Genomic DNA, 115343 nt, shown 5'->3' on the forward strand with positions numbered 1-115343 from the left:
ATTGCGCGTCGCATTGTTGTAGAGACTGATCTGCAACCGGGTCCCGTCGACGCGGTACGAACACCCGGGGATCGGTCCGGAACCGGCGAGCGGTCCGCAGTTCACACTGGGCGACGCCGCGGGCGACTCCGAGTCGACAGCCAGAAGCGTTGTCGCCGTGGCGAAAGTCAGTGATCCGCCGATGGCGAGACCGACGACGAACTTGCGCATGGCGATGTCTCCTCGGTTGCGGTCGTGCCGGGAACGCGTCGTGTATCGGAGGGCGTCATCGTCGGCGACGACACGTCCAGGCTACGCGCCGACCGGCCCGTACGCGGTCTCATCGGCAGCAACCGCCGGGCGATGGCGACCCCACCGAGACAGAGGAGTCCCCCGACGATGCCGACGCCGGTGGGCAACTCGTCGAGCAGCGCCCACGACAGGACGATGACGATCGCGGGGACCACGAGGGTGGTGGCCGCCATCGCACTCGCGTCGGTGCGGGCCAGCGCATAGGCCCACGTGGAGAACGCGATCGCGGTCGGCCCGACCCCGAGGTAGATCACCGCCCAGATCGCCCCCGACTCGGCGCCGGACAGCTCGGTGACAGCGACGGGGGCGAAGGGCGCGGTGGCCACGAGGCCGGCGACCGCACCCAACCAGGTCGCGGTCAGCGCGTCGACGGTACGCAGGGCCGACTTCTGGATCAGCACCCCGGTCGCGTACAGAACCGCCGCGCCGACCCCGAGCACGATACCGAGCCAGTCGGCGTGCGCGTCCGCGGTGGCGGACCCGCCGGCGGCGATCAGCACCACACCGGCGAAGGCGATCGTCATACCGATCACGAGATGACGCGGAAACCCCTCTCCGAGAAACAGTCCCGCGGCGACGGCCACGAGGATCGGTGCCAGGTTCACCAGCAGCGCCGCGGTCCCGGCGTCCAGGTGGCGTTCGGCCCAGTTCAACAGGACGGTGTAACCCGCGAACCAGGCGACCCCGTACGCCGTCACCAGTGCGAGCGCACGGCCGCGCGGTAGCAGCGGACGGGCCGGCGCCCCGGTTGTCCGTGGGCGCAGACGTACCACCACCACGATGAGAGTCAGCGGGATCACCGCCGCCAGCAACCGCAGGAACGCCATGGAACCCGGCGAGAACGTGTCACCGAGCGCGCGGATGCCGATGAACGCCGACGCCCACAGCACGACGGTGACGACGGCGGCCAGAGCCGGCAGGGATGCGGTGGCGGACCCAGCCGATGCCGGTGTCGGGCGCGAGGACATGTGTTCCAGATTCACTCATCCGGCACTTCAGGACAAGTGAATACTTGTTCCGAACATTTCAGCGCCGCTGCACAGTCGCCGCGGTATCGTCGCCCCATGGTCGACATCCACCGCCTCCGGGTTCTGCGCTCGGTCATCGGCGAGCAGTCCATCGGCGGAGCCGCGGCCTCGCTCGGATACACGCCGTCAGCGGTCAGCCAGCACATCGCCACCCTGCAGCGCGAGACCGGGTTGTCGCTGGTGGAGCGAGACGGTCGCGGCATCGTGCCCACCGAGGCCGGCACCATCCTGGCCCGCGAGTCCGACACCGTCTTCGAGCAGATCGCCCGTATCGACGGTCTGATCTCGGAGCTGCGCGACGGCCGGCTCGGTCAGCTGCGCATCAACTACTTCGCCTCGGCGGGCGCCACCTGGATCCCGCCGATCGTCGCCACCATCTCGCGCGAATTCCCCGGATTGCGACTGGATCTCCGCCTCATCGAGCTGATGGGCCCGTCGTCGGCGGCACCCGACATCGAGATCTATGTCGAGGACAGTCAACGCCCGTCCGCGGACGTGGCCGGGTTCGTCGGACGCCGGCTGACCACCGACCCGTATTCCGCTGTCGTACCCGTGGATTCAGCCTGGGCGGCTCTGGAGTCGGTGACCCTGCGCGAACTCTCCCAGGTGCCGTGGGTCGACAACGACGTGGCGCGGGGCCCCTGCCGGCAGGCAGTGCTCGACGCATGTACGTCGGTCGGTTTCGTACCCGACTTCAGTGTCGAGACCCAGGACTACCCGACCGCGATACGGTTCGTCGCGGCCGGGGTCGGACTCACCGTCGTCCCCCGGCTCGCGCTCGTCGACCTGCCGCCCGGCGTCACGGCAGTTCCCATCGTCGACCCGACGCCCGCACGCGAGGTGCGGGTCCGGGTACGACAGAGCGGACTCGACCTACCGCCCGTTCAACGGGTGCTCGAGATGCTCGACGCCGCGGTCGCGCAGGGTTTTTCGTGATCAGCCGAGCTTACGTAGGCGCGGTGCGAGGTCGCGTTCGAAGTTCTCCAGGAACCGCTGCTGGTCGTGGCCGGGGGCGTGGAAGACGAGGTGGTTGAGCCCGGCGTCGGTGTAGAACTTGACCTTCTCGACGGCCTCGTCGGGGTCGGAGGAGACGATCCACCGCTTGGCGACCTGTTCGATCGGGAGCTCGTCGGCCAGCCGCTCCATCTCGGTCGAGCTGTTGACGCTGTGCTTCTGCTCCGGGGTCAGCGACAGCGGGGCCCAGAAGCGGGTGTTCTCCAGCGCCAGTTCGGGATCGGGATCGTAGGAGATCTTGATCTCGATCATCTTGTCGATGGTGTCGACATCGCGCTCGGCCTTTGCCGCACCCTCGGCGACCGCGGGTAGCAGCTTCTCGGTGTAGAGCTCGGGCCCCTTGCCCGAGGTACAGATGAAGCCGTCCCCGGCACGCCCGGCGTAGCGTGCGACCACCGGCCCGCCGGCGGCGACGTAGACCGGGATCGGTTGCTCGGGAATGTCATACATGTAGGCGCCCTGCGTGTGGTAGTACTCGCCGTCGAAGTTGACCTCTTCGCCGGTCCACAGTTCGCGCATGAGCTTGATGGACTCGCGCAGGCGCGCGAAGCGTTCCTTGAACTCCGGCCACTCTCCCTGGAAGCCGGTCGCGTACTCGTTGAGCGCTTCGCCGGTGCCGACACCGAGCATGATGCGTCCGGGGTAGAGGCAGCCCATCGTGGCGAAGGCCTGCGCGATGACCGCGGGGTTGTAGCGGAAGGTCGGGGTCATGACCGAGGTGCCGATCTGCACGCGCTTGGTGCGCTCGCCGACCGCCGCCATCCAGGCCAGCGAGAACGGGGCGTGGCCGCCGTTGTGCCGCCAGGGCTGGAAGTGATCGCTCACCGCAACCGAATCCATGCCGTGCTCTTCGGCCGCGACCGCGATCTCCACCAGCTCGCGCGGATCGAACTGCTCCGCCGATGCCTTGAAACCGAGCTTGAGTTCTGCCATGTCCATCGCTCCTTTGCCACCGGCCCTCACCCGCCGGCGCGGGCCGGTCTGCGGAGTCGGCCCAATCGTCGTGTGACCTCGCATACCAACGTAGAGCATGCGGACAGACGCCGACGTCGGGAGCCGGACGGGACCTCAACCGGCCGGTGGCGGGCCAGCACATCCGCACTCGGGATTCCTCCCGCAGCGAACACGCTGGACCTCAAGTTGGGTTTAAGTTCTACCGTGGACGGCATGAGTATGCAGTCCGTGGCCTGGGACATGATGTACAAGTCCTCCACCCAGCCCAGCAGCAAGCGATTGCGGGGCGACCGCCGGGTGACACTTCGCCGTATCGGTGGGTTCGCCCGACCGCACCGACGCCGGATCGGATGGTTCCTCCTGCTGTCGGTCTTCACCGCTGTGCTGACCGTCGTGACCCCGCTGCTGGCGGGTCGCGTCGTCAACCTCATCACCGAGAGCGGCTCGGAGATGATGATCGTCGGACTCGCGGTCGCCATCGCGCTGATCGCCGTCGCCGAGGCCGCCGCGGGAATCGGGGTCCGGTGGCTGTCGGCGAACATCGGGGAGGGTCTCATTCTCGACCTACGGCGAGCTGTCTTCGACCACGTGCAGCGGATGCCGATCGCGTTCTTCACCCGCACCCGCACCGGGGCCCTGGTGAGCCGGCTGAACAACGACGTCATCGGCGCCCAGCGCGCATTCAGCGACACCTTGTCCGGCGTCGTCTCGAACATCGTCACCCTCACCCTGACGCTGGGCGTCATGATCGCGATCAGCTGGCAGATCACGTTGCTGGCGCTGATCCTGCTGCCGGTCTTCGTGATACCGGCGCGACGGATGGGCCGGCGCATGGCCGCACTCTCCCGCGAGGCCGCCGAACACAACGCCCGGATGTCGACACAGATGACCGAGCGCTTCTCCGCCCCCGGCGCCACGCTGGTGAAACTGTTCGGGCGTCCCGATCTCGAGTCGCGCGAGTTCGCCGACCGCGCCGACCGGGTGCGCGACATCGGCGTACGACGGTCGATGTTGCAGGCATACTTCATGACGACGCTGATGCTGGTGTCGGCGCTGGCCCTCGCCCTGGTCTACGGGCTCGGCGGATGGCTTGCGGTACAGGATCATCTGTCCGCGGGCGCGGTCGTCTCACTGGCTCTGTTGCTCACCCGGATGTACGCGCCGCTCACGGCCCTGGCGAACGCACGCGTCGAGATCATGAGCGCCCTGGTCAGTTTCGAGCGCGTCTTCGAGGTCCTGGACCTACAACCCCTCATCGCCGACGCACCCGACGCGGTCCCGGTGCCCGGCACCGAGAGCGGGCGGCCCGTGCCGGTGTCCGTCCGATTCGACGACGTGTCCTTCGCCTATCCGGCGGCGGACAAGGTGTCGCTGGCATCACTGGAAGAGGTTGCCCAACTGGATAATCGGGCCGGCACGACGGTCCTGCACCATGTCGACCTAGACGTCCCGGCCGGCAGCATGGTGGCTCTCGTGGGCAGTTCCGGTGCCGGCAAGTCGACCATCGCGAGTCTCGCGACCCGCCTCTACGACGTCGACGAGGGCTCGATCCAGCTGGCCGGAGTCGACATTCGGAAACTGCAGACCGCATCGGTCCACCGAACCGTCGGTCTCGTCACCCAGGACGGCCACCTCTTCCACGACACCATCCGGGCGAATCTCGTGCTCGCCCAGCCGAACACATCCGACGACGAGATCTGGGACGCACTGCGACGGGCTCGGCTCGACGAGCTGGTCGGCTCACTGCCCGACGGACTGGACACCGTCGTCGGCGAACGCGGTTACCGGCTGTCCGGCGGTGAGCGCCAACGCATGACGATCGCCCGCCTGCTGCTCGCACAACCGTCGGTGGTCATCCTCGACGAGGCGACCGCGCATCTCGATTCGACGTCGGAGGCGGCGGTCCAGGCGGCGCTCGGCGAGGCCCTCGAGGGACGGACCTCGATCGTCATCGCGCACCGGCTGTCGACGATCCGGGCCGCCGACGAGATCGTCGTGCTCGAAGCCGGGCGTGTCGTCGAACGCGGTGATCATCCGACGCTCCTGGCGCGCAACGGACGCTACGCCGAGCTCTACCGGACGCAGTTCGCCGAGGACGACCCCGAGGACTCGGATTCGCTGACGGCGTGACCCTTCGTGACGCGGCCTCCGCAAGCTCCGGCCGCTCCTCAGGGAGCGGGGGCAGACGCGGGCGCGTGATTCAGTCGTCGAGGTCGTCGAAGTTGTCGATCAGGCCGCGGCGCCGGGGGCGATCGTCGGTGTCCTTGACCCGCTCACCGAGGCGGCGGCGGAGCTGCATGGCGATCAGCACGACGTTCACGATCACCACGGCGATCCCGACGGCCACCCAGAACCACCGGCCGTCCTGCCACCAGCCGACCGTCAGCCAGCCGATGCAGAAGATGAGGATGGTCGCGCCGACGATTGTCAGCGTCATCGAGAACGTCTGCGCGCTCCGCGAGAAGTCGGGGCCGGTGGTCACGATGATCTCCTGCAGTGGTGGACAGCTGATGGTCGCGGCCGCCGACATGGGCAGAGTGCCGTTGTGGAGCGCAGGTCAGGACTGGATCACCATGGCAACCGCGACGAGGACGGCCACCACCACTATCGCAGCGACCACGAGCATGACCTGCGCCGGCCCCGGCATCTCGCCGCCGGTGGTCAGCGCTCGCGTGGTCCGTCGCCACCGCCAGGCGCCGAGGACCGCCAGCGAGGCACCGAGTCCGACCATCACGACGCCGAGCGCGACGTCGACCATCGGCGTCGTCTCGTCGGGAGCGAGGTAGACCACCGCGATACCGGCCGCCATGAAGCCGAGTGCGGTCCGCACCCAGGCGAGCAGCGTTCGTTCGGCGGCGAGGGTGAACCGGGCGTCCACTGCGCCGGGCGGTCTGGTCTCCAGCTCGTCGGCGTACGACTGCCCCGGGTTCACCGCATCCGGAGTCGCCGGGTTCGGGGTACTCACCCCGTCAGCCGGCCCGTTTGCCCGTTCGCTCGTCAGTGCTCTTGCCCTCTCGGATCGCTTCGGCGGCGAAGGCCGCGGTCACCTCGACCGCGTCCAGGGTCTCCGGGTGGCGGGCGCTCAACACCGGGAAGGCGTGCACCTGCCATGCGTAGAGGTGCGCCACGGCCGTGACGCCCGCAGCGTCGAGCGACTCGACGAGGTCGATGACGTCGGGCTCGAGCATCTCACCTTCGGCCGCGACCAGCACGGTCGGCGGGAACGAGGTGAGATCGGCGTCGGCGATGCGGCGCACGCCGGTCAGCTGGACGGGCCCCTGATCGAACTGGGGCGCCAACCGGGCCATCTTCGACTTGGGCAGATAGGCGTCGGATCGACTCGAACGGTCCGGGTGGACCCCCAGGTCCATGTCGAGGAGTGGCGAGAACCCGATCAGCGCCGTGGGTGTGGGCAGGCCGCGCGCCGTGGCCGCCTCGACCACCTTCGCGGCCAAGAAACCGCCGGCCGAGTCACCGGCGACGATCACCCGCCGGAAGCCACGCTCGTTGATCAGCTCGGCGTAGGCGTCGACCGCGTCCACGACGGACGTCCCGACACCGGCCTTCGGCAGCTGCCGGTACTCGAGTGAGAACACCGGCACCTCACACGCCCGCGCCATCCGCGCGGCGATCGATCGGTGGGTGCCGAGCCCGCAGACCACGAAGGCGCCGCCGTGCAGGTAGAGCATCGCGGTGTCGCCGTCCCGGCGGGACGGTCCGACCGGCATGATCAGCTCGGCGGGCCGCCCGGCGAGGACCAGCTGCTCACGGACCACGCCGCGGGGTTTGGGTCCAACGGCAAAGATGCGGTCGATGAGGAACAGCCCCGCCAGCCCCTGCTTGTTGATCGGCCACAGCGCCAGGGTCGGTTTCAGGAGCGCACGCGCACCGAACCAGATGGGGAACGACCGCAGGCTCGGCCGACGGTGATGAACGATGGGCATCAGATTCCTCCTGTGCCCGAACGTACACCCCGGGAGCGTCCGTTTCAGTCCGTTCGTCGGGGTCGCCGTTCACGGTGTCGAGGTCGTTCGGTCACCTTCGTCGGCTATATTCTCGGACTCGTGACCAGATCGCGGATGCGCCCGGCAGGTGCCGCTTAGGTGCCCATTCCACCTCAATTCCTCCTGTCTGCACAGGCAGACCCGCCGCGCACCCTCTGCGACGTGCTCACCGCCACCGCGCGTGCACACCCGGATGCCGCGGCCATCGACGACGGCGAGATGACCCTCACCTACGGCCAGTTGCTGGCCGTGGTCCGCCGCACGGTCGCACGTCTCGGCGAGGTCGGCGTCGGGCGGGGAAGCCGGGTCGGCATCCGGATGCCGTCGGGGTCGCGGGACCTGTACGTCGCGATCCTGGCGACCCTCTATGCCGGCGCCGCGTACGTGCCGGTCGACGCCGACGACCCGGACGAACGCGCCGAGCTCGTCTTCGGCGAGGCCGAGGTCGACGCCATCGTCGACGCCGACGGACCCCGTTCGACGAAACCGGCGTCGACGCCCGCGCAATCTCCTGCCCGCCCCACACCCGACGACGACGCGTGGATCATCTTCACCTCCGGTTCCACCGGCAAGCCGAAGGGCGTCGCGGTCACCCACCGCAACGCGGCGGCGTTCGTCGACGCCGAGGCGGCCATGTTCCTGCCGGACGCCCCGATCGGCCCGCACGACCGTGTCCTGGCCGGACTGTCGGTCGCGTTCGACGCCTCGTGCGAGGAGATGTGGCTGGCGTGGCGCAACGGCGCGTGCCTGGTGCCCGCACCGCGCTCGCTGGTCCGCAGCGGCATGGACCTCGGTCCGTGGTTGGTGGCGCGCGACATCACGATCGTGTCGACGGTTCCCACGCTGGCATCCCTGTGGCCGCCGGAGGCGCTGGAAGCCGTGCGGCTGTTGATCTTCGGCGGCGAGGCCTGCCCGCCCGAGCTCGCCGACCGGCTCGCCGTCACAGGTCGCGAGGTGTGGAACACCTACGGCCCCACCGAGGCGACGGTCGTGGCGTGCGCCGCCCCGCTGGGCGGCGACGGCCCGGTCCGTATCGGATTGCCGCTGCGCGGTTGGGATCTCGCGGTCGTCGATGCCCAGGGCCAACCGGTGGCCGAAGGCGAGGTCGGCGAACTGGTTATCGGCGGCGTCGGCCTGGCGCGCTACCTCGATCCCGCGAAGGACGCGGAGAAGTACGCACCGATGCCCACGCTCGGCTGGGAACGCGCCTATCGCAGTGGCGATCTCGTGCGCCTGGACACCGCCGGCCTGTTGTTCATGGGCCGCGCCGACGACCAGGTGAAGGTCGGCGGACGGCGCATCGAACTCGGCGAGATCGACAACGCTCTGCAGAACCTGCCCGGCGTGAGCGGAGCCGCAGCCGCGGTCCGCAAGTCCGCGGCTGGCAACAGTCTGCTCGTCGGCTATCTCGTGTCGGCCGATCCCGGCTTCGACGTCGCCGAGGCGCACGCCGAGCTGCGGCGACAGCTGCCCGCCGCGATGGTCCCCACCCTCGCCCTCGTCGACGAATTGCCTACGCGCACTTCGGGAAAGGTCGATCGTGATGCGCTGCCCTGGCCCCTGCCGGGCAGCGACAGACCAGTGGATGACGACGTTGAACTCAGCGAGACCGAACTGTGGCTGGCGCAGCTGTGGACCGACGTCCTCGGCATGACCGTCTCCAGCCCGGACGTCGACTTCTTTGCCGAGGGCGGTGGATCACTGGCCGCGGCCCAGCTCGTCACCGCGGTGCGGGAACGCTACCCCGACATCTCGGTGGCCGATCTCTACGACCGTCCGCGCCTCGGGTCCATGGCCGAGATGCTCGACGCCCGCCGCCCGACGACGAGCATCGATGAACGCCTCGTCGAACCGACCCCACGCTCGGCCGGGCTGGCGCAGCTCCTGCTGACCATCCCGCTGACTTCGCTCACCGGATTGCAGTGGGCCACATGGCTCGGTGTGGCGAACAACGTGGCGCTGCTCGTCGCCGACCGGATGGATCGCACGGTCGAGTGGCTGGTCGAGATCAACTGGTGGGTCCTGCTCGCGGCGTTCCTGATCTTCATCACCCCGCCCGGTCGCATGTGCATCGCGGCGCTCGGTGCGCGGGTGCTCCTCGCCGGGGTCGCTCCGGGCGTTCATCCGCGGGGCGGGAGCGTCCACGTCCGGCTTTGGGTGGCCGAGCGACTCCTCGACGCCAGCGGTGCCGCCAACCTGTCCGGTGCGCCGTGGATGATCTACCTCGCGCGGGCTCTCGGTGCGTCGATCGGGCGCGGCGTCGACCTGCACACCATCCCGCCGGTGACCGGACTGCTCACGGTCGGGGACGGCGCGTCCGTCGAACCCGAGGTCGACATCTCCGGATGGTGGATCGACGGCGACGACGTCCACATCGGCGAGATCGCCATCAAACGCGGCGCGTCGATCGGTGCCCGGTCGACGCTCACCCCTGGTGCGGTCGTCGGACGTGACGCGGTCGTCGCCCCGGGTTCGGCGGTGTTCGGCCGGGTCAAGGCCCGGCAGCACTGGGCCGGGTCGCCCGCGGTGAAGATCGGCAAGGCCGAGCATCCCTGGCCCGACCACCGGCCCCCGCGGGCGACGTGGTGGGTACCGATCTACGGACTGTCGTCGTTGGGGCTCGCCGCCATCCCCCTGCTCTCGCTCGCCTCCGGCCTGGCCGTCATCGGCGCCTGGGCGCTGACCGCGGACCGGTTGCGCGACGTCGGGATCCGGGCGCTGATCCTGTTACCCGTGGCCACCGTCACGAGCCTGTTCGTGTTCGCGGCGATCACCGCGGTCCTGGTCCGGCTCGCCTCGATCGGGCTCCACACCGGGTATCACCCGGTCCGGTCCCGCGTCGGCTGGCAGGTCTGGATCACCGAACGCCTTCTCGACGCGGCCCGCACCTATCTGTTCCCGCTGTATGCCAGCCTGCTGACCCCGACGTGGTTCCGCATCCTCGGCGCGAAGGTCGGTGAGGGAACCGAGATCTCGACCGCGCTCGTGCTCCCCAAGTTCACCACGATCGGCGACGGCGCCTTCCTCGCCGACGACACGATGGTCGCGTCGTACGAACTCGGTGGCGGCTGGCTGCACATCGACGAGGCGAAGATCGGCAAGCGCTCCTTCCTCGGCAACTCCGGCATGACCGGCCCCGGGCGCAAGGTCCCCAAGAACGGTCTGGTGGCCGTGCTGTCGGCGACGCCCGACCGGGCCAAGTCGGGCTCGAGTTGGCTGGGCAGCCCACCGGTCCGCCTGCGCCGCACCGCCGCCGAGATCGACACCTCACGCACCTTCGACCCGCCGGCGACGCTCAAGGTCGCCCGCTCGCTGATCGAGACATTGCGCCTGGTGCCGGTCATGGTGTCGTTCGGGCTCGGCGTCGGACTGCTGCTCGCGCTGCAGTATGTGGCTGTCCATGAGCACTACGGGGTCGCGGCAGCGGTGAGCGGTCTGCTCCTGCTCGTCGTCGGCGCGATCGCCTGCGTCACCGCAGCGGCGGCGAAATGGCTGGTCGTCGGCCGCATCACGGTGAGCGAACATCCGCTGTGGAGTTCGTTCGTGTGGCGGAACGAGCTGTCCGACGCCTTCGTCGAGACAGTCGCGGCTCCGTGGTTCGCCAACGCCGCGACCGGCACGCCGATCCTCAACCTGTGGCTGCGGATGCTCGGCGCCAAGATCGGCCGCGGCGTCTGGTGCGAGACCTACTGGCTGCCCGAGGCCGACCTCGTCACCCTCGGCGACGGCGCGACCGTGCAGCGCGGCTGCGTCGTGCAGACCCACCTGTTCCACGATCGGGTCATGGCCATCGACCGTGTCACGCTCGGGGCGGGGGCGACCCTCGGCCCGCACTGCGTCGCCCTACCGGCGTCCGGACTCGGCGACTCGGCGACCGTCGGGCCGGCATCGCTGGTCATGCGCGGCGACGTGGTCCCGGCCCACACCCGCTGGCAGGGGAACCCCATCGCTCCCTGGCCGCGCTGATCTCCAGCTGGTCGAGCAGCGTCGACCGAGCGCAGCGAGGGGTTTCGACAAGCTCAACCGGCAGAAGGGGTCGAGGCCACCTGTCAGACCGCGGGCTCCCCGGTGGCCGGCTGCTCGACCTTCTTGGGCAGCGTGAGCAGCGTGGCGATCGACAGCGCGACGAGCATGATGCCGCCGACCCAGGCCAGCACCTCGAGCGAGAACGCGGGCAACACCATCATCACGATGCCCGCGATGATCGCGATGATGCCGGAGAGGATCAGGAACCAGGTGGGTGCGTGCCCGGACTTGGTGATCGCGGCGTACAGGTCGGCGACTCCCTGGAAGATCCAGCCGATGCCGATGAACACGGCCAGCAGCCACACGGCGTCGCCGGGACTGAACAGCGCGATCACGCCGGCCAGCAGCACGATCGCGCCGACGATGCCGAGCATCACCCGGACCCCGGTGCTCAGGAACGACGCCGCGAAGGCCTGATAGATGCGGAAGATGCCGGCGATGATCAGCGAGATCGCGAACAGGATGGCGAGGACGACGATGGTCGGCCCCGGCCACAGGATCGCGATGACCCCGATCACGATGCCGACGATCGACGTGATGATGAGTGCCGTGCGGACGGCACCGACCAGTTCGTCGGGGAAGTGCTTGGTGTACACCGTGGCGAAAGTCATGGTGGGAGGTTATCCGGCACAGCAGGATCCGGCGCGCTATTCGCTCAGGAGCGGCACAAACCCGACCGCATCGCCGACGCGGATGAACAGCGGGGTAACAAGTAACGATGACCAACATCGCGTTCTTCGAGCCGATCTCCGACACCGGCCGGCCCGGCGCCGGTCTCCGATACCGGCCGACACCCTTCGCCGCCAGCCTGTGGGCGCCCGGCACCCTGAACGGTCCGGCGGTGTGCGGCCTCGCCGCGCGGGCGGTCGAGACCGAGTTCGGTGACGATGAGTTCGTACCCGCCCGGTGCACCATCGACCTCTTCAAGGCCGCGCGCGACATCGTCACCTCGACCCGGGTCCGAATCGTCCGATCGGGCGGACGAATCCGGGTCGTCGACGTCGACGTGCTCCAACACCCCGAAGGTGCGGATGAGGTGGTCGTCGCGCGCGGCACGACGGTGTTCCTGCGCACCTCGACCAACCCGCCCGGGCAGCGGTGGCATCGCCCCGCGGACGCGGTCACCTTCCACCCACCCGAGATCGCCTCCGACGACGACCTGTCCCCCCGGTTCGCCTCCGATGCCGCGGACGACGCCGTCGGCGAATGGGAGCGCGACATGGGCAATCACCAGAACGGGCACCGCAAACGGATGTGGTCGCGGGCCGCACCCATCGTGGCGGGCGAGAAGCTCACCCCGTTCCAGCGGGCGGTCGTCAGCGCCGAGTCCGCGAGCCTGGTGTCGAACTGGGGCAGCACCGGCATCGGTTTCATCAACTGCGATCTGACCGTCGCCCTGAGCCGTCTGCCGTCGGGTGAGCGGGTCGGGGTCGAGGCCGACGTCCACATCGAGGACGACGGCGTCTCGGTCAGCAACGCGGGACTCTACGACGCCGACGGCATGTTCGGGACCGCGCTCGTGACCGCGGTGAACAATGCCGCCGCGCAGATCGACTTCACCACCGTGGACACCTCGGAGCGCTATCGCGAAGCCTGAGTTCGACACGACTGTTCGCGGTGGTCGGGCACCGTAGCGGACCTCACACATATCTCTCAGGTCTTGATAAGGTCACGGCCATGACACGGCGCCTCGCACGGCTTTTCCTGGGTCTTGTCGTCACCTTGCTCGCTCTGGCCCTGACGACGACCCTGGCCGCCTCCCCCGCCCACGCCGCCCGCTACGCCAACGGTCCGGCGACCATCGTCAACCGATTGACGGGGCCGTTCGCGATGAACGACACCATCGGACGGTTCAACATTGTCGGTACCGATCTCGGTGTCATGTGGGACAACGGCCGAGGTGAGATCCTCACGGCGTTCGGTGACACCCAGTCGTTCAACGGGTGGTCCCTCCTGTACGGCGAGCTCTACTACTGGCGGTCCAACGTCCTGCTGCGCAGCACGGACCGCCACCTGGCCGACGGCATGACGTTCACCTCGCACGCCGGCCGGCCGGGTCATGCCAAGCGCCTGCTCAAGCCGAACGTCCGCCGCGAGATCACGATCATCCCGACCGCCGGCGTGGCCGCCAACGGCAAGCAGTACATGACCGTGATGTCGGTCAAACGGTGGGATTCGCCCGGCATCTGGACCACCAACTGGGCGGGCCTCGTCTCCTCCACCGACAACGGCGAGAACTGGCGCTCGGTCGGTGCGTTCCGCCCCAATGGCGGCGGCAACAAGAAGTTCCAGATGGGCGCCTTCCTGAAGGTCGGCAAGACCGTCTACTACTACGGCACACCCGACGGCCGCTGGGGCGGTGTCTACCTCGCGCGCGTCGACGAGAAGGACATCGAGAATCTCGGCAAGTGGCAGTACTTCTCGTACGGCCGTTGGGTTCCGAACAACCCCGACGCCGCCACCCCGGTGATGGGCGCCCCGACGGGCGAGATGTCGGTCCAGTGGAACGACTATCTGGGCAAGTACATCTCGTTGGCGAGCCAGGACGTCGGCGTGACGCTGCGCACCGCCGACAACCCCTGGGGCCCATGGACTTCTGGTGAGATCGTCGCACCTTCGGTGGACCCGTACACGGGTTACGCGCCGTACATCCACCCGTGGTCGAAGGGCAGCACCCTCTACTTCACCTACTCGGTCTCCATCGGCTATCAGGTGTACCTCATGCGTCTGCCGCTGCGGCGCGGCTGATCTCGACCACTGCCTCGGGGCGATTGCCCCGAGGCTGCCGATGATCAACTGGCGGCGATGGTGAGCACGACCAGCGGGATGGGGCGGTCGACCTTGGACTGGAAGTCCGCCAGCAGTGGGTTGTTGGCCAGCACCCAGGCTGCGAACTCGTCGTAGTCCTCGCCTTCGAGCACCTTGCCGGTCCCCTGATGCGTATTGTTTCGGAACTCGATCATGACCTGTGGATTCGCCCTGATGTTGTACCACCATGCCGGGTACTTGTCCTCGATGAACGAGCTCACGTACATGGTGTCGTCGCGGTAACAGGGCCCCAGTGGAACCGTGTGCGGCTTTCCGCTCTTGGCCCCGGTGGTGGTGAGCAGGATGAGGTCCGCGCCCGCGTAAGCGCCGCCCACCTTGCCCGCGTTCTCCCGAAACTCCTTGATCACATCATCGTTCCAGTTGGCGATGCCATCCTCTTGATCCCACGCCTGGTTCCACGGCGCATTCGGATCGTCGTAGTCGGTGATATTGGTCTGATCGGGTTGTCCTGCTGTCGATTCGGTTTCACTCATGATCCGAGTGTGTCGTCGAGTTAGGACAGTTACGGTCCTAACTCAAAATCGCTACGAAAACTCGTCCTGCACCTGTCGTAGGTGACCCTCCGACACGTCGGGGCGGTTGACGTCCGTTTCCGGACCCAACCGCCCCGGCGCGTCTGTTGGTGCTCAGCTCTGGCCGAGCATGCCCTTCATCTGGTCGATCTCGGCCTGCTGGGTCCGCTTGACCTCTAGGGCAAGGGTTTTCGTCGCGGGGTCGACGCCGTCGGCGAGTACCGCATCGGCCATCGCGATGGCGCCCTCGTGGTGCCGGATCATGCCCTCGAGCCAGAGCCGGTCGAACTCGGGACCGCGTGCGTCCCGCAAGGCGGTCATCTGGTCTGGGCTGAGCATGCCCGGCATCGCGGAGTGACCACCGTGGCCCATGTTCTCGTGGCCGTCGTCGAGGCCGTCGGTACTGACTCCCCAACTCTCCAGACGGTTCTCCATCTGCTCGATCTCGGCGTCCTGGGCCTTCTCGATCGTCGACGCGAGGGCGATCAGCTCCGCATTGTCCGTCCGGCCCTCGACGAGTTCGGCCATCTCCACGGCCTGGTCATGGTGTCCGATCATCGTCGAGGTGAATTCGACGTCGGCCTCGTTGTGAGTGGCCGACGCCGGAGCTTGCGTCGCCACCGATGCCGAGGTGTTGGCGGAGGTGGCGTCGCTCGCCGTTTCGTCGGGTGAGCAACCGGCGACCGCGATGAGTGCCGCCGCGGCCAGGCCGACCCCTGACGCCGTCCGAATACGGCGCCGAGATGTGTTGTGTACGTACATGAGTGCATTCCTTGCTGCTGTCGGAGTTCCCGGCGGGCGCGACGCCGGCCGAGAGGGAGGAGAGATGACGACACGACGGACCGAGCGGTCCGCGGAGGTCAACTCAGCAGCGGATCACCTGTAGTTGCAGATGGGAGTACATGGCCCACGGCGGCGGACGACCCAGGATCGTCGTACGGCGGCGAGCGGTGTCGACGATCCGCGGAAGCGCCGCAAGCGACCAGAGCAGGAGAACGAGAACCACGGCCGGGAGATCGACGCCCGCCGCACGGATGAAGACGCAGTCGTGCGAGTGCTCACCGCAGTCGTCGGTTCCGGTCATCTCCGGGGCGGACGTCAGCGTCGACGATGCGGAGAGCGTCGAATGCTCGGCATGGTGCGACATCCCGCTCTCGCCACCGGAAGGCCCGCCATGACCCGACACCACCGTGTGCATGAGCATCACGGCGAGAGCGAGTACGAGAACGAGTGCGCGGCGCCAGACGACGGCGCCACGACCGGTTCTGCGGCGGCTGCTCACGGTGCCAGGTTACGAGATCAGGATGCCGTCGTCGACGCCCTGGCGTCGTCGGGACGCCGATCGTCTCCCGAATCCGCCGCTGCTTCCTCGGCGGCTCGGCGTCGTTGTCGCGGGAGCAAGATCTTGCGGTCGATGATCTGGTAGGTCGCGATCACCGCGGCGGCCAGCAGCCACCCGAGCACGATGTCGAAGATGTAATGCTCGGCGGTGTACACCAGGGCGAACGCCATAGCGAGGGCGTAGCCCATGAACAGTGTCTTGCCGAGCGCCTTCACCCGCGGCCACATGAAGAGCGCGAGGAGCATCGTCAGACCCGCGTGCAGCGACGGGATCGCGGCGACCAGGTTGGACTTGCCCTGCCCGACCTCGACGAGGTTCGACGCCGCGTGGATGTTGAGGTAACCCCAACCGCGAGCCGAGATCCGTTCGACGTAGGGGTTGGCGTCCGGGTACTCGTTGTCCAGCGGCCCGAGCAGACCGCCGGGTTCCTTGGCCTCAGGCGAGTACATGCAGATCGGGTCGCGCGGGAAGTCCTGGACCTCGGCCGCGGTGCATCGCGCGGCGGCCCACGGCGGGGCGCCCGGGACGAGGGTGTACCCGACCAGGGCGAGGAAGGTCGTCGCCACGAAACACGCCGCGTAGCGTCGCCAGGCGGCGCGGTCCTTCAGCCACAACACGGCCGCGACCGCGTACGGGATGATGAAGTACGACATGTAGACGATGCTGACGATGACCTCCCACCAGGGCGGACTCGCCTGCTTGAGGTGCTCCTGCAGCCAGGCCGTGGGATTGACCCCGCCGGTCAGCCAAGCGTCGAAATCGATCGCCAGATGCCAGTGGGTGGGCATGTCGACGATGCGCGCGACGTCCCGGGTCCAGTCGTAGAGGATCAGGATCAGCGCGAACGGCGCCCAGTCGATGAGGATCGTGATGAACTTGCGCCGGCCGATACAGGCGGCCGCGAGTCCCAGACACATCAGGATGATCAGGCGCGTGCGGTCGAAGGCCAGACCGTAGAGGGCGACGTGCACCGCCATCAGCACGATCCAGGCGCCGATCGCGATGCGCCGGACCATCGTCAGATCGCGACGGCTCTCGGGATCGGCTTCCATCTCGGCGGCGGCGGCAAGGTCGTCGAGGATCGGTTCCACACCCGCGCGTCCGGTGTCGTCGCGGTCGGTGTCCTCACGACCGGTGGCCACCACGGAGTCCTTGGTGTCGGAGGTGGTCGTCTCGGTGCTCTCGCGCTCGTTGCGCTTGGAGGATCTGCCCGGCTGCGGGACGCCCACCGTCTCGTCGACACTCACCCGACACAACCCCGCCCGTCACACCCCGCAGGGCAACCACCCACTTAAACTGCCGTCAGTGTAATGGTCATCTGTTGTTCGCGAGCCAAGCCGACGGCCAGGCATGTCGGATTTGAGCATTTCCGATGCCGCAACCCGGGGCGAACGGTCTCCGCCAGCGGTTTTCGCCGGACGCCTCGCCGATCAGGGTGTTGTGGATCACACTGGAGGGCGTCGATCCCCTGAAGGAGGTCTCGGTGCCCAATCGCTACCTGCGCTACGGCGACCAGCGCTACATCATCAACAAGGAGGCGGAGGCCCGTCTCAACCGCACCCTCGACGCGGTGTACGCCGACGGAACCCGCGGTCACGAGTGGCTGAACCTCTATCACGACAGCGCGGCACCGTGCCGACTCCTCATCGCACCCGGGGTCCCGATCACCATCGAGACCGAGCCCTGTCTGGGCGACTGATCTCCCGTCGCCGCGGAGAGCCGGTTGGACGAAGGCGGCCTCCGACCCGGCGTGTCCCACTGATCGACGACGACGGGGGCGTCGGCGTGTCGGGGCGGGCCACTATCGTTGTCACATGCGCATCGGAGCCCATCTTCGCGAGGACGCCGACCCCTTGGCCACTGCCGCCGAGCTCGGGATCGATGTCTTCCAGATGTTCGTCACGGATCCTCAGAGCTGGAAGAAGCCGCAGCCGAACCCGCGCGCGGCGGAGTTCCGTGAGTCCGACATCGACGTCGTCGTGCACTCGAGCTACCAGATCAACGTCGCCAGCCTGAACAACCGGCTGCGGATGCCGTCGCGCAAGGCCGTCGAGCAGCAGGCCGCGGCCGCCGCCGAACTCGGCGCCTTCGGGCTCGTCGTCCACGGCGGGCATCTGCGCGACGGGGAGGACAGCGCCGAGGGATTCGCCAACTGGCGCAAGCTGTTCGACCGCCAGGCCGACAAGGGCGGCTTCGGCGTCCCGATCCTCATCGAGAACACCGCGGGCGGCGATCACGCGATGGCACGCACGCTCGAGTCCATCGACCGTCTGTGGGAGGCCGTCGGCGACTTCGACCAGGCCGGCTTCTGCCTCGACACATGCCACGCCTGGGCCGGCGGCGAGGATCTCGTCGGACTCGTCGAGCGCGTTCGTCAGATCACCGGCCGGATCGATCTCGTGCACCTGAACAACTCTCGCGACGAGTTCGACTCGGGCCGCGACCGTCACGCCAACCTCGCGTCGGGCCACATCGACCCCGAGGTGCTCGTCGCCGTCGCCGAGGCGGCGGGCGCACCGGTCATCCTGGAGACGCCCGGCGACGGCATACCCGATGACCTCGAGTACCTGCGCTCGGCGCTATAAGACGTCGATCACGACAGATTCCAGGCGGGCGCCGGCGGAGTCACCGGGTATGCGGCGACGTTCATGACGACCGTCCCGTCGCAGGGCCCGCCGTCGATCGTGGTCCGCCACACGCCCTTCAGCGTGCCGTCGCCCTGCGGGGTGTAGGTCGCGATCGACGTCGCCGGGCGCCACACCTTCGGCACCCCCGCGCCCTGCCAGCAGTCCCATTCCCAGTCATAACGATGCACCCAGGATCCTGCCTCCCAGGTGTAACGCGGCGGCTGCGGCAGCGTCGGATTCGCGGGTTTCGGCCCGTCGATCACCGTCGCCACGCACGTACCGCCGTCGCACGATGTCCTGAAGGTGTAGTCGTCGGAGAAGTCCGGCTCCGCCTGCCGGGCCGCCAGGCTCGTTCCCGTCTTCGAGGCGGCGAACCGCTTCAACGAATACACGCCGTCCCACGAGGGCGTCGCCGCGGCGTCTGCCGGGGCGACAGCCACCAGGAGTCCGGCGGCCAGGGCGACGATCGAGATCACCACGCTCACGAAACCTGTCGCACCGACACGTGCGGGTCCGATCACCAGTCTGCGCATTCGTTCATTGGAACGCACTCGCGGTTCCTGCGCCGGCGTTGCGGATTTCTCGGCGCTCCGGGTGCGCCAACCGGCGCAGATCACACATCTTCTGATTGATCCGGCGGGGATATGGGGCTACTCTAGGGTTACCGGCGAGTAACATAGCTCGGACCGAACAGCCCCCTCATCCGGCCGGTACGCGCACAACCGTGAGCGATCGGACCGGGTCGAGGACGCCATCGCAGACGGCCACACCAGACAAGGAACAACCATGGGCCATTACAAGAGCAACATGCGCGACCTGCAGTTCAATCTCTTCGAACTGTTCGAGCTCGACAAGGTACTGGAGTCCGGCGACTTCGGGGACCTCGACCACGAGACCGCCGTCGACATGCTGCGCGAGGTCCGTGCGCTGGCCGAGGGCCCGATCGCCGAGTCCTTCGTGGACGCCGACCGCAATCCCCCGGTCTTCGACCCCGACGAGCACACCGTCACGATCCCCGAGTCGTTCAAGAAGTCGTACAACGCCCTGGTCGAGGGCGGCTGGGACAAGATCGGTGTCGCCGAGGAGCTCGGCGGCCTGCCGGCCCCGCGCTCGCTGTACTGGGCCATCGGCGAGATGATCCTCGGCGCCAACCCGCCCGTGTTCATGTACGCCGCCGGCGCGGGCTTCGCGAACATCTTCTACAACAACGGCACCGACGAGCAGAAGAAGTGGGCCGCCATCTGCTCCGAGCGCGGCTGGGGCGCCACCATGGTGCTGACCGAGCCCGACGCCGGTTCCGACGTGGGTGCCGGACGCACCAAGGCCGTGCAGCAGGAAGACGGTTCCTGGCACATCGACGGTGTGAAGCGATTCATCACCTCGGCCGATCAGGACATGACCGAGAACATCTTCCACCTGGTGCTCGCCCGCCCCGAGGGCGCCGGCCCGGGCACCAAGGGTCTGTCGCTGTTCTTCGTGCCCAAGTACCACTTCGACTTCGAGACCGGCGAACTCGGCGAGCGCAACGGCGTCTTCGTCACCAACGTCGAGCACAAGATGGGCATCAAGGCGTCGGCCACTTGTGAGGTCACCTTCGGACAGCACGGCACCCCCGCCAAGGGCTGGCTCGTCGGCGACGTCCACAAGGGCATCGCGCAGATGTTCGAGGTCATCGAGCACGCGCGAATGATGGTGGGCACCAAGGCCATCTCGACCCTGTCGACCGGTTACCTGAACGCGCTCGAGTACGCCAAGGAGCGCATCCAGGGTGCGGACATGACCCAGATGACCGACAAGGCCGCACCGCGCGTGTCGATCACCCACCACCCCGATGTGCGTCGTTCGCTGATGACCCAGAAGGCCTACGCCGAAGGTCTGCGCGCGATCTACCTCTACACCGCGTCGCACCAGGACACCGCCGCCGCGAAGATCGTGTCCGGCGCCGATCCCGACATGGCCCACCGCGTGAACGATCTACTGCTCCCGATCGTCAAGGGCGTCGGCTCCGAGCGCGCCTACGGCACCCTCGGTCACGAGTCGCTGCAGACGCTCGGCGGGTCGGGATTCCTCCAGGACTACCCGATCGAGCAGTACATCCGTGACTCGAAGATCGACTCGCTGTACGAGGGCACCACGGCGATCCAGGCCCAGGACTTCTTCTTCCGCAAGATCATCCGCGACAAGGGCCAGGCTCTCGCGCACGTCGCCGGACAGATCCAGAGCTTCATCGACTCCGAGGCGGGCAACGGCCGGCTGAAGACCGAGCGGGCACTGCTGAAGACGGCGCTCGACGACGTGCAGGCGATGGCTGCCTCGCTGACCAACGATCTGATGGCGGCACAGGAGAACTCGACCGAGCTGTACAAGGTCGGACTCGGTTCGGTCCGCTTCCTGATGGCCGTCGGCGACCTGCTCATCGGCTGGCTGCTCCTCCGCCAGGCCGAGGTCGCCCTCGCCGCTCTCGACAACGGGGCCTCCGACGCCGACAAGTCCTTCTACGAAGGAAAGGTCGCCGTGGCGAGCTTCTTCGCGAAGAACATGCTCCCGCTACTCACCTCCGTCCGCGTCACCGTCGAGAACATCGACAATGACATCATGGAGCTCGACGAAGCGGCCTTCTGAGCCCGACCCTTCTGAGCCCGACCAAACCGAGAACTCCCACCGGCGAATCCGCCGGTGGGAGTTCTTCTTTGCGTCGAGTCGGCGCACATCGCGGCTCAGACCCCGCGGTGCGGCATCGTCACTCGATCACGCTGAAGCAGTAACCGACCGCGCGCGGTTTCTCCGCGAAGTAGGTCCCGTCCGAGTCGGGACATTCGGGCTCCCCCGCGGCCTTGGTGTCCACGCGGATGTTCGTTCCGCCGGAAACCGGCGAGCCACAGTCGATCTCACGAATGTCGGCGAGCGCGGTACCACCGGTCGCCGACGGGATGTAGTAACAACGGCCCTCCTGGTACACCGGCGCCAGACAGAGCGCGCCCTCCTCGCCCGCGACCCAGTAGCGCGAGTAGTTGGGACCGCAGAGCCCTTGCGTGATGGACTTCTCCGCGACGACGTAGTGGAAGTCGGTGTCGCCGCAGGACACCTCGTCGGCCTTGAGGGTCTCCGGCTCCGCCGTCACGACGATGCACTCGCCGGCGTCGACGTCACTGGTGTCGGTGACCCCACCTCCCTGCGCCGACGACACCAGCACCCGCGCCACGCCACCGGCGATCACGATCAAGAGCAGCATCCCGACGATTCCCAGCGCGACCCACAGACCGGTGCGCTTCTTCTTCGGTGGCGGCGGGAACGGCGCCCCGGGCGGGTACATCCCGCCCGGCATCGGACCCGGGTACGGCTGCGGCGCACCGTAAGGCCCCTGAGTCGGTGGCGGAGCACCGTAGGGCTGATTCGGTGGCGGATACCCGCCGTTCGGCGGGTACTGCCCGGGTTGCGGTTGTGGCCCGAATCGCGGGTCCCCCGGCTGGTATGGCGAGTTGGTCACGCGCGAAGACTACCCGTGCGCCGGTGCCGTTACCGGACCGGCGGCCGAACCCGCAAACCCACCACTTTTCGGCATATCCACCCCGTCTGAAGGGGGTGGATATGCCGAAAAGTGGTGGGTTTGCGCAGCGATCAGACCGCCTTCTTCCGCTTCCGCTGCCCGGCCCGGGCGGAGACCGCGGCGCCGAGGAGGATCATCCGCATGGTGCGCTCGGCGGCGTCGGCGAGGAGCTTCTCTCCGTTGGCGACCGCCTCCGACAGCGGCATCGGTACCGTGATGATCGACGCTATCGCCCCGATCCCCACGTCGTGGACGGCGGGCGCACCGTGCCCGAGCGAACCCGCCAGCGCGACAACGGGCACACCCCGCAACTGGGCGCGGCGGGCCACCTCCGCGGGCACCTTGCCGCGCGGGGTCTGGAAGTCGATCGAACCCTCTGCGGTGATCACCAGATCCGCCTTGCCGATCCGATGATCGAGGTCGATGCCGGACAGCCCGGAATCGAGTAGAGCGTCGAACCGCGACCGCAGTTTCCCGCCGGCTGCCGCCAGCCCCGCTCCGAGTCCACCCGACGCGCCGGACCCGACCCCCTGCCGATAGTCGATGTCGGCCAGCCCATCCCGCTGCAGTATGTCCGCCCAGACGTCGAGCGCCGCCGACAGCGAGTCGACCTGTGCGGGCGTCGCCCCCTTCTGCGGACCGAAGACGCGGGCGACGCCGCTCGGTCCGCAGAGGACGTTGTGCGAGTTGCCCGCGACCACCACCTCGGTCTCACGCAACCGCGGATGCAGGCCGGTGAGGTCCAGCGACGCCGCGCGCGCCAGTTCGTTTCCGCCACGCCCGATCTCGTGACCGTCCTGGTCCAGGACGCGCGCACCGAGGGCCTGGAGCGCCCCGGCCCCGCCGTCGCATGTACCCGAGTCGCCGCAGCCGACGAGAATCGCCGACACCCCCGCGTCGAGTGCCGCGGCAATCAGTTGTCCCACTCCGTAAGTGGTGGTGGCACCGGGATCTCGCTGCCCCGCCGGAACGAGCGCCAATCCAGCGGCGGCAGCCATCTCGACGACGCCGATGCGGTTCCGACCGACGCCGACCTCGGCCCAATGCGACTGCACCGGCTCACCGGTGGGGCCACAAACGGTCAGCTCGTGGAGGCGCCCGTTGCCCGCGGCCGCCAGGATGCGCGCCGTTCCCTCCCCGCCGTCCGCGATCGGTGCGATGTCGACGCGCACCCCGGGGAGCGTGCGCCGTACCCCCGCGGCGATGGCGGTCGCCACCGACACGGCGTCGAGGCTCTCCTTGAAACCACTCGGGGCGACCAGGATTCGTTGCGGAACTCGGACGGACATCGGCACTCCTGTTGATCGATCGGACAAGGTCTTGATGAAGAGACGGGAACTCGCACCGGAGGCACATTCGGGACGGTCGCGGCGATGCGACGGTCAGGACGAGAGCAGGGGCAGACCCAGGTAAGGCCAGACCCAGAACGCGAAGATGAGGAGCAGCACCAGCGACACCGGCGCGAGCAGCGCCGACATCGTGAGCAGATGTCGGGGTTCGTAACCGGGGACGTCGTCGCTCGCCGCGAACATGGCGACCGGTTTGGCCGAGCTGGTGAGGGTGATGCAGAACCCGGCGGCCGCGGTGGACAGGAAGGCCGCGGCGACGGGGTCGACCCCGACGGCCGGGGCGGTCACCACGATGATCGGGATCAGTACCGCCGAACGGGCCGAACGGGATTGGATCACCAGATGCGCGAGCAGCGAGACGATCGCCGCGACGACGACGAACACCATCGCCGCCGCCGGCCCGGTCTCGGCGATGGACCCGAAAGCCTGATCCGCCAGCCACCCCGCGGCACCGCTGGAGTTGAGCGCCATCCCCAGCGCGAGGGTGGCGGCCATGAACAACAGAAGCGTCCACGGGATGGTCTTCAGCGCCGCGCCCAGCGTCGTCGCGCCGACCGCCGGCGCCGATGCGGCCAGCGCGCCGAGCACCGCGACGACGGCCGGGTCGACACCGTGCAGCGGTTCTGAACACCACAGCGCCACAACCAGTCCGAGAATGACGGACACCCGTCGCTGTGCAGACGTGAGCGGTCCGGAGGTCGCCGTCCCGGTCGTCGCGAGAGCGGTCGGCGGCACGCACAGCGGACGTGCCCGCTCGGCGTGATCGGTCATCAACCACAGTGCCGTCTCGGCCGCGAGATGCGACCACACGAGGGCCAGGGGGACGCCGAGGACCGCCCAGTGCAGGAATCCGATACCGCCACCGGTTGCGGCCGAGACGATCTCGACGGTGATGAGGTGCGCGCCGGCACCCAGAAGCGATCCCACCGCCGAGAAGAGGATCACGATCGGGAAGACCAGCGCGAGGCACAGCACCAGACGGGGTCGGTCACGCAGGACCGCAGCGAGCGCGAGAAAGATCGGAAGGGCAAGGGCCGCACGGCCGGAGGTCGCCGGGATCGCGAACGTGGTCAGCAACAGGGCCGCGGTGGTCAGATGGACCAGCTGACGAGGCGTCCGGGCCCGGCGGACGACACGCGCCGACACACGAGCCGACAGACCTGACGCCGTGACCGCGGCCGCGATCACGAAAGCACCGATCAGCAACCAGATCACGCCGGAGCCGAGGGTGCCCGCGAAGGTGTTGGCGTCGATGATCCCGAAGACCACCAGAGCGATACCGCCACCCAGCGCGACATAGGTGTCATCCAGCGGCGAGAAGATCCACGCCCACACCGCGACGAGGAAGACGAGGAGGGTGACGACGGCGTCGAACGGCAACTTCCCGGTCCACCCGGCATGTCCGACGAACGCCCCGGCGCCGAGAACGACGACGAGACCGGCTGCCGCCCAGGGGGACAGCGCGCTGCCGACGGCGTCGAGGAGGGTGCGTCGTGGCGGCGGTGGCGGCGTCACCGTGCGCACGGGTGGGCGCGTCGCGTACATCGTCACCGGGCCCGGGTGATCCGGAGGTCGGTCGATCGCGTGCGGAAGGTTCATGGCGACCACTCTGCGGTGCCGGCGTGACACCTTCATGAGGCGCGAATGAAAGTTCTTTCACGGAAAGAACCGGTGAACAGACGGCAAACCCACCACCGGCTCGGGCAGGTGGTGGGTCTGCGCGGTTACCCCGGTGGGGTGCCGGATCTACTTCGGTGGCATCCGGATGCCACCGTCGACGCGGATGACCTCCGCGTTCATGTAGCTGTTGGTGACCAGCTCGACGACCATCGAAGCGAGCTCGTCGGGCGCACCCAGGCGGTGCGGGAACAGGACCGACTCGCCGAGCTTGGCCTTGAACGCCTCGGCCGCTTCGCCCTCACCGTAGATCGGGGTGTCGATCAGACCGGGGGCGATGGTGTTGACGCGGATGCCGACCGCAGCCAGGTCGCGCGCGACCGGGAGGGTCATGCCGACGACGCCGCCCTTGGACGACGAGTACGACGCCTGGCCGATCTGGCCGTCGAACGCTGCGACGCTGGCCATGTTGACGATCGCGCCGCGCTCGCCGTGGCCGTCGAGCGGCTCGTTGCGGCTCATGGCGGTGGCCGCAAGACGGATGCAGTCGAAGGTGCCGATCAGGTTGATCGCGATGACCTTCTTGTAGGCGTCGAGGTTGTGGGCCGACCCGAACTCACCGTCGCGACCGATGGTGCGCTGCGCCCAGCCGATGCCGGCCGAGTTGACCAGGGCACGCAGCGGGCCCAGTTCGGTGGCCGCGTTGACGGCGGCTTCGATCTGTTCGGTCGAGGTCACGTCGACGGCGACGAACTGTCCGCCGATCTCCTTGGCGAGTTCTTCGCCCTTGTCCGCGTTCAGGTCGGCGACGATGACCTTTGCACCCTTGGCCGCCAGCTGGCGAGCCGCAGCCGCGCCGATGCCGGACGCGCCACCCGTGACGATTGCACTAGCTCCATTGATATCCACGCCCCGGAGCCTATCGAGCGTTCTATCGCTCGGTAAAGCCCTTCGGGGAAACACCCCGCATCGAAATCCTCCACATCAGATCACCCCGCGCCGAATCACCCCGGGGTCAGATGCACTTCACGATGGGTTCGGGTGCGTACCGGACAGTGCGGGTGGACCGATCGATCTCCCGTCCGGTACGCGCGTCCTTGATGATCCGGGTGTCCGATGCCGTGAAACCCTTGCTCCCGCTGCTCGGGATGCAGTCGTCTCCGCGCGGAACGCGGACTCGCGGCGGATCGGTGGGGGCAACCCGCTCACCCGTGACCGACTCGACCTCGAACGCCTTCGTGCCCCAGAGCCGCACGGTCACCGACGACGGCGACCAGGCGGTCTCGATCAGCACGCCGTGCCGCGTGTTGTTCCGGAACTTCAGGTCGATGGCGCCTTCGAACACGGTCGCCTCGCGCGCCTCCGGGTACCGCGAGATGTAGTACGCGTGCTCGGTGTGATCGACGTCCTCGAGCCCGGCGAAATAGGTCGCGTTGTACAGGGTCGTCGCGAACTGGGAGATCCCGCCGCCGACCGCGTTCGACGCCCGACCGTGGTCGATGATCGTCGACTCCACGTACCCCTGCTCTGCGCCGCGCGGCCCGGTGTGCCCGTTGAGCGAGAACACCTTTCCGGGCAGGACGAGGGCCCCGTCGACCTCGGCGGCGACGAGCCGGATGTTCTCCCCGGAAGCGCTCGAGAAGCCACCCGTGGTGTACTCGCTGATCAGTTCGGTGACCCCGAGCTTGCGTGCGGCATCGGTGGTCAGCTTCGGCTCGACGTCGTCGTAGACGACCTCGACCCTGCGATCGCCACCGTCGGCCGCAGCACTCGTGGCGACGGCGGCGAGGGTCTTCGGCCAGTTGATCGCGGCGCCGTCGACGCCCGGCACCACCTGCGGACGGCCGGACGCCAGACTGAACGTCGCGCTGACGGGGGCCCGTTGCGAGGCGTCGAGGTCGGGGGCGAGGATCTCGCGCCCCACCTTCTCGTCGGCTCGGGGAGTGAGCCCGCCGCGGCCGTCGGGCCCGAAGGTCACCATTGACGCGAGGTCTCCCGCGGGCACCTCGACCGTCCGTTTGCGGCGGTCCACGAGACTCACGGGAGCCGCGACCACCCGTTCGGCCGGTCCGGCGACGGTCGCGGCCACGACCTCGGCGCTCACCGTCGGCGAGAACGGTTCCATGGGCAGGTCGACGGGGGCGCCGTCCAGCCAACGGTCGACGAGGGTCGCGGCGGCCGCGTCCCGGGCGATGCGTTCACCCTTGGCGGGCTGATCCCCGACGGGCTCGGTGCCGTCGTAGTGCACACCACCCTCGACCGCCGCCTTCTCGAGTGACGCGCGCTGGGCGTCGAGCGCCGCGTTCATCGCCGTCCGATCCAGCGTGACGACCGGCTCGACGTCGAAGTCGCGGCCGAACAGCGCGGCCAGACGGACCAGCGGATTGCGCGGTTGCTCGAGGAGACGAGCCCGCGTCGCATCGGCGTCGTATGTGAGTCCCAGCTCGGCGGGCGCGACCTCGGCCGAGCCCTCCGGCGTCCGCAAGACGACCGGTTGTCGCGAACGCGCCGTCAGCTCGTCGAGTACGGAGGTGAGTTCGGCGGAGTTACGACCGCCCGCATCGATACCGCCGACGACGGCGTTGCGTGGGGAATCGGAGCGGGTGGCCACGAACTCCGCGGCGAGGACGAGCGTGATCGCGGCGACGACGGCGAGCACGGCGCGTAGCGCGGATCGTGCTCGACGAGAGCCTGGGGTCACAACTCCATCCATCGGGGCTGGCAGCTCGGCGGGCTGACGACTTACCAATCAGGGGGTGGCCGCAGAACTACGGTCGGGAAAGCAGGCGCTCCGGCCGAGCTGTCGGGTCGGGGGTCTGACAGCGCAGCCGGAGCTATAGACATATTTACGCTACTTTTCGGCCGGAGGCATCCCCGGACGGCCGATTCTGTCGAATATGTGACGAAGTACCCCGATTCGTCCCACGAAAGTGAGACGGATCGGCCGATCAGTCGCCGATCCGTCTCACTTATCGGGATTCCAGCTCTCGATGACGTCCGCTACGGGTCGTCAGCCCTCGATGATCGCGGTGACGCCCTGGCCGCCCGCGGCACAGATCGAGATCAGCGCGCGACCGCCGCCGTTCTCCTTGATCTGCTTGGCCGCCTGCGCGACGATCCGGCCGCCGGTCGCCGCGAAGGGGTGACCCGCCGCGAGCGACGAACCGTGGACGTTGAGCTTGCTGCGGTCGATCGAACCCAGTGCCGAGTCGAGGCCGAGGCGCTCCTTGCAGTACTCCTCGGACTCCCAGGCCTGCAGGGTCGCGAGGACCACCGACGCGAAGGCCTCGTGGATCTCGTAGAAGTCGAAGTCCTGCAGCGTGAGCCCGTTGCGGGCGAGCAGACGCGGCACCGCGTAGGTCGGGGCCATGAGCAGCCCGTCGGGGCCGTTGACGTAATCGACCGCGGCGGTCTCGCTGTCCACGAAGTAGGCGAGCACCGGCAGTCCGCGGTCGGCTGCCCACTCGTCGCTGGCGAGCAGCACGGTCGACGCACCGTCGGTGAGCGGCGTCGAGTTGCCCGCGGTCATCGTCGCGTCGCCGAGGGAGACGCCGAAGACCGGCTTGAGCTTGGCGAGCTTCTCCGCGGTGGAGTCGCCGCGCAGGTTCTGGTCGCGGGTCAGGCCCAGGAACGGGGTGATCAGGTCGTCGAAGAAGCCGGCTTCGTAGGCGGCCGCCATGTTCTGGTGGCTGCGGGCGGCCAGCTCGTCCTGGTCGGCTCGCTTGATGCCGAACTCCTTGGCAGTGACGGCGGCGTGCTCGCCCATCGACATGCCCGTGCGGGGCTCGCCGTTGCGCGGGATCTCGATGCCGAGCTTCGTCAGCAGCTTCGCGGCGCCGAGGATCTGGTCCTTGGTGCTACGCGCCCGGTTGACCTCGAGCAGCTGACGACGCAGGCCCTCGCCCACGGCGATCGGTGCGTCGGACGTCGTGTCGACGCCACCGCCGATCGCGGCGTCGTAGCGGCCGCGGGCGATGCCGTCGGCGACCGTCGTGATGGCCTGCAGTCCGGTGCCGCAGGCCTGCTGGATGTCGAAGGCAGGGGTGTACGGCGACAACGCCGAACCGAGCACCGACTCACGGATGAGATTGAAATCACGGGCGTGCTTGAGCACGGCGCCGCCGGCGACCATGCCGAGCTGCTCGCCCTGCAGGTTGAAGCGGCTCACCAGGCCGTCGAGCGCGGCGGTGAACATCTCCTGGTTCCCGACCTTCGCGTACGCCTTGTCCTGGCGTGCGAACGGGATGCGGTTGCCGCCCAGGATCGCGACGGGACGATCGCTGCGGGTCTTCGGCTTGCTGGTGGGGTTGGACTGTTCGGCCACGTCGATCTCCCAAGGGTCGGGTGCGGTATCTATAGCGTATTCTTACTCATCAGTAAGTTCGTTGTCGAACGACAGTCAGAGGAGATCAACGTGGCCGCCAACGGAAACACTGGCCTGTACTCGAGCTTCGTCCATTCCGCGCCCGGCGCATTCATCGCCAAGCAGGCCGGATTGCCCGTCCCGCCGCCGCTACGGCGCTACAAGGCCTCCGAGCCGCCGCTGCCCGGCCCCGTGCTGCTCGGCGGGTCCGGCCGGCTCGTCGAACCGCTTCGCGAGATGCTCTCGACCGAGGACTACGACCTCATCCAGAACGCCACGACCGGGCGCAGCGCCGACAAGTACGGCGGCCTGGTCTTCGACGCGACCGGCATCACCACTCCCGCCGAGCTGCGTCAGCTCTTCGAGTTCTTCCAGCCCGCGATGCGCTCGACCGCGGCCTGCGCACGGTTCCTGGTCATCGGCACCACGCCGGAGCTGGTCACCGATCCCTCCGAGCGCGTCGCGCAGCGCGCACTCGAGGGCTTCACCCGCTCGCTGGGCAAGGAACTCCTGAAGGGGTCCACCGTCCAGCTCGTCTACGTCTCCCCCGACGCCAAGACCGGGCTGACCGGCCTCGAGTCGACCGTGCGCTTCGTGCTGTCGGCGAAGTCGGCCTTCGTCGACGCCCAGGTCATCCGGGTCGGCGGCGCCGACGCCACCGCGCCGAAGAACTGGGACAAGCCCCTCGAGGGCAAGGTCGCCGTCGTCACCGGTGCCGCCCGCGGCATCGGTGCGACGATCGCCGAGGTTCTCGCCCGCGACGGCGCGCACGTGATCGCCGCCGATGTCCCGCAGGCCGGGGACGCGCTGTCGGAGACGGCGAACAAGGTCGGCGGCACCGCCTTCCCGCTCGATGTCACCGCGGCCGACGCCGGCGCGAAGCTCGCCGAGCACGCTCTCGAGCGTCACGGCGGCATCGACATCATCGTCAACAACGCCGGCATCACCCGCGACAAGCTGCTCGCCAACATGGACGACTCCCGCTGGGACGCGGTCATCGCGGTCAACCTCATCGCACCGCAGACCCTCGTCGAGACGCTGCTCGAGAAGGGTGCGCTGCGCGAGGGCGGCGCCGTCGTCGACGTCTCGTCGATCGCCGGCATCGCGGGCAACCGCGGCCAGACCAACTACGGCGCCTCGAAGGCCGGTGTCATCGGCCTCGTCGACGCCTACGCGCCGATCCTCGCCGAGAAGGGCATCACCATCAATGCGGTGGCGCCCGGCTTCATCGAGACCAAGATGACCGCGGCCATCCCGCTAGCCACCCGTGAGGCCGGCCGCCTGATGAGCTCGCTGCAGCAGGGCGGTCAGACCGTCGACGTCGCCGAGACCGTGGCCTACTTCGCCAACCCGGCGAGCAATGCCATCACCGGCAATGTGGTCCGCGTCTGCGGCCAGGGATTCCTGGGGGCCTGATGGGCAAGACGATCACCCTCCCGTCCGCACCCGGCACCGCCGAGCTGTACGGCAAGGCGGTCACCGCGCTGCTGCCCGGCATCGGCAAGCCGCCACGGGTGCCGGCCGACGCCACCGCACCCGAGACGCGTTACCGACTCGACGGCGTGCGGGTGGATTCGACTGCGCTGCAGGCGTACTGCCGCGCGACCGGGCAGCGGTTCGGCGGCACCCTGCCGTTGACGTACCCGTTCGTGCTGCAGTTCCCGGTCGTCATGAAGCTCATGACGTCCGACGAGTTCCCGTTCGGCGCCGTCGGTTCGGTACACATGACGAACACCATCGAACGTTCGCGGCCCATCGAGGTCGGTGAGCCGCTCGACATCGTCACGCATGCACAGAACCTGCGCGAGCACCGCAAGGGCATCCTGATCGACGTCGTCAGCGAGATCCGCGTCGGATCGGAACTTGTCACCACCCAGACGGCGACGTTCCTGAAGCAGCAGCGCACCAGCCTGTCCGACGAGCCGCGGGGTCCCGAACCGAAGTCGAAGACCCCGCCGCCGCCGGACGCCATCCTGGCCGTCGACCTCAAGCGGATCCGCGAGTACGCCGCCGCCTCCGGCGACCGCAACCCGATCCACATGGGCAACCTGCCGGCGAAGGCCTTCGGCTTCCCCAAGGCGATCGCCCACGGGATGTGGAGTGCCGCAGCAGCTGTCGCGAACGTGGAGGCGCAACTGCCCGACGCGGTCACCTACGACGTCAGGTTCGGCAAGCCGATCCTGTTACCGGCCAAGGTGAACCTCTACACCCGCCGCATCGACGGCAAGGGGAGCTTCGACATCGCGATCCGCGACCGCCGCAAGGGATTCCCGCACCTCACCGCGACGACGCGGGAGGGCTGAGGGCTCTCGCCTTTCGCTCCCGCGGTCTCGTTTCCGTCCCGCTTATTGGATCCAATCAGCGGATGGGAAGCGGGGCCGCGGGAGCGTTTGCGTTGCACCTCAGGTGTCGACACTTCAGGTGTCGGTACCGACGCCCTTCAGGCCGCGCCAGGTGATGCCGACGAGGAGGCTGGTGGCTCGCTCGAGGTCGACGTCGCCCTCGGTGATGCGGTCGGCGACGGCCTCGGCGGCACCGACGATCGCGACGGCGGTGAGTTCGAAGTCGATGTCGCTGTCGACCTCGACGGTCGTGCCCGCCTTGATCAGCTGGGCGACCATCTCGGTGACCCGCTGGCGGCTCTCGGAGACGATGCCGGCGAAACCGGCGGTGCCGATGGCGACGCGGTACAGCACCCGCCAGGACTGCCGGTGCTCGTGCACGAAGCGGAGGAACTCACGGATCACCGTGACGGCCTGCTCACGTTGCGACAGCGACGGGTCGAAACCGACGCTCATCGCGTCGATGAACAGACCGGACTCACGGGCGATGCACGCGCTGAACAGTTCGTCCTTCGAGCCGTAGTACAGGTACAGCATCGGCTTGGAGATCTGCGCCTCGGATGCGATGGCGTCCATCGAGGTCTCGCGAAAACCGTTCTGCGCGAACACCTTGACGGCGGCATCGAGCATCTGTTGCTCGCGCACCGCGCGGGGCAGGCGCTTGGTTCCGCCCGACATGACCGCCACCTCCGTTCACGACATCTGTTCGTCCGACGATATCAACAACTTACCAATCGGTAAGGTGAAACCCCCTTCGATGCGGGGTCTCAGCAGTTCAACAGTTCACCACACCCTTGGACCGCAGGATGCGCACGACCTTGTCATCGAGGCGGGCCGGCGCGAGGCGACCGGCCGACACCGCACGCTCCAGGTTGTCGAGCACCGAACCGACACGGTCGGTGGACAGCCACAGCGCGACGTCGCCACCGGCGAGGATGAACTTCTCCACCGCCTGCTCGATGGGGTACTGCGCGCTGATCGCGGCCATGCCCGACAGATCGTCGGAGTAGATCACGCCGTCGAAGCGCGGACCGTCGTAGCCGACGCCGGTGCGCAGCATCTGGATCGCCGGCCGGCTGATGCTGGCGGGCAGTCCCCGCGTCAGGCCGGGGACGATCAGGTGGCCGACCATCGCGCCCGCGGTCCCCGGATCGCGGAGCAGCGTCCGGAACGGCACGAGGTCGCTGTCCTGCAGCTCGGCGAGCGACGGGACCGTCACCACCCCGAGGTGAGAGTCACCCGAGCCGTGTCCGTGCCCCGGAAAGTGCTTGTACACGGGCGTGATTCCGGCGTCGGCCAGCCCCGCGGCGTACGCGCCGGCGTACTCGGTGACGACCTCCGGGTCGTTGCTGAAGGAGCGGTCGCCGATCACCTCGTTGTCGGATTCGTCGCTCACGTCGGCGACCGGCGCGAAATCGACGGTGACACCGAGGCGCTTGAGCTTGCGGCCCACATCCGCCGCGATCGCGCGCACCTGCTCGGGCGTCTTGGTCTGGGCGAGTTCACGGGCCGAGGCGTGGTCGATGCCGAGCGCGGACAGGCGCGACACCCGCCCGCCCTCCTGATCGACGGTGACCATCAGCGGGATCGGCGAGTTCTGCGAAATACGAGCTGCCGCACCGCTCGTCAGAATCGCCTTGTCGGTCCAGCTCCCGACGAAGATCCCGCCGATCTCCTCGTTCTCGACGATCTGCTGCGCGTCGGCCGCCCCGGTGACGCCGACGACGATCAGCTGCGCCAGCTTCTGGCGTACCGACAGCTTCGCGAGTTCGCTTGCACCACAACTGTTTGCGACCGGAACGGTCGTCGGCGACGCCGACGAAGACGCCGAGGCGTGCGACGACGCCGAGTACGAGGGAGTCGGCGGCGGTGAGTCCGGCGTCGACGACGCGCACGCCGCCAGCGCCGCGCACAGTACGGCGACCGCCCCTGTCGTCATCGCATTTCGGATCCAGTTGTCACGGATCCCATCACGACGAATCCGCCGGGGTCTGCGAGTTGGGCCCATGGCACGAGTCTGGCATGTAGTCTGAGCCAATGGACGTGGGGTCCGATTCGTCCGGGTCCGCCACCGCCGGGCGCGGTAGCGGCGGCAACAGTGCCGCACAAACACTGATGATCGCCTACGACGGGTCCCCGAACGCCGACCGCGCCATCCGATACGCCGGACAATTCCTTCGCGCGCAATCCGCAGTGGTCGTCACCGCCTGGCAGCCCGGCGGCATGACGCCGGCACGTATGTCCACCCTCGCCGGCGGGATGCAGCCGTTCATCGACACCCAACTCGACGCCGGTGTCGACCAGGCCCTCGAAGACGAGGCCGCCGCGATCAACGAGCGCGGCGTGACACTCGCCGCCGAGTGCGGCCTGACCGCGCGCGGATCGCTTGTGGAGGTGGAGTCGACGGTGTGGGGTGCGCTCGTCGCCGCCGCCGAAGCGCTCGACGTCGATCTGCTGGTCACCGGGACCCGCGGGGCGTCGGGACTGAAGGCACTGCTGCGGTCCAGCGTCGCCGAGCGGGTCCTCAAACATTGCCATCGGCCGGTGTTCATCGTGCCCGCGAAGTGCGAGAAGGAACCGCAGGTCACGTTGTAGCGCAGCTCTGCTGGCCGAGCGTCCCCACCTGACGGCCGAGCTTGTCGAGGTCACCAAGTGGCTTCGACACGGCGCCTCGCTTCGCTCGGGGCCGGCTCAACCAGCGGGGGGTGGCTTCGACACGGCGCCTCGCTCCGCTCGGGGCCGGCTCAACCAGCGGGGGGTGGCTTCGACACGGCGCCTCGACCTCGACGCGCTCCTTCGTCGCTTGCTCGGCCCGGCGGCTACGCTCGGGGCCGGCTCAACCAGCGGGGGGCGAGCCGGCTCGAGCAGCGGGGGCGGGAGCCCGCTCAACCGGTGGTGGGGACCAGCTCAAACAACAGTGACGTGTCCTGATCTGTGGGATGCGTGGCCTGGACGCCACGGTGCGGGTCGGAAACGATGTCTTCATGACTCGATCGGTGCTGATCCTCGGATACCCCGGGGTGCAGGCCCTGGACGTGACCGGTCCGGCCGACGTGTTCACCACCGCGTCGTATGCCCTCGCCGACCAGGGCGCGCAGGTCCGCTATGACCTGCGGCTGGTGTCGAAGTCCGGTCTGCCGGTGGGCACCGGCGTCGGGCTGGAGTTCGTCGCGCAGCCGCTGCCCGACCCGGCCGAGCCGCTCGACATCCTGATCCTGCCCGGCGGCACCGGCGTCCACGACGCCTCCCGCGACCCCGACCTCGTCGACTGGATCCGACGGGCGGCGCAACGGGCACGACGCGTCGTCAGCGTGTGCAACGGCGCGTTCCTCGCCGCCGAGGCCGGCCTCCTCGACGGCAAACGCGCGACGACGCACTGGGCCGTGACCGGGTTGCTCGCCGAGCGATACCCGTCGATCCAGGTCGACGCCGAGGCCCTGTTCGTGCGCGGCAGCGACCGGGTGTGGAGTTCCGCGGGCGTCACCGCCGGTATCGACCTCTCGCTGGCCCTCATCGAGGAGGACCACGGCACCGAGCTCGCACAGCTCGTCGCGCGGTGGCTCGTCCTCTACATGCGGCGCCCGGGTGGTCAGAGCCAGTTCGCCCCGCCGGTGTGGATGCCCCGGGCCCGGCGCACGGCGATCCGCGAGATCCAGGAACGCATCGAGGCCGAGCCGGGCCGGGTGCACCGCGTCGACGATCTCGCCCGCGACGCGTCGATGAGCCCGCGTCATTTCTCCCGCATCTTCACCGACGAGACCGGTGAGGCGCCGGGCGCCTATGTCGAACGGGTCCGGACCGACGCCGCCCGCCGGGCACTCACCCAGAGCGACGACACGATGCCGGTGATCGCCACCCGGTGCGGGTTCGGGTCGGCTGAGACGATGCGGCGCACCTTCGTCCGCCGGCTCGGCGTGCCGCCCGATCAGTACCGCCGCACCTTCCGCTAGACGCACACCCGAGAACCCACGACCCGGAAGGCATCCATGACCCAGATAGCGATCGTGCTCTACCCGCAGTTCACCGCGCTCGACTTCATCGGCCCCTACGAGGTGCTGCGAGCCCTGCCCGACACCGAGGTCAGATTCGTCTGGCACGAACCCGGGCCGGTCGTCGCCGACTCGGGCGTGCTCGTCGTCGGAGCCACGCATTCGTTCGACGAGACACCTTCGCCGGACGTCGTCCTGGTGCCGGGCGGTCCCGGTTTCCTGGCCGCCTCGCAGGACGAGAAGGTCCTCGACTGGCTGCGTGCCGTACGGCCGGGCGCCCAGTGGATGACGTCGGTCTGCACCGGTTCGATCATCCTGGCCGCCGCCGGTCTGCTCGACGGGAAGCCGGCCACGACGCACTGGTCGTCGATGGCCGGGCTGTCGCTGCACGGCGCGAAGCCGGTGACCGACCAGCGGATCGTGCGCGCCGCGCCCGACGACGACCTGGTCACCGCGGCCGGTGTGTCCGCGGGCATCGACCTCGCGCTGTGGCTGGCCGAGCAGATCGCCGGGCGTGCGCGCGCGGAGGCGATCCAGCTGATCATCGAGTACGACCCGCAACCCCACCTGGACTCCGGGCATCGTTCCAAGGCGTCTGCCAAGACGATCGCGACGTCGACGATGCTGCTCAGCCGCGACGTCGACAAACCCGAGATGGTGAAGTCGAGCGTGCGTCTGTTGTGGGATCGCGCCCTCACGAAAGTGCGTTCCGGACGTTGAGCTCGACACGGTGCACCCGCAGGTGTCAGCGGGTGTCACCCGGAAACGGACTCGGGCGATGGTAGTTTCATCGCCATGACCAACAACCGCCTTGTCGCCGGAGCCGTCGCCGGGGTCGCCGGCATCCTGGTGGGACTCGGCGCGGTGTTCCTCGGCGGGTTCCTGGCCTCCGAGAACAGCCCGTCCACCGATCTGAACAACATCAGCCCGAACAACGGATTCGTCCAGGGTTCGGTGGACTACGGTTCGCGCGGCGGAGCCGGCGAGACCAACTGACCCATCCACGACGCCGCCGGTCCCGGCGTCTCCTGATCGACAGCAGCCGCAACTGAGTACCCCGCCTCCGCCACCGGATCAGTCCGTACTCAGCCGACGCGGTATCGCCGTCGTCGGCGCGATCTCGCTGCTGATCTGCCTGCTGCAGTCACCGGGCCGCATCGCCGCCGACACCAAACTCGACCTCACCGCGAATCCGCTCGGGTTCCTCGCGCGCGCCGCGCATCTGTGGACGCCGAACGCACCGATGGGCCAGGTGCAGAACCAGGCCTACGGGTACTTCTTCCCCCACGGGGCGTTCTTCGCCCTGGGTGACGTTCTCGCCGTTCCGCCGTGGATCGTGCAACGCCTCTGGTGGGCGGTGCTGCTCACCGTCGGCTTCGTCGGCATCGTCCGCCTCGCCGAGATGCTGCGGCTGGGCTCGCCCACATCGCGGATCATCGCCGCCACCGTCTTCGTGCTCAGCCCGCGGGTCCTGACCACCCTCGGCTCGATCTCGTCGGAGACCCTGCCGATGATGCTCGCCCCGTGGGTGCTGATCCCGGTGGTGCGGGCGCTCGACACCCGGGCGGAGAACGCTGCCCCGCTGTGGCGGGAGGCCGCGCGTGCGTCGGCGGCGGTCGCGCTGATGGGCGCGGTCAACGCCGTCGCCACACTGGCAGCGCTCGGCGTCGCCGCCCTGTGGTGGCTGCTGCACAGTCCGCGCGACCGACGCTGGTGGCGGTTCGGCGCCTGGACCGCCGCCGGCCTGACCCTGGCGTGCGCGTGGTGGCTCGTCCCGCTGCTGATCCTGTCGCGCGTGAGTCCGCCGTTCCTGGACTACATCGAGTCGTCCCGGGTCACCACGCAGTGGACCTCGCTCACCGAGGTGCTGCGCGGGGCGAGTTCGTGGACGCCGTTCGTGTCGCCGGAGCGCGTCGCCGGGGCGGTGCTCGTCACCCAGCCCGCCGCGGTGCTGGCGACCGGGACCATCGCGGCCGCGGGGCTCACCGGATTGTGCATGCGGCACATGCCGTTCCGCGGCCGTCTCGTCGCCACCCTCGGCGCCGGCCTCGTCGTGATGTGCGTCGGCTACGCCGGCGAGCTCGGATCACCGATCGCCGAGCAGGTGCGCGTCTTCCTCGACGGGTCCGGCGCCCCGCTGCGCAACATCCACAAGTTCGAGCCGCTGCTCCGCATCCCGCTGGTCCTCGGTGTCGCACATCTCCTGGCGCGGGTTCCGCTGCCGGGGAGTGCGAGTCGCCGGGAGACGCTCTCCGCCTTCGCCCAGCCCCAGCGGTCGCGACCGGTCGCCGCGACCATCGTCCTGCTCGTCGCCGTGATCGGCGCCGGGTCGTTGATGTGGACCGGTCAGCTCGCGCCGGACGGTACGTACCAGGCGATTCCACGCCACTGGCAGCAGACCGCCGACTGGCTGACCGAGCACGGCGAACGCGACGACGGCGCCCCGCCCGCCCGCGCGCTGGTCGTCCCCGGCGCCCCGTTCGCCGACCAGCTCTGGGGGCTCACCCGCGACGAACCGCTGCAACCCCTGTCCGACACCCCGTGGGCGGTCCGCGACGCGATCCCGCTCACCCCGCCGGGCGCGATCCGCGCCCTCGACTCCGTACAACGGGAGATCGCCGCGGGCCGTGGCTCCCCCGGTCTCGCCGCCACCCTCGCCGGGCAGGGCATCGGATTCGTCGTCCTCCGAGCCGATCTCGACCCCGACACCTCGCGGTCGGCCCGCCCGCTGCTCGCGCAACAGGCACTCGACGAGTCGCCCGGGCTCCGTCGCGTCGCCGAGTTCGGTCCGCCGATCGGGCCACCCAGCGTCCGAGGAGTGGTGCGCGACAACGGACTACGGCCGCCGATGCCCGCGGTGCAGATCTACGCCGTCGGCGAACCGGGCGCGCCGACGACCGGCACCGGTCCGCGACTCGTCGACACCACCGGGCTCCCCCGCATTGCCGGCGGGCCCGAGGCGATCGCCGAACTGGCCGACGTCCGCGCACGCCAGGGACTTCCCCCGCTCGGACCCGTCGTGCTCGACGCCGACGCCCGCCGCGCCGGGATCGTCGACGGCCCGTTGATCGTGACCGACACACCCGCTGACCGGGAGACCGACTTCGGCCGCGTCGACGACCACAGTTCGGCGATCAGGTCGCCGTCGGACCCGCGTCGGACACAGAACGCCGTCGCCGACTACCCCGTCGACGGCCAACCACTGGTCCACGGGGAATGGTTGTTGGACAACGAGAGCGGCGAAGTCGAGGTGTCGACGTCGGGATCGGCGGCGGACGCGGTCCAGCCCGGGCAGACCTCGCCGGCCAACTCGGCGGCCGCGGCCTTCGACGGCAACCCGCAGAGCGCCTGGGTCAGCGGCGGATTGGAGACCGCGGTCGGACGATGGATGCGCATCGGTTTCACGACGCCGCGCACCGATCTCGCGGTGACCCTGACGACCGCGAAGGCGCTCGGACCCGACGTCACGAGTGCGCTGATCACCACCGAGGCGGGCAGCACGGTGGTCTCCGGTCTCGCTCCCGGCGAACCGGTCACCGTGACCGCCCCCAGCGGCCCCACCGGTTGGCTCCAGATCCGCGCGCTCCGCACCGACGACGGCACGGCGGGAAACCAATTCGCGCTCGGTGAGGTGACGGTCTCCGATCTGCGGACCGCGACGCCGTTGCAGATCCGCCACCGCGTGATGTTGCCCGAACTCGAGGCCGGCACCGACGTGGCCCAGTGGCTGCTGTACCAGGAGCTGTCCGGGCGGGCGTCGTGCGTCTCCGACCCCGAGCGGCAGATGACCAGGTGCGCACCGGGTCTCGCACTCTCGCCGGAGACTTCGGCGGTGTTCGGGCGCGCACTCTCGGTGCCGTCGGATGTCACCGTCTCCCCCACCGCGATCCTGCGACCCCGACCCGGTGATGCTCTGGATCGGCTTCTCGCCGAGGACGACCGGGTCACGGCGCGCGGGCCCCGCCCGGTGACCGATCCTCGCGGCGGGCCCGCGGCTGCCGTCGACGGCGACCCCGGAACATCCTGGACCGCACCGGAGATCCCGGACGAACGGTCATCCCCGGCGAGCGACGCTCGAACAGATGACGACGCAGCAACCGACGAGAACACTCCCACCCTGGTCCTGGACCTCCCGCGCGAACAGCGGGTCGAGTCGCTGACGATCGCCGCCCCGCGGGGGTATCCCGCCGCGCCCACCGAGGTCGCGGTCGACCTCGGGACCGGTGAACAGATCCGCGACGTGGACGAGAACGGCGTCGTACAACTCGATCCCGCGGTCACCGACCGCGTCGAGATCACCATCCGCGCCCAGTCCGACCTGATCGACGTCAACAGCCTCGGATTCGCCAGTCCCGCATCACCGGGGATCGCCGAGGTGCAGGTGTTCCCGTCGCCGGCGACCGGTACGGACGCCGACCGGATCGTCGAGATCGGTTGCGACGCCGGGATCGGCCTGACCGCCGCGGGTCAGGTCGTCCGGATGTCGGTGCGCGCCCGCGCGTCCGACCTGCGTACCGGACAACCGTTGATCGGGCGCCCGTGCGGCGACGGCCGGCTCGCTCTGCCCGCCGGACAGCAGGAGGTGTCGGTCAATCCCGGCGACGCCTTCACCGTCGACGCCGTCTCCCTGGTGAACGGTGATCCGGTCTCGGCGCCCGCGTCGTCGTCCCCCGCGGTGACCGAGTGGTCGGCGGTTCGGCGTGCGGTGAGCATCGAGAGCGGCCCGCAACGACTGCTCGTCGTGCCCGAGAGCACCAACCCGGGGTGGCAGGCGCACCTCGACGGCACACAGCTACGGCCGGTCGTCGTCGACGGGTGGCAACAGGGGTGGGTCGTCCCCGCCGGTGCAGGCGGAACCGTCGAACTCACCTTCCGATTCGACTCGCTGTACCGGTGGGCGCTGGTGATCGGGCTCGCGCTGATGGCGCTGCTGCTCGTCGCCGCGTGGTGGCCGTCGGCGCGTCGCACCCGGGCCGGTGAACCCGTCGTGGTTCCGTCCGGGCGCGGCAGCGTGCTCGCCGCGGGGGGTGCGGTGTTCGCCGCGGCGTGGCTGGTGTCCGGCTGGTGGGGACTCGTGGCCGCCGTCGTGGTCGGCACCCTCGCCGTGGCGATACCGCAGAAAGCCGGCGTCACAATCACATTCGTGGCGATGATGACCGCGACCATCGGGCTGGCGGCCGGCCCCTGGCACGCCTCGGGCGGATACCACGGGTCGCAATGGTGGGTTCAGCTACCGGCGCTGGTGGCGGTGTCGATGACGGCGTGGCTGGTGTTCTGGTCGGCCGTCGACGACGGGCTTGATGACGACGGGCCTGACGACGACAAGGCGTCGGCCGCGTCGTGGCGCGAACGGTGGCGACGACGATTCTCGCGGTTGCGCAACCAGTTCCGGGCCGGCTCTTCGATGAAGGCATAGCTCGCCGCAGCGACGCCGATCGACAGCCCGAGGGTGATCACGAGCACCAGGAGGGTGTCGCCGCTGAACGGCACGATGCCGAACAGCGGGAAGACCACTGCCAGTATCGCGACGTGCCAGATGAAGATCCCGTACGACCACCTCCCGAGCGCGAGCATCACGCGTGAGGTGAGGATGCGGAACGGCCCGTCGTTGCAGACGAGCGGGGCGAGCAGCGCATATCCGCAGAGCGCGCCGAGAACCATCTTGGTGGCGAACTCGATCTCGGTGACCGCGCCGAGACCGGTCGGGCCGGCGATCCTGGTGCATGCCAGCGCGTAGGCGACGACGAGGACGCCCAGCATGAGCGGGCGGTTCGCGCTGAGGCGGATCGTTCCCGCCATCCAGCGGCCCGTCCCCGACGTCCCGGATGCAGAACCCGATTCCGGTTCACGTTCGAGGACTCCGGCGATCTCGGCCAGGACCAGACCCGCGACGAACCACGGGAGGTGGCCGAACACCCAGTTCTTGGTCTCCACGCCGTCGGCCACGGGCAGCGAGGTGCCGACCCAGGCCCAGCCGAGGCTCAGCGCACCGAGGAGGACGATCGCCGGCACCCGCGCCCGCAGACGGCTCCCGCGCAGCCGCAGGAGAGCGAAGCCGATGAGCGGCAGCAGTGCGTAGAAGGCGATCTCGACCGAGAGGCTCCACATCTGGGTCAGACCGGCGGTCAGTGTCAGCGGCACGAAGACCTGCGTGAGCGTGAGGTTCGCCAGCCAGACCTGCGCATCCGCTCCCTGCGCCTCGGGGAGCAGCAGGATCACCAGCGTCACCACGACCACATAGGCCGGCCAGATCCGGACGACGCGATGGCGGAAGTACCGCGGCACCGACGGATGACCGGTCCCGCGATGCGCGGCGTCGACCCACGGTCGCCAGAGCAGAAAGCCGGAGAGCGCGAAGAACAAGGCGACCGCGAGGTCGAGACGACCGAGGACCGGTCCCAGCACGGGGATCTCGACCGCGCGGGTCTGGAAGGCCACGTGCGTGACCAGGACCCCGATCGCGGCGATGGCCCGCATGCCCTCGAGCTGCGGATAGAACCGCCGGGCGGAACCCGTTGCGGGTTCGGCGGTGGCGGGGCTGGTGGGGCCGGGGTCGGTGCTGGTCATGCTGCTGACAGGGTAGCCGGGAGGCGTTGCGTACCCTCGCCACCATGTCCTCGCCGTCCTCCTCGTCGCACCCGGAGCCCCATCGCTGGTCGACGGCGGACCTCGCGGGACCGACGCTGATCTTTGTCGGCGCGTTCCTGCTCGCGGTGACGATCGCGCTGCCCACCCTGCTCGTCGGCGGGTTCCGCACGATCCCGCTGAGCACCGACTTCACCACCGTCGCCACGGCCGACGACGCGACGATCTTCGACCGGTGCTCGCTGGAGACCCGGAGCGCCCGTACCGTCGGCGCCGACCTCGTCCGGCAGCAGCGCGTCGTGGCGGTGCAGCCGTCCGACGAACACCGGGTGACGCTGCAGGCCGGTACGTCGATCCAGGCCGAGAAGCTGCGCATCGACGATCGCGAGGTCGACCCCGGTGATCCGCGCCCCGGTGTCGATGCCGATGACCCGTCACAACCGTGCAACGAGGCGACCGTGAATGCCATCAAGGATCGGGTCACGCTGGACCGGAAGAACGCGCTGCCCCGACTCGCCGCCCGCGGGGCGTCGGAGATCCAGTACGACAGCGGTCAGGCCGCGGTGCTCGTCCCGGACCGTCGCGGCGTCACCTATCTGCTGCCCTTCGACACGGCGATCGCCGACCGCGAGTTCTTCGACCCGATCACCCGCACCACCGTGCCGTTGGTCCACGACGGTGACACCGAGGTGCAGGGTCGCGACGTCGCACGGTTCCGCGCCGAGGTCCCCGACACCGACCTCGCCCGCGAAGCGCTGGGTCGACCGGTCGGCACGAATGTCTCGATCACGCGTCCGGCGTCGTGGTTCGGGTTCGGCGGCTCGAGCCGGCCGTTGACCGCGAGCCTCCATCACCGGAGTTCGTGGGATCTCGCCGTCGACACCCGGACCGGCACCATTGTCGACGCCACGATCACCGTCGACGAGGCGTACCGCTTCCCCGACGGCATCCCCGGCGTCCCGGCCGACTTCGAATTGCCGCATCTGCGCGCGACTTTCGGCTACGACGACGACACGCAGGCCCGGATGACGGACCTGTCCGACGATCTCGCGTCCCCGATCCTGATCTGGGGCCGGCTCGTACCCATCGGCACCGGGGTCCTCGGGGTCGTGGCTCTGCTGGCCGGGTTGATACTCACCAATCCGGCCTGGCTGCCCGCCCGGTTCCGGCGCCGAAGCGGCGCGGAAACCGTTGGCGAGCAACCGGGGTGACGGGGACCGCCGTCAGGACGTCGACTCGGCGGCGAGCCTGCCGAGGGTGTCGTTCAGCTGGTGCTCGGTGACGAGCGGGAACTTGACCTTCTCGAGCAGGTTCTTGTCGGTGACCTTCGACCAGTCGTAGGTGTGGCGCACCAGCGTTTCGTTCGGACCCTGGGACTCCAGCTCCCACAGCCATTCCCACCCGGGCGGCTCGGTGCCGGCGGGGGCGGTCTGCCATGCCAGCAGCTTGTCCTTGGCGTAACCGGTGACATGGTTGTCGGTCTTGTAGCCGCCGCCCATGTGGTCGCCCGACATGTTCATCGTGAACACGTCACCGACCTGCTGGATGCGATCGGCGTGGTCCACGCCGCGGATGAAACCCGAACCGTCGAGCGCCTGATGCCGTTCGGGATTGGAGAGGACGTCGAACACCGCGTCGACGGGCGCCTCGATCGTGCGTTGGACAGTGACCTGTGTGCTCTCGTTGTCGCTCATGACACAACACTGCCGAAACTTCGGGCACTCGGCAACGTCCGACCTCAACTCAGCGCGCGACCGCCCACGTCCCCAGCGCCGCGATCGTGGCGGCCACGGCCGCAGTGCCCGCGACCCCGACCACCGAGCCGGTGAGGGTGACGATGACCAGCACCTCGGCGCCCACGACCAGCCAGGTCCCGAGCGCCACGCGCGTCCGGTCGCGCGCGATCGCCGACAGTAAAACGACCTGCAGGACTGCGAGCGCGGCGCCGATGTAGGCGAAGAGCCACAGGATCGGCACCAAGGCGTCGTAGCCGTCCCCGAAGACGAACGGGACGACCGGGCCCGCCGCGCCCGCCAGCACGGTCAGGACGACCCCGATCCCGGCGACCACCGTCACCGCCTGACGCAACGAGGCCGACGACCGTGCTGGGTCGGCGAGACGCGGATAGAAGACGACGCCGATCGCCTGCGGGAGCCAGAAGGCCACCTTCGTCGCGATCGCGCCGAGGGCGTACACCCCGACCTCCTCGGCGTCGAGGACCCGGGGCGAGAGCAGCAGGTCGATCGACGACGCGACGATCAACACCAACTGGACCTGCGACGCGCGGACCACGCTGAGCACCCCGGCGGCTCCCGACGGCGTCCGCCCCGGCCGTCCGGACCGTGACATCGACCAGACCACGAGCCAGACGACGGCCGCCGACGCGGCGGCACCCAGCGTCCCGGCCAGCAGCCCACCGGCCGGCCCGGCGCCGGCGGCGAATGCCCCGATCGTAGGCATCGATCGTGCGACTCCGACGACGGCCAGCACCCAGGACAGCGCTCGGAACTCGCCGCGCCCCTGCAGAATGCCCTGACCTGCGGCGATGAGCGCCAGCAGCGGCGCCGAGGCGAGTGCTGCGGCCGTCGTCGCGACGTCGGTGCGCAACAGCAGCCCGACCAGCGGGGTGGCGACGGCGGTGAGGACGACGACCCAGCACGTCGTCACCACACCCAGCGCGCGGAGCCGTCCCTCGTCACCGCCGAGCACGACCTCCCGGGCGATGACGTTCTGCAGCGCCATCGCCGGCACGCCCAGCACGAGCATCGCCGACAGCAGCACCGCGAACTCGCCGTATTCGCTGACGTCGAGGAAGTGCGCACTCGCGACGAGGTGCACCACGTACATGCAGACGTTGGCCACCATCGACCCGATCGCCACCGACCCGACGGCGCCGACCGTGCCCGTCGTCCGACGCGTCTGCTGCATGGACCAAGTGTGCCGATCGCACCGCGGCGGTCTCGCGCGGGGCGGGCACGAGGTAAGCGAGCCGGGTTTGCACGGGCAGTCGGGCATAGGCAACGATGGGAAGGCTGTTGCCGAGCGCGGGTCCCCCCGATCGCGCGTGTCCACCGGACCGAGAGACCGTGATGTACGACGACAACCCCACCTACGACGCCGAGTCGACCGACATCGGTTCGCGCATCGACCCGGTGCTGGCCCGGAGCTGGCTGCTGGTCAACGGCTCCCACTACGCCAAGTTCGAGCCGGCCTCGCGTTCGCGCGCCGACATCGTCGTGTTGGACATCGAGGACGCGGTGGCTCCCAAGGACAAGGTCTCCGCGCGCGACAACGTGGTCCGTTGGCTCGGGCCGAAGGAGGGTACGGCCGGCCCCGGCGCCGGAGACTGGGTTCGCGTGAACGGATTCGGCACACCGTGGTGGGTCGATGATCTCGAGGCGCTGTCGCAGACCGCCGTCGGCGGGGTGATGCTGGCGATGGTCGAGTCCGTCGACCACGTCACCGAGACCGCCAAGCGACTGCCCGGCCTGCCGATCGTCGCGCTCGTGGAGACGGCACGCGGACTGGAACGCATCAGTGAGATCGCGGCCACCAAGGGCACGTTCCGTCTCGCATTCGGTATCGGGGATTTCCGCCGCGACACCGGCTTCGGCGAGAACCCGCAGACACTGGCCTATGCCCGTTCGCGTTTCACGATCGCCGCGAAGGCCGCCCACCTTCCCAGCGCCATCGACGGCCCGACGGTCGGTTCCAGCGCGCTCAAGCTCAGCGAGGCGACCGCGGTCAGCGCCGAGTTCGGCATGACCGGCAAGATCTGCCTCACCCCGGGCCAGTGCGCGCAGGTCAACGAGGGACTGTCCCCCTCTCAGGACGAGATCACCTGGGCGCGCGAGTTCTTCGCCGAGTTCGAGCGCGACGGCGGCGAGATCCGCAACGGCTCCGACCTGCCGCGGATCGCGCGGGCGACCAAAATTCTCGATCTGGCCCGGTCGTACGGCATCACCGAGTCCGACTACGACGACGACCCGGTGCACGCCCCCGCACCCTCGGACACCCACCACTTCTGATCGGCTCGCCGCGGTGACTCCCCGACGACTGCTGCCGGTTCTGTACGGCACCGGTGTCGCTGCGGCCGCGGCGATCCTGGGACCGCTGCTGCCCGGCCTGATCGGGGCCGGCGACCGGTACCTGCTGTACCGCGATGCGGTGTCCACGCCGCGCACCCATGTCACGGACACCACGCTCGGGATCGGTGACCTGCCGCCCCGCGCCGTGCCGCAGGACTGGTTCCTCGCGATGGTGAGCACCGTCGTCGACGGCGGGATCGTCGTGCTGGCGGCCCTCGCCGCCTCCCTGGTCTGCGCGGGCGTCGGGTACGGACGTCTGGCAGCTCGCCTGGTCCCGGGCGCCGGGCGCACCGGTGCCGCGGCGGCCACGCTCGTCGGGGTGTGGAATCCGTTTGTCGCCGAACGTCTTCTCCAGGGCCACTGGAGCCTGCTGGCGGGTTATGCGGCACTGGGGTGGATTCTCGTCGCGGTTCTGGATCTGCGGGAGCACGCCCGGCTGATTGAGCCGGCACCGAGCGAAGCGAGAAGCCGAGTCACTCCGCTGGTTGAGCCGGCACCGAGCGAAGCGAGGAGCCGAGTCACTCCGCTGGTTGAGCCGGCACCGAGCGAAGCGAGGAGCCGAGTCGAAGCCACCCGGCGACCGGACCCCCGAGCAAGCACCGTCCAACTTCTTCAACTGGGCGGACTGTTCGCGGTCGCAGGCTTGACCCCCACTGGTTCTGTCCTCGCCGTCATCACTCTGGCGACGGCGCTCGTGGCCCGTCCGATCGGTCTGCGACCCACGGTGGCCGTCCTCGCGCTCTGGCTCCTCAGCACACTGCCGTGGTTGCTGACGGCTTCCATCTCCGACGCCCCGACCACATCGGCGGCCGCCGGGGTGGAGGCATTCGGTCTGCGGTCCGAGCCGTGGCTCGGACCCGTGGGTACGGCTCTGTCACTGGGCGGGATCTGGAACGCCGATGCGGTGCCGGCGAGCCGGACCATCGGGTGGGCCGCGGTGGCCACCCTCGGCCTGCTCCTCGTCGTCGCGGTCGGCGCCGGTCACCTGTGGCGGCGTCGCGCGGAGTCGGACCCGCTGGTGCGCGCCATCGCCATCCTCGCGGCGGTGACCGCGTTCTTGTTGGTGCTGAGCACTTTCGGACCGGTCCGCACCGGCCTGGGGTTCGTCGTCGAGCACGTCGGTGGCGGCGGGCTCCTCCGCGACACCCAGAAGTTCGCCGCACTTCTCGTCCCGGCGGTCGCGGTGTGTGTGGCCGCGGCCGTTGCAGCGGCGAGGCGTCGGGTCCCGTCGGGTTTCGCGTTCGCCGCGGTCGCACTGCTCGCGGTCGCGCCGCTACCCGACCTGGCGTGGGGGGTCGGCGGTGCGGTGCGCGCGATCGACTATCCCGACGAGTGGCGGCAGGTCGCCGAGATCGTGCCGCCGGACCGGGGTTCGGTCGCCCTGTGGCCTCCCGGCACGGTGCGCGAGTATCCGTTCGCACGCGATCCATCGCTCGATCCAGCGGCGCGGATGCTGCGGGCGCCGGTCGTCGAATCCGGTGAACTCCGGGTGGACGGCGAGGTGATCGACCCGGCCGGGAAGCATGCCACAGCGGTGACGCGGGTGCTGGAGTCCGGCGGGTCACCGGTAGCGCTCGCCGAGCTCGGCGTCGGGTGGGTGCTGGTCGAGAACGGTTCTCCGCCTATCCAACTCGCGGCCGCCGGACGCCTCGTCTTCGACGGGCCGGATCTGAGGCTGTATCAGGTGGGCGACGTCGTGGATCGGTCCGCCGACGCCACCGACCGTGCGATCGCCCTCGGCGCGCACCTCGTATGGGCCGCGCTGCTCATCACCGGACTCGTCGGTCTCGGCGTCCGTGCGATCAGCGGCGCGAGTCGGACAGCACGGCGTCGAACGTCGCCATGAACCCGTCGCAGGTCGCCGACCACGAGTAGCGGCTGGCCGTGGTCTGCGCGTTCCGGCCGAGTCGATGCGCCTCGTCCGGATTGTCGATGAGTTTCCTCGTTGCGCTGGCCAGTTCGTCGACACCGTCGACGAGGAGCCCGGTGCGCCCGTCGTCGATGGAGTCGGCGAGTCCGGCGGCTCTGCGGTAACCGATCGTCGGGACACCGTGCTGGGCGGCTTCGACGACCGCGAGGCCCCATCCCTCCTTACGCGACGGCATGAGGTGGACCGGCCGGGCGAGCAGTTCGTGCTTGCGGCGCTCGTCGACGTGGCCGTGGAAGGTGACCGCGTCGGTCACCGCGAGGTCGGCTGCCGCACGGTGCAATTCGTCCGACCACCAGCCACCGCCGATGACATCGAGACGGGCGTCGACACCGTCGCGACGCAGCCGGGCGAGTACGGTCAACGCGTCCTCGACCTGCTTGTGGGGCACCAGCCGCGACAGTACGCAGAGTCGTACCGGCACACCGGGAGTCGACGCCCCGGTGCGCGCGGGCGCCTCGATACCGTGAGGTACCGGATCGATCCCGTTGCGCACGACCGCGATCCGCCCGGCATCGACCCCCAGCGCGACGAGTTCGGACTTCGACGGCGTCGAGACCGTGACGTATCGGTTGCGCCGATGGACGCGCGGCGAGACCCGCGACTCGAGGAACCACCCGATGTGGCCGAGCAGACGGCCGGCGACCGGCCACTGCTCGCGATGACAGTGATGGACGAGGACGACCGTCGGAGCCGGTGAGACGAGCGACGAGAAGAACGGGACACCGTTCTGGGTGTCCACGACGACGTCGGGGCGGCACCCCGACAGCGGGCCGAGCCCGAGCCGGCCCGCGACAATGGTCGCGAGCATGAGCGGATACACGCTGATCCGACCGCCGGCCCGGAAGAACCGCATGCCGTCCCGGTGCTCGTGGCGCAGCGACCCCGGGTACGCGGACGTGAGGAAGGTGACGTTCGCGCCGCGTCGAGCCAGTTCGGCGCCCACCCGTTCCAGGTAGGTCTCGCTGCCGCCGCCCTGAGGGTGGCGGGTGTCCCGCCAGCACAGGAGCAGGATGTTCGACGGTGTGCGCATGTTGTCCGTCAGCCTACCGATCAGGCCGTGAGCACCGGAATCCGCCGCGCGACCGCCCGGCGAGGAACCTGTCGCCGAGACACCCCACTAGAGTGACCCGACGATGACGACTTCACTTCCCGGCGGCGCACGGATGGCCCGGCTCGCCACCCTGCGACGCGCCGCGGGACTGCTGAACGACTTCCGCTACGAACAATCCGTTCCCGCGCGCTTCTACGGCGCGCTCGCCGGCGACACCGCGGACATGGTCGAGGCGTTCGTCCCCGACATGGGCGGATCGGTGGTCCTCGACGTGGGCGGCGGTCCCGGATACTTCGCCGACGCCTTCCGGGCCCGCGGCGCGCACTACGTCTCCGTCGAACCCGATCCCGCCGAGATGCATGCCGGTGGGCTCGAGCATCGCGGATCGGTCCGCGGCTCCGGCCAGGCCCTGCCCTTCGCCGACGGATGCGTCGACGTCTGCCTGTCGTCGAACGTCGTCGAGCACACCCCGACGCCGTGGGAGATGGCCGACGAGATGCTGCGGGTGACGCGTCCCGGCGGCATCGTCATCATCAGCTACACACTCTGGTGGGGACCGTTCGGCGGTCACGAGATGGGCCTGACGCACTATCTCGGCGGCCATCGGGCGGCCCGGCTGTACACCCGACGCCACGGTCACCCGCCCAAGAACCTGTACGGCACATCGCTGTTCGCGGTCTCCGCCGCCGACGGGCTGCGCTGGGCCGGATCGGCGACCGGTGCCGGGCGCGCCGACCTCGTCGCGGCATTCCCCCGCTACATCCCGCGCTGGATGTGGTGGGTCATGCGCGTGCCGGTGCTCAGGGACGTCCTCGGCACCAACCTCGTGCTCGTCCTGCGTCGACGCTGACGTGCTCGGAGTCCGGTTGCGTCTGGCTGAGCCCACTGCTGGTTGAGCCGGGACTGAGCGAAGCGAAGCCCCGAGTCGAAGCCACCTCCGCACCCAGCGGCCTGAACTACTCGGCGGCGAGGTCCGCGGTGCAGTTGAGGGTGCCGCCCTGACTGGTGGCGGCGGCCAGCTGTTCACCGTCGGCGAGGATGGCGCACGACACCGGTCCGCGGATCACGATGGCCGACATGCTCGCGCGGGTTCCCTCGAGCTGCACCCGCTGGGACCACGGCGAGCCGATCGCCGGGATCACCGTCGGCGATCCCTGGCCGCGGGTGAACGTCAGCGCGACGACGTCCCCGTTGCCGGTCAGCTGGTAGGTGATGGTCCCGGAGCGCTGAGTCGTCGTCGTGGTCGACGTCGTCTCCTCGGTGGTCGGGGTGCTCGACGACGTCGTCTCGCTCGTCGTCGCCGGATCACTCGATTCGGTGGTCGACGATGACGCCGCGCTGGTGGAGTCGCCGTTGCCAGAGCGGGTGACCAGCACGACGACGAGACCCAGGACCACGAGCGCGATCAGGGCGACCAGCGCCAGCCCGATGGTCCGGCCCTTCGACCCGGAACCGCGGGGCGGTTCACCACCGGCCGGCGCGTCGTAGGGCGAGGCACCGTAAGGCGACCCGCCGGTGTACTGGGGGTCGCCATACTGGGGTTCGGTGTAGGGACCCGGATACGGCTGTCCCGGCTGATGCGGTTCGGTGTACGGACCCGGATAGGGCTGACCGGCCTGGTGCGGTTCCGTGTAGGGACCCGGATACGGCTGCTCGGTGTAGGCCTGCGACGGCGGTGCCGACGGGTCGAAGTCCGGATCGAACTGACGGGTCTCCGGCGGATCGTTCCGCGGATCGTTGGGATCACCCTCTGGTGGTCGGGTCATGCGGACGATTCTGTCATCCCGGACCGATCCCGGACCCGACCACCACGAACCTGCGTCAGATGTCGGCGATCGCCTCGAGCGGTCCGGTGCGCGCCGCGCGGACGGCCGGCCACAACGCGGCCAGCACCCCGACCACCGCTGACGCGATCAGCGTGATCGCGATGAGCGACCACGGGATCACCGGCGCGCCCAGGCCCCACTCGGCGAGCGTGCGTACCAACGCGACGCCGATGACGGTCCCGAGGAGCACACCCAGCACTGCGCCGAAGATCGAGATCAGCACCGACTCGAGGTAGATCGAGCGTCGCACCTGGGCTCGGATCATGCCGATCGCGCGCAACATCCCGATCTCGCGTTTGCGTTCGACCACCGACAGCGCAAGCGTGTTGATGATGCCGAGCACCGCGATCAGCAGTGCCAGCCCGAGCATCGCGTACAGCGTGCCGAGCATCTGATCGATCTGCGACGAGATCTGGCCCTTGAACTGATCCCGGTCCTGGATCTGCACCGTCAGGTAGTCCGACGTCGCATTCTCCAGATCGGTACGCAGGGTCTCGAGGTCGGTGCCCGGCGCGGCGTTCACGAAGAGCGTGACATTGACCCGCGCGAAAGGCGGGACCAGTTTCTCGTAGACGTCCGGACCCACGACCCACGGTTGCAGCGCTTCGTTGTCCGCGTAGACGCCGGCGATCGGGACCTGGACCTGCTCCCCGGTCGCGGAGGTGAACGTGACCACGTCGCCGCGCTTCCAGCCGTTGGACTTACCGGTCCGCTCGCTGATGAGCATCCCGTCGGCGGGCAGATCCGACGACGCGCCGTCCTGCATGTCCATCACGGTCACGCTGTTCAGCGGTCCGCCCAGGGCGGAGAACCCGGTCTCCGATCTGCCGTCGACCTTGGCCTGGACGATGCCGAACGACACCACGTCGGCGACGCCGGGCACACCGTCGATCGCCTCGGTCACCGCGGGTGGCAGCGACGACTGGTTGGTGCCCGCCACGATGTAGTCGGCGGTGATACCGGTGTCCACGGCATCGTCGACGGTGCCCTTGAACGACTGACCCAGGGTGCCGATGATCGCGACCAGCATCAGTCCGAGGGTGAGTGCGAAGGCCGTTGCGGCAGAACGCCGCGGGTTGCGGACGGCGTTGGTCCGCGCCAGACGCCCGATCATGCCGAAGGGCGCGCCGATGACCCGGCCGAGCGCGCCGACGAACGGGCGGGCGATCGCCGGGCCGATGAGGACGGCCGACAGGACGGCACCCGCGGCGCCGGCACCGACCGTGACCGCCGGGCCGGTCCCCTCGCCCATCGCGCCGATGACGATCGCGGCGATCGACGCGACGCCGATGACCGCGCCGAGGATCGTGCGATTGCGCAACGAGGCCGACCCCTCGGCGGCCGACGCACGCATCGCCTCGACCGGCGGCACCCGTGCGGCTCGAGCCGCCGGCACCCACGCGCTGATCATCGTCACCACGACGCCGACCAGGATGCCGGCGAGGATCGCGTCCGGACCCACGGCCAGCTCACCGTCGGGCAGGCCCGACGTGGCGCTCGTGATCGCCTTCAGCGCGGCGGCCAGCCCGATGCCGATGGCGAGGCCGAGCGCACCGCCGAGGACGCCCACGACGAAGGCCTCGAACAGCACCGACCGCGACACCTGGCGCTGGCTCGCGCCGACCGCCCGGAGAAGCGCGAACTCACGGTTCCGCTGCGCGACGATCATCGAGAAGGTGTTGTAGATGATGAACGTGCCGACGACCAGACCGATCGCGGCGAACGCCAGCAGAATGTACTGGAAGATCTGCAGGAACTCGTTGACCTGCGCCTTCTGGTCCTCGCGGACCTGGTCGCCGGTGCGGACGTCGTAGAGATCGGCGTCGGCGCCGAGCGCGGAGATGATCCGTTCCTGCAACTGTTCCGGGGTGACCCCGGCGACGGCCGACATGTCGACGACGCCGACGTGCTCACCGTCGGTGAACAGGCGGGCCGACGTCGCGGCGTCGAACTGGGCGTTCACGTAACCACCCGTCGAGCTGGGCGCGTCGACGAGGCCGACGACGGTGACCTCGAGCGGCTCCGAGTTGCCCTGCCCGACGACGATCTTCGTCTTCGACCCGACCTTCAGCCCCGCGGCCTCGGCCGCCGAGGTGTTCAAGACGATCTCGCCGGCGTTCTCGGGGCCGCGTCCACCCGGCAGAATCCGCGACTCGTCCGGGTCCAGCGCCTCCGCCGGCGGGATGTAAGTGCTGCCCACGCTCGGAGCGCCACCGGTCTGGATGGCCTTGCCGTCGGAGTCGGCGACCGTGACCAGGCCGTTGTTGTTGACGACGAGTTTGTCGATGCCGAACTGGGCACGCTGGTCGCGGAGCTGGTCCACGATCGTGTTCGGCACACCCGGCGACTGCCGGTCGGCCGGGGTCACCTCGACCGCGACACCCTGCGCCGCACTGTCGAAGATGTCGTTGAAGGCCTTCGAGATGGACCCGGTGAACACGATGGACCCGGCCACGAACGAGGTGCCGAGGACGATCGAGAAGAGGGTGAGGAACAGCCGGAGCTTGTGGGCGCGCAGGTTCCGTAGCGAGACCCGGCGCATCACCGTGGAGGACGCCACGGCTCAGAGCGCTTCGGCGGTGTCGGGCGCAGGAACGTTGTCGAGGTTCTTCATGACCTCGAAGACATCGTCGGCCGACGGCCGGGACAGCTCCTGCACGATCTGGCCGTCGGCCAGGAACACCACTCGATCGGCGTACGACGCCGCGCGCGGATCGTGGGTCACGATGACGACGGTCTGCTTGAACTCGTCGGTCGCCGCCCGCAGGATCGAGAGAACCTCGCCCGAGGAGCGGGAGTCCAGGTTGCCCGTCGGCTCGTCGCCGAAGATGATCGACGGCTTGCCGATCAGCGCACGGGCACAGGCCACGCGCTGCTGCTGACCACCGGACAGTTCACTCGGCAGATGTCCGAGCCGGTCGGTGATCCCGAGCCGGGCCACCACGGCGTCGAACCACTCGGTGTCGACGGTGCGGCCGGCGATGTCGACCGGCAGTGTGATGTTCTCCTTGGCCGTCAGCGTCGGCACGAGGTTGAACGCCTGGAACACGAAGCCGATGCGGTCGCGACGCAGCATCGTCATCGCCTTGTCCGACAACGCGGTGAGATCGGTGTCGCCGATGAACACCTTGCCGTCGCTCGCGACGTCGAGACCGGCGAGGCAGTGCATCAGGGTGGATTTGCCCGACCCCGATGGCCCCATGATGGCGGTGAACTCGCCCTCCCGGAACGAGATGGAGACGTTCTTCAGGGCCTCGACGGCGGTGTCGCCGACGCCGTACCGCTTGGAAAGGTTGTCTGCCCCGGCAGCAACCGCGTGCTTCGGCGTCCCAAAATCATCGCCACCGTCGTCTCGAGCGGCCACATCAGTCGTCGTCATGCCCTCAACGGTGCCAAATCCTGCGTCGGTTGGCCATCAGGTAACACCCTGACCCCACCCTGACGGCAGTGACGTTGGGCACTGCTGCGGCCTCTACTTCGGGATCTGGACCTCGAACGAGTGGAGGCGGTTGGGCGATCCGACGTTGTCCGACACCACGAGAAGGGTGCGGGTACGGGTCTTCGCGAACGGGTTGTCGGGATGCCAGTTACCCCAGGCGAGTCCCGACATGTTGCCGGTGAGCAGGTGCGGCGTCGCGGTGGTCGAGAAGATCCGACGCTTGGTCATCGCCTTCTCGCGTCCGCTCAGCTTCTTCTTGTTCGTCACCGAGGTGGCGCCCCGGGTCGTCGTCCAGAAGATGTTCGACAGCTTGCCCGGGCCACGTTCGAGCACGAGAAAGTCCGTCGAATTGATGGCCAGCACATCGGCGGCCACCTTGTTGGCGTCGGTGCGATAGACGAACTCGCGATTGGTCTTGCCGAAGGTCAGCAGACGGGCCGATCGTGCGGCGTCCTGCCGGAGTCCGCCGGCGGTCAGGACGCTGACCTGACCCTGGGGTCCGACAGCCACGCCGGTGAGTCCGCGCTGACCTGCCAGACCCGACTTCGACGACGGGCGCCACACCGACGGGAGCGGCAGGTCGCGGAGGACCTGTCCGATGGGCCCGATCTGCCGGACGAACTGGTTGTTGCCGCCGCTGACGACGGTGTAACCGCCCGCGGACTGACGGATGCCCTCGAACTGGGCCTGTCCGGGCAGCAACGGGAGGAACCACGGGCCGAGGACCGTGCCGCCGCCGTTGATCCGCGGCTGCCCGGTGAAGGACGCGGTGACGGAGGTGTACCCGATCGACGCCGTGAAGAAGCGAGCCGGGAGCACGTCCTCGGCGATCATCACGTAGTTGCCGTTACCGGTCCGATCGATGCCGGAGATCCGGTTGACGGTGGGAAGCCCGTTCCCGATCGTCGTCGAATCCGTGAAGAACGCCGTGACCCCGGCCCCGGAAGACGGTGTCGCCGAAGCCGGTTGGACCGCGACCGACGACGCCAGTCCCAGCGCGCAGGCAGCGGCGACCGAGGCGCCCCACAGACGTAGTTTCATGAGGGGCACGATACCTCAACCGTCACTTCAGACCCATCCGTACGTTCAGCCCCGGAACCGCGCAGCAAGGCCGCGTCAGGCCAGGCGCTGCTTCAGACCGTCGAGCTCGTCGCGCAACGAGCTCGGCAGCTTCTCGCCGACGAAGTCGAACAGCTCCTCGATGGACGGGATCTCCTCGCGCCACTCGTCGGGATTGAAGGCGAGCGCCTCCGCGACGTCCTCCGCAGGCACGTCCAGACCGCTGACGTCGATCGACTCCGGCTTCGCGACGATGCCGATGGGGGTCTCGACACCCTCGGCCTCACCCTCGATGCGCTCGATGATCCACTTCAGCACGCGGCTGTTCTCGCCGAATCCGGGCCACAGGAAGCGCTTGTCGTCGCCCCGACGGAACCAGTTGACGTAGAACACCTTCGGCAGCTTCGACTCGTCGGCGTTCTTGCCGATGTTCACCCAGTGCTGCAGGTAGTCGCCGACGTGGTAGCCCATGAACGGCAGCATCGCCATCGGGTCGCGGCGCACGGTGCCGACCTTGCCCTCGGCCGCGGCGGTCTGCTCGGAGCCCACGGTGGCACCCATGAAGACACCGGTCTGCCAGTCGCGGGCCTCGGTCACCAGCGGCACCGTGGTCTTGCGGCGACCGCCGAACAGGATCGCCGAGATCGGCACGCCCTTCGGGTCATCCCACTCGTCGGCCAGCGACGGGCACTGCGAGATCGGGGTGCAGTAGCGCGAATTCGGGTGCGCGGCCTTGTGATCGGACTCCGGCGTCCAGTCGTTGCCGAGCCAATCGGTGAGGTGCGCGGGCGCCGGGCCGTCGATGTCCTCCCACCAGATGTCGCCGTCGTCGGTGCGGGCGACGTTGGTGTAGAGGGTGTTTCCGGCCTCGATGGTCTTCATCGCGTTCGGGTTCGAGTCGTAGCTGGTACCGGGAGCGACACCGAAGAAACCGAATTCGGGATTGATCGCGTACAGCCGGCCGTCCTCGCCGAAGCGCATCCAGGCGATGTCGTCGCCCACGGTCTCGGCCTTCCAGCCGGGGATCGTCGGCTGGAGCATCGCAAGGTTGGTCTTGCCACAGGCACTCGGGAACGCCGCGGCGATGTAGTACACCTTGTTCGCCGGGCTGGTCAGCTTGAGGATCAGCATGTGCTCGGCCATCCACCCCTCGTCGCGGGCGATGACCGAGGCGATGCGCAGGGCATAGCACTTCTTTCCGAGCAGCGCGTTGCCGCCGTAACCCGATCCGAACGACCAGATCTCGCGGGTCTCGGGGAAGTGGGTGATGTACTTCTCGGTGTTGCAGGGCCACGGCACGTCGGCCTGGCCGTCCTCGAGGGGCGCACCGACGGAGTGCAGCGCCTTAACGAAGAAGCCGTCCTCGCCCAGGATCTCCAGGACGCGGGGGCCGACGCGGGTCATGATCTTCATCGACAGCACGACGTACTCGGAGTCGGTGATCTCGACACCGAGCTTGGGATCGTCGGAGTCCAGCGGGCCCATGCAGAACGGGATGACGAACATCGTGCGGCCGCGCATGCTGCCGCGGTAGAGCTCGGTCATCGTCGAACGCATCTCGGCGGGATCGACCCAGTTGTTGGTCGGGCCGGCGTCCTCTTCCTTCTCCGAGCAGATGTAGGTCCGCGACTCCACGCGGGCCACGTCGGCGGGGTCGGAGTTGGCGAGGAAGGAGTTCGGCTTCTTCTCCTCGTTCAGCTTCACCAGGGTGCCGGCCTGCACGAGGTCGGCGGTCAGGCGCTCCCACTCCTCGTCACTGCCGTCGGACCACACCACCCGGTCGGGCTGGGTCAGCTCGGCGACCTCGGCCACCCAGGCCAGCAGTCCCGCGTGCTTCGTCGGAGCGCTACTCGGGTCCAGTCCGGGAATGGTGGCTGCGGTCATCGTTGGGGCCTCCTCCGAGGTGGTGGCCGCTTGAATGGCCACCTGTCAGGTCGTCTCGCGGTCAAGGATACGTCCACCGAGCGGGCGCTAGGTCACGGGGTTCGCCAGGTGCGGTCTATCCCACGCCCGACGGACAGGTGACAAAAGTCCCTGGTGATCGCACGCGCTCGGTCTCGGCGCGGAACGGGCCGGGTCGGGCGCCGGTCACGTGTCAGCCGATTCGTCCCGATCCGCCGGAGATCCACTGGCCGGTATCCGGGTCGAGAACCGCGGAACGGAACTCGCCGTCCGCACCGATCTCGGTGATCTTGTCGACCTGCCCGTCCCGATCGCTGTCCGTGTACACCGTAAACCCGTCGGGCCCGTTGCGGGTGAGCGAATCGTTGATGCCGTCGTTGTCGGTGTCCACCTCGGCGGGTCCGAGATCCCAGATCCGGCCGTCGTCGTGCATCCACAAGTGATCGTCGAGATCGTCGGACGCCGGTGTCTCGTGCAGTGCGGCCACCGAGTCGACCGAGTGCGGGTCGGCGCCCTCGGCCGCGCCGAACAGCGAGGCCTCCTCCGGGCGGGCCGGGTCCGGAAGGTCGTCGGGGAACATCGGGTCCATCGAGATCACTGCTTCCCGTCGTCGTGGCCGGCCCGGGCGACCCCGGCCGTTCCGTCGTCATGCCCTCGGTCGTCCCGACGTCCCGCCGGATCGTCGGATTCCTCACCCGGGTCGTCGGTGCGGGAGACGACCGCCCAGAGCGATTCCGACCGCGCCACCAACTCACGGCGGATCTCCGCCGCGCGCTCGCGACGGGTTCGAGCGTCGCGGACGCCGACCCCGCTGCGCAGTCGGCGGATCTGCTCGTCGAGGCGCGCGACGTCGGCCGCCACCTCTCGGTTACGGCGTTCGTGCGCCCGGGCGATCTGGCCGGCGATCCGGGTCTCGGCCGCGGTGACGCGCAGGGCGAGCTGGTGATCGAGTGTCGCCCGCGCCTCGGCGAGGAGCTCGGCGGTGCGTGCCTCGCGATCGGAACGCTCCGCAGCACTGCGCCGGACACGGATCACCCACGCCGCGACCGCGACTCCGAGGATCAGGGCGAGCGGCATGCTGACCCACTGCAACGTCTGGACCGACTCCATCGGTGCGACGACGAGGCGTCCCACACCCAGACCGGTCGAGGCCCCGAGGACGACCACCAACGCGTCTTCGGCGCCTGCGCGCCGCGCCCGGCCGCTCGACCGCTCGGTGTGGAGGGGTACCGCGGGCCAGTTCTCGTCGGCCGACGGCTCCGCGTCCAGGCCCACCAGGGCGGTCGACCGGACCGCGTCGACGCGCTCGTCGGCGCGACGACGGACGCCGTCGGCGAGGGCGGCCCAGCCGGTACGGACCCAGGCGCCGTATGCGGAATTCGCGGCGGGAGCGTGGCCGGCGGCGGACGCCGCCAGATCGCGCACTCCGGCGTGCAGTTCCGCCGACGTCTGCGATCGGACGCGCGCGAGTCCGGCGCGTACCGCCGCCAACCGGTCCGGGCGTCCGCGGTCACGTGCGGCGACCAGTTCGCGACGCATGGCCAGGAGATCGTCGACGGCAACCTGTGCGGACGCCGCCTCGTCGGCGCCGCTCGTCGGCGCGCCGAGGAGGTGTTCGACCGCCCCGAGGCCCGCCGCCAGCCGTGCCCGCTCGGCGCGGAGTACGCCCGGCGCGTCAGTCGTCTCACGCAGCCACTCCACGAGGGCGTCGATCCCCGACTCGTCCACCGCACCCTCGAGGGCCGCGACCGCCGACACCCCGAACAGCGGCAGCGTCGCGAACGGGTCGAGGACGGCCCGGTGGGCGCGCACGGTCCGCGGCCACTCCCAGAACGCGTCGATCTTCGTGCACACGATCGCCACGGTCCCGACCTGCGCGCGCATCTGCTCGACGAGGAGACGTTCCTCCTCACCGACCGACGACGACGGGTCGACGACCACGACCGCCGCACCGGCCGGCGCACCCGAGCGCCCGCCGCGGGCGACGATGTCGAGGTCCGGGGCGAGCGCCCGGCAGGCCTCGACCAGCGTGCGGACGCCCACTCCGTCGGTCCCGACGACCAGCACGTCGGTGCCCGCGTCGACCCCGACGGCGTCGAAGCCGGTCAGCTCCCGCGCGGCGGCGAGTGCCGTGTCGGTCATGCGCCCGCTCCTGCCCCGGCCAGAAGTCGCTCGGCACCGGCGCGGTCGACGCCCGCCGCGGCCGCCTCCTCCAACCGGGCACGCACCTCGACCTCACGCCACTGTCGAATCCGGTCGACCCGCTCCCCGATCGGTCCCGCGAGATCAGGAACGCCGCTGGCGTCGCGGAGCGCCCGGCTCAGGGCCTCGGCGTTCGCGGCCACAGCGGAACGGGACTCGATGAGCGCGAGCGCGGTGTCGATGCCGAAGGCGTCGAGCCGGCGCAGCAACCCCTGCCGCATCAGCCGTTCGTCGGAACCCGGACGTCCCACGAGGAACCGGCCGGCCATCGACGGCATGCCGACGCCCGCGGCCGCCATCGTCGCCAGCGCGGCGAACTCGGCGTCGTCGAGGTCGGCGCAGGCCAGCAACTGCGAGACCGGGTACACAGGCGTGTCCAGACGCGCGGCACACGACGCCGCGACCCCGACCGCCGCATCCCAGTCGCCGTGCGTGTCGGCCTTCCCCAGCACCACGAGCAGACGGTCGGCCGGGAGGGACGCGAAGAGTTCGCGGTCGGCGCGCCGCGGCGGCCCCGCCAGGACCAGAATCCACAGATCGGTGTCGGCGGCCCCCTGCTCGTCCTCACCGGGCCCGATCACGGTGAGCGACAGTCGTTCTCGCAGCGCACGGGCCATCGTGTCCCGACCGGTCCCGGGCCGGCCGACGACCTGGACGTGCAACGGACGGAGGAAACGCCGGCCCGCGCCGGCCAGGACGGGCACGAGCGGCGACACCGGGTCGACGAGGTCGACGAGTCGTCCCTGCTCGGCGGCCATCCACAACTCGTTCCCGACGGGCACGCCACGCCGACCACCGTTCACCGGTGCCCCCACCGCAGCCTCCTCGCCATCCGACCCCTGCGCCTCCCACGACCCGCGTCCACCGCACCGCCACCCCGGGCATCGGCGCACGTGAACCGCGACAGGGCCGAGAATAATCGGGATCCGGGCGAACGGCGGAGACAGCTCCACATCCCCTCGCGGGGCCGGACGGGTCCGCGTCCGCACCGCTGCCGTCCGGGCCGCCATTCCCCCGCGACTTCGCCGCGACGGCACGATGCGCAACGATGGACGCGTGAACAACAGCCCCGACAGGTCCCGGTTGTACCCCCGCGTGACGAGCTTCCGCTTCCGCCGCGGCACGCTGACGACCGGTCAGCAGCGCAACTGGGAGACCCTGTGGCCGGTGCTGGGCCGCGACCTCGAGATCGGGCCGGAGCGGGTCCCCGAGCCGCAACTCGACCTCACCGAACTGTTCGGGCGCGAGGCCCCGAAGGTCCTCGAGATCGGCAGCGGTACCGGCATCTCGACCGCCGCGATGGCCGAGGCCGAACCGGATGTCGACGTCGTGGCCGTCGAGGTCTACAAGCCGGGTCTGGCCCAGCTCCTCGGCCTCGTCGACCGCAACGGCCTGACCAACGTCCGCCTGATCCGCGGCGACGCGGCCATCGTCCTCACCGAGCTCATCCCGTCGTCGAGCCTCACCGGTGTGCGGCTGTTCTTCCCCGACCCGTGGCCCAAATCGCGTCACCACAAGCGACGCTTCGTCCAGACCGGCACACTGGAACTGATCGCGGACCGGCTCGTCCCGGGCGGGGTGCTGCACATCGCGACCGATCACGCCGGTTATGCGGAGTGGATCGCGGAGGCGCTCGCCACCCAGGACGCCGACCGCCCCCACGTCGTGCAGTTGACGCGGGAGTCGCCGATCTCGCTGCAGCGGCCGACGACGAAGTTCGAGGGACGCGCGGAGCGCGAGGGCCGCTACGTCAGCGAGTTCGTCTACACGCGGCCCATCCCGCCGGCCACCTCGACCGGCGACACCCCGACGGGAGCCCGCCATGAGTGACCACAGCCCGACCGGCTTCGCCGACACCATCTCCGGCCAGACGGGGACGCGCCGCATGCTGCTGGTGTGGGACGCACCCAACATGGACATGGGCCTCGGCGCCCTGCTCGGCGGACGCCCCACCGCCGCGCACCGTCCCCGGTTCGACGCCCTGGGCCGGTGGCTGCTGCAGCGGACCGCAGATGTGTCCGCTCTCACCGACGGAGGCGGCGCGGTCGAGCCCGAGGCCACCGTGTTCACCAACATCGCCCCTGGTAGCGCCGACGTCGTCCGGCCGTGGGTGGACGCTCTCCGTAATGTCGGTTTCGCCGTGTTCGCCAAGCCGAAGCTGTCCGACGACAGCGATGTCGACTCCGACATGCTCGACCACATCGAACTTCGCAGGCACACTGTTGGACTAGCCGGCGTGATCGTGGCGTCCGCCGACGGTCAGGCATTCCGCGAACCGCTGCTCGAGGTGGTCGGCGACGGGGTGCCCGTCACCGTCATCGGGTTCCGCGAACACGCCAGTTGGGCGCTGAGCACCGAAGAACTGGAGTTCATCGATCTCGAGGACATCCCCGGCGTGTTCCGCGAGCCGCTGCCACGCATCGGCCTGGACTCCCTGCCCGACGAGGGCGCCTGGCTCACACCCTTCCGCCCGCTCAGCGCACTGTTGCGCTGACCTGCGGCGTCGTGGCCCTGCCGGGGTCGTCGGGCGGCGGTCCGCGACCCGGCATCCGACGCCGATGCGGGTGTGCCCGCGCGTGACCCCGAGGCCCACGCCTCAGGGATCACTCAGGCAACACTGTCAGGATCTTTCGGGAAACTGACAGAATCGCCACCGGCGCCCCGAGACGACGGCGCCGAACAGGCCTGACCAGTCGTACACGAAAGGACATCGCGTGTTCCGGTTCATCGGCACATTCGTCTACCGAATGCGCTTCCTCGTCATCGCGGTGCTCATCGCGATGATGGCCGGACTCGGGCTGTACGGTCTCGATCTCGGCAAGCACCTCAGTCAGAGCGGCTGGTTCGATCCGACGTCGGAGTCCGACACCGGTGCGCGCTACGCCGACCAGGCGCTGGGGCGCGACCACACGTCCGACATCATCCTGCTGGTCACCCCGCCGGAGGGCACCCGCGTCGACGACAAGGCGTTCGGCGCGAAGGTCGAGACGTTCGTCGAGGACCTCATCGCGACGCACCCCGACATCGTCGGACGCGCCGATCCCGGTCTGTACGACCCGTTCCTCGTCCAGCCCGCGCAGAGCACGCTGCAGGAGCGACTGTTCACCGAGGACGGCAGACACGCCTTCATCAGCATCGGCGTCGCCGGCAACGACGACACGACGGTCCTCAACAACTACAAGACCATCGAACCGTTCTTCGAGGACATCCCCGAACGCTTCGATCTACCCGGTACGACCTTCGAGCTCGCCGGCCTGCAACCGGTCGCCGGATCGATGGCCGAGGGCATGGACAAGGACATCCACCGCGCCGAGGTCCTCGCGCTGCCGCTGGTGGCGATCATGCTGTTCTTCGTCTTCGGCGGCGTCGTCGCCGCGTGTCTGCCCGTCCTCATCGGCGGTCTGACCATCGCCGGCTCGCTGGGCATCATGAAGATCCTGGCGCTCACCACCGAGCTGAACATCTTCGCGCAGTCGGTGGTCACGCTGATCGGTCTCGGCATCGCGATCGACTACGGCCTGTTCATCGTGTCGCGTTTCCGCGAAGAACTCGGTGAAGGCTATTCGACCAAGGCCGCGGTCCGAAGAACGGTGATGACCGCCGGTCAGACGGTGGTCTTCTCCGCGACGATCATCGTCGCCGCCCTGGCATGTCTGCTGATCATGCCGCAGGGATTCCTCAAATCCGTCGCCTACGGCGCGATCGCATCGGTGTCCCTCGCCGCGATCCTGTCGATCACCGTCCTCCCGGCGATCCTGGGCATCCTCGGCCCCCGCGTGAACATGCTGTCGATCAGCACGGTCATGAAGTACACCGCGGTCCCGCTGGCCCGCCGCTTCTCCGGCGAGGAACGCGCAGCGGCCATCGAGAACCGGTTCAGCGGTCGCATGAAGACCAGCCAGGAAGTCGAGAACGGCTTCTGGGGCCGACTCGCGACGTGGGTGATGAAGCACCCGGTCAAGACCGCGGTCCCGACTGTGCTCCTCTTGCTCGCGCTGATCATCCCGTTCGGCAGCATCCAGTTCGGCGGGATCAGCGAGAAGTTCCTGCCGCCGGACAACCCCAACCGGGTCGCGCAGGAGAAGTTCGACGAATACTTCCCGAGCGAGCGAACCGAGGCCATCAAGCTCGTCATCATCTACGACGAGTCGAGCCAGGCCGACCAGAACAAGCTCGACGCCATCGCGCAACGCGCCGACGCGGTCCCCGGCTTCACCAACAAGTTCAGCGACGCCGACAAGTCCGACTTCGGGTCCTTCGACGCCGAGCGGTATCCGAACGTGGGCGTCTACCAGGTGTCGGCCGGTCTCCAGGACCGGAACACCGCCGCCCAGGCGATCGAGCAGTTGCGCGCGATCGACACCGAGGGCCTCACGATGTACGTCTCGGGTACCCCGGCCCTCACCCAGGACTCGATCGACGCGCTGATGCAGCGGCTCCCGCTGATGGCCGTCATGCTCGTCCTCATCACCGGCCTGCTGATGTTCCTGCAGTTCGGTTCGATCGTCCTGCCGATCAAGGCCGCGCTCATGACGGCCCTGGGTCTCGGTGCCACGCTCGGCATCCTGACGTGGATCTTCGTCGACGGTCACGGCGCCGAGCTGGCCAACTTCACCCCGGGCCCGCTGTTCGCAGCGGTGCTCGTGCTGATCATCGCCATCGTGTTCGGCCTCTCGACCGACTACGAGGTGTTCCTGCTCTCCCGCATGGTCGAGGCCAGACAGAAGGGCGCGAGCACCACCGAGGCGATCCGCAGCGGCACCGCGCACACCGGCGGCATCATCACCGCGGCCGCCGCGATCCTGGTCGTGGTCACCGGCGCGTTCAGCCTGTCCGAGATCGTGATGATGAAGTACATCGCGTTCGGCATGATCGCCGCGCTGATCCTGGACGCCACGGTGATCCGCATGTTGCTCGTCCCGTCGGTGATGAAGCTGCTCGGGGACGACTGCTGGTGGGCACCGCGGTGGATGCGCGTGGTCCAGCGCAAGATCGGCCTCGGCGAGACCGTCCTCGACGACGAACCCGACGAACAGCGCGACGCCGGTGCCGGCGCCCGTCCGATGAGTGCGGGCACCGTGGTGGCCGAGGCGCCGACCTCGGTGATGGCCGCGGCACGCAGACAACCGGTCGCCGCCGGAGCGGTTCCCGCCCGGGGTCGGGCTGACGACCGGCCGCCGTCGGCCGCCCCGCCGCACCGGCGCGGCCCGCCCCGGACCGACCGCTCACCAACGGCCGCCCGGCGGGTCAGGCCCCCGACCAGCGCACCGGTTCCGGGCCCACCCCGACTCCGCCGTCCCCCTCGGGTCCGCCGCCGACCACCACCGGCCGCCCGGGTACTGCGCCGACCCCGCCGCGCACTCCGCCGGCGCGCGTCGGACCGACGCCCGTGCCCGGTGCCCGGGCCCCCGAACCGGCCGGACGCCGTCCCGCGACGCCCTACCGCCGCTCCACCGTGTCGAAGGGTGATCGTCCCGACACCGGCGGCTGGAGCCTCGGCGAGGGTGGCATCCGACTCGGCGACGCCGCACCTCACCCGGGGAACGGGGACCGTCCGACGGTCACTCCCCCGTCCGCCCCACCACGGGTGCCGGAGACCGGCGGGCGTCCGAATCCCGGAACCGCCCGGCCGACGCCGGAGCCGACCGGCCAGCGCTCACCGCTCGGACGCCGGCCCGCCCTCGACGAGACCGGTCGTCGCCCCCTGGCCGCCTCGGTCAGCCCGGAGACCTCGACCCCGTCGTCTCGGAGTCGTCGCAGCAACGGCCCGTCGCCGATGGAGCGCGGAATCAGCGCCGATGCGACCCCGGCCGCCGCGCGGCCCGACGCCGGTCCCGCCTCGGGTGAGCAGGATCGCCCGGCCGATGAGTCGAACCGTCGCCGTCGTCCGCGTACCGACCGGCACGCCCGCTCCGACGAAACCGGTGACGACGGCCAGATCAGCGTCCAGGAACTGCTGAAGCGGAGTCGCTCACAGAAGTGACCGGCCGGACCCCCGTTCGCGGCCACACCCTCCGCCGGTCGAGCCCCCCTCCGCTGGTTGAGCCCCCCACCGCCCGAGCCGCCCCCTCCGCTGGTTGAGCCGGTGAGGAGCGCAGCGACGAGCCGAGTCGAAGCCACCCGTACGTTCCGCATGCTCGATTGATCACCGGTCACGATCAATCCCGGATGGGTCGGCTCTGGGCATATCTCCGATGTGACCGACCCCACTTCTCACTCAGGATGTCTCCCGGCACACCATCGCGGAAGGGACGGCCCGCATGATCTCATCCACCTGGACATCACCGGAGCATCGCAGGAGCGTGCTCTGGGTCGTCGCACTCGCGACCATCGCCATCGTGTTCGACGGCTACGACGTCGTCGTCTACGGCACCGTCCTACCCACCCTGCTCGACGACCCGACCCAGCTCGGTCAGCTCACCCCCGCCACCGCCGGGGCGCTGGGTTCCTACGCGCTCATCGGCGTCATGATCGGCGCGCTGCTGGCCGGCGCGGTCGGTGACCGGGTCGGTCGCCGACGGATGATGCTGTTCAACATCATCTGGTTCTCGGTCGGCATGGGTGCGACAGCCCTCGCCACCAATCTGACCTCGTTCGGCATCCTGCGGTTCGTGACCGGCATCGGAATCGGCGGCCTGGTCGCCACCGCCGGCGCGATGGTCGCCGAGTTCGCGCCGCCCGCGAAGAAGAATCTGTTCAACGCCATCGTCTACAGCGGTGTTCCGGCCGGCGGCGTGCTCGCCACGATCCTGGCGATGGTGCTCGCCGACCACGTCGGCTGGCGCGGACTGTTCTGGGTCGGCGCACTGCCCCTCGTCACGTTGCTGCCCCTCGCGCTGCTGCGGATGCCCGAGTCGCCGCAATGGCTCGCCACCCGCGGTCGTCTCGCCGACACGGAGGCGGTCTCGGCGCGCACCGGAATCCCCGTCGTCCCTGCTCGGCCGGTCGCGACCACCGCACCCGCCGCAGCCGAGAAGGTCGATTTCGCGGTCCTTGCCTCGCGTCGCTTCGCCGGTCCGACCCTGCTGCTGGGCGTGATGAGCTTCGTCGGCCTGCTGCTGACCTATGTGGCAGGTCCCCGATAGCCGGTCCAGGCAGTTCTAGAGCCAGTTTCTTCTAGCTGTCGGTCAGTCGATCTCGCAGCCCACAGGGTGGTGCTGGTGGGTGCATCGGGCAGCGTACTCGGCCGGGGTCTGGTAGCCCAGCGCCGAGTGGCGGTGCCGGTGGTTGTGGTCGTCTTTGAAATCGTCGATCACCACGCGAGCTTCGAGCAGGGTGGGCCAGCAGTTGCGGTTCAGGCACTCGTCGCGAAGCCGGTTGTTGAACGATTCGATGAACCCGTTGTTCCACGGCGTGCCGGGCGGAATATAGGAGATGCCTACCGACCCTGCACAGAACGCCTGGAGCGCCTCTGAGATGAACTCAGGGCCGTTGTCCATGCGTAGCACCATGGGTGGGCCACCCCAGATCGCGAAGGTCTTCTCCAATTCCTCGACCAACCGGTCGGCGGTGATCGAGCGATCCACGATGTTGAGCAACGACATCCGGGTGTGTTCATCGACCATTGATGCGATCTTGACCTTCTTGCCATCCACGGTCGAGTCAAACTGAAAGTCCAATGCCCACACCACCTTCGGCGCATCCGCCGCCACGATCGGCACTGACGATTGCCCGGCTCGTTTGCGCCGCGGCGCCCGGCGCACCTGCAGGCCCTCCTCCGTCCACAGCCGATGCACCTTCTTCTTGTTCACCTCGATACCGTCGTCGAACCGCAGGTGCGCCCACGCCCGCCGGAACCCGTGTCGCGGGTGCTTGCGGGCGTAGGTGCGTAGCTGTGCACGCATACCAGCGTCCGGGTCGGCCGGTGTCTGAGCCAACGGCAGACGCCGGTAGGTAGACCGTGAAAGCCCAACAACCCTGCACGCCATACGTTCTGACATGTTCTTCACGTCTTTGAGCATGTCGATCGCGACGCGTTTGGCGGTCGGGCTCAGAATTTTCCCTTGGCGATCTCCCGCAGCGCGTCTTTCTCCAACTCGGCGTCGGCGAGCAGGCGCTTGAGCCGGCCGTTCTGCTCGCGTAGCTCCTTGAGTTCCTTGGCGGCATCAGCGTCCATACCGCCGTACTGGCGGCGCCAGTTGTACAAGGTGGCCGCCGACACCTCGAGGTCGGCGGCGATCTCCTCGCCGTTCTTGCCCTCGGCCGCCAGTTCATCGGCTCGGCGCAACTTGCGCACGATGTCCTCAGCCGAGTGACGCTTCCGTCCCGCCATGATCCCTATCGTCCCTTCTCCGCCCTCAACAGGGCAATCAGGACTCTAGAACCACCCGGACCGGTTCACGGGGGACACGCCATATGGTCTCAACACCTGGCTCCCGCAGATCATGAAGGAAAGCGGCTTCAACGCGAAGGGTTCGCTGTCGTTCCTGCTGGTCCTCAACGGTGGCGCCATCGTGGGCGGACTCATCGCGGCGCGATTCGCCGACCGCCGGGGACCGCAGCAGGTCGTCGCGTCGTCGTTCTGCCTGGCGACGTTCGCACTCGTCGGACTGACCCAGTCCCTCCCGCTGCCGGTGCTGCTGGCCGCGGTCGCCGTCGCCGGTACCGGCACCATCGGCACCCAGGTCCTGATCTACGGTTTCGTGTCGAACTTCTACCCGACCGAAGCACGCGCTGCCGGCGTGGCCTGGTGCGCCGGCTTCGGTCGACTCGGCGGCATCTTCGGTCCGGTGATCGGCGGCCTGCTGATCGGCGCCGGGATCTCCTCGGTCACCGCGTTCCATCTCTTCGCCGGGATCGCGCTCATCGGTGCCGCGGCCACGATGCTGGTCAAGTCACCCAAACCGGCAGACGCGCCCGCGAGCGGTTCGCTGACGACCTCGGGGCTCGCCGTCAGCGAGTGACCCGGCGGCACCCGCCACCGTCGAACACGGCCTGGCCGAGGACTCAGTCCTCGTCCAGGCCGTGTTCGATCACGTAGCGGGTCAGTTCCACGCGGTTGCCGAGCTGGAGCTTGCGGAGGGTGGCCTGGACGTGGTTCTCGACGGTCCGGTGACTCAGGTCGAGGCGCCGCGCGATCTGCTTGGCGCTCAGTCCTTTTGCAACCAGACGCAGCACCTCGGTCTCACGCTCGGTGAGCGCGGGCGCGGCCGGTGCGGCGTCGGGTTGCTGGGACATGCGCCGGTACTCGCCCAGCACCAGCCCCGCGAGACCCGGGGTGAAGACCGCCTGGCCGTCGGCGGTCGCCCGGACCGCGTCCACCAGTTCTTCGCGTGACGACGATTTGACGAGATAGCCACTGGCCCCGGCCTTCACGGCCTCGAGAACGTCGTCGCGCTCACCCGATGCGGACAGCACGAGGATGCGGGTCTTCGGCGAGACCTCCAGGACCGCCGTCGTCGCCTCCGTACCGGTCCCGTCAGTCAGCTGCATGTCCATCAGGACCACATCGGGGGTGACGGCGGCCGCACGTCGACCGGCACTGCCCACGCCGTCCGCGGTGGCGACGACGTCGAATCCCTCGTCGGCGAGATCGCGGGCCACCGCCTCTCGCCAGATCGGGTGGTCATCGACGACCATGATCCGCAGCGGCGCCCGCCCCTCGTCACTCCGGCCTGCACTCATACTTGATGCTCCCCTTCGCCGTTCAGCTCTCGTCCCGAGGGACGGTGAACTCCCATTCCGTACCCGCACCCGGTTCGGTGTCGACGCGCGCGGTGCCGCCGAGGGATTCGATCCGCCCGACGATGGACTTCGACACCCCGACGCGTCCCTGCGCAACCGCCTCGGCGAGCCGGCCGTCCGGGATGCCGATCCCGTCGTCCCGCACACTCACCACGACATCCCGCCCCAGATCCTCCACCAGGATGTACGCGCGCGCACCGGGACCGGCGTGGTTCACGACGTTGTCGAGCGCGTTGACCACCGCCGCGCGGATCTCCGCGCCCTTTTGCGCCGACACCATGACCGGGTCCGCGGGAGCACTCACCGACACCCGCGCGTCGGCGAAGACGCGCAGGGCGGCGGCGAGATCAACGCTGCAGTGCGCATCGGGATCGGCGGCGACGGGTTCGTCCGTGTCGGAGATCAGCCGACGCAGCGTACGCTCCTGCTCCGCCGCGAGGGTGGCGAGTTCACCTGTCGGGCCGCCGATCTCGCGTCCGCGACGCGCGATCAGCGCGAGCACCTGGAGTACCCCGTCGTGCACCTCACGGGAGAGCCGTTCGCGTTCCTCGGCAGCCGCGGCGATCCGCGCCGCCCGGGACAGCTGGTCCTGGACCCGACGCGCGTTCGCAGCCGCGAGCCCGACCGCCATGCCGGTCGCCACGATGACGATGATGGTGGCATTCCTACCGAAGTCGAGGTTCAGTTCGCCTTTCACGAAGGTGCTGGTGCCGCCGATGATCAGCCCCGACACGATCCCCCCGACCGGGCCGGTGAGGATCGCAACCGAGATGACCGCGTTGGTGGCCCACAGCGTCGTCGGCCAGGTCTGGTTGTTCCACGCCCACTCCGCGCCGGCGACATACGACGTCGACCACATCAGCGCGCAGACGACGAGCACCTCGGCACCGACCCACACCCGGTTGCGCGCGAACCCGACGAAGTAGCCGATCCCGCTGACCAGCGTCCACGCGGAGAGCAGGCCGAAGAGCACCCAGGCGACGCCGCCGCGGTCGAGGTCGGGGTTGACGGCGATGTGGAAGCCGAGTGCGTACAGATAGGACAGCAGCCGGAAGATCTGGGCGCCCCGCCACAGCGGACCGACCGGGTCGTCGTCGACGACACGTGCCAGACGATCCGGATCGGCGTTCCGGTCCGGCGGGCCGACCTCGAGCCCCGGCCACCGGCGCGTCACGTTCCCGCGCCCCGGCCGTCCCCGTCCCGGTCACTGCCACCGCGGTCGGTCTCGACCTCGCCCCGGCGACCATCCGCCGGGCGTTCGGATCCTGGGTTCCCGGCCTTCGAGGGGGTGCCAGGGGCCTCGTGTGCGAGCGTCTCGGCCGCGGCGTCGGGGTCGTCGGTGTCCCACGCCGGTGAATCCGGCTCGGCGACGACCCCCGGGCGCCCGTCCACGGGCTCGGTCGAGTCCCCCTTCAGGCGTCGGATCGCGGTGTTGAAGAACGCGATCAGGGGCACCGCGAGCAGACCACCGATGATGCCGGCCGACACCAGGCCGGCCGCGATCCCGAGCACCACCGCAACCGGATGCAGGCGCACCGACCGACCGAGCAGGAACGGTTGCAGCACATGGCTTTCGAGCTGCATGACACCGACGACGATGGCGAGGGCGACGACCGCGGCGATCCAGCCCTGGGTCACCAGGGCGACGAGCACCGCCAGCGTGCCGGTGACCAGGGCACCGACGATCGGGATGAAGGCGCCCAGGAAGACCAGCGAGGCCAGCGGAAGCGCCAGGGGCACTTGCAGGATGGCGAGTCCGATCCCGATACCGCAGGCGTCGACGAAGGCCACCGCGACGGTCGCCCGGACGTACCCGACGAGTGTGCCGAAACCGGCGATACCCGCCTCCCACACCCGATTCCGATTGGTTTCTGGGATGAGCTTGACCGAGAACTGCCAGATCTGACCACCGCCGTAGAGGAAGAAGATCAACAGGAACAACGTCAGCAGGGCGCCGGTGATGATCTCGCTGGCCGTGGTGGCGGTGGCCAGCGCACCGCTGGTGACACGGTCCTGGTTGTGCTGGATGAAGTCGAGGGTGTCGGTGCCGAAGTTGCGCACCTGGTCGCGATCGAGCCCGAGCGGCCCGTTGATGAGCCATTCCCTGGTCTTCTCGACGGTCACGGTGACCTGCTCGGCGAGTTCGGGAACACCGTCGATGAACTCGCGGACCACGAAGGTCATGACGGCGGCGAGCAACCCGATCGCGACGACGAGGTTGACGATCACCGCCAGCGAACGCGGCAGACCGCGCCGGTCGAGTGCGTCGACCCCGGGAACCAGCATCGCCGAGATCAGGATGGCGAGGGCGACCGGCACGAGGACTTCCTCGAACTCCCGGAACAGCCTGGTCGCGACGTAAGCGGCCGCGACCAGGAGCAGTAGCCGCCACGCCCACTCCGCCGCCGCGCGTACCTGCGGATGAACCTTCGCCCGGTCGATGGACGCGAGGTCCCGGACGTCGCGCGGCCGGTCGGCTCGTTCGGCTTCGGTCACGAGAGTCACACTAGTGCTGCGCCTCGGTGACAGGACGCCGTACACACCCCCGATTGCGCAGGTCGCCGACGGGGGTGGTCACCGACACCGGCCCCCCTACCCTAGGGTGGCACGTATGTCGTCGGAGGATGTTGGCTCGCCGGGGGGCGCGGCAGCCCCGGTGACCCGTCCTCGGTTCTGGTGGGTCCGGTGGGTCCTGCTCACCGTCGTCCTGGTCATCCTCGCCGTCGAAGTCGTTCTCATCTGGCCCGAACTGCGAGGCGCCTGGCTGCGCATCGGCGAGATCGAGTGGCACTGGGTCGCGGCGTGTCTCGTCGCCGCGATGCTGTCGATGGACAGTTTCGCCCAGGTCCAGCGTGCACTGTTGCGCTCGGCGGGCCTGCGGGTCACGCAGTGGAAGTCCCTGTCGGTCATCCTCGCGGCCAACTCGCTGAGCCAGACGATGCCGGGCGGCCAGGTCCTCGCCCCCGCGTTCACCTATCGGGAAACCCGCAAGTGGGGTGCGACACCGGTCATCGCGTCGTGGCAGGTCGTCATGTCGGGCCTGCTCGCCGGCATCGGTCTCGCGGTGCTCGGGTTCGGCGGCGCCCTCCTGGCCGGCGCGAAGACCAGCCCGTTCTCGGTCGTCTTCTCCGTTGCCGGGTTCCTCGCGGTCGCGGTGGTCCTGCAGTACCTGGCCAGTCATCCGGAATCGTTGAAGAGCACCGGGATTCGAGTCCTGGGTTGGGTGAACCAACTCCGGAACAAGCCGGAGGACCACGGCACCGAGAAGTTGTTCGAGACCCTCGAACAGCTCCGGGCGGTGCAACTCACCAAGCGCGACACCTCGGTCGCATTCGGCTGGAGCCTGTTCAACTGGGTCGCCGACGTCGGGTGCCTGATGTTCGCCTGCTGGGCGGTCGACGCCCACCCGAGCATCTCCGGACTGATGGTTGCCTACGCGGCTGGCAAGGCCGTCGGCTCGGCGATCCCCCTGCTGCCGGGCGGCATCGGCGTCGTCGACGCGGTGCTCGTCCCCGCGCTGACCAGCGCCGGGATGCCCGCCGCCGACGCCATCACCGCGGTCCTCATCTACCGGCTGATCAGCTATGTGATCGTGTCGGGCATCGGCTGGGTGGTCATCGGTCTCATGTTCCGTAACCGCATCAAGCGCGACGACACGTTCATCGACGAGGTCGAGCGGGACGCCGACGCCCTCGAACGCTCGGCCGACGACCCGTCGCCCACGACGCCCGACGGGCCGGCGCTCCCCATCCCGCCGCCGGATGGTGTCGAACCGCCGCACCCGGGGGTCCCGCCCGCGGACGGACCCGACAACCCGCATCGAGGGGACTCCGCACGAATGTCCGACACCGATCCGCCGTCGGACCCGGTACGGTAATCCACCATGTTGAGCTCGAAGACGGACCGGGGCTCCGACGCGACGGCGGAGACGGGTTCCTCGCCGGCGCGCGGAACGGCGACGGGTCCCGTCGCCGCCCTGTTCGACGCGGTGGCGATCACGGTCTTCGTCCTCATCGGCCGGGCCAGTCACGAAGAGGGCTATGCGCTGACGTCGGTGCTGCACACGCTGTGGCCGTTCCTGGCCGGCTGTGCGGCCGGGTGGTCGGTCACCTACGTCTACGCGCATGTGCGGTCGAGCGACTTCTTCGGTCACGACTTCCGGCCGGACCGGGTCGTCCCGGTCGGTCTCGTCATCTGGTTCTGCACGGTGACCGTCGCGATGATCCTGCGCTTCATCCTGAGCCAGGGAGTGGCGGTGAGCTTCGTGATCGTCGCAGCCGTGGTGCTCGCGCTCTTCCTGCTCGGCTGGCGAGCCGTCTTCGCCTACCTCGGTCGTCGCGCCGCCGCCTGACGACGAGAGTCGCGAGCGTTCGAGGACCTACTTGATCGTGAAGTACTTCTGCGCGACCTGGAGTGCGGCGGTCCCCGACTTGGGCCCCTCGGTGTAGATGACGACGACCTGACCGCCCTGGAGCCCCACGAACCAGCCGGGCCCCTCGGGGCCGTTGGTGCCGACGAGGGCACGCAGTCCCGGCGCGCGGGTGAGGTCACTGGCGTCGCCGGTGGCGGCAGTGGCGGTCATCGCCTGCAGCACCGGCCGGACGACGGCCGGATCGAGCCCGCCGAGCTCACCGCCCGCGATCTTCGTCGGCACGTTTTTCAGCACGAACGGCGGCACCGACGAGGCCTGCCCGGAGGCGCTGCGCGCCATGGCGACACCGAAGGCGGCCATGTTGGTCATCGACATCATGCTCGAGCCGGGACGGTAGTCGATGGTCGCGATCCCGGGACGGTCAGCGGTCGGAACGCTCGCACCGGGCACCGTGAACTGGACGCCGAGTCCGAGCCGGTCGAGCAGTTCGTCGCCACGCTGCTGCTCCGACCCGACGGCTCGCCCGATCGCGTCGAAGACGGGATTGAGGGTGGTGCCGACCGGATAGGGCTGGTCGAGGTCGACGCCGCTCTCGATCGCGTACGAGTTCTGCGCCATCCCGGTGATCGCACCGGTCTGCGCGTCGAGGGTCATGATCGTCGCGGGTTGACCGACCTCGACGGCCGCGTCGCCCAGGGACAGCTGGACGCCCTGGTCCATCGTGGTCGGGACGTCGGGTCCGGGAGGACCCTGCTCGCCGGCCAGCTTGCGGGGCGCGGCACCCGGACCGAGCATCTCGACCTGCCACCCGGCGGTGGCGTCGCGGATGGCCTGCCAGTAATTGGTCAGCCCGTCCTCGAGGGGGGAGGACAGGCGCCGGTCCGCCATCACCAATTGATCGGATCGGTTGACCACGACACCGGGGACCCGACGCGGGTCGCCGGCGAGCACCTCCATGTCGGAGTCACGCAGACCGACCGCGGTGATGGCCCGGCCCGGCGTGGCGTCGAGCTTCTCTCGGATGACCTGCCCGGTGATCAGCGGCGCGATGGGCGCGATCACCCGGGCCAGCGCCCGCACCGAGGCGTTGAGGTCCGGGGTTCGGGTGGGATCGAGCACGATCTCGTTGACCGGCTGGGCGTACATGAAGACCCGGCCGGTTCGGCTGCGGACGGTCGGGGCCGGCTTCGCGTCGGTGCGGATCTCGCGCAGGGTGCCGCCGGCGGTGAGGCCGGCGTGCAGGATCGCGGGGTCCCAGGTCACCTTCCAACCCGACGACAGCTTGCGCGCGGTACCGCCGCTGGTCGACTCGTACACGCGGCCCTTGTCCCAGTTCCAGGTGGTGGTGACCGAGAAGGTCGCCGTCCCGTCGCTGTATTCGACGGGGTTGTCGACGTCGACGTCGACGCGTTGGGCACCCATCTGTCTCAGAGTGGTGGTGAGACTGTCACCGGCTTGTCCCGGTGCGGTGGTGAACGTGGCGGCCCCGCCGGCGTCCTGGCGGCTGAGGGCGTCGGCGAATGCGTCGATGGCGGCAGCGGCGCCCGTGTCGGTCGAACCGGCGAACCCGCAGGAACTCACCATGACCGCGCACGTGACCGCGGCACAAGCGGCTGTCGTCGCGCGCTTGACCCAGATCTTCATGACGACAATTTTCACTCGTGTAACACTCGAAATCGACGCCGCCAGCTTCCATTCGGGGATCAAGCCGGTCACGAACTCATCTCGCCCACGGGACTTTTGACACTCCGCGGCGTGCGCGATCGCCGTCCGGGGACCGACGTCGACAGATCCCGGACCCGGCCGTCCCCGACCGCCCTCACCTTGCCGCACTGCGACAATGGGCGCATGGTTTTCACCGTCTTCCGTGGCGACGATCGTCCGGTCACCGCCACCGACTGGCTGACCTCACGGCACTGCTTCTCCTTCGGCGACCACTACGACCCGTCGAACACGCACTTCGGCGCGCTGCTCGCCGTCAACGATGAGGTCGTCGCACCCGGCGCGGGCTTCGATCTCCACACCCATCAGGAGAGCGAGATCGTGACATGGGTGGTCGCGGGGACGCTGGTCCACCGCGACTCGGCCGGGCACTCCGGTGTCCTCTACCCCGGCCTGGTACAGCGGATGAGCGCGGGCACCGGCGTCGAACACTCCGAGCGCAACGACTCATGGCCCGACCTGCCCGACGCCGGCACCGAGCCCGTCCGCTACGTCCAGATGTGGCTCATGCCCGACCGCCACGGCCTCGCGCCGTCGTACGCGCAGGCCGATGTCCGCGACCGACTCGCCGCGGGCGGACTCGTACCGATCGCGTCGGGCGTCGCCGATGTCGACGCCGCGGTCTCCGTCGCCAACTCGGGCGCCACCCTGTTCGCGGCGCGACTCCGCCCCGGCGAGACCGTCGAGGTACCCGCTTCCCGGTTCACCCACCTGTTCGTCGTGGACGGACAGGTCGAGGTCGACGGGGTCGGCGTCCGGGAGATCGGCGTTCTGGGCCCGGGTGACGCCCTCCGAGGCATCGACTCCGCGTCGTACCAGATCCGCGCCGGCGACGACTCCGACGCCGAGGTGCTGGTGTGGTCGATGGCCGCCGGGCTGGGTGGGTAGAGCTCTGGCCGCCACCGATCACCGTCGGCGCGTGGCCCAACCGTGCGGCGAGGCGTCGGCGCCGTCAGGGGTTGATGCTCTTGGCCGCGATGGCCACACCTATCCAGCGGTGCAGGAATTCCCGCAATTCAACCGGGGTGCGTGTGAGTTCGCGCGGATCCACGAGCAGTGACTGGACGAACCGCAACATCACCTCGACGAGCTCATCCATGTCGTCCTCGACCCACCCGTGGGCAGCCCAGTCGACATCGAGATGTTCGACGATCACCCGACCCATCGCGATCGCCTGGGGTGACGTGACCTCGGCAGTGAAACGGCCGTGCTCTGCCTCGGCGAAGAGCAGGCCGAATCGCCGGTGTTGTCGCAGCCGTTCGAAGGTCAGGGCGATGGCTTCGACGATCGCATCCGCCGGGTCGGTCAACCCTTGTAGCGACCGAGCCAGATCCGCCAGGAATTCGTCGGTCGCGTGCTGCGCCGTCGCCGACAGCAGGGCTTTCGTGTCCGGGAAGTAGCGATAGACGGTCTGACGGGCCACCCCGAGCCGCTGAGCGACCTGACGGATGTTGACGCCACCGGCTCCGGCGTCCATCAGCTCGCCGGCCGCAACGACTATGCGCTTGCTCGCTTCGTCATCGTCGGTCGGAGGGGTGGCCCCGGCCCAGCCGTGGGTGCGCATCCACACATTGTGTCGTGCTGCGGGGATCCCCGCAGCCCCTCCCCTCGGGCCGGACGTCGCAACACGGCTGGACATAGAACGTGTTTCATGTATTGTCAGGCCCCAGCCGACTGAACGGACCCGAAAGGACAGCCCCCGTGACGATCGACATCCCCGAAACCACTCCCTCGACCGGCTCGTACGGTGCCGATCTCACTCGTCGAGCACTGGATCTCGCGATGTCCAGCAGCACCGACATGGCCGAGTCGACTCTCCGCGTACCGCTGGACTACTACCGCGACGACAAACTCGCCGAACTCGAACAGACTCGACTGCTGCGCGAGACGCCGCTGGCGCTGCTGGCCTCGGCGCAGATCCCGAACAACGATGACTACGTCGTACGGACGGTGCTCGACGACTCGTTGCTCATCACCCGTGATCGAGACGGGCAGACCCACGTCTTCCTGAACTACTGCCGTCATCGCGGTGCGATGCCGGCCTGTGGCGCGGGCAACGCCCGACGCTTCACGTGTCCGTATCACGCGTGGGTCTATGACAACACCGGCAAACTCCGCGGGGTCCCCGGCAAAGCCGGATTCGACGATCTCGACCGCTCCGACTACGGACTGGTCGAACTGCCGAGCGAGGAACGGCACGGATTCATCTGGGCCGTCCTCACCGCCGATGCGCCGCTCGACCTGGACGCCCACCTGGGCAGTTTCGACGACGAGCTCGCCCGTTGGAGGTATCAGGACTTCCAGTACCACGACGAGCGACATCTCGAATCGACGGTGAGCTGGAAAGGCGCCCTGGAGGCTTTCGCCGAGGGTTACCACTTCCCGTTCGTCCACGGCAACAGCGTGATCGGTCAGAACACGATCGCGAACACGCACGTCTACGACGAGTACGGGCCACACCATCGGATCGGGTTCCCGTTCAACTGGATTCGCGACCTCGCGGACAAAGAGCCCGACGCCACCTGGGACGATCCGAGCGCCTACATGGGCCTCATCTATTGGATCTACCCGAATCTCATCCTCGCCAACAGTCCGGTGGGGGTCGAGGTCATCGACATCCTCCCTGCCGGTTCGGCGACCCGCTGCACCGTGCGCCACAGCTGGATGGCCAAGTACCCGGCCGACACTCCGGAACAGACCGAGATGTATGCCGGCATCTTCGCCCAGGTACACGCGGCGGTCCGCGACGAGGATTTCGCGATGCTGCCACAGTGCGGCGAAGGTGTGCGACGCGGCCAGCACGAACACATGGTCATCGGGCGCAACGAGATCGGGGTGCAGCACATGGTCCGGGTGATGGCCGGACATCTCGGCATCGCGCTCGGATGACCCGGCGGACCGTCGACCACGCGCACCGGCGACGCTCGAGATCCCGGTGATGGCGTACACCGGCGCCCGCGCCGAGATCTGGGACCGCTGATGGACATCGACTGGTGCTCACTCGAAGATCACCTGATCCGCTGCATCGAACTCGTGGTCGCCGAAGCCGCCGAGCAGCATCCGGCGAACACCGTCTACGCTGCCGCCCTGACCGATGTCCACGCTCGGGACATGCTCTTCCTGTGGCCGTCGATCCGGGTGGCGTGGCAGCCCCAGGGCTCCCCGGCCACCGAGCGCGGTGACCTCCGCAAGCGGGACGTCGACGACTGGGACCGGCTCGTCGACGCGCCCCCGACCGGGGATCTGTGGGCAGAGCGGCTCACCGCGTCCGTGGGTCGGCACGGCCATCCGTGGAATGTCGTTGCCGCGCAATTTCATCGGAGTCTCGGCAACGCCTGCCGTCGCGCGACGGCGACGCTTCACGGGTCGGCCCACCTCGACGACGACTTCGTCGTACTCGTCCACGATCCCGAGTGCCGAGAGGCCGCGATCCGGGCATCGGTCGACGACGAGGTTCTGCGACGGCTCTTTCCCGAGCTCCACCGGACCTCGGCGATCGAAGCCCGCCTCGACCGTCTGTCCGAGCCCGACCGAATCGATGCGCTGGTCGAGATCCTGACCTCCGACACCGACACCGACGGCGAACTGCGCCCGGTCGCTCGCCGACTCCTGGCCGCGCAGGGCCCGATTGCCGCGCAGCGCGTGGTGGACGAGCTGCGCAGCACCCCACTCGATCCATCGAACTCGCATCGGGTCGACCGCCTGTATGACGTCCTCATCGACACCGGGATCACCGATTCCCAGGTCGCGGACCGGTTGGCGGACACCGTCGAACGGGCAGGCAATCGGCCCGTCGACGTGGCGAAGGCGGCCACAGTACTGTGCATGCTCGGCCACGTCCATCGAGCCACGCACCTCGTGGCGGGCCTCCCCGACGACATGGCCGCCCAGGCCCTCAGCGCTCCTTTCCTGGCCGAGCACCGGCGAACGCCGCTCGACTATCGACTGCTGGCCGAGATCCTCACCGCCCGTCCGGTTCTCGACGACCTCATGCTCGCCTCGTTGACGCCCACACGCATACACGACATCGCCCACGAGGACCTGCGCACCGCTTCCGACGCCCTGGCGTCCCCGTGGCAGTTCATCCGGCGCCACGCCGCGATCGTGCTGCTCTCCTCCCACCTGTGACCCGGCGCGCGACGCCAGCCGGTCACGCCGGCAACCCGGGAACTACACCGCAGGTCGACGCCGATCAGACCCGGCGTCGAGCTGACGTGCCATCTGCGCGTACCCCTCCCACACCGAGGCGTAGCGCGGTCGCCAGTCGGTGGCTGACCGAAACCGTCTGTTGGACACCCGAAGCGAACGTGTCAGCGACGTGGTGCGTTCGCCGAGCAGGAGGGCGGCCGGCCGGGACCGGTCACGTACGGGTGCTTACCGACCGCACCGGCCAGGGCGGCCGTGTGGAGCTTCTTGTTGACCGGTAGGTCGTCGACGATGTTGTAGGTGCCGGAACCGATTCGAGTGCGGACACCACGGCGTCGGCGGCATCGGCGAGGTGGATCGAGGAGACGTAGGCACCGGGTCGGCCGGCGCGGAAACCGATCCGTCGTCGGGCGAGCGCCATGAGCTGCTCGCTGTGGGCGGCGCCGACGCCATAGAACAACCCGAACCGGAGCACCACGCCGATCCCACCCGAATCAGTGAACCGGCGGGCCGAGGCCTCGGCGGCGTGGTTGCCCACCGCGATCGGATAGTGGTCGACCGGCGACTCCTCGTCGATCCACCGGTCACCGGCGTCGGTGTACACCATGGCAACCGATTCCTGCACCACCCGCGGCACGCCGGCGGCGAGTGCGGCGTCGACCACCGCGGCCGAGCCCTCCCGCCGGATGCGATGACAGTCCGCCCAGGCCGACTTCCGGACGAATGAGGCGGTCCCCGGAAGGGAGGACGCGAGATTGACGACCGCGCCGCAGCCGTCGAAGTACTGGGCGAGTCCGTGTCGATCGAACAGCGACACCCGAATCGGGGCGGCGCCGTGGGCACGCAGCGCGGAAGCGGCGGCATCCGAGCGCGCCAGCGCACACACGTCGTGTCCCGCGGCGACCAATGCGGGCACCGCGTATCCCCCGATGGCCCCCGTACCGCCGGTGACGAATACCCGCATGCGGGCGAGTATCCCGGATCGCGGTGCGGTTTGTCCCGGCTACCGGGACAAACCGCACCGTCATGTGTTTCGCCGGTCAGTCCCCGGTCTGCGACAGCGCGTGCAGATCCTTTGCGGTGGGCGACTTCTCGACCGTGTCGGGATCGGGATAGGTGTGCAGCAACCGGTCCGCGGTGCCCGCGGTGGTGACCGCGAACCAATAGTGCTCGTTGCGGTAGTGATGGAATCGATGGTTGCGCCACAGCCGGCGATAGTAGGCGTGGCGCGGCCGGTAGTCGGAGTGGATCAGATAGTGCGTCCATTCATAGACCAGTCCGATCGCCGCGAGCGTTGCCATGAACGTGAGACCGCGCTCGGCACTGGCGAAGACGAGGAGCCCCACCGCGACGGCCGCGAGGACGACCGTGACCAGCACCTGCCACGGGATGAACACCAGAGGGATGTTCCGCGGGTCCGAGTGGTGCTCGCGATGCTTACGCGCCACCAGCGGATCGATGGTGACCGGTCCCAGGCGCTTCGGCCGCCAGTGCAACACGACGACGTGGATCAGCCATTCGGCCAGCGGGAAGCTCGCGATCATCACGACCGGGACGACCAGATCGGCGATTCCCCACCCGCCCAGCCAAATTCGCGCCGCCGACGAGGTCACCAGGAACGCGGCGATCATCCAGGGCGACGGGTGCCGGAGGAACTCGGCGAATGCGGCACGCAGGGTCGTCGACCGCCGTGATCGCATTCGCCGTTCCTCCGCCGCCACCTGCCGGCGCGCCCTGTGGTCGATGTGGTCGGCGTCGATGCTCTCGGCAGACATTCAGTTCCCCTCTCCGATGTCGGACTCCGCGCCCTCGAGTGCCTGACAGAGTTCGAGCAATGCCGCGGTCGCGGGCGCGAGCAGTTCACGGGCAGCGGCCTCGGCGCGGCCGGGTTCGCGAGACGTGATCGCTTCGACGAGCGCGCGATAGCCGTCGATGTTGCCGACCTCCGACTCCAGCATCGACGCGAGCGCGGGAAGCGCCGGTTCGTACGCGGCGCGGAGCGAGTTGTACATGAGACGGAATGCGATCGAGTCGGCCGCGTCGACGATCGCGCTCCAGAACTCGAGTGCCGCGACCTGCTGTCCGACCGGGTCCGGTTCGGCGGCGAGATCGGCGAGCAGCGCTGTCAGCCTGACGATCTGGTCGTCGGTCACCCGCCTCGCCGCCAGTCCGGCAACATCCGGGCCCACCGCGGCGCGTGCCTCGACGATCGAGCGAGCGACACTCGGCACGAGCGCGCCGCCCCGGATCAGGAGTCGCGGCAACAGATCGAGGCCACCCGTCCGCGCGATGTCCTGGACCCGTGCGCCGTCGCCCTGCCGAATGGAGACCAGACCGGCCGCCGCCACCCGCTTCAACGCTTCCCGCACGGTGGGCCGCGAGACGCCGAGGATGCGGGCCAGTTCCCGTTCGCTTGGAAGGGTCTCGCCGGCCGGTAGGTCACCCGACAGCACGCCCTCGACGATCTGGTCGAACACGATCTCGGGGGCGCTCTGCTGGGACACGGGCTCGAACGGCATGCACCGACCGTAGAACCAAGAGGACAGATGGTCAAGTGGTCAGACCAGTTAGCTGCGTAAGGAATGATCGGCGGGCGCTCGGGTTGTACCCACCATGAGTGACATCGCCGCGCCCTCGTCCGACACCCTGACCGCCGACGATCTGGACTTTCTCAGCCGCCCACTCCTTGGCTTCTTCTCGACGGCGACCGGCCCGACGCCGCCGCAGCCTCGGCCGGTGTGGTTCGAGGCGACCGCGGACGGCGAGATCCAGCTCTTCACCGGTCCCGATTCGCTGAAGGTGCGTCGTCTGGCCGCCGATCCGCGCGCCTCGATCGTGGTTGCCACCCCGGTCGAGGAACGCGAGCGCTGGATCTCCATTTCCGGCGCCACGCGCATCGAGACCGACGGTGCGGCCGCACGCGAACTCGCAGCACGACTCGCCGACCGCTACTGGGACCTCGACGACCCCACCCGCGCACAGGATCTCGCGGAGATCCTCGCCGACGACTGGGTGCGGATCGTCATCCGGCCGGACAAGATCCGGCGACTGACTTTCTGACCTGGGCCGTCGACTCGGCGACCGCCGGGCCGCGGCTCATCGCAGCTGATCGAGCAACCGCAACCACACCTCGCTGATGGTCGGATACGACGGAACCGCATGCCACAGCCGCGAGAGCGGGACCTCGCCGACGATGGCCACCGTCGCCGAATGGACGAGTTCCGCGGTCTGCGGCCCCACGAAGGTCGCACCGACGAGGATGTCGCGGCTCGCATCGACGACGAGACAGGCGTGACCCGAGTACTCGGGATCGGTCAGGTAGGACCCCGCCACGGAGATGTCCCCGTCGGCGATCCGTACATCGATGCCTGCGTCCTTCGCCTGCTTCGCGGTCAGCCCGACAGATGCGATCTCGGGCCGGGTGAACACCACCTGCGGTACGGCACCGTGGTCGGAGCTCGCGACGTACCGCGGACCGTCGAGGTCCCGGTTCTCGGCACGTGCGGCGATCACGTCCCCGGCCACCCGCGCCTGATACTTACCCATGTGTGTCAACGCATTACGGCCGTTGACATCTCCCACCGCGTACAGCCACGGGTGGTCGGCCACCGTCAGATGGTCATCGGCGCGCAACGGGCCGCCCGCCTCGAGTCCCACCGACTCCAGACCGAGATCCCGCGTCGCGGGCGAGCGTCCCGCCGCCACCAGGATCTCGTCGACGACGAGCTCGCCTGCGCCGTCACCGTCGAGCCGGATGGTGGCGGGGCCGCCGTGGATGCGTCCGTAGCCGGTGTCGGCGGCGCCGGGCCGGTCGACCGACTCGATCGTCGTCCCGAACCGGATGTCCACGCCGCGGGCAGTCAGCGAGTCCGCGATCCGCTCTGAGACGAACGACTCCATCTTAGGCAGCAACCGGTCACCGCGGATGGCCATGACGACCTCCGCACCGAGGTCGAGCAACCAGGTCACCGCTTCGCACGCCACGACGCCACCGCCGACGACGAGGATCCGATCCGGCACCTCGACGAGATTCGTCGCGTCCCGGGAGGTCCACGGGTGCGCCTCGGCCAGACCGGGTGTCGGCGGGATCGACGCCGTGCTCCCCGTCGCCACCACGACCGCCTCACGCGCCGTCACCACCGTGTCGCCGACGGTCACCTGCCGCTCACCCGACAACCGCCCATGCCCGCGGATCACCGTCATCCCGGCACCTTCGGCCCATTTCACCTGCCCGGAGTCGTCGTGGGTCGCCCCGGGCCCGTCCCGTCGGTCGTTCACTGTGTCGCGCCACGCCAGGAGGGCGTCGGCGTCCGGACGATCGCCGCTCACCCGTTCACGCGCACCCGCCAGGGCACGGGCTTCCTCGAGCGCGGACCCCGGACCCAACAACGCCTTGCTCGGCATGCATGCCCAGTACGAGCACTCACCCCCCATGAGCTCGTGCTCGATGACGACAGCAGTTCGATCGCTGCCCCGTATCGCATAGTCGGCGACATTCTCGCCCACCGGACCGCCACCGATCACGACGACGTCGAAGGTTGCATCCATGGGTTCAGCGTAGGTGGGTTTCGGCTCCGCGGTCGGCGAGTGCGCACGTTCCGAGGAGAGCAGTGTGCGACTCCTGGGAGTCGCTCTGTCGACGCTGCCGTTCACGAGCCCGCGCTCACCCCCCCCCCGCTGGTTGAGCCGGCACCGAGCGAAGCGAGGCGCCGAGTCGAAGCCCCCTGGTGACCCGACCACGCTGAACGACCCCGACAGACGAAGCGCCCCAGCCATTCACGACCCCCGCTGGTTGAGCCGGCACCGAGCGAAGCGAGGCGCCGAGTCGAAGCCACCTGGTGACCCGACGCCGAGTGACCCCGACGGACGAAGCGCCCCAGCCATTCACGAACCGGCGCTCGCCCCCCGCTGGTTGAGCCGGCACCGAGCGAAGCCGCCGGGCCGAGCAAGCGACGAAGGAGCGCGTCGAGGTCGAGGCGCCGAGTCGAAGCCACTCGGTAACCCCGACGCCGCTGAATGACCCCGACGGACGCAGCACCCCAGGCACGGCGTGTTGCGGATGCGGCCCGGGAGAGTCCTCAGACCCCCGCTCCATCGAGGACACAACACATTTGCCCCCCGAACGGGCACGAATACGACTGGAGTGCACCTCGGTCGACGGGGGGTTGCACAGTCAACGCCAATGGACGCACAGTCGACGAAAAACACTGCACAGTCGATGAATTCGTGTTTCGGGCCTGTTGAGACTCCTCGTAATCGAACGCATGTTCCGGTACCTTGGAGTCATGCCAGAGCTTGCCACCCTCCTCGATCGACTCATCGAGACCACCCCACCCGCCGACGACCGAACAGGCAGAGAAACTCTCGACGCCCTCGACACGTTGCGCCTGATCCGCAACACCGTCGACCACCAGATCGTCGCGCACGCAGCACAACTCGACGACCTCGGCGTCGCGCAGAAAGCCGGCAGCACCACCAAGAAGTTACTGATCGAGTCAGGCCACGCCCCGGCCGCCGCCCAACGCACCATGCGAAGTGTCGATGCCCTGCCGGGGTTGCCGGCGCTGTCTCGTCATGCCGCCGACGGGCGACTGTCCAGCGAAATCGTCGACGCCATTGTTCGCGGCATGAACCAGATCGAGAAGTGCTGCGCCGATGGTGGTTCCGACGACGACCGCTCACGGTACGAGATCGAACTCATCGCCCAAGCACTGTCCGGTGCGACGCCGTCGCAAGTGCTCAAGCATGCTCGCGCGATCGCCAACAACCTTGCCTATGCCTCCGACACCGGTGTCCCCTCGGCTGACGACCCATCGCTGAACTCGGTCAACGCGCACACCACCGACGACGGCCGCGTCGAGGTGCGCGCCGACCTCACCCAGGTGGTCGGTGAGAAGTTCATGGCGATGATCGACGAACGGTCCTGTCCGCGGCCCGAACCCGACGGCACCGAGGACCGGCGCACCGCCGAGCAACGCCGCGCCGACGCCTTCGAACTGATCCTCGATCAAGCAGCGGTCGGCGCCACCCTCGACACCGTCGGAAGCCCACGCACGCAACTGATGCTGACGATCCCCGCGACCGGAGACCTGGCGACGCTGCCGTGGACCGGATCGGTCAGCCATGCCGCCGCGAAACAGGTGTCGTGCGACGGCTCGCTCACGGAGATAATCCTCGATAGTGAGGGCGTACCACTACAGATGGGTCACACCCGCCGGTTGTATCCGTCACACTTACGCAAGGCGGTAATCGTCCGCGACGCCTGCTGCATCAAATGTGGTGCGCCGCCGTCCCATACGCAGGTGCATCACATCAAGTCGTGGGCCGACGGCGGACCCACCGACCTCGACAACGGGTGTCTGCTGTGCCAGCGCTGCCACACCCAGGTCCACCACCACGGTTGGGACATCGTCATGGGTTTCGACCGACACCCCTGGCTCGTCCCACCCGCGACCATCGACCCACTGCGTCGACCGTTACCCGCCTACAACCGCCGCACCATGCGACTCGACGAGGCCGCCTGAACAGCCACCTGACCACCACCCCGACCGCACTCTTTCGCGCAGCACCTTCCGCACCCGACTCATGTCCGGGACTACATGTGTTCCTTGACAACTCCACAGTGATTCCACTCGCCACTGCCGTCCCGGGGTGACCGGGCAACGCATGTTCGGGAGCAGGGAGCACCCCTGCTCCCTGCTCTGAAAGAGCCAGAGGGCGCTGGGCCGGCGACCGGCAGACTTCAACTCGACCGGCAGACTTCGATCGAAGTCTAGGAGTCGAGTTGAAGTCTGTCGGTCACAATCGGGGCGCCGCGAGCTTGCAGAGCGCACGACCACCCCCCTCCCCCAGGAGCGCCCGGCGCTTGCGGAGGGCGCGTCAGCCCCCGCTCCCTGAGGAGCGCCCGGAGCTTGCGGAGGGCGCGTCACGAAGGGTCTTGGCGACCGAGTCAGCGAACCCGGATACCCATCCCCGCAACCGTCTCGGCGACCCCACCGCTCCCTAATCCGAAAGAGGCGCATAACCCCTGCTCCCTGAGGTGCGAGGAGCGCAAGCGACGAGCCACGAAGGGCTGGCGACCCATCTCGCCAGGACCCTTCGTGACGGCCTCCGCAAGCTCCGGCCTCCTCAGGGAGCGGGGGAGGCTCGCTTCGCTCGCACCTCAGCCTGAATCTTTCACGGGTGGGTAGGGTTTCGCCGATCGGTTGTCGGTGTCGCCTTTTGATGGTTGGTGCTGGTGTGTGGGCAGGGTGGATCGCCAGCGTTGGGTTCGCTGGTTGTTCGGGTTCTGAGGTGGGGTGGGCGGCGGTGACGGGGCGCGGTGACCGAGGGGCTGGTTAGGCGGTGAGGCGTTGCCAGCCGTGGCGTATGTGGTGGTTGTAGGGCCAGTCGGTGGGTAGTCGCAGGGTGGTGGTGCGGGCGTGGGTGATGATCTTGCCGCCGACGGTGAACAGGCGGTGGCGCAAGCGTTTGGGTTCCCAGCGGCGGATGGGGTCGTGGCGGTGGTAGCCGAGGGTTTGAGTCCAGGCAATGAGGTCGGAGGCCAGGGCGACGATATCGAGCCACAGTTGGTTTTTGGCGAATGAGTCGAACGGTAGGTTGGCCATGCCGGTGTCTTTGAGGCAGCGGATACGGTCTTCGGCGCGGGCACGTTGACGGTGACGCAGTTCCAGGATCGGCAGTGTCCAGCCGCGGCCGCGGGTGTTGGTGGCGAACACGGTGTAGCGGCGGCCCTCGATGTCGGTGATGAGGTGTTGGGCTCCGTTGTGGGGATATTCGCGGCGCGCGATCAGCCGCATCCCGGGTGGCCAGGGCTCGTAGGCGGTTTCGGTGTCACGGACCGAGCGCGGCATGTGGTCGGTGATCTCGGCGACCTGGGCATCAGCTCGTGGATCGGCGTCGTCGGTGTTGATCGCGGTCACCCAGGCGGCCTCAGGCAGCACGTCCAATGCGTCTTTGACCAGTTCGGAGATGGTGAACCCGACCGAGTACTGCAGGCGTTGCTCGGCCAGGTGGGCCAGGAACTTTTTGGCACACCCGGCCGAATCGGTACGTATGAGCACCTGGGCGCGTTCAGCGGCGGGCAGCTGGGCCAACGCCGCCTCGAGGGCCGCGATGTGCATGTCCGCACCTTTGGGTGAGGCACCTCCACGCCGCAGGTCCAGGTTCAGTGTTTCCCCGGTGCCGTAGGCGCCGTGGTCGACGAACGAACACATCGGGGAATGCCCGAACACCCGCTTATACGTTTTCTGGGCCTGTTCTTTGGCCGAGCCGGCGGTCACGGTCGTGGCATCGAGATCAACGATCACCAGCCCGCCATCGATGCTGCCCGCAGTGCCCTCCAACGGGCGGGCAATGCCCCACACCCGCTCCCGCGCCGCGGCGCGAGCCGCGCTGATCGCGGTACTGACCGCCTCGACATCGGTAGCCAGCCTGCTGATCACCCGCGAAATCGTCGGATCAGAGGCCACCTGCCCGTACAACTGTGGCTGAGCCCGGACTGTGGCCACATCGGCCACACAGTCACCACCGGTCGCCAAGGTGAGCGCCAGATCCAGCACGATCTTGGCCGGATCATGGACCGTCGCCGCGGTCCGCCACGGCGCCATCGCCGCGGTCAGCTCGGCTCCCAGGCCCGAGACCTGCACGGTTTTCGTCAGCAACACCCCGCCCGAGGTCGTCAGCACCGACTCAGTGCGCGTAGGGTCCACCATCAACTCGGGATACACGTTATTCTTCACCTGCGAGGTGCCTTTCTTCTTGTGACTATTTGTTTGTGGTGAATCAATAATCACAAGGCAGACAGGCACTTTCGCGTATCACACGCCGAACACCAGCAACATCAGTGAAATATCCAGGCTCAGGGGGCGGAGTGAGACGCTCGCAAGCTCGCTCCTCAGGGAGCGGGGGCGACGCTCGCAAGCTCGCACCTCAGGGGGCGGGGTGAGACGCTCCAGGCCGTCACGAAGCTCTCGCCCGGCAACGACCAGGGACTCTCCGATTTCGCCCACGGCGGAGGCGGCTGACGAATAGACGATCCGGTGACAGGATGGAGCGCGTGACTGCATCGAATACCGACCTCAGCTCCGGACTCGACCTCGAGTGGGTCGACGATTCCGTCCGCGTCCAGGACGACCTGTTCGCTCACGTCAACGGCAAGTGGCTCGAGTCGCACGTCATCCCCGACGACCGTTCCGTCGACGGCGCCTTCCACGTGCTGCGCGACAACTCCGAGGAGAACGTGCGCGACATCATCACCGACTGCGCCTCGTCGAACCCGGAGAGCGGTTCCGACGAGCAGAAGATCGGCGACCTGTACGCGTCGTTCATGGACATCGACCACATCGAGGCCCTCGGGATCGGCCCGATCACCGGCGAACTGGAGAAGATCGCGGCCATCAACTCACTCGAGGCGCTGGCCCGGCGGGTCGGACGGCTGCAGCGCCATGGCACCGGCGGTCTGTTCGGCTACTACGTGGACACGGATGCGAAGCAGTCCGACCGATACCTCGTGCACCTGACGCAGTCCGGTCTCGGACTTCCCGACGAGTCCTACTACCGGGAGGACAAGCACGCCGACACCAGGACGGCGTACGTCGCGCACGTCGAGCGCATGTTCGCGCTCGCCGGATTCGACGACGCCGCCGCCCGGGCCGCGACGGTCCTCGACCTCGAGACCGCCATCGCGGCTCAGCACTGGGACGTGGTCCGACGCCGCGATGCCGAGCTCACCTACAACCTCATGTCGCTCGACGAGTTGAGCACCACCGCAGACGGTTTCCCGTTTTCGGAGTGGTTCGGCGGACTCGGCACCAGCGGTGACGCGACCTTCGCCGAGGTCGTAGTCGCGCAGCCGTCGTTCCTGTCGGGCGTCGCCGGCCTCCTCACGGATCGCCCCCTCGACGAGTGGAAGACCTGGCTGACCTGGCGTCTCGTGCATTCGGCCGCGTCGTACCTGTCCGCACCGTTCGTCGACGAGAACTTCGACTTCTACGGCCGCATCCTGACCGGCGCGGAGGCCAACCGCGACCGGTGGAAGCGGGGCGTCGGGTTCGTCGAGGCCGCGATGGGATTCGCGGTCGGCAAACTCTATGTGGCCAAGCACTTCCCGCCCGAGGCCAAGGCACGGATGGACGAGCTGATCGCCAACCTGGTCGAGGCCTACCGCCGCAACATCTCCGAGCTACCGTGGATGACTCCCGAGACTCGGGAGAAGGCGTTGGTCAAGCTCGGCAAGTTCACCCCCAAGATCGGCTACCCGGCCAAGTGGCGCGACTACAGCTCGTTGAGCGTCGACCGCGGCGACCTCATCGGGAACGTCGCCCGGTCCGCGTCGTTCGAGCAGGACCGCGAGTTCGCCAAGATAGGCTCACCGGTCGACCACGACGAATGGTTCATGACGCCGCAGACGGTCAACGCCTACTACAACCCCGGCATGAACGAGATCGTGTTCCCGGCCGCGATCCTGCAGCCGCCGTTCTTCGACCCCGACGCCGACGACGCGGTCAACTACGGCGGCATCGGCGCGGTCATCGGTCACGAGATCGGGCACGGATTCGACGATCAGGGCGCGAAGTACGACGGCGACGGCAACCTCGTCGACTGGTGGACCGACACCGACCGGACCGAGTTCTCCGCGCGGACACGCAAACTCATCGACCAATACGGTGAGTTCACCCCGACCGGACTCGATCCCGAGCACAAGGTCAACGGCGACTTCACCATCGGTGAGAACATCGGTGACCTCGGCGGGTTGTCGATCGGACTCGTCGCGTACCAGATCGCGAACGAAGCGGGCGAGCCGCCGATCATCGACGGCCTGACCGGAACACAGCGCGTGTTCTACAGCTGGGCGCAGATCTGGCGGACCAAGACCCGGGATGCCGAAGCCATCCGACGCCTCTCGATCGACCCGCATTCGCCGCCGGAGTTCCGGTGCAACGGCGTCGTCCGCAACATGGACGCGTTCTACGAGGCCTTCGACGTCAAGCCCGGGGACTCGCTGTACCTGGACCCCGCCGAACGCGTGCGGATCTGGTGAACGACGTGCCCGGCGGACCCGGTCCGCGCGACGAGGGTCCGCCGGGTACGGCCGCATCACTGGGTCTGGTCCGGGGACGCGAACTCACGGTCGCCCTGCTGCGACCGATCGGAGCCGCCGTCGTCCTGCTCGCCGGATACTTCCTGCTGCCCATCGACAAAGAGAGCGACCTGAACTATCTCGGCCTCGTAGTCGGGGCCGCGCTGCTGATCGCGTTCTGTGTCTGGGAGGTCCGCAAGTTCGCCGGCTCCGACCGGCCCGTCGCGACCGCGATGGAGATGCTGGTGGCGCTGGCCGGGTTCTACATCGTCGCGTTCGCGACGACGTACTTCCTGTTCTCCGAATACGATCCCGGCAGTTTCAACGCGTCGCTCACCCGGATCGACGCCCTGTACTTCTGCCTCACCGTGTTCACCACGACGGGTTTCGGCGACATCGCGCCTGATTCGCAGGGTGCGCGCGTCGCGGTGTCGATCCAGATGGCGAGCACCCTGCTGCTCCTCGGTCTGGGCGTGCGCTTCCTCAACCTGCTGGTGAACCAGCGACGCCAGGCCACCGGACGGTGACCTGGCGTCGCTGATCGGTCAGGCTCAGTAGTCGTCGTCGCCGTAGACGATCATGCCGCGGATGTTGTTACCCGCCAGCATGTCGTCGTAGGCCTCGTTGATCTGGTCGAGTCGGTAGGTGTTGGTCACCAGGTCGTCGAGGTTGAGCTTGCCGGCCCGGTACTCGTTCAGGAGCGCCGGGACCTGCGTGCGGGGGCTCGCACCGCCGAAGATGGCGCCCTGCACGCGCTTCTGCATGAGGGTGAGATCGAAGAGGTTCATCTGAGCGTCCATCGAGGCGAAGTTGCCCATGCCCACGACGACGACCTGTCCCGCCTTGCCGGTGAGAGCAAGTGCCGGGGCGATCATCGACCCGTCGATCTCACCCACCGTGAGGATGGTCGTGTTGGCCATCTTGCCCCAGGTGATGTCACCGATCGCCTCGAGCGCCGCCTCCATCGACGGGAACGTGTGTGTCGCACCCAGCTTTTCGGCCATCTGCAACTTGAACGGCACCGGATCGACGGCGATGACGTTGCGCGCACCGGCCGCCGCGGCACCCTGCACCGAGTTGATACCGACACCACCGATGCCCACGACCACCACGGTGTCACCGGCATGCGTGCCGCCGATCTCGACGGCCGAACCCCAGCCGGTCGCCACACCGCAACCGAGCAGCGCAGCCGTCTGGAGGGGGATGTCGTCCTCGATCTTGACCAGCGACGCCTGATTGACCGTGATGTACGGGGCGAAGGTGCCGAGCATGCACATCTGCACCAGGGGCACCCCGTCGTGGGTGTACGCGCGGTTCGTGTCGTCGGCGATGGACAGGCCGGTCAGAAGGCGCGCGCCCTCGTCGCAGATGTTCTGCTGACCGCGTGAGCACGGCTCGCACGTGCCGCACGCGGGGATGAAGGCGGTGACGACGTGGTCACCCTCCTTGAGGCGGGTGACACCCGGGCCCACCTTGGTGACGATGCCGGCCCCCTCGTGACCGCCGAGCACCGGCATGGGTGCCGGGCTGTCGCCGGTCCGCAGGTGGTGATCCGAGTGGCACAGACCCGAGCTGACGAGTTTGACCTGGACTTCGCCCGCGACCGGATCACCGAGCTCGAACTCCTCGATCTTCCACTCTTCGCCCGGATTGCGCAGAACTGCACCTTTGGTCTTCATTCGTGCTCCTCGCTCGTGCTACCCCGAATCGGGGCGTCAGATATCGCCGTCTGCTTATGCGACGTAGATCACATGGTGGTCCACCGATGACACCTTCGCAGGCGTTTCACGCAATCCATGGCACAGGATTGGGGGTGACGTTCCAGCCGAGGATTCCGTGGCGCGGCGACCGCTGTCCCGGCGGCCGGGAACCGCTGCACAGTCGACGGCAAAGGCGCACAGTCGACGAACGAGGCCGCACGGTCGACGACCACGGGTCCGAAGCGACGACGGCGCCGGCCGGTCGGCACCACACCGCAAAGTACCTCGACGACAACAGAGTTGGCCGATCTCATGTCTGCGGATCGAGGAACGGGTTAGCGTCGGGGTATTCCACTTCCGAAGTGTCTGGCTGGTGATCTCATGACTCTCATCGAACACAAAGCGGAGGGCCGGCAGGACTTCTCGTCATTGCGACAAGGCGGTCTCAACTGGGACTCGTTTCCGTTGCGGCTCTTCGTGAAAGGCAATGCCCGGTTCTGGGACCCGGTCGCCATCGACTTCGCGCAGGACGCTCAGGACTGGGCCGAGCTCACTGACGAGCAGCGCCGGAGCGCCACCTATCTGGTGAGTCAGTTCATCGCCGGCGAGGAGGCGGTCACCCAGGACATCCAACCGTTCATGAAGGCGATGGCGACCGAGGGCCGCTTCGGCGACGAGATGTACCTGTCGCAGTTCTGCTTCGAGGAGGCCAAGCACACCCAGGTGTTCCGGCGATGGATGGACGCCGTCGGCCTCACCGGCGACCTCCAGAACTTCGTCAGCGCGAATCCCTACTACCACCAGCTGTTCTACGAGGAGCTGCCGGCGTCCCTGCACATCCTCGACCACGACCCGTCGCCACGGAACCAGATCCGCGCCAGCGTCACCTACAACCACGTGATCGAGGGCAGCCTGGCACTCACCGGCTACCACGCGTGGCAGAAGGTCTGTACCCAGCACGGGATCTTCCCCGGGATGCAGAAGCTGATCCGGTTCATCGGCGACGACGAGCGCCGGCACATGGCGTGGGGAACCTTCACGTGCCGCCGGCACGTGGCGGCCGATGACTCGCTCTGGGACGCCGTCGGCGAACGCATGAACGAGCTGCTGCCGCTCGCCCTGGGCATGATCGAGTGGGTCAACCAGCAGTTCGAGGTCCAACCCTTCGGCCTCGACAACGACGAGTTCCTCGCCTATGCCGCCGACCGCGCCCAGCGCCGGCTCTCCGCCATCGAGTCCGCCCGGGGGCGCCCGGTCGCCGAGATCGACCTCGACTACTCCCCCGAGGTCCTCGAGGACCAGTTCGGCGAGGACGACGCCATCCGCCTGCAGATGTGATCAGCGCCGATCGAGGTCGACGACATCCCGGCTGCGCGACTCCACCAGCCGCCGGTCGTGGCTCACCAGCAGCAGACCGGCCCCGGCGGCGACGAGGTCGTCGAGCAGCGAGGCCACGGCGCGGGACGCGACCGGATCGAGCATCGCGGTCGGTTCGTCGCACAGCACGACCCGCGGCTCCTGCACCACGACCCGCGCGAGGCACGCGCGCTGCAGTTGTCCGTCACTGACCTGTGCGGGGTAGCGGTCGAGCAGCGCGGGGTCGAGTCCGACGCGCCTCGCGGCACGGTCGACGTCACAGTCGCGTCGCGCGATCGTCGCGGGTTCGGCGACGATCCGGCGCAGCGTCCACCGCGGGTTGGTCACCAACCGCGGATGCTGGGCGAGCAGGCCGACATCCCCGGGACGCCGCCGGTCGCCGCACCACTCGACCGATCCCTCGGCCGGTGCGCTCAGCCCGGCGAGGATGCGCAGCAGCGTCGTCTTGCCACTCCCCGATCGCCCCACCACGCCGGTCACCGACCCGGCCGCCACGCCGACGTCGAGCGCGTCGAACACCACCGCGTCCCCGAAGCGCGCCGTGAGTCCCGTCCCGACGAGGAGGTCTCCCGTGGTCACGGCACCCTCTCGAAGAACCCGGCGACATAGGCGTCGTCGGAGTCGGCGATCTGATCGAGACGGCTGTGGTCGACGACCCGCCCCGCCCGCATGACGGCCACCGAATCGCACCCGCGGCGCATCGTCTCGACGTCATGCGTGATCACGAGGACCGCGGCGCCGCGCCGTGCGGTGTCGGCGAGGAGTTCCCAGATGTCGGCGGCGAGTTCGGCGTCGAGTGCGGAGGTGGGCTCGTCGGCGACGATCGTGTCCGGGTCGCCGGCCAGGGCCGCGGCGATCGCGGCGCGCTGTGCCATGCCACCGGACAGCTCGTGGGGATACAACCCGAGCGCATCGGGGTCGAGTTGCACGCGCCGGCACAACTCGACGGCGTCATGCGTACCGTCCAGGATGCCGATCACCTCGTCGAGCTGGGCTCCGACGCTGCGCACCGGGGTGAAGGAGGTGGCCACCGATTGGGGCACGAAGCCGACGCGACGCCCGCGGACCTCGCGCCACCGTCGGTCGTCACCGAGCAGTTGGTGGTCGGTGAACTCCTGGCCGCCCACCCGCAGCCGTCCGGTCACCGCAGCGCCCGGCGGGAGCAGACCGGACAGCACTGCCGCGACCATCGACTTACCGCAGCCGGATTGGCCCACGAGAGCTGTCAGCGTCCCCGCGGGCAACGGCAACGTGACGTCGTCGAGGACCCGGACCGCCGACCGGTTCCATCCGCTTCGGGTCACGATGTCCACCGTCACCCCGTCGAGTCCAGCACTCATCGCCACACCTCACCGGCCGGCGGCAACGTGGCTCGGCGCAGCGACGACGCCGCGGCCGCGCACGCAAGAGCAGTGACCATCAGGGCGACGCCCGGCACCACCAGCGTCCACCACGCACCGGTGAGGATGTCACCGCGCGCCTGACCGAGGAGCGTGCCCAGACTCGCGGCATCCGGGGAGAGCCCGACGCCCAGGAACGACAGTGTCGTCTCGTGCCAGACCGCATGGGGCAGCAGCACGGTCATCGCCACCAGTACCTGGCCGCTCACCGCGGGCGCCAGGTGACGCACCGCGATGAACGTGCGGGATGCGCCGGCCAGCCGGGCCGATTCCACCCACCCCGACGACATCGCCTCCAGTAGTTCGACGCGCACCACCCGCGCCACGGCGGGCCAGTGGGTCAGGGCTATCGACGCGATGATCGCGACCGGCTCGCCTCGCCACATCGCAGCGATGACGACTCCGACGACCAGGTGGGGTAGGGCATTGACGCCGTCGACGACGCGCATGATCACGGCGTCGAACCACCCGCCGACCGTCACCGCGGTCAGCCCGACAATGACGCCCAGGGCCGTTGCCAGGACCGCGCACGCCGCGGCGATCAGCAGTGAGATCCGCAGTCCCTCGGCGGTTCTGACACCGAGGTCGTACCCGGAATGATCGGTCCCCAGCACCGCCCCGGAACCCGGGGACATCAGTGATCGAGCGAAATCGGCGGTCTGGTCGCCTGCGACCACGGGCCACCCGACCGCCGTCACGACCAGAACTGCCAGCACCACCCACGGCGCGACGAGGGCCACGCGGTGACCGACCGTCAACCGACGGTCGGTCAGCTGCGTCGTCGTCGCGCCACCGATCGCCGTCACGCGGTCAGTCCGATCCGCGGATCGATCGCCACCGCCGCCGCGTCGGACAGCGCCGACCCGAGGAGGACGAGCACGGCCGAACCGACGGCGAGTGCAGCGAGCAACGAGAAGTCCAGGGCGACGGCCGAATCGACCAGGGCTTCGGCGAGACCCGGCCATCCGAACACGGTCTCGACGATGGCCGCGCCGGCGATGAGTTCGGGCAGCCGGGTCCCGAGGAGTGCGAGTGTCGGCAGCACCGACACCGGAACCACGTGTCCTCGCAGCAGCGTCCACCCGTTCACGCCACGGGCACGGGCGGCCCGCACCGCGTCCGAACCGGTGGCCTCGACGACGGCCGTGCGCATGGTCAGGAGCAACCACGGAACCATCGACACCGTCAGGGCCAGGTACGGCAACACGGCATGGGTGACCAGCCCGTCGAGCGAGTAGTCGTCGCCGGGGCGTCGGGCGCCGGAGGTCGGGAACCAGCCGAGCGCGACCGCGAAGGTGCTGACCAGCACGAGCGACACCACGAACGGTGGGGTCGCGGCCAGCATGGCCGCCAGCGCCGTACACGCCCGATCCGACAGCCCTCCCCGCCGCATGCCGATGACGGCACCGCCGACGACGGCGATCAGCGCGGCGGAGACCAGCGCGGCCGCCGACATCCCGAGGGTGAACGGAAGTCGTTGCGCGATCACATCTCCCACCGCCTGGCCCTGGGTCGACGACCAGCCCAGGTCGCCATGGAAGAGCGCGACCCACCAGTTCCACCAGGCGCTCAGCCAGTGCTGGTCCAGGTCGTAGGCGGCCGCGATAGCCTCCCGCTGGGCGGGGGTCGCCGACTGGTAGTCGTCACCGAGATGAGCGGTGAGCGGATCGAAGGGCGACGCCGCGGCGACGGCGAAGATCCCCAGCGACACCAGGATCGTCGTGGGGATCATCAGTAGGACGCGCCGGAGCAGGAGCCGGCCGCCGCGGCGCGCCCGCGAGTCGCGTCCTCGCGATCGCTCACGCCGAGGCCGTTCGAGCCGGGAGCGATCGTCCGCGTCGACGTCGCGTGCAGACCCTACCGACGAGGTGAGCGCTGTCACGAAACCGGCTGCCAGGACGGGATGTTCCACCACGGACCCCAGGTCACCCCGTGCGAATGGGGCTCCAGAATCGGTGCGTCGTGCCGCCAGCCCTCGCCGCGGACGGCATAGGTGTGGTGGAGAAAGGCCAGGAAGACGTAGGACGGCTGGGCCACATAGACCTGCTGGATGCGTTGGTAGCGCAGGTCGTTGTCCGGCCCGGGCGCGCTCGCGCGGGCCTCGTCGAGCAGCGCGTCCAGCCCGGGGGCGGTGAGGTCACCGGGGTTGGAGTACGGCGACGAGTCCGGAAACCGGGTGTGCAGCGTGTCGTAGATCTGCGAGTCGATGCTGTAGGGCGTCGCTCCCCCACCCAGAACCACTGCTGCCGTCGACAATTCGGAGTCGATGTCGTCCCAGCTGGTACCGCGGGTGAGCACCTCGACGCCGATCGGTTTCATCGCCGCCGCGAACGCGACCGCGAGGTCGCGGCGAAGGGTGTCCTGCGCGTTGTAGAGAAGCGGGAACGATGCGCGATCGGCGCCGCGGACACGTACGCCGTCGGCGCCCGTCCGCCACCCCGCCGCGTCGAGTGCCGCCCTCGCACCGTCGGCGTCGAACTCGAACTGCGCGCCCTCGTCGTAGACGCTCGCCCCGTATACCGGAGCGACCGGGGTGCTCGCGGGTTCGCCGTCACCGGTGAGCACATCGTCGACGACTGCCTGCCGGTCGACCCCCAGGTTCATGGCGAGGCGCGCCGCCGGATCGGCGGTGAAGGGGTTCGCGCTCGGCAGCGAGATGCCGCGCCAGTCAGCGGATTTCACCGAGATCACGTCGATGCCGTCACGGCCCTCGAGGCCTTCGGCGAGTCTCGGCGGCAGATTCGCGCCGTCGATCTCGCCGGCCGCGATCCGCTGTGCGCGGGTGTTGTCGTCGGGCACGTGGGTGTAGACGAGGCGCTGCACCGCGGGCCGATTGCCCCAATGATCCTCACGCGCAACGAAAACGGACTGGTCGGGTTCGAGCGATTCCAGCCGGTAGGCCCCAGTGCCCACCGGTTCGGTGTTCAGCGCCCACTCCGCGGCCGGCGCGTCCTCCACCCGTTCCGACGGTACGACGCCCACCAGGAGGTAGGGCGACGGATCGGCGTCGGTGTTCATCCGGACCGTCACCGCCCGCGGCCCGTCGGCCTCGACCGCGACGATCGGCGCGAAGTCGGTGGAGATCGACGACGCCACCCGCGAATCGACGACCGCCCGGTACGTCGCGACGACGTCGGCGGCGTCGAAATCGGTGCCGTCGGAGAACGAGATGCCACTCTTGAGCGGCACCCGCCACGTCCGCGGCGCGACGCGCTCGGGCCGGGACTCGGCCAGGGCCGGGACGAGGTCGGGAACACGGTCATCGCCGTCCGCGGCCGGGACGAGCAAGCCATCGTAGACGGGTGAGACACCGAGCTGCGCGTAGCCCAGCATCGGGTTGAAGTCGCCGAGCGCCTGGCCCTCCCCGAGCACGATCTGATCGGCCACCGTGGGCTGATCCGACGCCGAGCAGCCGGCGAGTGCGACAGTCGCGAGCAGCACAGCAGCTCCGGCCGTGGCGACTCCGCGAACGACCGACGACGCTCCCCCTACATCTGTGTGCACGGACATATGTTCCCCCAGACACACATTTGCCGCCACCGGGGGCGGCGGTGAACGATGGGCGGTATACCTGCAGCAACACCGAGAGGACGAGGAGAGCCGGTGACCGACTTCGACCCGAACTCGTTTGACGCGGACTCCTGGGCTGCACGGTTCATGCTGCTCAGCGACCCGAACCGGCTCCGGCTCGTCGCGGAGATGCATGCCCACCCGGGGTCGACCGTGGCCGAGCTCGCCACCCGCATCGGCATCACCGAGAACGCCGCGTCGCAGTCGATCCGCAAACTGCGCGACCAGGGGTGGGTCCGTTCGGAGAAGGCCGGCCGGATGGTCCACTACGAGGTGGTCGGCGACGCGATCGTGCACCGCATCCTGCACGACATCATCGGGGTCGGACATCTGACCGCAGCGGATCGGCCGGATCACGCCCACCCGGTGACAACGGATTAGAACACGTTCTAGTCTGGTCGACGTGGATGTCACCTTCGATGCGACCAAACGGGAACTGACGACCGACCAGGGCACGCTGCGCTATCACGAGGCCGGTGACGCCGACGCGCCGCCGTTGATCCTCTTGCACGGGTCGGGCCCCGGCGTGACCGGCTGGCGCAACTACCGCGGGAACCTCGGTCACTTCGCACAGACGCACCATTGTTTCGTTCTCGAGTTCCCCGGCTTCGGCGTCAGCGACGCCGTCGAAGGCCACCCGGTGCTGACCGCCGGCGGTTCGGTCATCCGGTTCATGGACGCGCTAGGCATCGACAAGGCCGCGATGATCGGCAACTCGATGGGCGGCGTCGTCGGCGTCAACCTGGCGATCAAGAAGCCCGAGCGCGTCGAGAAGCTCGTGACCATCGGCGGCGTCGGCCCGAATGTGTTCAGCCCCAGCCCCAGTGAGGGCCTCCGACTCCTGCAGGAGTTCACCGACGCCCCGGACAAGGACAAGCTCGTCCGCTGGCTCACCTCGATGGTCTTCGACCGCGCCCTGGTCACCGAGGAACTGATCGCCGAGCGCTGGGAGGCCGCCATCAATCCCGACGCGCAGAAGACGGCGCAGATGATGTACGGCTCGGCGGCATTCGAGATGCAGCAGCAGTTCATGGCCGCGTCCGACAACCCGCCGTACTGGGCGTCGATGCACAAAGTCGCCTGCCCGACGCTGCTGACCTGGGGCCGCGACGACCGTGTCAGCCCACCTGACATGGCACTGGTCCCGATGCGCCTGATCCCCGACGCCGAGTTGCACATCTTCCCGAGGTGCGGGCACTGGGTGATGATCGAGGCCAAGGCTGCGTTCGAGGCGACGGTGGGGGCCTTCCTCGCCCGGTGACATCGATGTGGGAGAGGTTCTCCCGGTCAAGCCCCCCGCGACCACAACAGGTACCCCACCGCGAGCGCGAACACACCGGGACCCAGACACACCAGGTGGTCGCGGGTCACCGCCTCGTCGAGGTCGGCGTCGGAGAGTCCGGCGCGCACCGCGTGCTCGCGCAGGATGAGGCCGGAACGATCAGTGGGTATCGGGATCACGCGCACTTGGACGTGCGACGACCCCCTACGGTTCCATCCCCGCCCCCGGCCCGAAAGAATGACCGACTTATCCTGCTCCCTGATCCGAAAGAACGACACAACCGCTGGTCTGTTGGGGTGCAAGCGATGTCCTCCCTCTGCGCCCTGAGGTGCGAGGAGCGCCAGCGACGAGCCTCGAAGGGTTTGGCGCCGCATCTCACCGGGACCCTTCGTGACGGCCTCCGCAAGCTCCGGCCTCCTCAGGGAGCGATAGTTGGGCTCGCTCCGACCACAACGAGTTCTTCCGCAGTCCACGACGGCCACCAGGCCGCGGATACTGAGGACCAACCGATCCCGCTGTGGCAGCGACCGATCGAATCCGCCCACCCCCCGCTCCCTGAGGAGCGCCCGGAGCTTGCGGAGGGCGCGTCACGAAGGGTCACCCCCGCCACTCGCCGTTATTCCGTTGCGCCCCAGTGTACGACGCTGGCATAGTTCCCGTTCGGCACGAGACCAGCAGACCGGAGCGGGGTACCGCGAAGTGTTTCTGCGCGTCGGAATCCTCGTCCGCCTTCAGATGGCAAGGGATACATCCCGAACAGGTTCGAGTCCTGACACGGCACCGCTCCCGGGAGCACGGGCCGGCCGGTCCTGTGGTCGTCGTCCGAGTCGTCCTCGACTCCGCGGCGCACCCCACCGGCTCGCCCACCCACGAGCGGTGTCGCCATCCGAACCCATGCCCGACCCGACAAGCATTGCGACGCAACGGAAGGAGGATCGTCATGCTGTTCCACAACCGAATCACCGTCTCGCCGGGTCACACCGTGCTGGCCTACCGGGGTACCGCCGTCCAGGCACTGCCCGCCGGCCGCCACCGTGTGCGCAAGCCTGACGCCACGTTCGACGTCGACCTGCGCGAGCGACTGATCCCCGTCGCGCCGCAGGAGGTACTCACCGCCGACTCCATGTCGGTCCGTGTCTCGATGACGTTGCGCGCCTGCGTGATCGACGCGGTGGCCTTCGTCGAGCGGTCTGCCGACCCGATCGGCGCGGTCTACCTGGCCGCGCAGGTCGCGCTGCGCGAGGTCTGCGCCGGCGTGGGTTCGGACGACCTCGTCCGTCGCGGCGAGGCCGTCGACGTCACGCCGATCCGCGCCGCGGCTGCCGAGGTAGCCGGCACCGTCGGTCTGGAGGTTCTCGAGGTCGTCATTCGCGACGTCATCGTCCCGGCCGAGGTCCGCACCGCGGCCCTCGAGGTGATCACGGCGAAGACCCGCGGTCAGGCCAAGCTCGAGGCGGCACGCGCGGAGACCGCCGCGCTGCGCGCGCTGGCCAACGCGGGCCGGTTGCTCGATGCCCACCCGGCACTGGCCCAGCTGCGCCTCGTCGAGGCGGTGCCCTACGGCGCCCGCGTCGTCCTCAGCGTCGGCGGCGCCGAGGTGGCGACCGAGGACTGAGCCTTCCCGCGGTCCCGTTTCCGTCCCGCTGATCAGATCAGATCATCGGCATGGAAATGGCGACGCGGGAACGGTTCTGGCACAGCAAAGCCCCGGCCGGAACGAATCCGGCCGGGGCCCTTGTTGTCTGCTGGTCACCCAGCGAGATCGTCAATTCGCAGTGAGGTTCTCGTTGGTCAGCTTGGTGACACCCTGGTCAGCCTTCTCGACGAGCGAGGCCGGCGGCTCGAAGTGCTTGCCGTACTTGCCGGCAAGTTCCTTGGCACGCGCGACGAAACCGGGCACGCCACCCTCGTAGCCGTTGATGTACTGGATGACACCACCGGTCCAGGCCGGGAAGCCGATGCCGAAGATCGAACCGATGTTGGCGTCCTCGACGGAGGTGAGCACACCCTCGTCGAAGCACTTGACGGTCTCGAGGGCTTCGGCAAAGAGCATGCGCTCCTTCATGTCCTCGAGCGGGATCTCCGTGGTACCCGACTTGAACTGCTCACGCAGACCCGGCCAGAGCTGGGTGCGCTTGCCGTTCTCGTCGTAGTCGTAGAAGCCCTTGCCGTCCTTCTTGGCGGTACGGCCGTTCTCGACCATCCAGTCGACGACGGCGTTCGAGCCGTGCTGCGGAACTTCCTTGCCCTCTGCCTTGAGCGCCGCCTCGGTCTCCTTGCGGATCTTCTGCGGCAGGGTCAGGGTCAGCTCGTCCATGAGCTGGAGCGGCGCGGCCGGGTAACCGGCCTGGGTGCCCGCATGCTCGATGAACGCCGGTTCGACGCCCTCACCGACGGCCGCGATGGCCTCGTTGATGAAGGTGCCGATGACGCGGCTGGTGAAGAAGCCACGGCTGTCGTTGACGACGATCGGGGTCTTGCGGATCTGTAGGGTGTAGTCGATGACCTTGGCCAGCACGGCATCCGAGGTCTTCTCACCCTTGATGATCTCGACCAGCGGCATCTTGTCGACCGGCGAGAAGAAGTGGATACCGATGAAGTCCTCGGACCGCTTCACGCTCTCGGCGAGGATGGTGATCGGCAGGGTCGAGGTGTTGGAACCCAGGACGGCGTCGGGCTCGACGATGTCCTCGATCTCCTGGAACACCTTGCGCTTGACCTCGACCGACTCGAAGGCGGCCTCGATGACGAGGTCGACGCCCTTGAAGTCCTGGGGATCGACGGTCGGGTGGATGCGGGCGAGGAGTGCGTCGCTCTTCTCCTGGGTGGTCTTGCCCTTGGCGAGAGCCTTCTCCTCGAGCTTCTCCGAGTACCCCTTGCCGCGCTTGGCAGCGTCGAGGTCGATGTCCTTGAGGACGACCTCGATGCCGGCCTTCGCCGACACGTAAGCGATTGCCGCGCCCATCATTCCGGCGCCGATGACGCCGACCTTCTTGGCGGTGAACTTGTCATAGCCCTCGGGGCGCGAGCCGCCGCCGTTGATGTGCTGCAGGTCGAAGAAGAACGCCTTGATCATGTTCTGCGCGACCTGGCCGGTGACCAGCGAGACGAAGTAGCGGGTCTCGATGATGTCGGCGGTGTCGACATCGACGTAGGCGCCTTCGACGGCAGCGGCCAGGATGGCGCGCGGCGCCGGCATGTTGGCGCCCTTGATCTGCTTGCGCAGCAGGGCCGGAAGAGCCGGGAGGTTCGCGGCGAACGCCGGGTTGGTGGGAGCACCGCCCGGGATCTTGTAGCCCTTGACGTCGAACGGCTGCTGGGCCTCGGGATTCTCCTTGATCCAGGCCTTGGCGGCGGGGACCAGTTCTTCGATGGACCCGACGACCTCGTTGACCAGACCGGTCTCCTTGGCCTTGGTCGGGTTGAAACGCTGGCCCTGGAGCAGGACGCCCATCAGGGCGTTCTGGATACCGAGCAGACGGACGGTACGGACGACGCCGCCGCCGCCGGGCAGCAGGCCGAGGGTGGCCTCGGGCAGACCGATCTGAACACCCTTGACGTCCGCGGCGATGCGGTAGTGGGTGTGCAGCGCGATCTCCAGGCCGCCGCCGAGCGCGGCACCGTTGATGGCCGCGACGACCGGCTTGCCCAGGGTCTCGAGACGACGCAGCACCTTCTTCATGGCGTTGGTGGTCTCGGTGATCTGCGTGGCGATCTCCTCCTTGGAGACACCGCTGCGATCGCTCGTCATGTCCTTGAGGTCGCCGCCGGCGAAGAAGGTCTTCTTCGCGGAGGTGAGGACGACACCGGTGATGTCGTCCTTCTCGGCCTCCAGGCGATCGACGGTCGCGGCCATCGACTCCTGGTAGAGCGCGTTCATCGTGTTGGCGCCCTGGTTGGGGTCGTCCATGGTCAGGATGACGACGCCGTCGGCGTCCTTCTCCCAGTTGATCATGTTGTCACTCATGGTGATTCGCAGAGTTCTTTCTCGTGAAGTGGTCATCGCTGCCCCCTGAGGAGCGAGCGAAGCGACGCGCCCCGCCGCCCCCTGAGGAGCGAGCGAAGCGAGCCTCGAAGGGTCAGAGACGCTCGATGACGGTCGCGACGCCCATGCCGCCACCGATGCAGAGGGTGATCAGGCCGTAGCGGCCGCCGGTGCGCTCGAGCTCGTCGAGGCAGGTGCCGTAGATCATCGCGCCGGTTGCACCGAGCGGGTGCCCCATGGCGATCGCGCCACCGTTCACGTTGACCTTCTCGTGCGGGATCTTCAGATCCTTCATCCACTTCATGACGACCGAGGCGAAGGCCTCGTTCAGCTCGAACACGTCGATATCGTCAACCGTCAGGCCGGCCTTCTTCAGAGCCAGCTCGGTGGCCGGAGTCGGGCCGGTGAGCATGATGGTGGGCTCGCTGCCGATCTCGGCGAAGGACACGACGCGGGCGCGCGGGGTCAGGCCGTTGCGCTTGCCCGCCTCCTCGCTGCCGACGAGCACGAGGCCCGAACCGTCGACGATGCCGGAGCTGTTGCCGCCGGTGTGGACGTGGTTGATCTTCTCGACGCTCGGGTACTTCTGCAGTGCCACGTCGTCGAAGCCGGCCATGTCGGCCAGGGCGGCGAAGGCGGCCTTCAGCTTGCCGAGGCTCTCGACGGTGCTGCCGGGACGACGGTGCTCGTCGTGATCGAGGACGGTGACGCCGTTGATGTCCTTGACCGGAACCACGGACTTGGTGAAGTAGCCGCTGTTCCATGCCTTTTCGGCACGAGCCTGCGACTCGGCCGCGTAGGCGTCGACATCCTCGCGCGAGAAGCCCTCGATGGTGGCGATCAGGTCGGCACCGATGCCTTGCGGGACGATGTAGTGGTCGTATGCGGTGGCCGGGTCGGTGAACAGCGCACCGCCGTCGCTGCCCATCGGGACGCGCGACATCGACTCGACGCCACCGGCGAGAACCAGGTCGTCGAAGCCGGAGGCGACCTTGGCCGACGCCAGGTTGACGGCCTCCAGACCCGAGGCGCAGAAGCGGTTGATCTGGGTTCCCGGGACGGTCTCGGGGAGACCGCTGTTGAGGGCGGCGGTGCGCGAGATGACCGCGCCCTGCTCGCCGACCGGGGAGACGACACCGAGGATGACGTCGTTGACGTCGGCCGGATCGAGGCCGCCGTGACGCGACAGGACCTCGTTGATGAGACCGGAGACCAGGTCGACCGGCTTCACGCTGTGCAGCGAACCGCCGCGCTGCTTGCCACGAGGCGTACGGATCGCCTCGTAGATGAATGCTTGATCAGGCACGAAAGTGTTCCTTTCACACGAACCACTGGTTGGTTACCCACCGAGGCTAACGCGGAATAACTAGTTTGGCTATACCCGGTGGTCAAGAGGTCTGGCGTTCTGTCGAATGTGCGCTATGGTCTGTTCACCATGCCTGACCGCAAACCCGCCACCCGCACCAGGGGCGCCGACCGCAAACGACAGCTCGTCGACTCCGCGGCCGCGCTCTTCCTCCAGCGTGGGTATGCGCAGGTCTCGCTGGCCGACATCGCGCGCTCGGCGGGGGTCACCGCGCCGTCGGTGTACCGGCATTTCGACGACAAGCAGTCGCTGCTGGCCGCGGCGGTCCTGGCCGGCGTCGACGATCTCGAGTCCTGCACCGACCGGGCGCTCGCCGACGGCGTCGACGCGAACTCGCTGATCTCGACGGTCTGCGACCTGGCCGTCCAGCGTCCCCAAGCGGCATCGCTGTGGCGATGGACCAGCAACTACCTCACCACCGAACAGAACAAACTGGTGGCAGTCCGCACCCGCGAGGTGATCGGCCACTGGGCGTCGGCGCTCGCCGCCCGGCGCACGGATCTGACCGACCGTGAGGCCGTGCAGTTGGCGTGGGCGGTATTGAGCGTCAGCGGCAGCCTCACCGTGCACCACACCCGCATGTCCGGGGCGCGGGCACGAGACGAGATCGAGAAGCTCATCCGCCGGATTCTCGCCCTGAGCCCCGCTGCGGCACCGCCGTTCGCGACGTCGCCGACGGTCACCTCTGTGCCCGGTTCGCGGCGTGACGAGATCCTCGACGCCGCCGCCGAGTTGTTCGCCGACCGCGGCTACACCGATGTCGGCGTCGACGAGATCGGCGGCGCCGTCGGCATCGCGGGTCCCAGTGTCTACAAACATTTCCCGTCGAAGCTGGCCATCCTCGTCGCCATCGGACAGCGCAGCGGCGCGCGCCTGGAGGCGGGGGTGATGGCGGCCTACGGCGCCACCTCGGACCCCGCGAAATTGCTTGCCTCGCTCGTCGATTCGTATGTCGACGTGATCACCAGCACCCCGGATCTGTCGGTGAGCTTCAACAACTCCCCCGCGCTCGCCGGACAAGCGAGCGCCACCGATCTCGTCGACGTGCAGCGACGTTATGTGGCGCGCTGGGTGGATCTGCTCATGCAAGTCGATCCGGAGATCAAGCGCGATCAAGGCGCGGTCGCCGTGCACGCGGCGCTCTCGATCGTCAACGACGCCGTGCGCATGCGACGCGGCTCGGAGAGTCCGCAGTTCGCCGCGCGGATGGCGTACCTCATGAAGGGCGTGCTCGCGCTCTGATCCGCGCCGACGCGGAGTGCGCTGATTCGTGCCGCGGCTCAGATGAACCCGACGCTGTCCACGTTGTAACGTCCGGCACGAGAGAGGGGGCACGATGTCGGTAGCTGTGGATGACGGTTCCGGATCCAAGCGCGCGCAGATTTTGACCGTCGCGACAGAACACTTCGGCACAGTCGGTTACGAACACACGAAGTGGGCATCGATCGCCGACGAGGTCGGCATCGGACAGACCGCGCTCTACCACTATTTCGAGTCGAAGGCACACTGTCTTCTGACCATCATGCGCATCCAGCTCGCCGATTCGATCGAGCGATTCCGAGCGGGGACCGCCGGTATTCCTGACCCGGTTGAAGCCTTCGGCTCAGCAGTTGCGTCATCGCTGCGCGGGGAAACCGTCGACGTGCTGCAGCGACGAATAGTCCAGAACCAGATTGTCATCCTGGGCACTCCTCGCCGGTCGGACGGAGAAGAGGCCGAACGCGTCCGGTCGCGCGAACTGGTCGCCGAGATCGAGAGCAACTGGGCACACCTGATCAAGCGTGGAATGGACGCCGGCGATTTCGTCGACGGGGACGCCATGCTCCAGGCGCGTCTCGTACTGGGCGTCCTGGGGAGTGTGTGGCGCTGGTACCGCCCGGGTGGCCCGTTGTCTCTCAACGACGTGATCCGCACGGTATCGGACGCGACGATGCGGATGCTCTCCGCGCGTCAGACCGACCCTGCCGGACCGGCCTGCCCGCTATGCTGAGCCGACGCCGGAGATGGGACTCGGATCGGATGAACGACGCCTCGGAAGCGCGGGACCGCCCCCGCTACACTCGCGACGAACTGGTCGCCGAACTCGGACTGTCCGCTGATTTCGCCGAGAAGGCTTGGAATGCATTCGGTTTCGTGCGTCAACCGTCCTCGGACAAGGTTTTCTCCGATCGCGACCTCGCCGCGCTCCGGATGTTCGCATCCTCTTCGGCGGCGATGCCGGAGACCAGCCAGATCGCGATGGCCCGGGCCATCGGACAGACGATGTCCCGACTCGCGGAGTGGGAGGCCGACCTGCTGCGTGACATCGTCGACGACCCCGCGGTGCCGTGGGACTTCGACCAGATGAGTCTCGCGCTCGGCCAGATCCAGCAACTCATCTGGCGTCGGCACATGGCGCAGGCGATCGAGCGTCACACCGATCACTCCGACGACGAGGAGATCGACCTGATCGTCGGCTTCGCCGACATCGTTGGTTACACAAGCCTTTCCCGGCGTATCGATCTGAATGACCTGGAGTCCCTACTCGGTTCGTTCGAGGACGACACCTTCGACGTGGTCGTGGATCATGGTGGTCGCGTCATCAAGACGCTCGGCGACGCGGTGATGTTCACCTTCGACGACGCACCCGCCGCCGCGAGTGCCGCGCTCGAGATCCATCAGCTCTCCACGGACGACAGTCTTCCGCCGTTGCGTGTCGGCATGGCGCGCGGCTCCGTCCTCGCCCGGCTCGGAGACGTCTTCGGCGAGCCGGTGAACATCGCCTCACGCCTCGCCGGATCCGCCCGTCCCGGAACCACACTCATCGACGACGCGATCGCCGACCAGCTCGGCGGTGACGACCGCTTCTACCTCAAATCGATACCGACACTGCGCGTCCGGGGGTACAAACACCTCAAGGCCCGTGTCCTCGAAGCACACCGCAACGGTCCGCTGAGCGACTGACCCACTGGCGAACCTCATTTCGACCGATGGACTTCGATCGAAGTCCATCGGTTGAGTTGAGGTTCGCCGGTCACAGCGACTCGTGGCTGTGGACGGTGGCGAGCTGTTTGCGCCCTGCCCGGCTATCGTCATCGTCGAACATTTATGGTGGTTCGCGAAGTCAAAGGGGGAATTTTGTCGGACATGATCGTCGATCCAGCGGCTGTCGGGGCGTCAGCGACGGAGATCTCAAGATGCGCATCCCGTCTGATGGCGTTGGAGCTCACCTCCAATGCCGGACTGGACGGTACGACAGCGACCTTCAGCCAGCTCGCCGGACAGTTCCGCGGGGCTTCGAGCGATATGTCCGCGGTGGCGGCGGGTGCGGACGAACGGATCGCATCCGCGCTGGCCAATGTGTCCGGCACGGTTTCCTCGTTCTCCGAACTGGTGCTCGGTGCCAAAGACACCACCGTCGAGACCGATCAGGCGAGTGCGAGCACGATCAAGGACGCCACGGCGTATCCCGCACGGCAAGGACAGCAGACCGACCACGTGGTCCCGCTCAGCGTTCTGCTGTCGGTCCAATAGGTCGTGCCGCCCAGCTATGACGACGTCATGTCCTGGAACCCCGAGGTCATGACGTCGATCGCGAATGGGATCACTCGACTGCAGGCACATCTGGAGGTCGAGGCACCAAAGGCCGGAGAACCCGTTCTCAACCTGACGCGTGCTCAGTGGACCGGGATGGCTCGAGGTCCTGCCGATGATCGCGCCGAGGGCCTCACCCGGTGGATTCGCGGTGTGGCCGATGAGTTCGGTGATCTGGCTTCCGTACTCACGAACGGGCAGGTCGGCATTCGCGATGCGATGAAGGCTCTCGAGACCCGAACCAGCCTTGCCGACTCCGACGGCTACGTCCTCGACCGCGGAAGCCGCGAGTACACCGTCAACTTCGACGCCGGTCGCGCACCCGAGGGTGCCGAGTACGACGCGGGACGAGCCTACGAACACCACGCCGCGCTGATCGGTCTCGGCACCGCGGCCGATAACGCGGTCACCGCGACCCGAGACGCGATCAATTCCGCAGTCGGTGAACTCGGCGGCATGACACCCGCTGCGAACGCGGTCAACCGCGGGATCGTCGACGCGACTCTCGCCGCGAGCGACGCCGCCGCTGTGCGCAATGGCACCGCAACTCCCGAGCAGCGTGGGCGATTCCTTCGCGCGATGAACCTGACCCCGGAGCAGTTGGAAAAGCTGAAGGCCGGGGAACCCTCCGACCTGGAACCATCACGACTCCAGTACTTCCTCAACGCGTTGGGACTTGCGGGCATGGACCCGAGGAGCGCGGCCGTCACTGGAGCATTTTCTGCGCTCCAAAGGCGAGGCAATGACATTGAACGTGCTTACAGCCGCCCCCGTCGTGCCGTTGGTCAGGCCGGGATGGGTGCCGACGATATTGCTCGATTGAACTCCGCCGGCAAGAATTTGGCTCGCGGCTCCTTCTGGGCCGGGGTTGCGGTCACCGCTTATGACGAATGGAGCAAGTTTGATCGGGGTGAACAAGACGGCGGTGATGCGATAGCTGGCGGCGCTGGCGCCTTGGGGGGCGGCGCGTTAGGAGGACTCGCTGCAGGAGCAGCCGTCGGGTCCTTTGCCGGCCCCGTCGGTACGGCCATCGGGGCGGGAATCGGTGCCGCTATCGGAAGCAGCGTCGGTGCGAACATCGGCAAGTCGGTGAAAGGTTGGTTTGATTGATGAACACGAGAAGGAACAAGCACGTAGGCGCCCATCACGCAGAGTCGTTTCCGAAAGGCCGTTCCTACTACCTATCCGATGCAACCCATCAGCTCAAGAACATGCTCGTCTGCCTCCCCTCAGGCCTGGCATTCGCCCTCGGGCTCCTAGCCGGAGGAGCTCTCGCGTGACACGAGCAAGCACGTGATCGCGGCAATCGAGTACGCGATCGTGAATCTCGGCAGCACGGCGACGCTTCGCGCTTCGACGCCGACGCTGGATTTTCTGCCGGCACCCGCCTGGTACGCCATGGATGCCGACGCCGCACACGAGGCCGACGCGAGTCGAGTACTCCTCCGTTCGGAAAGTCCGGTTCCAGAGTTCGTCTCGAACGTGGTTGTCCAGTACTTCGACCTGGGCCCCGTCGACGTACTTCGATTGAGCACACTCGACACCACCCTGGACATCACAGCACTGCAAGACGCTACGGTACTGAACCACAGTGCGCACCGAGACGGCTATCTATGTGTGGACGACGGAAGCTACAGAGCCGAAGGCCGCGAATTGCGCCTTCGCCGATCACAGTTGGCCTACCGCGGATCGGACGGGCACTCGATGCTGTCCCTTTTCACGGGTACCGTCCCGATCGCCGATTGGGATCGGGTGAATAGCGAAATCACCGAGATGGAGGACCGTTGGCTGCGGACGACGACAACAAGTGGCGGAAATTGAGAACCTACTTCAGTGGGAGGTTCTCGATGTTCGTCACCTACCCGATCCTGTGTTTCGTGCTCGGGCTAGTGCTGGCCTACTTCACCAGCACGTCCTGACCACGGCGCCGAGAGCTACCGGTGAACCTCACGCCGACTCTTCGACTTCGATCGCAGTCCAGCGGTCGAGCCCTATGTCGGAGTTCGTGTTCGGCGCGACGATGACGCGGCGCGCATCGTCAAGTCGCAGGGAGCAGTATGGAATCGAATCACGACGTCAGAAGCCAACGTCCCTCGCCCGGAACCCTGATGGACGGACAGTCCGATCGATGAGTCGTCAGTATGTCGGACGGCATAGGCACGCCGAAGGTCACGAGCCGGCGGAAGCGTTCTCAGCACGCTTCTCACGGTCGGTGTCGGACACGACCAGCTACCTCATCAACACTGCGATCTGCCTGCCGTCGGGGATCGCATTCATCGCCGGCCTGTTCTGCGGCCACGCGATAGCCGGTTGAGGGGGGCGAGCTCCAACCCCCAGACCTCAACTCGACCGGCAGACCTCGATCGAAGTCTGCCGGTCGAATCGAAGTCTGGCGGTCAGGGCGAGCCGGGACCGATGCCGCTGATCCGCACCTCACTCGCCTTCACCACCAGATACACGGCGAGTCCCGCGACGAGTCCCAGGTCGGCGACCGCCGCCCAGGTGACCTCGGATGCGACAACCTGATCGCCCACCTCGGCGGTGACGACGGCGTGGTCTCCTCGTGGCGCCACGTCTCGCACGGTGGCAGCGACAGTCGTGCGCGGACTACCGTGCGGCGCCTCGAGATAGACCGCAACCGCGCGCGGCGAAAAGGTTGCCGCCGCGGCCCGATCCGGAGGCGGCCCGTCGTCCCCGACGCTTCCGACGACACGATTGCCGAACAGGTCGACGACGGTGCCGCCTCCCTCCAGGCGCCCCACGAACAGGTTGAGCCCGGACAACGACGCCGCGAACCGACTGGTCGGTCGAGTCAGAACATCACGCGCGGAACCGGATTCGACGACGCGACCATCCTCGAGGACCATGATGTCGTCGGCCAGCCCGAGAGCGTCCACCGGATCGTGGGTGACCATGATCGTCGTACGGTCCCGATCGGCGAGAAGGCCGCACAGCAGCGCCCGCAATCGGCTCGCGACGTCGACGTCCAGGGCCCGAAACGGTTCATCCAGCAGCAGGATTCGTGGCTGTGCGGCGAGCGCCCGGGCGATCGCGACCCGCTGTGCCTGGCCGCCGGAGAGCTGGTGCGGTTTACGGTCGGCGAGGGCGGTGACCTCCGTTGCCGTCAGCCAGCGTTCCACTCGTGCCCTGATCTCCGGCCTCGAGAGACGCTGCGCCGAGGGCGCGAACGCCACGTTGTCGGCGACCGTCAGATGCGGGAACAGCCGCGCGTCCTGCGACAGTAATGCGATTCCGCGCCGACTGGGCGGCATGAAGGTCGTCGCGTCACAAAACACCCTGTCGCCGAGCACTATCCGGGACCGATCGTCGCCGCGCACCAGTCCGGCGATCGCGCGCAGCATCGTCGACTTGCCGGCGCCGTTGGGCCCGACGACCGCGGTGGTCGCGCCCGCGGCGAACCGGTGCTCGACCCGCAACGCGGGCACCTCGAGGTCGATGAACACCTCCAGATCCGCGCCGGTCACAAACCACCCCCGACACGCGAACGGCGGCTGTGCACTCCGACGACCACGATCAGGGATACGACAACCAGGATGAGCGACAACGGGATCGCGGCCTGTGGGTCGTCGATGGCCGACACATAGATCGCCAGGGGCGCGGTCTGGGTCACCCCGGGCGCGTTGCCGGCGAACGTGATCGTCGCACCGAACTCGCCCAGCGCCCGCGCGAACGCGAGCACGAGACCCGCGAACAGAGACGGTAGGACCAACGGGAGCGTGACCCGCCAGAGCGTCCGAGTCGGCCCCGCACCCAGGGTCGCGGCGACCTCCTCGTATCGCGTCCCGACGACGCGCACCGCGCCCTCGACGCTGATCACGAGGAAGGGCAGTGCGACGAAACTCTGGGCCAGTACCACCGCCGTTGTCGTGAAGGCGATGTCGATGCCGGCCGCGTGCAGATGTTCACCGACGATCCCGAGCCGGCCGAAGGTGTACAACAGGGCAAGACCACCGACCACGGGCGGTAAGACCAGGGGCAACAACACGAGCGCGCGGAGCACCCGGATCACCGGACCGTCGTGTCGCGCGAACACCAGTGCCATCGGCACCCCGACCATCAGGCAGATGACGGTGCTGCACGCGGCGGTGATCAGTGACAACCGCAGCGCGTCGAGCGACGAGGGCGACGAGATCTGATCGACGAAGGTGCCCCACGGCGAACGGAAGAGCAGCGCCAACGGAGGTAGCACGATCAACACGACGCCGATCAGTGCCAAGCCGTACGTCCAACCGGGCAACCCCGCCGGGTCCCGTCGGGAACGAAGGACCGTGCTCAAGGCGCCCCGAACCCGGCCTCGCGCAGGATGCGCTGACCGTCCGCGCCCAGGACGAGGTCGACGAACTGCGTGGCGAGTTCGCCATCCCCGGCGCCGGCGAGCGCCGCGATCGGATAGGAGTTGACCACGGCGGCGAATGCCGGATCGGTCACGGTGGCCACCTTGTCCCCGGCTCCGCGCGCGTCGGTCACATACACCACGCCCGCATCCGCTTGGCCGGTCGTCACCTTGGTCAGCACCGCGCTCACCGACTGTTCCTCCGAGGCGGCGTCGATGGTGACACCGGTGTTGCGCTCGACGGTCTCGGTCGCGGCGCCGCACGGTTGAGCCGACTGGCAGATGACCGTTGTGACGTCAGGCTTGTTCAGATCGGCGAACGACCGGATCCCGCGGGGATTGCCCGGCGCCGTGACGATCACGAGTGTGTTGGTGGCGAAGACCGCCGGGTCGACGGCGAGATCACCCAGCTTGCGCATGTTCTTCTCGTCGGCGCTCGCGAACACATCGGCCGGCGCCCCCTGCTGGATCTGGTTGGCCAGCGTCGACGATCCGTCGAACGAGAGTCGTACCGTGACGCCGTTGTACTGTGCCTCGAACTCATCGGCGATCGCCGTGAACGTCGTCTTCAGCGACGCCGCCGCCGAGATGTCGAGGGTCGAGGCCGCAGACCCGCCGGCATCTGAGCCACCGGACGAGCACCCTGCCACGATCAGCAGTCCGGCCGCGGCGACCGCGACGATGGACCTCCTCATCTGGCCTCCCTGTTGGTCTCGACGATCACCGTCGTCGCCTTGACGACGGCCGTGGCCACGACGCCGGGTCGTAGATCGAGTTCGTGAACTGCGTCCGCACTCATCAACGACGTCACCTCGAACGGACCGCATTGCAGGGTCACCTGAGCCATCACCGCGTCCGTGCGGACATCGGTGACGAGACCGGTGAACCGATTGCGCGCCGAGCGTCCGACGGACGTCCCGTCGTCAGGTGCCACCGCGCGCTCGCGGGCCAGCGCGGCGAGCCGTGCGCCATCAACGGTGGCGACCGGTCCGCCATCGGACTGTTCCAAGACGCCGGTGGCCACCCATCGTCGAACCGTGTCGTCACTGACGCCGAGCAGGGTGGCTGCGTCTTTGATCCGAATAGCGGTCACGACGACATCCTATCCGCAGATGCGGAGATATCGGACTCCAGCATCCGCAGGCACGGATCTCAAAAAGGTTGACTTCAACTCAACTTGAAGTCTTACGCTCGGTTTCGGTCCGACCGTCGGATTCGCAGCCCCGCAACCGATGAATTCGGTGCGGGCAGACGGTCTGACTTCGAGTACGAGATCGCCACACCCCGAACATGCCCTGAATTGTTCCCTGACGTCACCCGCGCGCCACGTAATTCGGTCGCGGCTGTCACACCCCCTCTATACCGTGGAGAAACATGAGCTCAGTCACAGTTCCCACCACCGCACCGGGAGAAGTCGCGACGGCCGATGTCGCCATCGAGGCCATCGACCTGGTGAAACGCTTCGGCGATTTCACGGCGGTCGACGGCGTCAGTTTCACCGTGCCGCGGGGTTCCGTGCTCGGCCTGCTGGGCCCCAACGGCGCCGGCAAGACCACCACCGTCCGAATGATGACCACCCTGTCGCCGCCCACGAGCGGGACAGCCCGCATCGCCGGCTACGACGTGCGGGAACAGCCCGGGATGGTCCGCCAGAACATGGGCCTCACCGGCCAGGCGGCCACGGTCGACGAGATCCTGACCGGCCGCGAGAACCTCCGCATGATCGGCGGTCTGTACGGCATCGGACGCAAGACCCTCGCGCGTCGATCGGAGGAACTCCTCGAGCAGTTCTCCCTCTCAGAGGCCGGTGACAAAC

Annotated in this window: 96 protein-coding genes and 5 pseudogenes (2 of these 101 cut by a window edge); 45 read left to right on the forward strand and 56 right to left on the reverse strand. The window is 68.5% G+C overall.

The features are described 5' to 3' along the window. Nucleotides 1–210 carry the start of a hypothetical protein gene (locus QAD21_RS21645; RefSeq protein ID WP_280360244.1) on the reverse strand. The gene continues 390 nt to the left of window position 1, outside the view, so 210 of the gene's 600 nt are visible here — the first part of the coding sequence; its start codon is at nucleotides 208–210; its stop codon lies off the left edge, out of view. Continuing rightward, nucleotides 168–1259, reverse strand: a complete 1092-nt coding sequence (locus tag QAD21_RS21650) for a DMT family transporter (protein ID WP_280360245.1) — start codon at nucleotides 1257–1259, stop codon at nucleotides 168–170. Before QAD21_RS21650 ends, QAD21_RS21645 begins: the two co-directional genes overlap by 43 nt. A gap of 96 nt (nucleotides 1260–1355) precedes the next feature. Here QAD21_RS21650 and QAD21_RS21655 point away from each other — a divergent pair, with 96 nt between their 5' ends. After that, the gene (locus tag QAD21_RS21655) at nucleotides 1356–2255 is read left to right on the forward strand and encodes a LysR family transcriptional regulator (RefSeq protein ID WP_078113230.1); all 900 of its coding nucleotides are present in this window, start codon (nucleotides 1356–1358) and stop codon (nucleotides 2253–2255) included. Here the strand turns inward: QAD21_RS21655 and fgd are convergent, their stop codons facing one another. Further along, on the reverse strand, nucleotides 2256–3266 hold the full coding sequence (gene fgd, locus QAD21_RS21660; RefSeq protein WP_065630452.1) for a glucose-6-phosphate dehydrogenase (coenzyme-F420): 1011 nt from the start codon (nucleotides 3264–3266) through the stop codon (nucleotides 2256–2258). It abuts the gene before it with no gap. Between the two features lie 234 nt (nucleotides 3267–3500). On the opposite strand from fgd, the gene QAD21_RS21665 reads away from it, so the two are divergent. Then, complete coding sequence (locus tag QAD21_RS21665) at nucleotides 3501–5417, forward strand: ABC transporter ATP-binding protein (protein ID WP_058249912.1); 1917 nt, start codon at nucleotides 3501–3503, stop codon at nucleotides 5415–5417. A gap of 70 nt (nucleotides 5418–5487) precedes the next feature. Here QAD21_RS21665 and QAD21_RS21670 read toward each other — a convergent pair whose 3' ends face one another. The 3 genes from QAD21_RS21670 to QAD21_RS21680 all read right to left on the reverse strand — a co-directional run bounded on the left by QAD21_RS21670 (nucleotide 5488) and on the right by QAD21_RS21680 (nucleotide 7231). Beyond that, the gene (locus tag QAD21_RS21670; RefSeq protein WP_159371585.1) at nucleotides 5488–5769 is read right to left on the reverse strand and encodes a hypothetical protein; all 282 of its coding nucleotides are present in this window, start codon (nucleotides 5767–5769) and stop codon (nucleotides 5488–5490) included. Nucleotides 5770–5844: 75 nt separating this feature from the next. Beyond that, a complete protein-coding gene (locus tag QAD21_RS21675) occupies nucleotides 5845–6252 on the reverse strand; it encodes a DUF202 domain-containing protein (protein WP_159371586.1) in 408 nt (135 codons plus the stop codon). Between the two features lie 4 nt (nucleotides 6253–6256). Then, a complete protein-coding gene (locus tag QAD21_RS21680) occupies nucleotides 6257–7231 on the reverse strand; it encodes an alpha/beta hydrolase (protein ID WP_159371587.1) in 975 nt (324 codons plus the stop codon). Nucleotides 7232–7390: 159 nt separating this feature from the next. Here QAD21_RS21680 and QAD21_RS21685 point away from each other — a divergent pair, with 159 nt between their 5' ends. Beyond that, entirely contained in the window at nucleotides 7391–11257 is a 3867-nt protein-coding gene (locus QAD21_RS21685) for a Pls/PosA family non-ribosomal peptide synthetase (RefSeq protein WP_159371588.1), read from the forward strand. Nucleotides 11258–11340: 83 nt separating this feature from the next. Here QAD21_RS21685 and QAD21_RS21690 read toward each other — a convergent pair whose 3' ends face one another. Next, nucleotides 11341–11928, reverse strand: a complete 588-nt coding sequence (locus tag QAD21_RS21690; RefSeq protein WP_068971230.1) for a DUF308 domain-containing protein — start codon at nucleotides 11926–11928, stop codon at nucleotides 11341–11343. 107 nt (nucleotides 11929–12035) lie between these two features. Here QAD21_RS21690 and QAD21_RS21695 point away from each other — a divergent pair, with 107 nt between their 5' ends. Both QAD21_RS21695 and QAD21_RS21700 read left to right on the forward strand, forming a co-directional pair. Beyond that, the gene (locus QAD21_RS21695) at nucleotides 12036–12914 is read left to right on the forward strand and encodes an acyl-CoA thioesterase domain-containing protein (RefSeq protein WP_159371589.1); all 879 of its coding nucleotides are present in this window, start codon (nucleotides 12036–12038) and stop codon (nucleotides 12912–12914) included. 80 nt (nucleotides 12915–12994) lie between these two features. Next, nucleotides 12995–14065 carry a DUF4185 domain-containing protein gene (locus QAD21_RS21700; protein ID WP_058252206.1) on the forward strand — a complete coding sequence of 357 codons (1071 nt, stop codon included), beginning with the start codon at nucleotides 12995–12997 and terminating at the stop codon, nucleotides 14063–14065. Between the two features lie 44 nt (nucleotides 14066–14109). Here the strand turns inward: QAD21_RS21700 and QAD21_RS21705 are convergent, their stop codons facing one another. The 4 genes from QAD21_RS21705 to QAD21_RS21720 all read right to left on the reverse strand — a co-directional run bounded on the left by QAD21_RS21705 (nucleotide 14110) and on the right by QAD21_RS21720 (nucleotide 17229). Continuing rightward, nucleotides 14110–14619, reverse strand: coding sequence for a nitroreductase/quinone reductase family protein (locus tag QAD21_RS21705; RefSeq protein ID WP_159371590.1), 510 nt, complete (start codon nucleotides 14617–14619; stop codon nucleotides 14110–14112). A gap of 153 nt (nucleotides 14620–14772) precedes the next feature. Beyond that, the gene (locus QAD21_RS21710) at nucleotides 14773–15420 is read right to left on the reverse strand and encodes a DUF305 domain-containing protein (protein WP_159371591.1); all 648 of its coding nucleotides are present in this window, start codon (nucleotides 15418–15420) and stop codon (nucleotides 14773–14775) included. Between the two features lie 103 nt (nucleotides 15421–15523). Continuing rightward, nucleotides 15524–15940: a hypothetical protein gene (locus QAD21_RS21715; RefSeq protein ID WP_159371592.1), complete on the reverse strand. Its 417-nt coding sequence runs from the start codon at nucleotides 15938–15940 to the stop codon at nucleotides 15524–15526. A gap of 17 nt (nucleotides 15941–15957) precedes the next feature. Beyond that, nucleotides 15958–17229, reverse strand: coding sequence for a phosphatase PAP2 family protein (locus tag QAD21_RS21720; RefSeq protein ID WP_137809695.1), 1272 nt, complete (start codon nucleotides 17227–17229; stop codon nucleotides 15958–15960). A gap of 254 nt (nucleotides 17230–17483) precedes the next feature. Here QAD21_RS21720 and QAD21_RS21725 point away from each other — a divergent pair, with 254 nt between their 5' ends. Then, nucleotides 17484–17699 (forward strand): hypothetical protein, encoded by a 216-nt coding sequence (locus QAD21_RS21725; RefSeq protein ID WP_058252309.1) that lies wholly within the window; start codon nucleotides 17484–17486, stop codon nucleotides 17697–17699. A gap of 115 nt (nucleotides 17700–17814) precedes the next feature. After that, nucleotides 17815–18585, forward strand: coding sequence for a deoxyribonuclease IV (locus QAD21_RS21730; RefSeq protein WP_068971224.1), 771 nt, complete (start codon nucleotides 17815–17817; stop codon nucleotides 18583–18585). A gap of 8 nt (nucleotides 18586–18593) precedes the next feature. On the opposite strand, the gene QAD21_RS21735 is transcribed toward QAD21_RS21730, so the two are convergent. After that, entirely contained in the window at nucleotides 18594–19160 is a 567-nt protein-coding gene (locus QAD21_RS21735; protein ID WP_165629459.1) for a hypothetical protein, read from the reverse strand. 253 nt (nucleotides 19161–19413) lie between these two features. On the opposite strand from QAD21_RS21735, the gene QAD21_RS21740 reads away from it, so the two are divergent. After that, nucleotides 19414–21249 (forward strand): acyl-CoA dehydrogenase, encoded by a 1836-nt coding sequence (locus tag QAD21_RS21740; RefSeq protein ID WP_280360246.1) that lies wholly within the window; start codon nucleotides 19414–19416, stop codon nucleotides 21247–21249. 118 nt (nucleotides 21250–21367) lie between these two features. Here the strand turns inward: QAD21_RS21740 and QAD21_RS21745 are convergent, their stop codons facing one another. The 6 genes from QAD21_RS21745 to QAD21_RS21770 all read right to left on the reverse strand — a co-directional run bounded on the left by QAD21_RS21745 (nucleotide 21368) and on the right by QAD21_RS21770 (nucleotide 29464). Next, nucleotides 21368–22114, reverse strand: a complete 747-nt coding sequence (locus QAD21_RS21745; RefSeq protein WP_223258934.1) for a hypothetical protein — start codon at nucleotides 22112–22114, stop codon at nucleotides 21368–21370. 131 nt (nucleotides 22115–22245) lie between these two features. Then, entirely contained in the window at nucleotides 22246–23463 is a 1218-nt protein-coding gene (locus QAD21_RS21750; RefSeq protein ID WP_280360247.1) for a glycerate kinase, read from the reverse strand. Nucleotides 23464–23556: 93 nt separating this feature from the next. Next, nucleotides 23557–25122 (reverse strand): SLC13 family permease, encoded by a 1566-nt coding sequence (locus QAD21_RS21755; RefSeq protein WP_068970535.1) that lies wholly within the window; start codon nucleotides 25120–25122, stop codon nucleotides 23557–23559. A gap of 147 nt (nucleotides 25123–25269) precedes the next feature. Further along, nucleotides 25270–26049: an SDR family NAD(P)-dependent oxidoreductase gene (locus QAD21_RS21760; RefSeq protein ID WP_058252218.1), complete on the reverse strand. Its 780-nt coding sequence runs from the start codon at nucleotides 26047–26049 to the stop codon at nucleotides 25270–25272. 106 nt (nucleotides 26050–26155) lie between these two features. Then, a complete protein-coding gene (locus QAD21_RS21765) occupies nucleotides 26156–27853 on the reverse strand; it encodes a VanW family protein (protein ID WP_277243515.1) in 1698 nt (565 codons plus the stop codon). 297 nt (nucleotides 27854–28150) lie between these two features. Then, nucleotides 28151–29464, reverse strand: coding sequence for an acetyl-CoA C-acetyltransferase (locus QAD21_RS21770; RefSeq protein WP_068970533.1), 1314 nt, complete (start codon nucleotides 29462–29464; stop codon nucleotides 28151–28153). Nucleotides 29465–29554: 90 nt separating this feature from the next. On the opposite strand from QAD21_RS21770, the gene QAD21_RS21775 reads away from it, so the two are divergent. Next, nucleotides 29555–30919, forward strand: coding sequence for a 3-oxoacyl-ACP reductase (locus QAD21_RS21775; RefSeq protein WP_058252221.1), 1365 nt, complete (start codon nucleotides 29555–29557; stop codon nucleotides 30917–30919). Beyond that, on the forward strand, nucleotides 30919–31806 hold the full coding sequence (locus QAD21_RS21780; protein ID WP_068970532.1) for a MaoC/PaaZ C-terminal domain-containing protein: 888 nt from the start codon (nucleotides 30919–30921) through the stop codon (nucleotides 31804–31806). Before QAD21_RS21775 ends, QAD21_RS21780 begins: the two co-directional genes overlap by 1 nt. 114 nt (nucleotides 31807–31920) lie before the next feature. Here the strand turns inward: QAD21_RS21780 and QAD21_RS21785 are convergent, their stop codons facing one another. Together QAD21_RS21785 and QAD21_RS21790 are read right to left on the reverse strand one after the other, a co-directional pair. Further along, nucleotides 31921–32523, reverse strand: a complete 603-nt coding sequence (locus tag QAD21_RS21785) for a TetR/AcrR family transcriptional regulator (protein ID WP_068970534.1) — start codon at nucleotides 32521–32523, stop codon at nucleotides 31921–31923. Between the two features lie 97 nt (nucleotides 32524–32620). After that, nucleotides 32621–33784, reverse strand: coding sequence for a glycoside hydrolase family 3 N-terminal domain-containing protein (locus QAD21_RS21790; protein ID WP_068970531.1), 1164 nt, complete (start codon nucleotides 33782–33784; stop codon nucleotides 32621–32623). Between the two features lie 98 nt (nucleotides 33785–33882). On the opposite strand from QAD21_RS21790, the gene QAD21_RS21795 reads away from it, so the two are divergent. From QAD21_RS21795 to QAD21_RS25415, 5 genes and pseudogenes are all read left to right on the forward strand, one after another. After that, the gene (locus QAD21_RS21795; RefSeq protein WP_068970530.1) at nucleotides 33883–34440 is read left to right on the forward strand and encodes a universal stress protein; all 558 of its coding nucleotides are present in this window, start codon (nucleotides 33883–33885) and stop codon (nucleotides 34438–34440) included. Nucleotides 34441–34829: 389 nt separating this feature from the next. Further along, nucleotides 34830–35795, forward strand: a complete 966-nt coding sequence (locus tag QAD21_RS21800) for a GlxA family transcriptional regulator (RefSeq protein ID WP_068971729.1) — start codon at nucleotides 34830–34832, stop codon at nucleotides 35793–35795. A 36-nt stretch (nucleotides 35796–35831) separates the two neighbouring features. Beyond that, nucleotides 35832–36554: a DJ-1/PfpI family protein gene (locus QAD21_RS21805; RefSeq protein ID WP_265968521.1), complete on the forward strand. Its 723-nt coding sequence runs from the start codon at nucleotides 35832–35834 to the stop codon at nucleotides 36552–36554. A 75-nt stretch (nucleotides 36555–36629) separates the two neighbouring features. Then, nucleotides 36630–36830, forward strand: coding sequence for a DUF2613 domain-containing protein (locus QAD21_RS21810; RefSeq protein ID WP_004023745.1), 201 nt, complete (start codon nucleotides 36630–36632; stop codon nucleotides 36828–36830). Nucleotides 36831–36969: 139 nt separating this feature from the next. Beyond that, nucleotides 36970–38997: pseudogene (locus QAD21_RS25415) on the forward strand (DUF3367 domain-containing protein); the annotation flags it as partial. A 2063-nt stretch (nucleotides 38998–41060) separates the two neighbouring features. On the opposite strand, the gene QAD21_RS21820 reads toward QAD21_RS25415, so the two are convergent. Next, complete coding sequence (locus QAD21_RS21820; RefSeq protein ID WP_348534468.1) at nucleotides 41061–42401, reverse strand: acyltransferase; 1341 nt, start codon at nucleotides 42399–42401, stop codon at nucleotides 41061–41063. 44 nt (nucleotides 42402–42445) lie between these two features. On the opposite strand from QAD21_RS21820, the gene QAD21_RS21825 reads away from it, so the two are divergent. Then, complete coding sequence (locus tag QAD21_RS21825) at nucleotides 42446–43630, forward strand: DUF3068 domain-containing protein (protein WP_280360248.1); 1185 nt, start codon at nucleotides 42446–42448, stop codon at nucleotides 43628–43630. Between the two features lie 12 nt (nucleotides 43631–43642). Here the strand turns inward: QAD21_RS21825 and QAD21_RS21830 are convergent, their stop codons facing one another. Next, the gene (locus tag QAD21_RS21830; protein WP_280360249.1) at nucleotides 43643–44113 is read right to left on the reverse strand and encodes an SRPBCC family protein; all 471 of its coding nucleotides are present in this window, start codon (nucleotides 44111–44113) and stop codon (nucleotides 43643–43645) included. A 49-nt stretch (nucleotides 44114–44162) separates the two neighbouring features. Continuing rightward, nucleotides 44163–45347 (reverse strand): polysaccharide biosynthesis protein, encoded by a 1185-nt coding sequence (locus QAD21_RS21835; RefSeq protein ID WP_280360250.1) that lies wholly within the window; start codon nucleotides 45345–45347, stop codon nucleotides 44163–44165. A 161-nt stretch (nucleotides 45348–45508) separates the two neighbouring features. Between QAD21_RS21835 and QAD21_RS21840 the strand changes: the two genes are divergently transcribed. Both QAD21_RS21840 and QAD21_RS21845 read left to right on the forward strand, forming a co-directional pair. After that, the gene (locus QAD21_RS21840; protein ID WP_165630773.1) at nucleotides 45509–46447 is read left to right on the forward strand and encodes a CoA ester lyase; all 939 of its coding nucleotides are present in this window, start codon (nucleotides 45509–45511) and stop codon (nucleotides 46445–46447) included. Nucleotides 46448–46460: 13 nt separating this feature from the next. After that, on the forward strand, nucleotides 46461–48353 hold the full coding sequence (locus QAD21_RS21845) for a hypothetical protein (protein WP_280360251.1): 1893 nt from the start codon (nucleotides 46461–46463) through the stop codon (nucleotides 48351–48353). Here the strand turns inward: QAD21_RS21845 and QAD21_RS21850 are convergent. Next, the gene (locus QAD21_RS21850) at nucleotides 48310–49467 is read right to left on the reverse strand and encodes a glycosyltransferase family 4 protein (RefSeq protein WP_280360252.1); all 1158 of its coding nucleotides are present in this window, start codon (nucleotides 49465–49467) and stop codon (nucleotides 48310–48312) included. The genes QAD21_RS21845 and QAD21_RS21850 overlap by 44 nt on opposite strands. A gap of 103 nt (nucleotides 49468–49570) precedes the next feature. Between QAD21_RS21850 and QAD21_RS21855 the strand changes: the two genes are divergently transcribed. Then, nucleotides 49571–50338: a class I SAM-dependent methyltransferase gene (locus QAD21_RS21855; protein ID WP_280360253.1), complete on the forward strand. Its 768-nt coding sequence runs from the start codon at nucleotides 49571–49573 to the stop codon at nucleotides 50336–50338. 106 nt (nucleotides 50339–50444) lie between these two features. Here the strand turns inward: QAD21_RS21855 and QAD21_RS21860 are convergent, their stop codons facing one another. From QAD21_RS21860 to QAD21_RS21895, 8 genes are all read right to left on the reverse strand, one after another. Further along, complete coding sequence (locus tag QAD21_RS21860) at nucleotides 50445–51254, reverse strand: hypothetical protein (protein ID WP_280360254.1); 810 nt, start codon at nucleotides 51252–51254, stop codon at nucleotides 50445–50447. Nucleotides 51255–51309: 55 nt separating this feature from the next. Continuing rightward, nucleotides 51310–53856, reverse strand: a complete 2547-nt coding sequence (locus QAD21_RS21865; protein ID WP_280361834.1) for an ABC transporter permease — start codon at nucleotides 53854–53856, stop codon at nucleotides 51310–51312. A gap of 21 nt (nucleotides 53857–53877) precedes the next feature. After that, on the reverse strand, nucleotides 53878–54693 hold the full coding sequence (locus tag QAD21_RS21870) for an ABC transporter ATP-binding protein (protein ID WP_065630339.1): 816 nt from the start codon (nucleotides 54691–54693) through the stop codon (nucleotides 53878–53880). 93 nt (nucleotides 54694–54786) lie between these two features. After that, complete coding sequence (locus QAD21_RS21875) at nucleotides 54787–55794, reverse strand: esterase-like activity of phytase family protein (RefSeq protein ID WP_226511772.1); 1008 nt, start codon at nucleotides 55792–55794, stop codon at nucleotides 54787–54789. Between the two features lie 75 nt (nucleotides 55795–55869). Beyond that, nucleotides 55870–57696 carry a phosphoenolpyruvate carboxykinase (GTP) gene (locus QAD21_RS21880; protein ID WP_137809622.1) on the reverse strand — a complete coding sequence of 609 codons (1827 nt, stop codon included), beginning with the start codon at nucleotides 57694–57696 and terminating at the stop codon, nucleotides 55870–55872. Nucleotides 57697–57907: 211 nt separating this feature from the next. Further along, complete coding sequence (locus QAD21_RS21885) at nucleotides 57908–58303, reverse strand: DUF6802 family protein (protein WP_065630444.1); 396 nt, start codon at nucleotides 58301–58303, stop codon at nucleotides 57908–57910. A 5-nt stretch (nucleotides 58304–58308) separates the two neighbouring features. Further along, the gene (locus QAD21_RS21890) at nucleotides 58309–59856 is read right to left on the reverse strand and encodes a hypothetical protein (protein ID WP_280360255.1); all 1548 of its coding nucleotides are present in this window, start codon (nucleotides 59854–59856) and stop codon (nucleotides 58309–58311) included. Next, nucleotides 59853–60731: a hypothetical protein gene (locus QAD21_RS21895; protein ID WP_280360256.1), complete on the reverse strand. Its 879-nt coding sequence runs from the start codon at nucleotides 60729–60731 to the stop codon at nucleotides 59853–59855. The genes QAD21_RS21890 and QAD21_RS21895 overlap by 4 nt, the downstream gene beginning before the upstream one ends. A 223-nt stretch (nucleotides 60732–60954) precedes the next feature. Here QAD21_RS21895 and trmB point away from each other — a divergent pair, with 223 nt between their 5' ends. The 4 genes and pseudogenes from trmB to QAD21_RS21915 form a co-directional block, all read left to right on the forward strand. Continuing rightward, nucleotides 60955–61746: a tRNA (guanosine(46)-N7)-methyltransferase TrmB gene (gene trmB, locus QAD21_RS21900; RefSeq protein WP_058252240.1), complete on the forward strand. Its 792-nt coding sequence runs from the start codon at nucleotides 60955–60957 to the stop codon at nucleotides 61744–61746. Beyond that, entirely contained in the window at nucleotides 61739–62410 is a 672-nt protein-coding gene (locus QAD21_RS21905; protein ID WP_058252241.1) for an NYN domain-containing protein, read from the forward strand. The genes trmB and QAD21_RS21905 overlap by 8 nt, the downstream gene beginning before the upstream one ends. 220 nt (nucleotides 62411–62630) lie before the next feature. Continuing rightward, nucleotides 62631–65899 (forward strand): annotated as a pseudogene (locus QAD21_RS21910) (MMPL family transporter). 277 nt (nucleotides 65900–66176) lie between these two features. Continuing rightward, nucleotides 66177–66983, forward strand: a pseudogene (locus QAD21_RS21915) (MFS transporter); the annotation flags it as partial. A 60-nt stretch (nucleotides 66984–67043) separates the two neighbouring features. Here QAD21_RS21915 and QAD21_RS21920 read toward each other — a convergent pair. Then, a protein-coding gene (locus tag QAD21_RS21920) for an IS3 family transposase (RefSeq protein ID WP_280360257.1) occupies nucleotides 67044–68188 on the reverse strand; the annotation gives its coding sequence in 2 pieces (ribosomal slippage) (nucleotides 67044–67921 and nucleotides 67921–68188; 1146 coding nt in all). An 82-nt stretch (nucleotides 68189–68270) separates the two neighbouring features. On the opposite strand from QAD21_RS21920, the pseudogene QAD21_RS21925 reads away from it, so the two are divergent. Continuing rightward, nucleotides 68271–68819: pseudogene (locus tag QAD21_RS21925) on the forward strand (MFS transporter); the annotation flags it as partial. A 43-nt stretch (nucleotides 68820–68862) separates the two neighbouring features. On the opposite strand, the gene QAD21_RS21930 reads toward QAD21_RS21925, so the two are convergent. The 3 genes from QAD21_RS21930 to QAD21_RS21940 are packed head-to-tail and all read right to left on the reverse strand — an operon-like array spanning nucleotide 68863 to nucleotide 72096. Then, nucleotides 68863–69540 carry a response regulator transcription factor gene (locus tag QAD21_RS21930; protein ID WP_058252243.1) on the reverse strand — a complete coding sequence of 226 codons (678 nt, stop codon included), beginning with the start codon at nucleotides 69538–69540 and terminating at the stop codon, nucleotides 68863–68865. A 22-nt stretch (nucleotides 69541–69562) separates the two neighbouring features. Further along, on the reverse strand, nucleotides 69563–70774 hold the full coding sequence (locus QAD21_RS21935) for an ATP-binding protein (RefSeq protein ID WP_205333638.1): 1212 nt from the start codon (nucleotides 70772–70774) through the stop codon (nucleotides 69563–69565). Then, a complete protein-coding gene (locus tag QAD21_RS21940; protein ID WP_165629439.1) occupies nucleotides 70771–72096 on the reverse strand; it encodes an AI-2E family transporter in 1326 nt (441 codons plus the stop codon). The genes QAD21_RS21935 and QAD21_RS21940 overlap by 4 nt, the downstream gene beginning before the upstream one ends. Before the next feature lie 115 nt (nucleotides 72097–72211). Here QAD21_RS21940 and QAD21_RS21945 point away from each other — a divergent pair, with 115 nt between their 5' ends. Together QAD21_RS21945 and QAD21_RS21950 are read left to right on the forward strand one after the other, a co-directional pair. Further along, on the forward strand, nucleotides 72212–73477 hold the full coding sequence (locus QAD21_RS21945; protein WP_240198749.1) for a YbhN family protein: 1266 nt from the start codon (nucleotides 72212–72214) through the stop codon (nucleotides 73475–73477). Nucleotides 73478–73483: 6 nt separating this feature from the next. Next, nucleotides 73484–73951: a DUF3054 domain-containing protein gene (locus QAD21_RS21950; RefSeq protein ID WP_205333639.1), complete on the forward strand. Its 468-nt coding sequence runs from the start codon at nucleotides 73484–73486 to the stop codon at nucleotides 73949–73951. Between the two features lie 27 nt (nucleotides 73952–73978). Here QAD21_RS21950 and QAD21_RS21955 read toward each other — a convergent pair whose 3' ends face one another. After that, nucleotides 73979–75616, reverse strand: a complete 1638-nt coding sequence (locus QAD21_RS21955; protein ID WP_205333640.1) for an NTF2-like N-terminal transpeptidase domain-containing protein — start codon at nucleotides 75614–75616, stop codon at nucleotides 73979–73981. 204 nt (nucleotides 75617–75820) lie between these two features. On the opposite strand from QAD21_RS21955, the gene QAD21_RS21960 reads away from it, so the two are divergent. Next, a complete protein-coding gene (locus QAD21_RS21960; protein WP_205333641.1) occupies nucleotides 75821–76582 on the forward strand; it encodes a pirin-like bicupin family protein in 762 nt (253 codons plus the stop codon). A 64-nt stretch (nucleotides 76583–76646) separates the two neighbouring features. Here the strand turns inward: QAD21_RS21960 and QAD21_RS21965 are convergent, their stop codons facing one another. Then, entirely contained in the window at nucleotides 76647–77258 is a 612-nt protein-coding gene (locus tag QAD21_RS21965; RefSeq protein ID WP_205333642.1) for a TetR/AcrR family transcriptional regulator, read from the reverse strand. Nucleotides 77259–77401: 143 nt separating this feature from the next. On the opposite strand from QAD21_RS21965, the gene QAD21_RS21970 reads away from it, so the two are divergent. Together QAD21_RS21970 and QAD21_RS21975 are read left to right on the forward strand one after the other, a co-directional pair. Beyond that, a complete protein-coding gene (locus QAD21_RS21970; protein WP_280361836.1) occupies nucleotides 77402–78583 on the forward strand; it encodes an aromatic ring-hydroxylating dioxygenase subunit alpha in 1182 nt (393 codons plus the stop codon). Between the two features lie 90 nt (nucleotides 78584–78673). After that, on the forward strand, nucleotides 78674–79822 hold the full coding sequence (locus tag QAD21_RS21975; RefSeq protein ID WP_280360258.1) for a hypothetical protein: 1149 nt from the start codon (nucleotides 78674–78676) through the stop codon (nucleotides 79820–79822). A gap of 42 nt (nucleotides 79823–79864) precedes the next feature. On the opposite strand, the pseudogene QAD21_RS21980 reads toward QAD21_RS21975, so the two are convergent. The 3 genes and pseudogenes from QAD21_RS21980 to QAD21_RS21990 all read right to left on the reverse strand — a co-directional run bounded on the left by QAD21_RS21980 (nucleotide 79865) and on the right by QAD21_RS21990 (nucleotide 82359). After that, a pseudogene (locus QAD21_RS21980) lies at nucleotides 79865–80804 on the reverse strand (NAD(P)-dependent oxidoreductase). Nucleotides 80805–80880: 76 nt separating this feature from the next. Next, nucleotides 80881–81600 carry a sterol desaturase family protein gene (locus tag QAD21_RS21985; RefSeq protein ID WP_058252317.1) on the reverse strand — a complete coding sequence of 240 codons (720 nt, stop codon included), beginning with the start codon at nucleotides 81598–81600 and terminating at the stop codon, nucleotides 80881–80883. A 15-nt stretch (nucleotides 81601–81615) separates the two neighbouring features. Then, a complete protein-coding gene (locus tag QAD21_RS21990; protein WP_247450477.1) occupies nucleotides 81616–82359 on the reverse strand; it encodes a GntR family transcriptional regulator in 744 nt (247 codons plus the stop codon). A 94-nt stretch (nucleotides 82360–82453) separates the two neighbouring features. Here QAD21_RS21990 and QAD21_RS21995 point away from each other — a divergent pair, with 94 nt between their 5' ends. Continuing rightward, nucleotides 82454–82900 carry a pyridoxamine 5'-phosphate oxidase family protein gene (locus QAD21_RS21995; RefSeq protein WP_280360259.1) on the forward strand — a complete coding sequence of 149 codons (447 nt, stop codon included), beginning with the start codon at nucleotides 82454–82456 and terminating at the stop codon, nucleotides 82898–82900. A gap of 36 nt (nucleotides 82901–82936) precedes the next feature. Here the strand turns inward: QAD21_RS21995 and QAD21_RS22000 are convergent, their stop codons facing one another. Continuing rightward, nucleotides 82937–84388, reverse strand: coding sequence for an NAD(P)/FAD-dependent oxidoreductase (locus tag QAD21_RS22000; RefSeq protein ID WP_205333645.1), 1452 nt, complete (start codon nucleotides 84386–84388; stop codon nucleotides 82937–82939). Nucleotides 84389–85104: 716 nt separating this feature from the next. Here QAD21_RS22000 and QAD21_RS22005 point away from each other — a divergent pair. Then, nucleotides 85105–86364, forward strand: coding sequence for an HNH endonuclease signature motif containing protein (locus QAD21_RS22005; RefSeq protein WP_280360260.1), 1260 nt, complete (start codon nucleotides 85105–85107; stop codon nucleotides 86362–86364). Nucleotides 86365–87177: 813 nt separating this feature from the next. Here QAD21_RS22005 and QAD21_RS22010 read toward each other — a convergent pair. Continuing rightward, nucleotides 87178–88554, reverse strand: a complete 1377-nt coding sequence (locus tag QAD21_RS22010; RefSeq protein WP_348534522.1) for an IS1380 family transposase — start codon at nucleotides 88552–88554, stop codon at nucleotides 87178–87180. A gap of 335 nt (nucleotides 88555–88889) precedes the next feature. Between QAD21_RS22010 and QAD21_RS22015 the strand changes: the two genes are divergently transcribed. Beyond that, nucleotides 88890–90881: a M13 family metallopeptidase gene (locus QAD21_RS22015; protein ID WP_280360262.1), complete on the forward strand. Its 1992-nt coding sequence runs from the start codon at nucleotides 88890–88892 to the stop codon at nucleotides 90879–90881. Further along, nucleotides 90878–91447 carry a potassium channel family protein gene (locus tag QAD21_RS22020; protein WP_205333648.1) on the forward strand — a complete coding sequence of 190 codons (570 nt, stop codon included), beginning with the start codon at nucleotides 90878–90880 and terminating at the stop codon, nucleotides 91445–91447. The genes QAD21_RS22015 and QAD21_RS22020 overlap by 4 nt, the downstream gene beginning before the upstream one ends. Nucleotides 91448–91471: 24 nt before the next feature. On the opposite strand, the gene QAD21_RS22025 is transcribed toward QAD21_RS22020, so the two are convergent. Continuing rightward, on the reverse strand, nucleotides 91472–92599 hold the full coding sequence (locus tag QAD21_RS22025) for an NDMA-dependent alcohol dehydrogenase (protein WP_065630320.1): 1128 nt from the start codon (nucleotides 92597–92599) through the stop codon (nucleotides 91472–91474). A gap of 402 nt (nucleotides 92600–93001) precedes the next feature. Here QAD21_RS22025 and QAD21_RS22030 point away from each other — a divergent pair, with 402 nt between their 5' ends. Then, nucleotides 93002–93958, forward strand: coding sequence for a R2-like ligand-binding oxidase (locus tag QAD21_RS22030; RefSeq protein WP_065630319.1), 957 nt, complete (start codon nucleotides 93002–93004; stop codon nucleotides 93956–93958). On the opposite strand, the gene QAD21_RS22035 is transcribed toward QAD21_RS22030, so the two are convergent. The 5 genes from QAD21_RS22035 to QAD21_RS22055 are packed head-to-tail and all read right to left on the reverse strand — an operon-like array spanning nucleotide 93959 to nucleotide 98838. Beyond that, entirely contained in the window at nucleotides 93959–94576 is a 618-nt protein-coding gene (locus QAD21_RS22035) for an ATP-binding cassette domain-containing protein (protein ID WP_065630318.1), read from the reverse strand. It lies immediately after the preceding gene. Next, nucleotides 94573–95337 carry an ATP-binding cassette domain-containing protein gene (locus QAD21_RS22040; protein WP_205333650.1) on the reverse strand — a complete coding sequence of 255 codons (765 nt, stop codon included), beginning with the start codon at nucleotides 95335–95337 and terminating at the stop codon, nucleotides 94573–94575. Before QAD21_RS22040 ends, QAD21_RS22035 begins: the two co-directional genes overlap by 4 nt. Next, entirely contained in the window at nucleotides 95334–96170 is an 837-nt protein-coding gene (locus QAD21_RS22045; RefSeq protein WP_280361838.1) for an ABC transporter permease, read from the reverse strand. Before QAD21_RS22045 ends, QAD21_RS22040 begins: the two co-directional genes overlap by 4 nt. A gap of 29 nt (nucleotides 96171–96199) precedes the next feature. Further along, nucleotides 96200–97294, reverse strand: a complete 1095-nt coding sequence (locus QAD21_RS22050) for an ABC transporter permease (RefSeq protein ID WP_280361839.1) — start codon at nucleotides 97292–97294, stop codon at nucleotides 96200–96202. Next, a complete protein-coding gene (locus QAD21_RS22055; RefSeq protein WP_280360263.1) occupies nucleotides 97276–98838 on the reverse strand; it encodes an ABC transporter substrate-binding protein in 1563 nt (520 codons plus the stop codon). Before QAD21_RS22055 ends, QAD21_RS22050 begins: the two co-directional genes overlap by 19 nt. 216 nt (nucleotides 98839–99054) lie before the next feature. Here QAD21_RS22055 and QAD21_RS22060 point away from each other — a divergent pair, with 216 nt between their 5' ends. Both QAD21_RS22060 and QAD21_RS22065 read left to right on the forward strand, forming a co-directional pair. After that, nucleotides 99055–99348 carry a helix-turn-helix domain-containing protein gene (locus QAD21_RS22060; RefSeq protein WP_068971395.1) on the forward strand — a complete coding sequence of 98 codons (294 nt, stop codon included), beginning with the start codon at nucleotides 99055–99057 and terminating at the stop codon, nucleotides 99346–99348. A 22-nt stretch (nucleotides 99349–99370) separates the two neighbouring features. Next, the gene (locus QAD21_RS22065) at nucleotides 99371–100228 is read left to right on the forward strand and encodes an alpha/beta fold hydrolase (RefSeq protein WP_068971390.1); all 858 of its coding nucleotides are present in this window, start codon (nucleotides 99371–99373) and stop codon (nucleotides 100226–100228) included. 26 nt (nucleotides 100229–100254) lie between these two features. Here QAD21_RS22065 and QAD21_RS22070 read toward each other — a convergent pair whose 3' ends face one another. Continuing rightward, nucleotides 100255–100428 carry a hypothetical protein gene (locus QAD21_RS22070; RefSeq protein WP_240198779.1) on the reverse strand — a complete coding sequence of 58 codons (174 nt, stop codon included), beginning with the start codon at nucleotides 100426–100428 and terminating at the stop codon, nucleotides 100255–100257. Nucleotides 100429–101189: 761 nt separating this feature from the next. Here QAD21_RS22070 and QAD21_RS22075 point away from each other — a divergent pair. Continuing rightward, nucleotides 101190–101864: a slipin family protein gene (locus QAD21_RS22075; protein WP_205333653.1), complete on the forward strand. Its 675-nt coding sequence runs from the start codon at nucleotides 101190–101192 to the stop codon at nucleotides 101862–101864. Nucleotides 101865–102014: 150 nt separating this feature from the next. Here QAD21_RS22075 and QAD21_RS22080 read toward each other — a convergent pair whose 3' ends face one another. Both QAD21_RS22080 and QAD21_RS22085 read right to left on the reverse strand, forming a co-directional pair. Continuing rightward, entirely contained in the window at nucleotides 102015–104216 is a 2202-nt protein-coding gene (locus QAD21_RS22080) for a 3-hydroxyacyl-CoA dehydrogenase NAD-binding domain-containing protein (RefSeq protein ID WP_205333654.1), read from the reverse strand. Between the two features lie 112 nt (nucleotides 104217–104328). Continuing rightward, complete coding sequence (locus QAD21_RS22085; RefSeq protein WP_058252264.1) at nucleotides 104329–105540, reverse strand: acetyl-CoA C-acetyltransferase; 1212 nt, start codon at nucleotides 105538–105540, stop codon at nucleotides 104329–104331. 129 nt (nucleotides 105541–105669) lie between these two features. Here QAD21_RS22085 and QAD21_RS22090 point away from each other — a divergent pair, with 129 nt between their 5' ends. The 7 genes from QAD21_RS22090 (at nucleotide 105670) to QAD21_RS22120 (ending at nucleotide 111487) form a co-directional block, all read left to right on the forward strand. Next, on the forward strand, nucleotides 105670–106842 hold the full coding sequence (locus QAD21_RS22090) for a TetR/AcrR family transcriptional regulator (RefSeq protein WP_058252320.1): 1173 nt from the start codon (nucleotides 105670–105672) through the stop codon (nucleotides 106840–106842). Nucleotides 106843–106936: 94 nt separating this feature from the next. Further along, nucleotides 106937–107590, forward strand: coding sequence for a TetR/AcrR family transcriptional regulator (locus QAD21_RS22095; RefSeq protein ID WP_280360264.1), 654 nt, complete (start codon nucleotides 106937–106939; stop codon nucleotides 107588–107590). Between the two features lie 29 nt (nucleotides 107591–107619). Continuing rightward, nucleotides 107620–108543: an adenylate/guanylate cyclase domain-containing protein gene (locus tag QAD21_RS22100; RefSeq protein ID WP_068971386.1), complete on the forward strand. Its 924-nt coding sequence runs from the start codon at nucleotides 107620–107622 to the stop codon at nucleotides 108541–108543. A 144-nt stretch (nucleotides 108544–108687) separates the two neighbouring features. Next, nucleotides 108688–109113 carry a hypothetical protein gene (locus QAD21_RS22105; RefSeq protein WP_189340106.1) on the forward strand — a complete coding sequence of 142 codons (426 nt, stop codon included), beginning with the start codon at nucleotides 108688–108690 and terminating at the stop codon, nucleotides 109111–109113. Between the two features lie 27 nt (nucleotides 109114–109140). Further along, nucleotides 109141–110283: a hypothetical protein gene (locus QAD21_RS22110; RefSeq protein ID WP_223258952.1), complete on the forward strand. Its 1143-nt coding sequence runs from the start codon at nucleotides 109141–109143 to the stop codon at nucleotides 110281–110283. A 183-nt stretch (nucleotides 110284–110466) separates the two neighbouring features. Then, nucleotides 110467–110994, forward strand: a complete 528-nt coding sequence (locus QAD21_RS22115; RefSeq protein WP_068971422.1) for an acetyltransferase — start codon at nucleotides 110467–110469, stop codon at nucleotides 110992–110994. Between the two features lie 307 nt (nucleotides 110995–111301). Continuing rightward, nucleotides 111302–111487 carry a hypothetical protein gene (locus QAD21_RS22120; protein WP_139115536.1) on the forward strand — a complete coding sequence of 62 codons (186 nt, stop codon included), beginning with the start codon at nucleotides 111302–111304 and terminating at the stop codon, nucleotides 111485–111487. An 82-nt stretch (nucleotides 111488–111569) separates the two neighbouring features. On the opposite strand, the gene QAD21_RS22125 is transcribed toward QAD21_RS22120, so the two are convergent. From QAD21_RS22125 to QAD21_RS22140, 4 genes are read right to left on the reverse strand one after another with little or no spacing between them, the layout of a single operon-like run. After that, a complete protein-coding gene (locus QAD21_RS22125; RefSeq protein WP_068971421.1) occupies nucleotides 111570–112658 on the reverse strand; it encodes an ATP-binding cassette domain-containing protein in 1089 nt (362 codons plus the stop codon). After that, nucleotides 112655–113431 (reverse strand): ABC transporter permease, encoded by a 777-nt coding sequence (locus QAD21_RS22130; protein WP_068971420.1) that lies wholly within the window; start codon nucleotides 113429–113431, stop codon nucleotides 112655–112657. Before QAD21_RS22130 ends, QAD21_RS22125 begins: the two co-directional genes overlap by 4 nt. Before the next feature lie 35 nt (nucleotides 113432–113466). Further along, nucleotides 113467–114222: a molybdate ABC transporter substrate-binding protein gene (modA, locus tag QAD21_RS22135; protein WP_068971419.1), complete on the reverse strand. Its 756-nt coding sequence runs from the start codon at nucleotides 114220–114222 to the stop codon at nucleotides 113467–113469. After that, nucleotides 114219–114620, reverse strand: a complete 402-nt coding sequence (locus QAD21_RS22140; protein ID WP_068971418.1) for a TOBE domain-containing protein — start codon at nucleotides 114618–114620, stop codon at nucleotides 114219–114221. Before QAD21_RS22140 ends, modA begins: the two co-directional genes overlap by 4 nt. Before the next feature lie 281 nt (nucleotides 114621–114901). Between QAD21_RS22140 and QAD21_RS22145 the strand changes: the two genes are divergently transcribed. Then, nucleotides 114902–115343: the 5' portion of an ATP-binding cassette domain-containing protein gene (locus QAD21_RS22145; protein WP_065630304.1), read on the forward strand. The gene runs 593 nt beyond the window's last position; the window shows 442 of its 1035 coding nt (coding positions 1–442); it begins with the start codon at nucleotides 114902–114904; its stop codon lies beyond the right edge, outside the window.

Source organism: Gordonia sp. SMJS1, assembly GCF_029866425.1.
Lineage (GTDB): Bacteria > Actinomycetota > Actinomycetes > Mycobacteriales > Mycobacteriaceae > Gordonia > Gordonia hongkongensis.

Excerpts from the sequence above, each read along its gene's own strand:
- QAD21_RS21930 (WP_058252243.1), bottom strand. The coding sequence starts at position 69,540 with ATGAGTGCAGGCCGGAGTGACGAGGGGCGGGCGCCGCTGCGGATCATG.
- QAD21_RS22080 (WP_205333654.1), bottom strand. The coding sequence starts at position 104,216 with ATGAGTGACAACATGATCAACTGGGAGAAGGACGCCGACGGCGTCGTC.
- QAD21_RS21780 (WP_068970532.1), top strand. The coding sequence starts at position 30,919 with ATGGGCAAGACGATCACCCTCCCGTCCGCACCCGGCACCGCCGAGCTG.
- QAD21_RS21870 (WP_065630339.1), bottom strand. The coding sequence starts at position 54,693 with ATGACGACGACTGATGTGGCCGCTCGAGACGACGGTGGCGATGATTTT.
- QAD21_RS21710 (WP_159371591.1), bottom strand. The coding sequence starts at position 15,420 with ATGTACGTACACAACACATCTCGGCGCCGTATTCGGACGGCGTCAGGG.
- QAD21_RS22025 (WP_065630320.1), bottom strand. The coding sequence starts at position 92,599 with ATGAAGACCAAAGGTGCAGTTCTGCGCAATCCGGGCGAAGAGTGGAAG.
- QAD21_RS21785 (WP_068970534.1), bottom strand. The coding sequence starts at position 32,523 with ATGTCGGGCGGAACCAAGCGCCTGCCCCGCGCGGTGCGCGAGCAACAG.
- QAD21_RS21855 (WP_280360253.1), top strand. The coding sequence starts at position 49,571 with ATGACGACTTCACTTCCCGGCGGCGCACGGATGGCCCGGCTCGCCACC.
- QAD21_RS21730 (WP_068971224.1), top strand. The coding sequence starts at position 17,815 with ATGCGCATCGGAGCCCATCTTCGCGAGGACGCCGACCCCTTGGCCACT.
- QAD21_RS21735 (WP_165629459.1), bottom strand. The coding sequence starts at position 19,160 with ATGCGCAGACTGGTGATCGGACCCGCACGTGTCGGTGCGACAGGTTTC.
- QAD21_RS21960 (WP_205333641.1), top strand. The coding sequence starts at position 75,821 with ATGGTTTTCACCGTCTTCCGTGGCGACGATCGTCCGGTCACCGCCACC.
- QAD21_RS22005 (WP_280360260.1), top strand. The coding sequence starts at position 85,105 with ATGTTCCGGTACCTTGGAGTCATGCCAGAGCTTGCCACCCTCCTCGAT.
- QAD21_RS21865 (WP_280361834.1), bottom strand. The coding sequence starts at position 53,856 with ATGCGCCGGGTCTCGCTACGGAACCTGCGCGCCCACAAGCTCCGGCTG.
- QAD21_RS21795 (WP_068970530.1), top strand. The coding sequence starts at position 33,883 with ATGGACGTGGGGTCCGATTCGTCCGGGTCCGCCACCGCCGGGCGCGGT.
- QAD21_RS21750 (WP_280360247.1), bottom strand. The coding sequence starts at position 23,463 with ATGTCCGTCCGAGTTCCGCAACGAATCCTGGTCGCCCCGAGTGGTTTC.
- QAD21_RS21990 (WP_247450477.1), bottom strand. The coding sequence starts at position 82,359 with ATGCCGTTCGAGCCCGTGTCCCAGCAGAGCGCCCCCGAGATCGTGTTC.
- QAD21_RS22010 (WP_348534522.1), bottom strand. The coding sequence starts at position 88,554 with ATGGTGGACCCTACGCGCACTGAGTCGGTGCTGACGACCTCGGGCGGG.
- QAD21_RS21905 (WP_058252241.1), top strand. The coding sequence starts at position 61,739 with ATGAGTGACCACAGCCCGACCGGCTTCGCCGACACCATCTCCGGCCAG.
- QAD21_RS21700 (WP_058252206.1), top strand. The coding sequence starts at position 12,995 with ATGACACGGCGCCTCGCACGGCTTTTCCTGGGTCTTGTCGTCACCTTG.
- QAD21_RS21655 (WP_078113230.1), top strand. The coding sequence starts at position 1,356 with ATGGTCGACATCCACCGCCTCCGGGTTCTGCGCTCGGTCATCGGCGAG.
- QAD21_RS22060 (WP_068971395.1), top strand. The coding sequence starts at position 99,055 with ATGCTGCTCAGCGACCCGAACCGGCTCCGGCTCGTCGCGGAGATGCAT.
- QAD21_RS21950 (WP_205333639.1), top strand. The coding sequence starts at position 73,484 with ATGTTGAGCTCGAAGACGGACCGGGGCTCCGACGCGACGGCGGAGACG.
- QAD21_RS22120 (WP_139115536.1), top strand. The coding sequence starts at position 111,302 with ATGAGTCGTCAGTATGTCGGACGGCATAGGCACGCCGAAGGTCACGAG.
- QAD21_RS21790 (WP_068970531.1), bottom strand. The coding sequence starts at position 33,784 with ATGACGACAGGGGCGGTCGCCGTACTGTGCGCGGCGCTGGCGGCGTGC.
- QAD21_RS21695 (WP_159371589.1), top strand. The coding sequence starts at position 12,036 with ATGACCAACATCGCGTTCTTCGAGCCGATCTCCGACACCGGCCGGCCC.
- QAD21_RS21705 (WP_159371590.1), bottom strand. The coding sequence starts at position 14,619 with ATGAGTGAAACCGAATCGACAGCAGGACAACCCGATCAGACCAATATC.
- QAD21_RS22090 (WP_058252320.1), top strand. The coding sequence starts at position 105,670 with ATGCCTGACCGCAAACCCGCCACCCGCACCAGGGGCGCCGACCGCAAA.
- QAD21_RS21945 (WP_240198749.1), top strand. The coding sequence starts at position 72,212 with ATGTCGTCGGAGGATGTTGGCTCGCCGGGGGGCGCGGCAGCCCCGGTG.
- QAD21_RS21680 (WP_159371587.1), bottom strand. The coding sequence starts at position 7,231 with ATGCCCATCGTTCATCACCGTCGGCCGAGCCTGCGGTCGTTCCCCATC.
- QAD21_RS21690 (WP_068971230.1), bottom strand. The coding sequence starts at position 11,928 with ATGACTTTCGCCACGGTGTACACCAAGCACTTCCCCGACGAACTGGTC.
- QAD21_RS22030 (WP_065630319.1), top strand. The coding sequence starts at position 93,002 with ATGACTCTCATCGAACACAAAGCGGAGGGCCGGCAGGACTTCTCGTCA.
- QAD21_RS22040 (WP_205333650.1), bottom strand. The coding sequence starts at position 95,337 with ATGAGTGCTGGACTCGACGGGGTGACGGTGGACATCGTGACCCGAAGC.
- QAD21_RS21805 (WP_265968521.1), top strand. The coding sequence starts at position 35,832 with ATGACCCAGATAGCGATCGTGCTCTACCCGCAGTTCACCGCGCTCGAC.
- QAD21_RS21890 (WP_280360255.1), bottom strand. The coding sequence starts at position 59,856 with ATGACCGACACGGCACTCGCCGCCGCGCGGGAGCTGACCGGCTTCGAC.
- QAD21_RS22075 (WP_205333653.1), top strand. The coding sequence starts at position 101,190 with ATGCTGTTCCACAACCGAATCACCGTCTCGCCGGGTCACACCGTGCTG.
- QAD21_RS22015 (WP_280360262.1), top strand. The coding sequence starts at position 88,890 with ATGGAGCGCGTGACTGCATCGAATACCGACCTCAGCTCCGGACTCGAC.
- QAD21_RS22000 (WP_205333645.1), bottom strand. The coding sequence starts at position 84,388 with ATGGATGCAACCTTCGACGTCGTCGTGATCGGTGGCGGTCCGGTGGGC.
- QAD21_RS21875 (WP_226511772.1), bottom strand. The coding sequence starts at position 55,794 with ATGAAACTACGTCTGTGGGGCGCCTCGGTCGCCGCTGCCTGCGCGCTG.
- modA (WP_068971419.1), bottom strand. The coding sequence starts at position 114,222 with ATGAGGAGGTCCATCGTCGCGGTCGCCGCGGCCGGACTGCTGATCGTG.
- QAD21_RS22105 (WP_189340106.1), top strand. The coding sequence starts at position 108,688 with ATGGTGGTTCGCGAAGTCAAAGGGGGAATTTTGTCGGACATGATCGTC.
- QAD21_RS21830 (WP_280360249.1), bottom strand. The coding sequence starts at position 44,113 with ATGAGCGACAACGAGAGCACACAGGTCACTGTCCAACGCACGATCGAG.
- QAD21_RS21860 (WP_280360254.1), bottom strand. The coding sequence starts at position 51,254 with ATGACCCGACCACCAGAGGGTGATCCCAACGATCCGCGGAACGATCCG.
- QAD21_RS21765 (WP_277243515.1), bottom strand. The coding sequence starts at position 27,853 with ATGGATGGAGTTGTGACCCCAGGCTCTCGTCGAGCACGATCCGCGCTA.
- QAD21_RS21740 (WP_280360246.1), top strand. The coding sequence starts at position 19,414 with ATGGGCCATTACAAGAGCAACATGCGCGACCTGCAGTTCAATCTCTTC.
- fgd (WP_065630452.1), bottom strand. The coding sequence starts at position 3,266 with ATGGCAGAACTCAAGCTCGGTTTCAAGGCATCGGCGGAGCAGTTCGAT.
- QAD21_RS22110 (WP_223258952.1), top strand. The coding sequence starts at position 109,141 with ATGTCCTGGAACCCCGAGGTCATGACGTCGATCGCGAATGGGATCACT.
- QAD21_RS21885 (WP_065630444.1), bottom strand. The coding sequence starts at position 58,303 with ATGGACCCGATGTTCCCCGACGACCTTCCGGACCCGGCCCGCCCGGAG.
- QAD21_RS21840 (WP_165630773.1), top strand. The coding sequence starts at position 45,509 with ATGTACGACGACAACCCCACCTACGACGCCGAGTCGACCGACATCGGT.
- QAD21_RS21880 (WP_137809622.1), bottom strand. The coding sequence starts at position 57,696 with ATGACCGCAGCCACCATTCCCGGACTGGACCCGAGTAGCGCTCCGACG.
- QAD21_RS22095 (WP_280360264.1), top strand. The coding sequence starts at position 106,937 with ATGTCGGTAGCTGTGGATGACGGTTCCGGATCCAAGCGCGCGCAGATT.
- QAD21_RS21755 (WP_068970535.1), bottom strand. The coding sequence starts at position 25,122 with ATGAACCTTCCGCACGCGATCGACCGACCTCCGGATCACCCGGGCCCG.
- QAD21_RS21800 (WP_068971729.1), top strand. The coding sequence starts at position 34,830 with ATGACTCGATCGGTGCTGATCCTCGGATACCCCGGGGTGCAGGCCCTG.
- QAD21_RS21810 (WP_004023745.1), top strand. The coding sequence starts at position 36,630 with ATGACCAACAACCGCCTTGTCGCCGGAGCCGTCGCCGGGGTCGCCGGC.
- QAD21_RS21825 (WP_280360248.1), top strand. The coding sequence starts at position 42,446 with ATGTCCTCGCCGTCCTCCTCGTCGCACCCGGAGCCCCATCGCTGGTCG.
- QAD21_RS21965 (WP_205333642.1), bottom strand. The coding sequence starts at position 77,258 with ATGCGCACCCACGGCTGGGCCGGGGCCACCCCTCCGACCGACGATGAC.
- trmB (WP_058252240.1), top strand. The coding sequence starts at position 60,955 with ATGCGCAACGATGGACGCGTGAACAACAGCCCCGACAGGTCCCGGTTG.
- QAD21_RS21650 (WP_280360245.1), bottom strand. The coding sequence starts at position 1,259 with ATGTCCTCGCGCCCGACACCGGCATCGGCTGGGTCCGCCACCGCATCC.
- QAD21_RS21835 (WP_280360250.1), bottom strand. The coding sequence starts at position 45,347 with ATGCAGCAGACGCGTCGGACGACGGGCACGGTCGGCGCCGTCGGGTCG.
- QAD21_RS21820 (WP_348534468.1), bottom strand. The coding sequence starts at position 42,401 with ATGACCAGCACCGACCCCGGCCCCACCAGCCCCGCCACCGCCGAACCC.
- QAD21_RS22100 (WP_068971386.1), top strand. The coding sequence starts at position 107,620 with ATGAACGACGCCTCGGAAGCGCGGGACCGCCCCCGCTACACTCGCGAC.
- QAD21_RS21975 (WP_280360258.1), top strand. The coding sequence starts at position 78,674 with ATGGACATCGACTGGTGCTCACTCGAAGATCACCTGATCCGCTGCATC.
- QAD21_RS21665 (WP_058249912.1), top strand. The coding sequence starts at position 3,501 with ATGAGTATGCAGTCCGTGGCCTGGGACATGATGTACAAGTCCTCCACC.
- QAD21_RS21955 (WP_205333640.1), bottom strand. The coding sequence starts at position 75,616 with ATGAAGATCTGGGTCAAGCGCGCGACGACAGCCGCTTGTGCCGCGGTC.
- QAD21_RS21850 (WP_280360252.1), bottom strand. The coding sequence starts at position 49,467 with ATGCGCACACCGTCGAACATCCTGCTCCTGTGCTGGCGGGACACCCGC.
- QAD21_RS21995 (WP_280360259.1), top strand. The coding sequence starts at position 82,454 with ATGAGTGACATCGCCGCGCCCTCGTCCGACACCCTGACCGCCGACGAT.